The 115,343-nt window shown below is 69.6% G+C and carries 85 protein-coding genes and 2 pseudogenes (2 of these 87 cut by a window edge); 50 read left to right on the top strand and 37 right to left on the bottom strand.

All coding sequences use genetic code 11. The features are described 5' to 3' along the window. Window positions 1-142, top strand: the 3' portion of a protein-coding gene (locus IF12_RS0103315) for a hypothetical protein (RefSeq protein WP_030154516.1). It extends 1,589 nt beyond the left edge of the window; only the last 142 of its 1,731 coding nucleotides appear in the window; the start codon falls outside the window, past its left edge; the stop codon is at window positions 140-142. A gap of 108 nt (window positions 143-250) precedes the next feature. Here the strand turns inward: IF12_RS0103315 and IF12_RS27120 are convergent, their stop codons facing one another. Then, a complete protein-coding gene (locus IF12_RS27120) occupies window positions 251-562 on the bottom strand; it encodes a sigma factor-like helix-turn-helix DNA-binding protein (protein WP_166659578.1) in 312 nt (103 codons plus the stop codon). 163 nt (window positions 563-725) lie between these two features. Here IF12_RS27120 and IF12_RS0103320 point away from each other — a divergent pair, with 163 nt between their 5' ends. Then, window positions 726-5,117, top strand: a complete 4,392-nt coding sequence (locus tag IF12_RS0103320) for a hypothetical protein (protein WP_030154518.1) — start codon at window positions 726-728, stop codon at window positions 5,115-5,117. A gap of 194 nt (window positions 5,118-5,311) precedes the next feature. On the opposite strand, the gene IF12_RS0103325 is transcribed toward IF12_RS0103320, so the two are convergent. The 3 genes from IF12_RS0103325 to IF12_RS0103335 are packed head-to-tail and all read right to left on the bottom strand — an operon-like array spanning window position 5,312 to window position 10,940. Then, window positions 5,312-8,611 carry a hypothetical protein gene (locus IF12_RS0103325; RefSeq protein ID WP_030154520.1) on the bottom strand — a complete coding sequence of 1,100 codons (3,300 nt, stop codon included), beginning with the start codon at window positions 8,609-8,611 and terminating at the stop codon, window positions 5,312-5,314. Continuing rightward, a complete protein-coding gene (locus IF12_RS0103330; RefSeq protein WP_133884245.1) occupies window positions 8,611-9,897 on the bottom strand; it encodes a hypothetical protein in 1,287 nt (428 codons plus the stop codon). Before IF12_RS0103330 ends, IF12_RS0103325 begins: the two co-directional genes overlap by 1 nt. Further along, the gene (locus IF12_RS0103335; RefSeq protein ID WP_166659579.1) at window positions 9,894-10,940 is read right to left on the bottom strand and encodes a hypothetical protein; all 1,047 of its coding nucleotides are present in this window, start codon (window positions 10,938-10,940) and stop codon (window positions 9,894-9,896) included. The genes IF12_RS0103330 and IF12_RS0103335 overlap by 4 nt, the downstream gene beginning before the upstream one ends. Before the next feature lie 379 nt (window positions 10,941-11,319). Here IF12_RS0103335 and IF12_RS0103340 point away from each other — a divergent pair, with 379 nt between their 5' ends. After that, window positions 11,320-12,210 carry an S-4TM family putative pore-forming effector gene (locus tag IF12_RS0103340; RefSeq protein WP_030154527.1) on the top strand — a complete coding sequence of 297 codons (891 nt, stop codon included), beginning with the start codon at window positions 11,320-11,322 and terminating at the stop codon, window positions 12,208-12,210. 106 nt (window positions 12,211-12,316) lie between these two features. Here IF12_RS0103340 and IF12_RS0103345 read toward each other — a convergent pair whose 3' ends face one another. Continuing rightward, a complete protein-coding gene (locus tag IF12_RS0103345; protein WP_030154529.1) occupies window positions 12,317-12,793 on the bottom strand; it encodes a hypothetical protein in 477 nt (158 codons plus the stop codon). Window positions 12,794-12,913: 120 nt separating this feature from the next. Between IF12_RS0103345 and IF12_RS22600 the strand changes: the two are divergent. Next, window positions 12,914-13,683, top strand: a pseudogene (locus IF12_RS22600) (transposase). A 122-nt stretch (window positions 13,684-13,805) separates the two neighbouring features. On the opposite strand, the gene IF12_RS0103355 reads toward IF12_RS22600, so the two are convergent. From IF12_RS0103355 to IF12_RS25435, 3 genes are all read right to left on the bottom strand, one after another. Continuing rightward, complete coding sequence (locus IF12_RS0103355; RefSeq protein WP_030154532.1) at window positions 13,806-16,421, bottom strand: P-loop NTPase fold protein; 2,616 nt, start codon at window positions 16,419-16,421, stop codon at window positions 13,806-13,808. Between the two features lie 162 nt (window positions 16,422-16,583). After that, entirely contained in the window at window positions 16,584-17,582 is a 999-nt protein-coding gene (locus IF12_RS24660) for a helix-turn-helix domain-containing protein (protein WP_081913100.1), read from the bottom strand. Next, window positions 17,579-17,722, bottom strand: coding sequence for a hypothetical protein (locus tag IF12_RS25435; RefSeq protein ID WP_156036802.1), 144 nt, complete (start codon window positions 17,720-17,722; stop codon window positions 17,579-17,581). The genes IF12_RS24660 and IF12_RS25435 overlap by 4 nt, the downstream gene beginning before the upstream one ends. 47 nt (window positions 17,723-17,769) lie before the next feature. On the opposite strand from IF12_RS25435, the gene IF12_RS25440 reads away from it, so the two are divergent. From IF12_RS25440 to IF12_RS0103370, 3 genes are all read left to right on the top strand, one after another. Continuing rightward, complete coding sequence (locus tag IF12_RS25440; RefSeq protein ID WP_133884246.1) at window positions 17,770-18,117, top strand: hypothetical protein; 348 nt, start codon at window positions 17,770-17,772, stop codon at window positions 18,115-18,117. A 7-nt stretch (window positions 18,118-18,124) separates the two neighbouring features. Beyond that, complete coding sequence (locus tag IF12_RS0103365) at window positions 18,125-18,943, top strand: hypothetical protein (protein WP_133884247.1); 819 nt, start codon at window positions 18,125-18,127, stop codon at window positions 18,941-18,943. 214 nt (window positions 18,944-19,157) lie between these two features. Beyond that, window positions 19,158-20,165, top strand: a complete 1,008-nt coding sequence (locus IF12_RS0103370; RefSeq protein ID WP_030154538.1) for an RICIN domain-containing protein — start codon at window positions 19,158-19,160, stop codon at window positions 20,163-20,165. 261 nt (window positions 20,166-20,426) lie between these two features. Here IF12_RS0103370 and IF12_RS0103375 read toward each other — a convergent pair whose 3' ends face one another. Continuing rightward, window positions 20,427-21,329, bottom strand: a complete 903-nt coding sequence (locus IF12_RS0103375; protein ID WP_030154541.1) for an AraC family transcriptional regulator — start codon at window positions 21,327-21,329, stop codon at window positions 20,427-20,429. Between the two features lie 55 nt (window positions 21,330-21,384). Here IF12_RS0103375 and IF12_RS0103380 point away from each other — a divergent pair, with 55 nt between their 5' ends. The 7 genes from IF12_RS0103380 (at window position 21,385) to IF12_RS0103410 (ending at window position 32,273) form a co-directional block, all read left to right on the top strand. Beyond that, window positions 21,385-24,741: a DUF5107 domain-containing protein gene (locus tag IF12_RS0103380; protein WP_081913105.1), complete on the top strand. Its 3,357-nt coding sequence runs from the start codon at window positions 21,385-21,387 to the stop codon at window positions 24,739-24,741. Between the two features lie 25 nt (window positions 24,742-24,766). Next, a complete protein-coding gene (locus tag IF12_RS0103385) occupies window positions 24,767-27,091 on the top strand; it encodes a beta-galactosidase (protein WP_051703912.1) in 2,325 nt (774 codons plus the stop codon). Next, a complete protein-coding gene (locus tag IF12_RS0103390; RefSeq protein ID WP_197034585.1) occupies window positions 27,088-28,404 on the top strand; it encodes an ABC transporter substrate-binding protein in 1,317 nt (438 codons plus the stop codon). Before IF12_RS0103385 ends, IF12_RS0103390 begins: the two co-directional genes overlap by 4 nt. Then, the gene (locus tag IF12_RS0103395; RefSeq protein WP_051703913.1) at window positions 28,401-29,303 is read left to right on the top strand and encodes a carbohydrate ABC transporter permease; all 903 of its coding nucleotides are present in this window, start codon (window positions 28,401-28,403) and stop codon (window positions 29,301-29,303) included. Before IF12_RS0103390 ends, IF12_RS0103395 begins: the two co-directional genes overlap by 4 nt. Then, a complete protein-coding gene (locus tag IF12_RS0103400; protein ID WP_030154552.1) occupies window positions 29,300-30,187 on the top strand; it encodes a carbohydrate ABC transporter permease in 888 nt (295 codons plus the stop codon). The genes IF12_RS0103395 and IF12_RS0103400 overlap by 4 nt, the downstream gene beginning before the upstream one ends. Before the next feature lie 20 nt (window positions 30,188-30,207). Next, window positions 30,208-31,467 (top strand): cellulase-like family protein, encoded by a 1,260-nt coding sequence (locus tag IF12_RS0103405; protein WP_030154555.1) that lies wholly within the window; start codon window positions 30,208-30,210, stop codon window positions 31,465-31,467. 137 nt (window positions 31,468-31,604) lie between these two features. Further along, window positions 31,605-32,273: a lytic polysaccharide monooxygenase gene (locus IF12_RS0103410; RefSeq protein ID WP_051703914.1), complete on the top strand. Its 669-nt coding sequence runs from the start codon at window positions 31,605-31,607 to the stop codon at window positions 32,271-32,273. Between the two features lie 66 nt (window positions 32,274-32,339). Here the strand turns inward: IF12_RS0103410 and IF12_RS0103415 are convergent, their stop codons facing one another. The 7 genes from IF12_RS0103415 to IF12_RS0103445 all read right to left on the bottom strand — a co-directional run bounded on the left by IF12_RS0103415 (window position 32,340) and on the right by IF12_RS0103445 (window position 41,053). Next, window positions 32,340-33,764 (bottom strand): GntP family transporter, encoded by a 1,425-nt coding sequence (locus IF12_RS0103415; RefSeq protein ID WP_030154559.1) that lies wholly within the window; start codon window positions 33,762-33,764, stop codon window positions 32,340-32,342. 2 nt (window positions 33,765-33,766) lie between these two features. After that, on the bottom strand, window positions 33,767-34,678 hold the full coding sequence (locus IF12_RS0103420) for an NAD(P)-dependent oxidoreductase (protein WP_030154561.1): 912 nt from the start codon (window positions 34,676-34,678) through the stop codon (window positions 33,767-33,769). A 54-nt stretch (window positions 34,679-34,732) separates the two neighbouring features. Continuing rightward, window positions 34,733-36,142 (bottom strand): four-carbon acid sugar kinase family protein, encoded by a 1,410-nt coding sequence (locus IF12_RS0103425; RefSeq protein ID WP_030154564.1) that lies wholly within the window; start codon window positions 36,140-36,142, stop codon window positions 34,733-34,735. A 269-nt stretch (window positions 36,143-36,411) separates the two neighbouring features. Beyond that, window positions 36,412-37,116: a FadR/GntR family transcriptional regulator gene (locus tag IF12_RS0103430; protein WP_030154566.1), complete on the bottom strand. Its 705-nt coding sequence runs from the start codon at window positions 37,114-37,116 to the stop codon at window positions 36,412-36,414. Between the two features lie 84 nt (window positions 37,117-37,200). Next, window positions 37,201-38,280 (bottom strand): VanZ family protein, encoded by a 1,080-nt coding sequence (locus tag IF12_RS0103435; RefSeq protein WP_030154568.1) that lies wholly within the window; start codon window positions 38,278-38,280, stop codon window positions 37,201-37,203. A 141-nt stretch (window positions 38,281-38,421) separates the two neighbouring features. Next, window positions 38,422-39,888, bottom strand: coding sequence for a glycoside hydrolase family 43 protein (locus IF12_RS0103440; protein WP_197034586.1), 1,467 nt, complete (start codon window positions 39,886-39,888; stop codon window positions 38,422-38,424). Next, window positions 39,827-41,053 (bottom strand): MFS transporter, encoded by a 1,227-nt coding sequence (locus tag IF12_RS0103445; protein ID WP_051703916.1) that lies wholly within the window; start codon window positions 41,051-41,053, stop codon window positions 39,827-39,829. The genes IF12_RS0103440 and IF12_RS0103445 overlap by 62 nt, the downstream gene beginning before the upstream one ends. A gap of 90 nt (window positions 41,054-41,143) precedes the next feature. On the opposite strand from IF12_RS0103445, the gene IF12_RS0103450 reads away from it, so the two are divergent. Next, entirely contained in the window at window positions 41,144-41,764 is a 621-nt protein-coding gene (locus tag IF12_RS0103450) for an ABATE domain-containing protein (protein WP_081913108.1), read from the top strand. A 21-nt stretch (window positions 41,765-41,785) separates the two neighbouring features. Here IF12_RS0103450 and IF12_RS0103455 read toward each other — a convergent pair whose 3' ends face one another. After that, window positions 41,786-43,003 carry a DUF418 domain-containing protein gene (locus IF12_RS0103455; protein WP_051703918.1) on the bottom strand — a complete coding sequence of 406 codons (1,218 nt, stop codon included), beginning with the start codon at window positions 43,001-43,003 and terminating at the stop codon, window positions 41,786-41,788. 231 nt (window positions 43,004-43,234) lie between these two features. On the opposite strand from IF12_RS0103455, the gene IF12_RS0103460 reads away from it, so the two are divergent. Then, window positions 43,235-44,428, top strand: a complete 1,194-nt coding sequence (locus tag IF12_RS0103460; RefSeq protein ID WP_133884249.1) for a hypothetical protein — start codon at window positions 43,235-43,237, stop codon at window positions 44,426-44,428. Window positions 44,429-44,463: 35 nt separating this feature from the next. Here the strand turns inward: IF12_RS0103460 and IF12_RS0103465 are convergent, their stop codons facing one another. Then, window positions 44,464-48,132: a CHAT domain-containing protein gene (locus tag IF12_RS0103465; protein WP_030154582.1), complete on the bottom strand. Its 3,669-nt coding sequence runs from the start codon at window positions 48,130-48,132 to the stop codon at window positions 44,464-44,466. Between the two features lie 273 nt (window positions 48,133-48,405). On the opposite strand from IF12_RS0103465, the gene IF12_RS0103470 reads away from it, so the two are divergent. After that, window positions 48,406-48,918, top strand: coding sequence for a hypothetical protein (locus IF12_RS0103470; RefSeq protein ID WP_030154584.1), 513 nt, complete (start codon window positions 48,406-48,408; stop codon window positions 48,916-48,918). Window positions 48,919-48,967: 49 nt separating this feature from the next. Here the strand turns inward: IF12_RS0103470 and IF12_RS0103475 are convergent, their stop codons facing one another. Next, window positions 48,968-50,578 carry a cellulose binding domain-containing protein gene (locus IF12_RS0103475; RefSeq protein ID WP_081913163.1) on the bottom strand — a complete coding sequence of 537 codons (1,611 nt, stop codon included), beginning with the start codon at window positions 50,576-50,578 and terminating at the stop codon, window positions 48,968-48,970. Window positions 50,579-50,974: 396 nt separating this feature from the next. Between IF12_RS0103475 and IF12_RS27125 the strand changes: the two genes are divergently transcribed. From IF12_RS27125 to IF12_RS0103485, 4 genes are all read left to right on the top strand, one after another. Beyond that, window positions 50,975-51,829 carry an RHS repeat-associated core domain-containing protein gene (locus IF12_RS27125; RefSeq protein ID WP_081913109.1) on the top strand — a complete coding sequence of 285 codons (855 nt, stop codon included), beginning with the start codon at window positions 50,975-50,977 and terminating at the stop codon, window positions 51,827-51,829. Continuing rightward, window positions 51,826-52,530, top strand: coding sequence for a hypothetical protein (locus IF12_RS25445; RefSeq protein ID WP_133884250.1), 705 nt, complete (start codon window positions 51,826-51,828; stop codon window positions 52,528-52,530). The genes IF12_RS27125 and IF12_RS25445 overlap by 4 nt, the downstream gene beginning before the upstream one ends. Window positions 52,531-53,209: 679 nt before the next feature. Beyond that, a complete protein-coding gene (locus IF12_RS0103480; protein ID WP_030154589.1) occupies window positions 53,210-53,476 on the top strand; it encodes a hypothetical protein in 267 nt (88 codons plus the stop codon). Window positions 53,477-53,478: 2 nt separating this feature from the next. Next, window positions 53,479-54,693 carry a sulfotransferase gene (locus IF12_RS0103485; protein ID WP_030154591.1) on the top strand — a complete coding sequence of 405 codons (1,215 nt, stop codon included), beginning with the start codon at window positions 53,479-53,481 and terminating at the stop codon, window positions 54,691-54,693. A 40-nt stretch (window positions 54,694-54,733) separates the two neighbouring features. Here IF12_RS0103485 and IF12_RS22605 read toward each other — a convergent pair whose 3' ends face one another. Continuing rightward, window positions 54,734-58,639: a glycoside hydrolase domain-containing protein gene (locus IF12_RS22605; RefSeq protein WP_051703920.1), complete on the bottom strand. Its 3,906-nt coding sequence runs from the start codon at window positions 58,637-58,639 to the stop codon at window positions 54,734-54,736. A 374-nt stretch (window positions 58,640-59,013) separates the two neighbouring features. On the opposite strand from IF12_RS22605, the gene IF12_RS0103495 reads away from it, so the two are divergent. The 7 genes from IF12_RS0103495 (at window position 59,014) to IF12_RS0103525 (ending at window position 67,171) form a co-directional block, all read left to right on the top strand. Continuing rightward, entirely contained in the window at window positions 59,014-60,312 is a 1,299-nt protein-coding gene (locus tag IF12_RS0103495) for an ABC transporter substrate-binding protein (protein ID WP_030154597.1), read from the top strand. Between the two features lie 2 nt (window positions 60,313-60,314). Beyond that, window positions 60,315-61,241 (top strand): carbohydrate ABC transporter permease, encoded by a 927-nt coding sequence (locus IF12_RS0103500; RefSeq protein WP_030154598.1) that lies wholly within the window; start codon window positions 60,315-60,317, stop codon window positions 61,239-61,241. Window positions 61,242-61,244: 3 nt separating this feature from the next. Then, a complete protein-coding gene (locus tag IF12_RS0103505) occupies window positions 61,245-62,057 on the top strand; it encodes a carbohydrate ABC transporter permease (RefSeq protein ID WP_030154601.1) in 813 nt (270 codons plus the stop codon). A gap of 79 nt (window positions 62,058-62,136) precedes the next feature. Then, on the top strand, window positions 62,137-63,153 hold the full coding sequence (locus tag IF12_RS0103510; protein ID WP_030154604.1) for a LacI family DNA-binding transcriptional regulator: 1,017 nt from the start codon (window positions 62,137-62,139) through the stop codon (window positions 63,151-63,153). A 79-nt stretch (window positions 63,154-63,232) separates the two neighbouring features. Continuing rightward, the gene (locus tag IF12_RS0103515) at window positions 63,233-65,011 is read left to right on the top strand and encodes a class I mannose-6-phosphate isomerase (protein WP_035748253.1); all 1,779 of its coding nucleotides are present in this window, start codon (window positions 63,233-63,235) and stop codon (window positions 65,009-65,011) included. Continuing rightward, window positions 65,004-66,269 (top strand): AGE family epimerase/isomerase, encoded by a 1,266-nt coding sequence (locus IF12_RS0103520; protein ID WP_051703921.1) that lies wholly within the window; start codon window positions 65,004-65,006, stop codon window positions 66,267-66,269. The genes IF12_RS0103515 and IF12_RS0103520 overlap by 8 nt, the downstream gene beginning before the upstream one ends. Beyond that, on the top strand, window positions 66,266-67,171 hold the full coding sequence (locus IF12_RS0103525; protein WP_030154610.1) for an ROK family protein: 906 nt from the start codon (window positions 66,266-66,268) through the stop codon (window positions 67,169-67,171). Before IF12_RS0103520 ends, IF12_RS0103525 begins: the two co-directional genes overlap by 4 nt. Before the next feature lie 87 nt (window positions 67,172-67,258). On the opposite strand, the gene IF12_RS0103530 is transcribed toward IF12_RS0103525, so the two are convergent. Beyond that, complete coding sequence (locus IF12_RS0103530; RefSeq protein WP_030154613.1) at window positions 67,259-68,140, bottom strand: carbohydrate ABC transporter permease; 882 nt, start codon at window positions 68,138-68,140, stop codon at window positions 67,259-67,261. Continuing rightward, window positions 68,130-69,071, bottom strand: coding sequence for a carbohydrate ABC transporter permease (locus IF12_RS0103535; protein ID WP_030154615.1), 942 nt, complete (start codon window positions 69,069-69,071; stop codon window positions 68,130-68,132). Before IF12_RS0103535 ends, IF12_RS0103530 begins: the two co-directional genes overlap by 11 nt. Before the next feature lie 325 nt (window positions 69,072-69,396). Between IF12_RS0103535 and IF12_RS0103540 the strand changes: the two genes are divergently transcribed. Together IF12_RS0103540 and IF12_RS0103545 are read left to right on the top strand one after the other, a co-directional pair. Next, window positions 69,397-70,704: an ABC transporter substrate-binding protein gene (locus IF12_RS0103540; RefSeq protein ID WP_166659581.1), complete on the top strand. Its 1,308-nt coding sequence runs from the start codon at window positions 69,397-69,399 to the stop codon at window positions 70,702-70,704. A 77-nt stretch (window positions 70,705-70,781) separates the two neighbouring features. After that, window positions 70,782-72,476: a hypothetical protein gene (locus IF12_RS0103545; RefSeq protein ID WP_051703922.1), complete on the top strand. Its 1,695-nt coding sequence runs from the start codon at window positions 70,782-70,784 to the stop codon at window positions 72,474-72,476. Between the two features lie 319 nt (window positions 72,477-72,795). On the opposite strand, the gene IF12_RS0103550 is transcribed toward IF12_RS0103545, so the two are convergent. Both IF12_RS0103550 and IF12_RS0103555 read right to left on the bottom strand, forming a co-directional pair. Then, window positions 72,796-73,668: a glycoside hydrolase family 43 protein gene (locus tag IF12_RS0103550; RefSeq protein WP_030154623.1), complete on the bottom strand. Its 873-nt coding sequence runs from the start codon at window positions 73,666-73,668 to the stop codon at window positions 72,796-72,798. A gap of 14 nt (window positions 73,669-73,682) precedes the next feature. Next, a complete protein-coding gene (locus IF12_RS0103555) occupies window positions 73,683-74,312 on the bottom strand; it encodes a TetR/AcrR family transcriptional regulator (RefSeq protein WP_030154626.1) in 630 nt (209 codons plus the stop codon). Between the two features lie 121 nt (window positions 74,313-74,433). On the opposite strand from IF12_RS0103555, the gene IF12_RS0103560 reads away from it, so the two are divergent. Together IF12_RS0103560 and IF12_RS0103565 are read left to right on the top strand one after the other, a co-directional pair. Beyond that, window positions 74,434-75,066 carry an FMN-dependent NADH-azoreductase gene (locus IF12_RS0103560; RefSeq protein WP_030154628.1) on the top strand — a complete coding sequence of 211 codons (633 nt, stop codon included), beginning with the start codon at window positions 74,434-74,436 and terminating at the stop codon, window positions 75,064-75,066. A gap of 217 nt (window positions 75,067-75,283) precedes the next feature. Then, window positions 75,284-77,632 carry an endo-1,4-beta-xylanase gene (locus IF12_RS0103565; RefSeq protein WP_051703924.1) on the top strand — a complete coding sequence of 783 codons (2,349 nt, stop codon included), beginning with the start codon at window positions 75,284-75,286 and terminating at the stop codon, window positions 77,630-77,632. Between the two features lie 122 nt (window positions 77,633-77,754). Here the strand turns inward: IF12_RS0103565 and IF12_RS0103570 are convergent, their stop codons facing one another. The 4 genes from IF12_RS0103570 to IF12_RS0103585 form a co-directional block, all read right to left on the bottom strand. Further along, window positions 77,755-78,975, bottom strand: coding sequence for a beta-1,3-glucanase family protein (locus IF12_RS0103570; protein ID WP_030154633.1), 1,221 nt, complete (start codon window positions 78,973-78,975; stop codon window positions 77,755-77,757). Window positions 78,976-79,214: 239 nt separating this feature from the next. Further along, window positions 79,215-80,429 carry an ROK family transcriptional regulator gene (locus IF12_RS0103575; RefSeq protein WP_166659582.1) on the bottom strand — a complete coding sequence of 405 codons (1,215 nt, stop codon included), beginning with the start codon at window positions 80,427-80,429 and terminating at the stop codon, window positions 79,215-79,217. 121 nt (window positions 80,430-80,550) lie between these two features. Continuing rightward, on the bottom strand, window positions 80,551-82,686 hold the full coding sequence (locus tag IF12_RS0103580; RefSeq protein ID WP_030154638.1) for an alpha-galactosidase: 2,136 nt from the start codon (window positions 82,684-82,686) through the stop codon (window positions 80,551-80,553). Window positions 82,687-82,717: 31 nt separating this feature from the next. Further along, window positions 82,718-83,950, bottom strand: a complete 1,233-nt coding sequence (locus IF12_RS0103585; RefSeq protein ID WP_051703926.1) for an ROK family transcriptional regulator — start codon at window positions 83,948-83,950, stop codon at window positions 82,718-82,720. Window positions 83,951-84,091: 141 nt separating this feature from the next. Between IF12_RS0103585 and IF12_RS0103590 the strand changes: the two genes are divergently transcribed. The 10 genes from IF12_RS0103590 to IF12_RS0103635 all read left to right on the top strand — a co-directional run bounded on the left by IF12_RS0103590 (window position 84,092) and on the right by IF12_RS0103635 (window position 98,875). Further along, window positions 84,092-85,768 carry an ABC transporter substrate-binding protein gene (locus tag IF12_RS0103590; RefSeq protein ID WP_197034587.1) on the top strand — a complete coding sequence of 559 codons (1,677 nt, stop codon included), beginning with the start codon at window positions 84,092-84,094 and terminating at the stop codon, window positions 85,766-85,768. Window positions 85,769-85,802: 34 nt separating this feature from the next. Further along, window positions 85,803-86,792, top strand: coding sequence for an ABC transporter permease (locus tag IF12_RS0103595; RefSeq protein ID WP_030154641.1), 990 nt, complete (start codon window positions 85,803-85,805; stop codon window positions 86,790-86,792). 13 nt (window positions 86,793-86,805) lie between these two features. After that, window positions 86,806-87,861 carry an ABC transporter permease gene (locus IF12_RS23705; protein WP_051703927.1) on the top strand — a complete coding sequence of 352 codons (1,056 nt, stop codon included), beginning with the start codon at window positions 86,806-86,808 and terminating at the stop codon, window positions 87,859-87,861. Further along, window positions 87,858-88,781, top strand: coding sequence for an ABC transporter ATP-binding protein (locus IF12_RS23710; protein ID WP_051703928.1), 924 nt, complete (start codon window positions 87,858-87,860; stop codon window positions 88,779-88,781). Before IF12_RS23705 ends, IF12_RS23710 begins: the two co-directional genes overlap by 4 nt. Then, window positions 88,778-89,689 carry an ABC transporter ATP-binding protein gene (locus IF12_RS0103610; protein ID WP_030154644.1) on the top strand — a complete coding sequence of 304 codons (912 nt, stop codon included), beginning with the start codon at window positions 88,778-88,780 and terminating at the stop codon, window positions 89,687-89,689. Before IF12_RS23710 ends, IF12_RS0103610 begins: the two co-directional genes overlap by 4 nt. Then, window positions 89,686-91,755 (top strand): beta-galactosidase, encoded by a 2,070-nt coding sequence (locus IF12_RS0103615; RefSeq protein WP_081913113.1) that lies wholly within the window; start codon window positions 89,686-89,688, stop codon window positions 91,753-91,755. Before IF12_RS0103610 ends, IF12_RS0103615 begins: the two co-directional genes overlap by 4 nt. A gap of 90 nt (window positions 91,756-91,845) precedes the next feature. Beyond that, the gene (locus IF12_RS0103620) at window positions 91,846-94,383 is read left to right on the top strand and encodes a glycoside hydrolase family 2 protein (protein ID WP_030154649.1); all 2,538 of its coding nucleotides are present in this window, start codon (window positions 91,846-91,848) and stop codon (window positions 94,381-94,383) included. Window positions 94,384-94,515: 132 nt separating this feature from the next. Next, window positions 94,516-96,663, top strand: a complete 2,148-nt coding sequence (locus tag IF12_RS0103625) for a glycoside hydrolase family 36 protein (protein WP_051703929.1) — start codon at window positions 94,516-94,518, stop codon at window positions 96,661-96,663. Then, on the top strand, window positions 96,660-97,919 hold the full coding sequence (locus IF12_RS0103630; protein ID WP_035748255.1) for an AGE family epimerase/isomerase: 1,260 nt from the start codon (window positions 96,660-96,662) through the stop codon (window positions 97,917-97,919). The genes IF12_RS0103625 and IF12_RS0103630 overlap by 4 nt, the downstream gene beginning before the upstream one ends. Continuing rightward, window positions 97,916-98,875 (top strand): carbohydrate kinase, encoded by a 960-nt coding sequence (locus IF12_RS0103635; protein WP_030154656.1) that lies wholly within the window; start codon window positions 97,916-97,918, stop codon window positions 98,873-98,875. The genes IF12_RS0103630 and IF12_RS0103635 overlap by 4 nt, the downstream gene beginning before the upstream one ends. A 282-nt stretch (window positions 98,876-99,157) precedes the next feature. Here IF12_RS0103635 and IF12_RS0103640 read toward each other — a convergent pair whose 3' ends face one another. Beyond that, entirely contained in the window at window positions 99,158-99,493 is a 336-nt protein-coding gene (locus tag IF12_RS0103640) for a hypothetical protein (RefSeq protein WP_133884251.1), read from the bottom strand. After that, the gene (locus IF12_RS0103645) at window positions 99,486-99,827 is read right to left on the bottom strand and encodes a hypothetical protein (protein ID WP_030154658.1); all 342 of its coding nucleotides are present in this window, start codon (window positions 99,825-99,827) and stop codon (window positions 99,486-99,488) included. Before IF12_RS0103645 ends, IF12_RS0103640 begins: the two co-directional genes overlap by 8 nt. A gap of 324 nt (window positions 99,828-100,151) precedes the next feature. On the opposite strand from IF12_RS0103645, the gene IF12_RS0103650 reads away from it, so the two are divergent. Together IF12_RS0103650 and IF12_RS24670 are read left to right on the top strand one after the other, a co-directional pair. Further along, a complete protein-coding gene (locus IF12_RS0103650) occupies window positions 100,152-100,955 on the top strand; it encodes a Scr1 family TA system antitoxin-like transcriptional regulator (protein WP_030154659.1) in 804 nt (267 codons plus the stop codon). Next, window positions 100,939-101,103 (top strand): annotated as a pseudogene (locus IF12_RS24670) (DUF397 domain-containing protein); the annotation flags it as partial. The gene IF12_RS0103650 and the pseudogene IF12_RS24670, both read left to right, overlap by 17 nt. A 74-nt stretch (window positions 101,104-101,177) precedes the next feature. On the opposite strand, the gene IF12_RS0103655 reads toward IF12_RS24670, so the two are convergent. Next, window positions 101,178-101,936, bottom strand: coding sequence for an alpha/beta fold hydrolase (locus IF12_RS0103655; RefSeq protein ID WP_030154661.1), 759 nt, complete (start codon window positions 101,934-101,936; stop codon window positions 101,178-101,180). 287 nt (window positions 101,937-102,223) lie between these two features. On the opposite strand from IF12_RS0103655, the gene IF12_RS0103660 reads away from it, so the two are divergent. Together IF12_RS0103660 and IF12_RS0103665 are read left to right on the top strand one after the other, a co-directional pair. After that, a complete protein-coding gene (locus tag IF12_RS0103660) occupies window positions 102,224-103,693 on the top strand; it encodes an RICIN domain-containing protein (RefSeq protein WP_197034588.1) in 1,470 nt (489 codons plus the stop codon). A 121-nt stretch (window positions 103,694-103,814) separates the two neighbouring features. Next, window positions 103,815-104,330 (top strand): GNAT family N-acetyltransferase, encoded by a 516-nt coding sequence (locus IF12_RS0103665; RefSeq protein WP_035748258.1) that lies wholly within the window; start codon window positions 103,815-103,817, stop codon window positions 104,328-104,330. Here the strand turns inward: IF12_RS0103665 and IF12_RS0103670 are convergent, their stop codons facing one another. Together IF12_RS0103670 and IF12_RS0103675 are read right to left on the bottom strand one after the other, a co-directional pair. Next, a complete protein-coding gene (locus IF12_RS0103670) occupies window positions 104,331-105,734 on the bottom strand; it encodes an extracellular solute-binding protein (protein WP_030154667.1) in 1,404 nt (467 codons plus the stop codon). Beyond that, a complete protein-coding gene (locus IF12_RS0103675; RefSeq protein WP_166659583.1) occupies window positions 105,727-107,466 on the bottom strand; it encodes a vWA domain-containing protein in 1,740 nt (579 codons plus the stop codon). Before IF12_RS0103675 ends, IF12_RS0103670 begins: the two co-directional genes overlap by 8 nt. Window positions 107,467-107,961: 495 nt before the next feature. Between IF12_RS0103675 and IF12_RS25450 the strand changes: the two genes are divergently transcribed. The 3 genes from IF12_RS25450 to proC all read left to right on the top strand — a co-directional run bounded on the left by IF12_RS25450 (window position 107,962) and on the right by proC (window position 109,847). Next, window positions 107,962-108,486: a GNAT family N-acetyltransferase gene (locus tag IF12_RS25450; RefSeq protein ID WP_030154670.1), complete on the top strand. Its 525-nt coding sequence runs from the start codon at window positions 107,962-107,964 to the stop codon at window positions 108,484-108,486. Between the two features lie 2 nt (window positions 108,487-108,488). Further along, complete coding sequence (locus tag IF12_RS0103685; protein ID WP_035748261.1) at window positions 108,489-108,983, top strand: DUF1990 family protein; 495 nt, start codon at window positions 108,489-108,491, stop codon at window positions 108,981-108,983. Between the two features lie 72 nt (window positions 108,984-109,055). Next, window positions 109,056-109,847, top strand: coding sequence for a pyrroline-5-carboxylate reductase (gene proC, locus IF12_RS0103690; protein WP_030154675.1), 792 nt, complete (start codon window positions 109,056-109,058; stop codon window positions 109,845-109,847). A gap of 48 nt (window positions 109,848-109,895) precedes the next feature. Here the strand turns inward: proC and IF12_RS0103695 are convergent, their stop codons facing one another. The 4 genes from IF12_RS0103695 to IF12_RS0103710 all read right to left on the bottom strand — a co-directional run bounded on the left by IF12_RS0103695 (window position 109,896) and on the right by IF12_RS0103710 (window position 114,211). Beyond that, a complete protein-coding gene (locus IF12_RS0103695; protein ID WP_030154677.1) occupies window positions 109,896-110,888 on the bottom strand; it encodes a hypothetical protein in 993 nt (330 codons plus the stop codon). Window positions 110,889-111,016: 128 nt separating this feature from the next. Continuing rightward, on the bottom strand, window positions 111,017-112,210 hold the full coding sequence (locus tag IF12_RS0103700) for a serine protease (protein WP_133884253.1): 1,194 nt from the start codon (window positions 112,208-112,210) through the stop codon (window positions 111,017-111,019). A gap of 46 nt (window positions 112,211-112,256) precedes the next feature. Continuing rightward, entirely contained in the window at window positions 112,257-113,180 is a 924-nt protein-coding gene (locus IF12_RS0103705) for an NAD-dependent epimerase/dehydratase family protein (RefSeq protein WP_030154682.1), read from the bottom strand. 98 nt (window positions 113,181-113,278) lie between these two features. Next, entirely contained in the window at window positions 113,279-114,211 is a 933-nt protein-coding gene (locus IF12_RS0103710; RefSeq protein ID WP_030154685.1) for a GntR family transcriptional regulator, read from the bottom strand. Between the two features lie 161 nt (window positions 114,212-114,372). On the opposite strand from IF12_RS0103710, the gene IF12_RS0103715 reads away from it, so the two are divergent. Beyond that, window positions 114,373-115,343, top strand: partial view of an FAD-dependent monooxygenase gene (locus IF12_RS0103715; RefSeq protein ID WP_030154688.1) — the 5' portion only. The gene runs 151 nt beyond the window's last position; 971 of the gene's 1,122 nt are visible here — the first part of the coding sequence; its start codon is at window positions 114,373-114,375; its stop codon lies beyond the right edge, outside the window.

Consider the following 115,343-nt stretch of genomic DNA (forward strand, 5'->3'; position numbering starts at 1 on the left):
GACACCGTTTCGAGCGTTCCTACCCGACCTCGTCCCCGACCCTCAAGCGCCGCTCGTTCCCGTCCCGCTCGACATCGTCGACCTGCCCGAGCATCCAGCACTCGAACAGATTCGATCGACATCGACCGAACACAACCCCTGAACGGCGGCAAGTACCTGCACAGTCCGGCGGTGGTACTGAGTCCTCGCCGGATCTCACTATTGCCAGACGGCTCCACCGGAGCTGGCTACCCAGAGACCGTCAGTCCGTTCATGTGTGTGCTGCGGTAGTTCCAGCGTTGCGTGCTCCGCGCACCAAGCGCTTGACACTGCGGACGCTGATGCCATATTGCGCCGCAAGCTCACGCTGTTTGACTCCGGAGGCGAACGCGTCGACCAACACGGTCCGCTGGTCGGGAGAGAGGCGCCGATAGAGCGGGCGGGGTATCCGAATTGAACTGTCCTCGATGGTGTATTCGGCTGTCGTCCTGGAGCGCCAGGAAGGGCCGGAAGTCCCGCCATCGTCTTCCAGCGGGCCAGACAGACGTCCGAGGAGGCGGCTTACCTGCGGTGGCGTGTTCAAACTAGCAAGTATTAGCTCGACAAACGGACATTCAGTCCGTAATAGTCTGTAGTAGATGATTCGCTGGCTTCGGCATTGTGATGGGTGCGTTTGGCTTGGTCTGTTCAGGACTACGCAGGAGGCTAGAGTGGGCTGATATCACTTCGTCAGAAGGATTTCTGTCATGTTCGAGCCGGTCTCGGGTGCCCTCATTGGATGGGCCAGCAAGCAGGTCGTTGGCAGGATTTCCACTGCGGTCTGTGCTCGCCGTTTGCGTGACCGGGATGCGCCCGAGGTTCGGAGAGCCCTGATCGATGTGGTGAGGTCGGGTGTGCAGGACGCGGTGGTTGCGGTCTTTCCGGATGAGCCCGCTCGTCAAGACTTCATTCGTGCGCTCTTGCTTGAACGGGCTACCGATGAGTGGCCCCTCGTGGATGGGACTTACCCGGCTGAGCTCCCTGACGGGGTCCGGCAGTGGGTGTCTTGGATCGAGTCGGAACCCGATGAGCATGGACAGATCGAGAGGGTTGAACGGGATCAAGACCTGGCCGTGATGCTTTGCGTTGCGATCCTGGAACGCCTGCGCCGTTCGGCGATGCGCGGTGACCGTGTGCTCGCCGACCTTTGGCATGACTTTCGAACAGAAGTGCAGCTCGACGCAGCTGACGCCCGTCCGTCTTCTGCTGAAGATGCCGCACACTTTGTCACCAACCTCGACCATTCTCCAGTAGGGACGATCGTCCAGGTCGGCGCGGCTGAACATCTCCATCTACACATGGGCAATAGTCCCAGTGGGGTCGATGCCTCGTCTGGAGCCGATCGGATCGGTTCCTGGGCGGGCGACGGTGAAGCCGAACAGCGTTTGCAGCGCACCGTCGCAAGGCAGCAACGGCGTGTTGACCGTCAGCGCCCGTTGGTCGGGATGATCGATCGCCCCGAGGGTGCGGAAATCCTCGAGATTCTCAAGGATGTTGAGGCCCCGCAGGTGCTGTTGGTTGACGGTAAGGCCGGCATGGGAAAGTCAACTGTTACCGCACAGGCCGCTTCGCAGCTGGCAGCTGAGGGCTGGGTCGTGGGCCTGGCTCGGATGGACGGTTCGACCCGTGTTGGGACCTCTCGTGAACTGGGCGCCCAGATGGAGTTGGCGGATTCGCCTTCGCTCGTACTGGCCGACGTTGCTGCGGGACGGCCGGGGCTGTTGGTCATCGACCAACTGGATGCGGTCAGCGAGCTCAGCGGTCGCATGCCCGATGGTTTCGAAGCGGTCGATGAGGCGCTCGCGGACTTGCGGAATCACCCGAACGTCAAGGTGCTCTTGGCCTGCCGCACCATCGACCTTGAGCGTGACCCGCGGCTAACCAGTCTGTTGCACGGTGATCCCACAACGCAGCGGGTCCGCCTCAATGAGCTTCCAGCGGAGAAGATTCAGGCGCATCTGGCCGCGCATGATCTGCATGTCCCGTCTGCGGAGGTGCTCGAGCTACTTCGAACGCCGCTGCACCTGTCGGTGTATTGCCGCCTCAACGAGGCCTCCCGGAAGCAGCCGTTCAGGACCTTGCCTGATATGTACGGGCAGCTCACCCGTGAGGTACGGCAGCGCCTCGGCGCTCGCGTTGGGGGTCAGATGTGGGAAACGATGATGACCGGGCTCGTCACCTACATGAGCGAGCACGAAGTGCTCACCGCCCCGGATGCCTGCCTGGACGCGATCCACCCGACGGATACCGGCTCCCTGGTATCGGAGTCGATTCTGGAACGCGTTGACAGCGGCCTCGCCTTCTTTCACCAGTCGTACTTCGACTATCTGTTCGCCCGAGCGTTCATCCGAGACGGTGGTGACTTGCATCGGTTCTTGGTGGAGCAGGGCCAGTTCCTCTTCCGCCGAGCGCAAACTCGCCAGGTCCTTGACCACCTTGCCATCGTCGACCGCCCTGCTTTCCGCAAGACGGTCCGGCAACTGCTTGCCTCCGAGGAGATCCGGTTCCATCTCAAGGACGTCATCGTCACTGACTTGCGGCAACTGGAAGCCACCGCCGACGATTGGGGCGCAATCGAGTCGCTCGCCTGGGCGTCGTTGCCGATCGCGCCGAAACTGCGGTCACTGCTCAGCGCCCCTGGCTGGTTTGACGCCGCCGACGACCTCGGGAGGTGGGAAACCTGGCTCGCCGATCACGAACGTGTCGACATCGCGTTCGGTCAACTGGCCTTCGCCGCGAACGACCGTCCCGAACGCGTAGCCGAGCTGCTCCGGCCCTATCTTGGCGCGGACGACCGCTGGCGAGAGCGATTTATCGCTCTTATCAGCTGGTCACTACCGCCGGGCCTGGTCGACTTCACTGCTGATCTGATCGAGCAGAACGTGCTCGAGGTGCCAGATGAGTCTGCGACTCCGGTAAACCTTTGGTCAATGCTCTACCAGATCAAGGACACTGACCCAGGCGGCGCGGCCCGCTTGATCGGTGCCCATCTTCGCCACAGCCTCGACCAGGCACGAGCACACGGACATACCGACCCGTTCGACTCAGGCACACTGGACCGCCACGAATCGTCAGCGAACGTCCTCCAGGACATCGCCGAGGCCGCCCCCGCTTCCTTCACCAACGCGGTCGTGCCGTTCGTCATCGATCTCGCGCTCACCGACCAGCGAGACCCTGACGACCGCCTGCCGTACGGAGGCCGATGGAAGTACTACTACGAGTTCGCACCCGCCGGCGTCGATGGCATCATCTTCGCCGCAACTGAAACGGCCCTGATCAAACTCACCGCCGAAGACCGTGACCAGGCCCGTGAAATGCTAACAACATTTGGCACTGCCGAAAGCCAGGAGCTGCGATTCCTCGCATGCCGGGCGCTGACCGAGTCAGGCGAGGCCGACGAGGCCATCGAGTGGCTCCTGACTGACGACCGCAATTTCCTTCTGGGTTGGACCGGTGACACGCACTGGGCCGCCACCCAACTCATCCAAACCCACTCGCCCCACTGCTCAAGTGACCGATTCCAGCGAATTGAGCAGGCGCTACTCGCATATAGGTCACCGATCGAGACCCGATTTGGGCACCGATACGGCCAGTACATCCTCATGACCGCCCTAGACCAGCAACGCATCTCCGATGCAGTGCGCAAGCGTCTCGAAGAGCTTCAACGCCGCTTCCCGGGTAATCCGCCGGCCGGACCTCGATGGCGCCATGGCGAAGACGAACCGCATCGGTTCACCATAGCCGCCGCCCAACACATGACTGATGATCACTGGTTGCGCGCGTTCCGGAAACACTATGACCCAGAAACCGGCCAACACCACGGGCTCGGCGCCGGCCACCCGCTGCGCCTTGCTGAGTTGCTGGGCGGGCGCACCACCGAGGAACCCGAGCGCTTCGCGCGCCTTGCTCTCCAGTTCGATACCGTCATCCCCGCAGCAGCGATCGAGCACGTCATTCGCAGCCTCGCCCACCAGCCTGATTTCGACCTGTTCGCCGATGTCTGCGAGCACGCCACACGCGTCTACGGCGAAACCGTCGGTCACACCATCGGCTTCGCACTGCACGACCTCAACGTACGGAACGAGCGCATCATCGACCTCATCGACTGGTGCGCCAACGCCGCTGATCCAAGGCCCGACACCGATTTTGGGTTCCCAAACGGCACGCACCAGCAGTTCGGGGGCACTGGACGTCTGGTAGACGTCGGTTTCAACACCACCCGCGGGCAGGCCGCCCTCGCCGCAGCCTCCACACTCATCGAAATGCCGGACCAGGTCGATGCGCTCGCGCCGATCATTGCCAGGCTCGCCGTAGACGAGCACTTGGCCGTGCGCGCCTGCGCCGCCGGAGCCGTCCGCGCCCTCATCAAACACGACCCCGATCAGGCACTCGACCTGGCCGAAGCACTCTTCATCGCCCTGCCCGACGTCCTTGATGCAGCCACAACCGAGCGCCTTCTCGCCGCCGCGATCCTGCACTCCCCACAACGGTTCGCCACCCATCTCGACCACGCGCTCACCGGACCGCCACAAGTGACAGGTCGCGCTGGACGGATCTGGGCGCGAGCGGCTCACGTTGGAGCGCTCGCCGCATCAGTAACCACCGACGTCAACGCGCTGCCGACCGCCGCCCGGCTCGGCGTCGCCACAGCGTTCGCAGAGCACACCGCAGACGGTCTCCCCTGGTTGCCTTCACTATTCAACGACCCTGACGCCAAAGTGCGTGCTCGCGCCGCAAGCGCCATGCGCCAACTCGCTCGGATATCACCACCTGACCTGAACCAGCTCCTCCAGCAGTTCACCCAGAGCACCGTATTCACTGACCATCTGGAGCATGCGATCTACGGCATGGCCAAACTCAGCACGAGACTTCCCGCAACCGCCCTCCAGACGTGCGCCAAGGCCGCCGAAGCGGCCGGGAGCAACCTCGGTGACATCCGAACCGCCCACAGCGCCGCGTCACGGCACCTGATCACCGTCGTGCTCCGCCTCTACCGCCAAGGGGACGACGCGACTCGTATGCAATGCCTCAATATCATCGATAAGCTCTGCGAATCCAACGCCTACGGACTCACCGAAGCACTCGCTGACGAACGATGAGTCCTACCGTAAATTCCTGGCGCTGATCCCAGCAGTCGAGTGGGAACGGTTCTCGTTGGTGTTCGACAGGATTCGATGCCCAGCAGATCGCCTCGCCATGCCCCCATCCTTGCGCGACCCAAACCAATCCACTCGATAATAAGCCAATAGTAAAGGCATGTATGCGTGCACTAGAGGTAAATCTTTGTATCCAGTTATACTGGACAAACTGGATGATAAGGAATCGCATCCCCGACGAACCGTTGCCACTCTTCAGCGGTGAGATCTCGTCCCACAGCGTCACAGGTCCGTTTCCGAAGGTCCTCGCTGTTCAAGGTCCAAATCGCGAGCTGCGATTCAACGAGGTTGGCGGTGACCAGGTAGTTGCCGTCCGGTGAGGTGCTGGCATCGCTGAAAGGTCCGCCTCGGTACCACTCCTCGGCTTGCACCGTCCGGGTAACACGATGCAGTACGACCGATCCACGGGTTCCCGACACCAGGACCTGATCGAGTTCGGGGATCTCGGCGATGCTGATGATGGTCTGCAACGTCGTACTCGTATGCATTCCGCGGAGAGCGAGCTTTTGGTTGAAGAAGGCGACGTTCCCAGATCCGTAGCCTACGACGACCTGGCCGTCTCGGAGCACCGTGAGGTCGGAGTTTCCAATTGCGCCCTCCAGGTCGACCGAAGCTCCGATGGCGAAATCCGCCATATCGATGCGAACGACTGTGGGCGAGTCAGTCGCAGTATCCGAAACCACCGCGAAGACGTTGCCATCCCCGTCCCGTGCAGCGAGTCCCTTTGTGATCGTCGGCAGCTCAACCGACGCGTTCTGTGTCCACTCACCCTCCATGTTCTCGAAGCGCAGCACTCGCGATTCGGTGTCCGCCACGAGCAGTTCGCCGTCGACGAACGCCAGTTCCAGCGGCACGGCGCCCTCGACGGCGATCTCCACATGGGCCTGCGTTTCCAAGTCCCACCAGAGCAGACTCCGCTCTCCTGTCTCCTGGTCGCTGACAATGACCGCCGCCCAGGGCTCTCCCAAACTCAGCGCCATCCGGTCGATCCTCGAGTTCTCTGGTATAGGGAGAACTCCTCCACGATCGATATCGATGCCGTCTGAGTTCATGGGGGCGTAGGCGATCGAGACTGAGTTCCGGCGTATGACGAAGTTTTCCGCCCAGCCGACCTCGTCCGCCCAGACGCCTTCCTCGAAGAAGATGCGGGCCGGTGTGCCTCGACGGTCGTGGATCGCCGCGATGCCGTCGTGCACCACGACGCTGGGCCCACCGGATGCCCGGGCGTATCCCACGTCGGGGAAACCGAATTCTTGTCCGCCGATGTCGATCAGCCAGCCGTATGTGCCGCTGTCGCTTCGTGCACTGACGTGAAGGCCGTCCCAGGACTCAGTGGCGAGCGGGTCGAAGTACGGGCCTCGATCGCTGAGAACGGACTCGGACTGGTCGGGGCGCACTGCGAGCAGCGCCGCGCCGCGCGTGGCCACCGCGATGAGTGTCCCGTCCGTGTCGGTTCCCACCGCATGGATGGTCGCCCCGTCCGGCCCGTTCAACAGAATCTCGGTCTCACACGTCTCCAGATCGACGGACATGACCGCGGTGCCGGTGACCAGAACGGGGCCGTCTTCTCCGACGAAGAGGTCGACCACGTCCGGGACCGGATCGCATCGCTGCGGAGGCGCGCTCGCGTCTTCGAGATCGAACCAGAAGAGTCCGACGCGAGCACCGTAGCCGGCGAGTGCGGACGCATCAGGCGAATACCGCAACCAATCGATTGTGTTCAGCTCGAAACCTAGGGCACCAGAACGCTCCTCGACCGGCACCTGGATGGAGGCGGTCTCAGACCAGATGCCCTCAGACGGGGAGATGATCGTGATCGTTCGGTCCGATGTCGAGATCGCGGCTTGGCTCTCGTATGGGGCAAACGTTGTGGCATTGACGTGAGTCTGTTCCTCATGCATTTCGAGGCCCGGAGGGTATTCACGGTTCCAGAGGATCGCCCCGTCAAGGGTGGAGACGAGTTCCACTACGCCCGTGTTGGTGTGCAGCAGGACTTTCGTACCGTCGAAGCTGATCGCGGGTTCACGGTAAGAACCGTGTGGTGCGTTCAAGAGCTTGACGATCGTGTGATGCGTCCGAGCGATCTGGTCAAAATTGGTCGTGACCTCGCCGACCTGCGCCGCTATATCGTCGCTGGCCATGGCCAGCAGCAGCGCCAGGCCATCACTGTCGCCGTGCGCGAGGTTCCACGCCTCTGCAGCGACGTCTTCAGCGGTTCCGAGCACCGCGCGCTCCTTCGCTTCGTGCCATATCACTCCTCCCGTGACCAACCCGGCTATGAGGACGATGACGCCACCGATTGCACCTCCCAGCCGAAATTGCAGGATCCGGTGCATCTCCCTGGCGTATCGGGCAGCCGCCTGCCAGGTTTCGGCCACGTTTATCTCGGTGTCGGGCTTCAACTCGTTCGCGAGACCTCGCGCAGTCGATGCGTCATCGGCGGGCACCACGATCCTCTCGATCGCCTTCGCCGCACTGAACTTGCTGCGGTATCCGGACACCGATACCAGTCGCCCCTGGGCGTCGACGCCGCCGGTGATCGCGGTCTTGGACCGGATTCTTCGAACCGCCAGGAAGGATCGGATTCGGCTCTGTGTTCGCCTGATCTCATCGATCACGACGGTGAACGGGGCGGTCAGGCTGAAGTCCTGAACGTGGGTGATCGGGCCGTCGGGGTTGTCGAGGGTCCAGCAGACGGTGCCGTCGACTGACTTTCCGGCCTGTTCCCAGGCTCGGTTGAGCCCGCCGAGAAAACCTGTGTCAGCACTGAACAGCCCCATCGCTCTCGGGTCGGGAACTAGTCCACTCGGCAGTTGGGGAAAGCGGATGAGTCGCAGCGTCGCGTGCGCGCCTGAGGATCCCGCGTCCAACAGGACGTTCACTGCGGGTCCCTGCCTCTCGCGCAACTCAGCACCATCGATCGCGAGGAGCCAGACCAGGGCGGTCAATCGATGGTTCTCTTCGGCGAGCAGGTTCGTAAGTGCTGCCATCTTCTCTGGGTGGCCGCAGTCCCAGGCGGTCGTCGGGAGGTCCACTTGCGCGGGTGCGTTGTGCTGTGCGACGCGCAGCCACTTCAAGGCGGCCCCGAGATGCTCGTCTGGCTGGTCGGCGACCAGTGCCAGCCCCAAGGCCGCCAGGCCTCGGACCGCAGCGATGATGGGTTTGCCCTTGGGGTCGAAGGGAAGCTCATCAAGTCCCGGCCAAGGATCGATCGTCGGCGCGTACCTTGCGATGAGGTTATGCAGCGGGGTGGAGTCGGTGCAGACGCTCCTCAGAGCCGCTTCATCGTTGTTCGCGGTGGCGTCCTTGATGAACTCGAACATCAGATGCCCTGACCAGGTGAGCGCCGCGTACATGCGCTCTTCCTTGTTCGTACTGGGCATTTCATGTTCGAGCAGTGATCTGACGTCGTCGAGCGAAAAGGTGTCTGTGGACATCAGGCACTCCTGTCTTGTTCGCGGCGGCGGAGTGCGGCTGCGACCGTGTGCTCCAAGCTCGAGATTTCGGCGAGGCGCGTCCAGCATTCGATGCCGGTGCTGTTCGCTCCCGCAAGGGAGTCTGCGAGAGCGTCGGGGTGGACTCGCGCAAGTTCGAAGGCGCCGATCGGAGGGTGGTCCGCGTAGATTTGGAAGCGGTCGGCTGGGAACGGCATCTGCAATGTGCCTGAGACCCAGTTGCGTCTCGACTCCATTGGGATCCAGAAGGTGCGGGTCTCACGTGTGGATCGGATCTCGATCGGCAGCACCGCCACCGGATAGTCTTCGAGGAGACGCTCACGCTCAGGGCTGGACGCAACGGTGAACTCAACCGTGATGACGAGTCTGCGGCCCGCGGTCATAACAGTGTCGATGGTGAGCGGGGTCCCGTCTCGCAGCTGCTCGGTCTGGGTGCGTTGATCCTCGCCGGCGGCCGCGAGCGTGAAGTCGGAGGCGAGATCGACTCTGAACGCGGTTCCGCCCAGGGTGTGGTCGAGGCCGGAGGCGGCGACTTCCGCGGCGTGCCGCAGGAAAGGGTTGAGGTCGCCGAGTCTCCGCGCCAGGGTCGCCAATCGTTCTCGGACCGCGTCGGGGATGCGGTCGACTTCCGCATGCAGGAGCCCTTCACAGATTCCCGTCGCACCGACGCGCGTGAGTTCGGATGTGCCCTCGGCGAGCCCGATACGCAGCTGTTCGAGAGGCCCGGTGACGCCCGTGATCGCTGGAGTGAACCAGTGCCGCAGTGCAATGGACTCCTCCGCGCCACCGGTACCAAGGAGGTTGATCAAGGCGGCGGCAGTCCGCTCCACCATGTCCCAGGGCAACAGATGGAACCAGCCCGGATCCGGGGTGCCTTCGGCGGCGAGGCGGTGAAGCAGGAAGTAGCGAATCTCCGGTGAGAGTGCTTGGAGGGCCGGCGATTCAGCGAGCTCTGGCGGAGGGGTTGGCCAAGCGGCTTCGACGGCGGTCACGGCCGCGAGGCCGTCGCGGTCGATCTCAAGTGGAAGACCATAGTCGTCGAGCTCGACGAACAGCTCACCGGAGACGGGGTTCCGCAGGCCGAGTGCTTCGCAGCGACGGGCGTTGGCGGTCTCGGTGCTGACCACCGTGCGGACCCAGTCTTGTTCGAAGCGGAGCAGTGTGCGGGCGTCGACGCGTTCACGGCCGTTGTTGATCACGCCCACACGTGCTCCGGTGCTTCCGTCGACGCTCACTATCCAGTCGCTGAGAGGTTGGTGAGTGCTCATGCGTCGCTCCGTTCTTCGATCGCCGAAACGAGTTCCAGCGCGGCAGCGCTGAGACGTTTTGCGGCTTCCCTGATCAGATCCGAGTCGTACTTGACGAGGAGTTCTGCATGGGTCTTCCGCAGGTCGCGCCATGCTTCTTCCGAGATGACGAACTGCCAGCCATCGGTCAGCGCAGGAGGGTGCGGGCAGTCGATACCTGGATCGAACTGCCAGCGAAGTTGGAACTTCACGGCTCTAAGGAGGTTGGCGGCCCGGATCTCGGGGTCACCGGACCGGTTCATGGGTACTAGCATCCGGGGCCGGGCGCTGAGGTGCGTCAATCCTTCACCTGACGGATCGAGGACGAGGTGCTCGTGGGGGTCGAGCAGCAGGCAATTGACGGTGAAGTCACGGCACTCCGCGTCCTCGGATAGATCACTGCCCGAGGCGGGGAACGGATATCCGGTGAGGTTGAGCGTGCGGTACTCGAACACCGGAGCTCCCGTGGGCGAAACGGCGAAGCAGACCAGCGAGTCGACCGAGACCTTCGTACGGTGTTCCAATCCGGCACGGATCCGGATCCGCTCGGCGATCTCCGTGAATCTGCCAGGAGGCGCGGTGCCGGACATGTCGAGGTCGTTGGGCCTGGCCGCGTCGCCGTCCGACACCAGGTCGCGGACGAACCCTCCTGCGGCCCAGACGGAATGGCCGTCCTGCAGGAGCGCGTCCATAAGGTGCGTCGCCGTGGTCGACCAAGGGCTCCCCGGGGTTCGAAGGAGCCGGTCGGTGACCTTCGGCAAGCCGGGCGCGATGTCCGAGGCGGTATGGACCCGGTCGTCAGGCAAGCGGTCCAGCGGTGTCGGTGCGAGCGAGATCGTCGAAGCCGCGTCGTTGGGAACGACACGCGCGGGTGGCGCGGTCAAGTCGTCCTCGCCCACCAACAGGAGGCGGTCGCAACCACGACTCGGCGGTGATTGGGCGAGATAGGCGAAGCCGCGCACTTCGCCTTCGGGCAGCAGGTCACCCGCCAGTATGGGGCTGTTCGGTGTGCGTGCGGTTGACAATATTCCTCCACAGCAGATCTCGAGACCCGGCCGATTGGGCATGGCATGCCAAGGTACGGCGAGAAGGAATTCGTCCCTATCAACCGGGTCTGCTCGGATATCAGCTTCTGAAGCCGCGCTGGCCCTCAAGCCGCGATCGGCATGACTGCCCACTGCTGTCGTACAAGTAAGTGGGGCCCGCCGCTGTGGGACGAGTCCTCGAACATAACACAGTCGGTCTGGAATGTGTCAAGCCCTCGCCTTGATCTGTCATCCGTTAGGGTGAAACAGGATACGCGAACAGCCCAGAGGGTTCCTTTTGCACCGTCAAACCGATGGACTGACCGGACCGGTGCCGAAATCCGGGTGTGACAATGAAAGTCGATCGAGAGGAGCATCGATGGAGCGCCTGCCACGACCGATCGCGTCGCAACAGAACAGTGAATACTCACAACGCCTGCTTGCGGCCCAGGCACGTCGCTATGCCGACGCCAAACGCATACAGGAGGTCAGAGTCGCGACCGTCCTGCTGATCGCCTTTGTGAGCATGACGTCCGCCCTCTCGTTTCCAGAACTGAGGCCCGCTGTCGGCGGCGCGGGCGGCGCCCTTGCCCTGGCCTGGTCGGTCACTTCCAGCCGCCGCGAGAAGCGCTGCATCCACGAGGCTGTCATGATGCAGGAAGAATTCGATACTCATGTGTTTGGCCTCCCATGGAACGGCATCTTGGCCGATCACCCAACCCCGACGGCGATCGCCGCTGCGGCGGCGCGTTACCGAGGAAATCGAACCAAAGACTGGTATCCGGACATGCGAAACGTGCCTCGCCCAATGGACGTGCTCATCTGCCAGCGAACGAATCTCGGTTGGAGTACCTCCACGCACCGCTGGTACGCAGTTTGGACAGGGATCGCGCTGGTTGCCTTGATCGCAGTGGGAATGGCGATCGCCTTCGGCGCACGTCTCTCCCTGCCCGATATGTTGATCGCGGTCGCGATTCCCTTCCTTGGCCCGATCAATGAACTAGTCGAGATTATCAGGGCCAATCGTGAGAGTGTCACGCTCAAAGTGGGCGCTGACGCCAAGGCATCGGAATCGTGGCAACGCGGCCTATCCAATACCGCTGATGTCACGCTCGCGGACTGCCGGTCGCTCCAGGATCTCATCCTCAGCATTCGCCAGAAGAACGCCCACATCCCCGACTGGTTCGACAACTTGCATCGAGACCACAGCCAGAGAACGATGCAAGCCAGCGCCGACCACATGATCACCGAAGTCACCGGTGAGGTGTAGTAAGGATGTTGGACGAGGATCTTGATCTGAGAGGATCTTGTCTAAGGGTTGTCCCGCAAGGGTCCTGGGGTCGCGCGGCGCGATCCGCGGGTGAGAGGCGGTCAGGTCAGTCCCACCAGTTGAAGAGGAACTCGGCCAGGCAGTTCGGACGCCAGTACTTGACCTCTCCGCGTGCTGCGGGAGTCAGCTCGGAGGTGTCGATCTCCGCTGACGGCGTTTGTAGCTCGGCGTGTGAAAGCACGCGATAGTCCAGTTCAGCGAGCAGGCTCGCCCAAGGAGGGGGCTCGCGGAAGACCGTGTTGACCTCGAAGCCCATGTAGTCGGGCGTCACGTGACAGAAGGCCACCCAGGGCAGGTGCTGCGCGCAGAGCAGGTCGTACTGGTCGGTGCGGTTGCCGATTCGGCTCCTGAGCCGCATTGCGTGGAAGCTGCGCGGGTACTCGGCCCGGTCGACGTGCCCGATCCATACCCCGGAAGGGATCGCCGAGTCACGGACTGCTCGAGCCAACGTGTCGACGTTGATCTCGGGGAACGGCTCCGAACGGGCGTGCCAGAACCCGACAGCGTGTTTCGGAAGCCGCAAACGTCCTCCCCGGGCTCGTGCTCGAACAGTATGACGAGGTCGGACGCGATACTAGCGTTTCCAGATCCCGGACCGTCGCGTGATATTGAGAGCGGTTGGGGTGCATGCGATCATGCCCGAGTGGCGGGTGTAATCAGTACGGCGGACGAGGCGATGATCGAACTGTTCAGCGGCCTTTCGGCCCGGCAATTCGCCAAACTGGTCCGCCAACTCCAGAGCGAGGACGCCGACCCGCCGCTGCGGGGCCGCCCCTGGAAGCTCGGCTTCGCCGACCGAGTGCTGCTGGTCGCCGCCTACTGGCGCACCAACCTGACCATGCGCCAGATCGCGGCCCTGTTCGGCACCTCGAAGTCCACCGCCGACCGCGTCATCGACGACCTCGCCCCCAAACTCGCGCTACGCCCGAGGAAACGCTACGCGCCTGACACCGTGCTCATCATCGACGGCACCCTGGTCCCCACCCGCGACCATGCCATCGCCGCACCCAGCAAGAACTACCGCTACTCCACCAACCACCAGGTCGTGATCCACGCCGACAGTCAGCTCGTCACCGCCATCGGCATCCCGCTGCCAGGCAACCGCAACGACTGCAAAGCCTTCGCCGAATCCGGTGTCGACGAGGCCACCCGGACCGCGACCGTGATCGCCGACGGCGGCTACATCGGCACCCGAGCGGTGATCCCACACCGCCGCAAGGACAAAGACGTACCCTAGTGGAGTGGAAAGAGGCCCACAATGCCTCCCATCGCAAGGTTCGCGCCCGCATCAAGCACACCTTCGCGGCCATGAAGACCTGGAAGATCATGCGCGACTGCCGCCTGCGAGGTAGCGGCGTCGCCGAACCCGTCGCCGGCATAGCCCGACTCCACAACCTCACCCTCGTCGGCTAAGCCAGCGCTCGACCAGCGAGCCCCACCCGCCATCAACAAGACTTACGGGACAGCGCTTAGTCGGCATCTCACTGCTCGTGGGCTTTTTGAAGGCGAATGCCGAGGATTCTGGCCCGAGGCGGTTAGGTGTTGGTAAAGGAGAACCGGCGCACGAGGGGTAGCCAGCTTCGGTACGTGTTGATGTCGGACGGTACGTGTTCGGTGGAGCTGAGGTGTTGCAGCCCTGGGATGTTGAGGTCTGGCAGGTCGTTGAGCAGACTGTGCCAGGTGGCGTGTTCGGGGGCAGCCTCGATTGCACGGAACAGGGCCGAGGTATCTGATGGGCCGACCATGACGGTCAGGAGAATGAGAGCAGCCCTGTACCCGGGTTCATGGCCGTTAAGGAAGTCGGTGAGCTGTTCGCCCTGTAGACGGGCGCGAAGGAGACGGTAGAGGTTCATTAGCCGTTTCGCGCCGCGCGGGGAATGGACCAACGGTGCGAGTCCAGCGATGTAATCCAATTCGGCTTGGGTGATATCGAGTTGGTTGGGGCGCAGCTGTGGTCCGTTGAGAACAGGTGAGGGCGTTTCCACCGCAGGGGGATTGGCAGCAGTCTGGCCGGAAGGGCTCGAATCCGCCGAGGTTCGGGCCGCGGAGACGGGTTGCGACGGTGTAGGCGCCTGGTGCTCTGGTACGGCAGTTCCCTCAGGGTTTTCCTGGCCGAGGGTCGCGATGAGTCTGGTGAAGCCGTCCGCGGTCATGGGGGCCAGTGTGAATGGTATTTGGAAGATCTTCTCCAGGTAGTGCCGAGCGCCATCGGGAGAGCTGGACGCACCGCCCTCGATGACGGGTCCGTAGTGCTCTTTGAGGGAGTGGAGCAGCCAGTCGACGTCGGCGCCGACCACGATGGCGAAAACTGGCTGGGCGAGGAGCAGGTGGATCGCTTCGAGGACCTTGACGACCACGTCAGGGGGACACCTGTCGAGGTCGTCGATGTAGAGCACGATCCGTTCGGGCCCTGTCGTCCCGTCGGCGTCGTGCGGGTCGCGTGCCAGCATTGCCGCGAACACTTCGAGGTCACGGCGGACGAGCGACACGACACCGAGGTGTTGTCGGTAGTCCTGGCTGCGGTCACGAGAACGTGCGAAGGCGGCGATGTCCCGTGTCGATGTGAGGTCGGCGATCGCCAGTTCGAGCCGGGTCTGCTCGGTGTCGAGCTCGGCCAGCCGATCGCGGGTGGACTCACCGGCGCGGTCGGTCAGTCGGTCGGCTGCGAGGCGGATCCGCCGAACGCTGGCCCGCACGGAGCTCAGCGTTGGGATCATCGAGACGGCCGCAGTGAGACCGATGATCATCGAAGGCCAGATGGCGGAGCGGGAGAGCACGAGGACCAGCAAGGTGGCCGCGACTCCGAGACCGATGACGATCCTGGTCTTCCGGCTGCGCAGCAACTGGCGCCGGAAGTTGCGCAGCTCGGCAGCCAGCCCTGTCGCTTCGTCTGCGAACGCTCGGACCTGGTCGAGGGTGTCCCGGGGCAGTTGAGTCGCGTTGGTGGCCCAGTCCTCTTCGGTCAGGATCTGCGCGAGTGTTCTGGCGATCTCGCGGGGCGACGGCGCTTCCTTGGATTCGCGTTCCAATTGCGCGGTAAGCAGCATCCGTTCCACCCGGACGGAGCTGAGCTGGTCGAGCAGTGAACTCTGGTGGCGGCGCTGCTCGGCCAGATCATTGGCGTGGCTTTCCAGGTCGTCTTCCGAGCCGCTGGAGGCGAGGTTGCCGAGCAGATGGGTCGCGAGGCTCGCCCAAAGATTCGACTCCGCGTAGTGCCATGCGTTGAAGGTGACCTGGCGTATTGACGAGCAGTACGCCGACACGGCAGGTCCGGCCCGCCTGGCGTCCCGCTCCGCACGTTCGGTGGCATCGGCGAGATCGCGCACCCGCACGCGCATCTGGCGCATGAAGAAGCTCTTGCCTGAGCCCCATCCACCGAACAGTCCGATCGACAGCGGCGGCACGACATGCCGGGATGCGACGAGGTCGGCCAGCATGTTCACGTCGGCGGTGATACCGAGGCGGTCTTCACCGGCATCGGTGTCTGGATGATAGCCCGCGCTATGAGCTTCAGGCTCCTTCCCGAGCCAGTCTCTTTGCACGACAAAAGAACCGAAATAGCCGGATTTCGTGGCATCGTGTGAGTCGGAGTCCTTCTTGGACGCGTAGTAGAGCTCGGAAACGGTGCGCAGGTTCGAGTCCAGCCCGTGTTGGGGCAGGGTCGACCGCTCCTCCTCGGTCAGGACCATCCGGGCGTGCACCAGCCTCAGCCCCATCGATGTGAGCCGGTCTTGGTCCGCAGCATCGATCGCGGCCCTGGCGGTGAGGGCAAGGACCCATCGGTCTCCTGGGCCCGTCTGCCATGCTTGCAACCTTCCGATGCTGGCGTCCAAGGCACCCGGTTCGAATTCGTGAAAGTCGGCCCACAGCACTGCGGCGCGATTGTCGGTCATGTACTCCGCATCATGCGAGATGAGCAGAGCGTCCGGCAGATTCCGCAGCAGTGCCTCATATGCGGATCTTCGCGCTCCTGCGAACGACTCTGCCAGAACGAGCACGAATCCCGGTGTCGCCAGTGCCCGGTCGAGTTCCGAGTCGACCCTTCTCGGCAGATACGGCTGCAACCGTCCGGAAGTGGGCGGCATCAACAGCAAGGCGTTCGGATCGACTTCTCGAACCAGAGTCGGAACGGGCGCGGTAAATGCGTCCATCGAAGGAGCCTCGATCCTTGCACTTCGTTCTCAGGAGAGTGCGAAACGACTTGAGAGCCAAGGGGCAGTTCAGATTCTATGCGAGACCGGGCAGCGCGTGCGAGGTGCGCGCCGAGTCGTCGAACTCGAAACAGCAGCGCTACGGACCTTTCAGATGGTGTTTCAGGGCTCGGGGTTGAACGTGGGGCGTATGCCTTTTGCAGTGGCGCGCCTGAGGTCTCGAGGTGTGCAGCCGTACTCCTTGTAGAGTTCCCGTGCGAGGTGCCCGGAGTCGCTCCAACCCCAGCGTCCGGCGATGGCGGCGACAGTGAGGTTGTGCAGTGAGGGATCGCCGAGGTCTCGGTGGATTTGGGCCAATCGCTCGCAGCGCACCCAGGCCCTGAAAGTCAGCTCATGCGCTTGGAACACCTGCTGCACCCGCCGTTTGCTGATGCGGTGCCGAGCGGCGACGCCTTCGATGTCGAGATCGGGGTCGCGTAGATTCGCCAGCGTGTAGGCCACGATCGTGTCGAACAGGGTCGTGGACGGATGCTCCACCCGCTCGATCGGTACATCGGCGAAGGCGCCGATCACCAGGCTGGTCAAAGCGTCGACCAGGTGATCCGCCCCTCTCGGGGAGCTGAACATTCCGTGCAGGTCGTCGCCGATCGCGGTCAGAACCGTAGCGCACAACGAGCGGACCCCAGCGTCCGCGGACATGCTCATTCCGCTTCGGCGAGCCAAGGTCCGCTCGTGCGCCCCTAGGAGCTCTCGCGGTAGACCGAGCACGACAACATCGCAGTATTTGGGCAGAACCAGCTTGTACGGACGAGTGGTATCCAGCAGCAACACGTCTCCAGCGGATACTTCTCGAGAGGGCCCGTCCTCCTGGCTGACCGAAGCGGTGCCCCGGCGGTGCAGGGTGACCTTGAACAGGTCCGGGTCCGTCGACGAGCCTTTTCCGCGCTGGACGATATGCGGAGTACTGCGCACCCTGCCGACGCGCGATCGCACGCCGCCGGCCGACTCGACGACTGCCTGGAACGGCCGGTCGCCGAATTCTGCCACTTTAAGGGGCAGCAGTAGATTGGAGACCACGTGTTGCAGTTCTCCGGAACTCTCGAGCCGTGCCCGGAGCTTGGAATCCGGGACTGTCGCATCGGTGCCCGCTGCATCCCTCATAGCCTGTCCCGTTCTTTCCCTCCGGTCGGCTCGGTCAGCCGGATCCGGCGATCGAGTTCAATGTAGCACCGAATTGCAAACGCTTGTTTCGCGTTGCGGCGGAAAGCTGTACGCGCACAGGCGACTTCTTCGGCGATCATTCGTCTAGCGTCGATGAGAGGAGAACCCTCAATCGACGGAGGTTACAGTGAGCGACAGCTCAAGGTCATTCACCATTGTCGGCGGCGACGTCTCTGGAGGCGTGGCAGGCCGTGACTTGATCAAAAGCGGCGCGTCCGACGCAGCCGAAGCACGGCAGGTTCTGAAGCAGTTGGACCTGCTGTTGACAACTGTCAGAAGCGGAACTTATGGCGGCGAAGCAGATCGGGAGGTCGCACCGGTTCTGAAAGAAGCGAGAGACGCCGTAGTCGCACGCGAGTACGACAAGGCGGGAACACGGCTCGCCGTTGCCGCCGATAGGGCGCGGCGAGTGGGCAACCTCGTCTCCGCGATCGAGTCGGTGGCCCGTCCAGTACGTGGTCTGTTGGGGCTCTGAGGAACTGATGGACGAGTATCGAATCGACATCGGCGGTAGCGTCCACGGCGACCTGGCGGGCCGGGACTACATCAAACAGACCTGGAATTCAGAGGACAGGCGAAGTTATACGACGGTCAATGTCAACCGCCACGGGCCGGGCGGGCGCGGGTGCCCAACGGACTCGAGCGTTCTTCCGCCCGGCTCCGAACCCGGATGTGGAGCCCCGCTGATGAAGACGGCGGTCGTCTTCAACAACAACGCCCTCGGCGTCGACGAGAGGAAGGGCTACCAGCCTCGCAACAATCTGGGTGTGATCACCCGACCTCCAGTCAGTCCCGTGGTGCCTGTGGGCAGCAGGCCGGGAGAAGAGCCCCCGCCTGGTCTGGGAGTCAGGCGTTACACGATTGCCGCGCTGATTGCGCTGGCGCTTGCTGGACTGGGTTGGTCGATCGCCGCCTGGTCCGCGTCCTGGGCGTGGTACTGGGTCTTTCTGATCGGGGCGCCCTTCTGGCTCGCCGCGATGTTCATGTGGGACTCATGGACGGAGGAGCCTGTCTGGGGCGTCGCCGTGGTCTTCGTCGGCGGCGGGACCATCATGCAACTCCTTCCAGTCCCTACGCTCCTCGTTTCCCTGGTGCCGGCCATCCTGTGCACCGTGCTCACGCTGTTGGCGTTCCATGAGGAAGCCTCTCGAAATCGCCGCAGCTATTGGGCCCACAGGGAATACGACCGAGACATGGAGCAGTTTCACCAAGACCGGGTCACTTGGGAGAGCAGCTGGATCTGCACCGCCTGCGGCCGCAAATGGGTGTTCCTGAACGGAAGTGGCCCCGCTTCGTACTGAGGTTCAGGGCGGTACCTGTCAGCCCTCGTGATCGCGCCACGAGGCGATGCGGTGTACGCGAGGAGCCGGCCTCGTTACGTCCTTCAACCTCACGGATCAGTTCGGCTTCGATGGCCGCATATATTCCTGTGATGACTACTGCCGTACCGAAAGTGAGTTCCCGAGCATGAAGAATCGTCGCAGCAGCCACGAAACGTGGTGGCTCAGGGTGGCGATGATCGTCGCACTGATGGTGCCGACGGCGTGCACGTCATCGATTGATCAAGGCACCACCACGAGATTCGATTGGGAAATCGGGCCGGTCACGATCAGTGTCTATGACGACTTGCGGGTTGAGGTATCTGGCGCCGCGGGCTTGACCACACCGATTGGGCGGTTCTCGATCAACAAGGTGGTCGAGATCATTGCCGCGGCAGAAGAGAAGGACGTGGCCGACCAGCAGTTGCTGTACATCCCGGTGGCGGATGAGATCGAGGCTTACGCGTTCGACACTAACGCCGAGCTGTGCGCGGTGATTCCGTTGGGCACTGACACGACGGATACGCATTCGCTGGCTCCGGAGGACGGGTACATCACTCTCAAAGTGGATCCCGGAACGAGCATCTATGTCGTCGACTGCGCTTCGCTGAATGTGAACGGAACCTCGGAATTCGAGGAGGAGGAAGAGGCCGGACCAGAGCCGACATCTGGCCAGGACTCTGCGCCAGATGACCAGTCAGTGGATGACCCTGGGGAACCCGACCCGGATTCGGCGTCACTGCAATATCAGAACGCGTTGGCCAGTGCTTACAGCGGGCGGTGCATTCAGGTCGAGGGGGAATCCCTTGACGATGGGGCACGGGTCATTCAGTGGGGTCTCTCATGGGAGGACAGCCAGTGCGGTGGGCAGCATGAACAGTGGTCCTGGGTGGGCGGCTATGGAGCCGACGGAACCGGAATGAAGCTGGTCAACAAGAACAGCGGCAAATGTCTGGATGTAGCCGGAGCCAGTACCACCGAGGGCGCCGGCCTGGTCCAGAACACTTGCCAAGATTCAGGCGGCAGTCAGATCTGGTACCGGTCGATGCAGGGGGTCGACAACGGCTGGCAGTACTTCAACAACCTCAGAAACGATCGATCCGGAATGTGCATGGACCCCGGTGGTCAAGATTCCGCCGGTAGCCAGATCATCCAGATGCCATGCAGTACTGAGCAAAGCCAACAGTTCCGTGAACGTCACTGAGCTTGATGCGTGCGCCACGACCGAGGAGGTTGTCGCAGACGAGGCTTGTCGCTGCGCAACCGATGGGGGTCGGCTCTTCTGAGCAGCCTTGCGGGGGAAGGCTTCGAACCGTGTGCTGCGGGAGCGGTGACGCGACCGTGCAGAGCGACAGGTGAGAAGCTGCCGATGGCGGTGTGCCACGAGCGTTGACGGGGGTGCGGTGCAGTTGGTTGGGGCTTTTGTGTTCGTGGTGTTGACGGGGCTGGCGTTCGGTTTTGGGTTTCAGGTTCCTGGTGGGCGGGTTCTGTATGCGGTCGGGGTCATGTTGTGGGTTCGTGTGAACTGCCGGGAGAAGTACATCGGGTCGTCGTAGCCGGTTTCGCGTGCCACCGAGGCGATCGGCAGCGCGGTGCCGTCGAGGAGTTCTCGGGCCCGGGCCATGCGCAGCTGCACCTGGAACCGGAGCGGCGAGACGCCGAGATGCTCGCGGAACAGGGCGCTGATCTGGGAGGCGCTCAACCCCACCATGGACGCGAGCGCCGGAACCGTGGTGCGCCGCGGCGCGGTCGCCCGCAGGTGCTCCACGGCGCGTTCGAGCGGGCTCAGGCTCGTGCCCGGGTTGCGGCGCCCGGTGGCGATGACGTGCGCCAGCGCGTGCCAGGCCGCACCGCTCGCCCGGGTGAAGCCCGCGGCCGTCAGCCCCGAGTCGAGGGCGTCGATGACCTGCGAGATCAGGCTCGCCACCGGGGCGGGATCGCGCAGGTGCGTCACGTGGCCGCCCGCGGCGGCGTTCGCGGCCCCGACCAGGTCGGCGGCGTCCGCGCCGGTGAAGTGGAACCACCACAGCGTCCACGGATCGTCCGGGGAAGCGCCGTAGGCGTGCGCCCGGGCGGCCGGGATCAGGATGGCCCCGCCTCTGGCCACGGCCGTGTGCGCGCCCTCGATCCGGCACCACCCCGCCCCGTCCGTGCACACCAGGAGCACGTGCTCCGGCGCGCCGTGCGGGCGCGAGCGTCCGTGCCGGGCCGCGTGCGGGAAGCATCCGGCATCGGTGACCAGCAGTTTCCCCGTGACCGGATGCAGCAGCGCTTGATCGACCGCGACGCGGGGGACCACGAGCATCCGCTGCCCTGCGAACCCGTCGCGAACGGCGCCTGGATCCTCGGTGACCGCTGATTCGTCCATATCCTCCATTCAAATGACCATCGACAGGCATGTCAAGCGCTCTTAGATTGGTCACATGCCATCCGAAGAGTCGAGGATCGTCCTACCCGAAGCCCCGCCGGAGCTCGCGGGCCGAGCGGTGAAGGTCTGGCGCGAGGCGGTCGCGATCGACACGTACGCGCCCGCCGCCCCCGACCGCTACCCGGCCTATCTGGACCAGCGCGTCTACCAGGGCTCCTCGGGCGCGGTCTATCCGCTGCCGTTCATCGACGCGGTCTCCCGCGAGAAGACCCCGCGGACCTGGGACGCGGTGCACCTGGAGAACGAGTACGTCCGGCTCATGGTCCTCCCCGAACTCGGCGGCCGGATCCACATCGGACTCGACAAGACCCGCGGCTACGACTTCTTCTACCGCAACGACGTCATCAAGCCCGCCCTCGTCGGCCTCGCGGGCCCGTGGCTCTCCGGCGGCGTCGAGTTCAACTGGCCCCAGCACCACCGCCCCGCGACCCACCTGCCGACCGAGTCCGCGATCGAGCACGAGGACGACGGCGCGGTCACCGTCTGGTGCTCCGACCACGACCCGTTCGCCCGCATGCAGGGCATGCACGGCCTCCGGCTGCGGCCCGCCAGCGCCCTCATCGAACTGCGCGGCCACCTGGTGAACCGGTCCGAGCAGACGCAGACCTTCCTGTGGTGGGCGAACGCGGCGGCCGCGGCGCACGACGACTACCAGTCGTTCTTCCCCGCCGACGTGCGCGTGGTCGCCGACCACGCCAAGCGCGCCACCACGACCTTCCCCGCGGCGGAGGGCCGCTACTACGGCGTCGACTACCCCGCCCGGCGCACCCCCGAGTGCCCCGACGGCGACCGCCTCGACCGGTACCGCAACATCCCCGTCCCCACCTCGTACATGTGCCTGGGCACCGAGGACGACTTCTTCGGCGGCTACGACCACGCCGCCGGCGCCGGGTTCGTGCACTGGGCCGACCACCGCACCGCCCCCGGCAAGAAGCAGTGGACCTGGGGCGACGCCCCCTTCGGCCGGGCCTGGGACGCGCACCTGACCGACACGAACGGGCCCTATGTGGAGCTCATGGCCGGGGTCTTCACCGACAACCAGCCCGACTTCGCCTTCCTCAGCCCCGGCGAGACCAAGACGTTCTCGCAGTACTGGTACCCGATCCAGGACACCGGCCCGGTCCACCAGGCCACGAGGGACGCCGCCGTCCGCCTCGACCTCGACGGCACCAGCGCCCGCATCGCCGCGGCGGTCACCGCCCCGCGCCCCGGCGCCCGCGTCATCCTGCGCGTCGGCGACCGCCCGATCCACGAGGACCTCGCCGACCTGGCCCCCGGCAGCCCGTACGTGCGCGAGATCCGCCTGCCCGAGACCGCCGACCCGACCGAATGCGAACTCGCGGTCGAGCACGGCGGCCGGACCCTCGTCTCCTGGCGTCCACGCCACGCACCGGCCGAGGCGCCCGCCGCCGAGCCCGCCACCGAGCCGCCCGCGCCCGCCGACATCGACTCGACCGACGAGCTGTATCTCACCGGTCTCCACCTCGACCAGTACCGCCACGCCACCCGCCCGCCCGAGCCCTACTGGGAGGAGGCGCTGCGCCGCGACCCCGGCGACGCCCGCTGCAACACGGCGCTGGCCGCGCGGTCGGCGCACGCGGGCCGCCTCGCCGAGGCCGAGGCGCTCCTGCGCAAGGCCGTCGCCCGCCTGACCCGCCGCAACCCGAACCCGCGCGACGGCGAGGCCCACTACCGGCTCGGCCTCGTCCTCGCCCGGCAGGGCCGCGACGCGGAAGCCAAGGCCGCCTTCGGGACCGCGTCCTGGGACGCGGCCTGGTCCGACGCCGCCGCGGTCGCGACCGCCCGGATCGACCTCGCCGCCGGACGCGACGACGAAGCCGCCGCCGAGCTGGAGGCCGTCCTCCGCCGCAGCCCCCGGCACGGGCAGGCCCGCAACCTCCTCGCGGTGGCGCTCCTGCGCCGCGGCGACCGGGCCCGCGCGGCCGCGATCGCCGCGCAGACCTTGCGGGACAACCCGCTCGACGCGTGGGCCCGCGACCTCGCCGTCCGCCTCGGCCGCGAGGCCGAGCCCACCGCCGATCCCACGATCGCCCTCGACGTGGCCCTCGAATACCGCTCGATCCGCGAGGACGAGGCCGCGATCGACCTGTTCGGCACGGCCGCGGCCTTGCCTTCGACTCCGGGCCAGGTCAACGTCGCCCCGATCGCCTGGCTCCACCGCGCCGACCTCGAACGCGAACGCGGCGACGACCGGGCCGCCGACCGCGCGCTGGAGACGGCGCGCCGACTGGACCGGACCTGGTGCTTTCCCGCTTCGGCGGACAACGACGCGCTCGAACGGCTCCGGTCGCATCGGCCCGAGGACCCCGTGCTCGCCGCTCTCGCCGGACACTGGCTCTACGCCGCGGGCCGGCGCGAGGAGGCGATCGCCGCTTGGGAGGCCGCCGCCCCGACCGGCGACCCGGTCGTCCTGCGCAACCTCGGCGTCGCCGCCCACAACGTCCAAGGCGACCCCGAGCGCGCCGCCCGCTGGTACGAGCGCGCCCGCGCCGCCGCACCCGACGACGCCCGCCTCCTGTTCGAGGCCGACCAGTTGGACGGGCGCCGCGGCATCGGCCCCGAACGGCGCCTGGCGGTGCTGGAAGCCCGCCGCGACCTCGTGGACCGACGCGACGACCTCGCCGTCCAGCTCGCCGAGCTCCTCACCGCCGCACGGCGGCCCGCCGAAGCGGTCGAAGTGCTGCGCGGCAGGGCGTTCCAGCCCTGGGAAGGCGGGGAGGGCCGCGTCCTCGCCGCCTGGGAGGAGGCGCATCTCGCCCTCGCCCGCACCGCCCTGCGCGAGGGCGACCCGCATCAATCCGTGGCCTCGGCGCGAGCGGCGCTCACGCCCGTGCCGAGCCTCGGCGAGGCCCGCCACCCGCTCGCCAACACCGCCGACCTCCACCTGGCCCTCGGCGACGCACTCGCCGCGGCGGGCGACCCGGTCGCGGCCCGGGAGGCCTGGGAACGGGCCGCCGCCCAGCAGGGCGACTTCCAGACCATGCAGGTCCACGCCCACTCCGAGCGCACCGCCGCCGCGGTGACCGCGCTGCGGCGACTCGGCAAGGCCGATGCGGCCCAGACCCTTCGCGACGACCTGGACCGGTACGCCGAGACGCAGGGCCGGGCGACCGCGCAGATCGACTACTTCGCGACCTCGCTGCCGACCATGCTCCTGTTCACCGCGGACGTCCAGGTCGCCCACGACCTCCGCGTCCTGGTGCTCCGGGCCCAGCTCGCGCTCCTGGACGGCGACGCTGACCGCGCCGCCGACCTCGCCGGAGCGGCGCTGCGACGCGACCCGCTCAACTCCGCCGCGAGGGCGGTCGAATCCCAGGCCGCGGCCGAATAGCCACCGCATTGCTCAAAGGAGAGACATGAACGACCGACCGCCCGCCCGTCGACTGCGGGTCGCCGCGCCGCCCGCGCCGCGCCGGGGCCACCTTCCCTTCGGCGAGAGCCCCGGCACACCCGACCGGATCGAGGTGACCAGCCGCTTCCTCGAACGCGGCGGCCGCCCGTGGATCCCGATCACCGGCGAGATCCACTACTCCCGCATCCCGCGCGAGCGCTGGGACGAGGTCCTCGGCCACGCCCGCGCGGGCGGCCTGGACTCCGTCGCCACCTACGTCTTCTGGGCCGCGCACGAGCCCGAGCCCGGCCGCTTCGACTGGACCGGCAACCTCGACCTGCGGGCCTTCATCGAACTCGCCGCCGCCCACGGCCTCGACGTCATCGTCCGGATCGGACCGTGGGGCCACGGCGAGTACCGCTCCGGCGGCTTCCCCGACTGGCTCCTGGAACGCCGCCTGAAGACCCGGACCGACGACCCCGAGTACCTCGCGCTCGTGCGCCCGCTCTACGCCCAGATCATCGCCCGGCTCGAAGGGCTCGGCCACGCCGACGGCGGGCCGGTCATCGGCGCCCAGGTCGACAACGAGCTGTACGACCAGCCCGGGCACCTGGCGACCCTCCGCACGATCGCCGAGGAGCACGGCCTGCGGGTCCCGATCTGGACCGCGACCGGCTGGGGCGGCGCCCAGGTCCCCGACACCCTGCTGCCCCTCTACAGCGCCTACTCCGAAGGGTTCTGGGAGGACGAGACCACCGAGTGGCCCGCGTTCGCGCCCTTCCACTTCCGCTACTCGGAGGTCCGCGACGACCTGAGCGTCGGCGCCGACCTCCGCGAAGCCCTCGACGGCATCGTGGTCGACGCGTCCGCGATCCCGCAGGCCGACGATGAGCTGCCCTTCGCGACCTGCGAGCTGGGCGGCGGCATGCACGTCGCCTACCACCGCCGCCCCCTCGTCTCGGCCGAGGACGTCGCCAACCTGGCCCTCGCCAAGATCGGCTCCGGCTCGGCCTGGCAGGGCTACTACATGTACGCCGGCGGCACCCAGCGCACCGGACCCCAAGGGACCGAGCAGGAATCGCACGCCACCGGCTACCCGAACGACGTGCCGCGGCTGACCTACGACTTCCACGCGCCCGTCGGCGAGCACGGCCAGATCCGGGCGCACCACCACTACCTGCGCCGCCAGCACCTGTGGCTCCGCGAGGAGGGGCACCGCGTCGCGGCCATGGCCGCCGACGTGGGCGGCGGCAGCGCGGACCCGGACGAGCTGCGCTGGGCCGTCCGCTCCGACGGCTCCAGCGGCTACCTGTTCCTCACCACCTACCAGCCGCCCAAGCGGCCCCTCGCCGCCCAGCCCGGCGTCCAGATCACCGTCCGCTTCGACGACGCGGAGGTCACCGTCCCGACCCGGCCGGTCGACCTCCCCGCCGGTCACTCCCTCGTCTGGCCGCTGCGCTACCCGCTGACCGAGGACCTCGAACTGCGCAGCGCCACCGCGCAACTGCTCACCCGCATCAGCGACGACGCCGGCGACATCGTGGTCCTCGCCGCCGCCGAGGCGATCCCCGTCGAACTCGTCCTCGGCGACGGCACCACCCTCGACCTGCCCGCCGAACCCGGACCCGACTGCCTCATCACGCTCCCCGGCGTGCGCCTCCTCGTCCTCGACGAGCAGAGCGCGAACCGCCTCTACAAGCTCGACCTCGCCGGACGCGACCGGCTCGTCCTCGCCGACGCGCCCGTCTACGCCGAGGACGGCGACCTCGTCGTGCAGTCCGAGACCGACCGCGCGAGCATCGCGGTCCTGCCCGCCCCCGCCGCGACCGAGACCGCAGGCGGCGAACTGAGCGCGGCCACCGAGCACGGACTCTGGCGCCGATGGGACCTCGCCCTCCACGGCGGCGGGCCCGTCCCCGTCCAGGTCGAGCAGCTCACCGCGGCCGGGCCCGCCCCCGAACCGAGACGCGGTGGCTCCATGGACCGGCTCAGCGCTCCGACCGACTACGCGAACGCCGCGACCGTCCACATCGACGTCCCGGACTTCGAGGGCGCCGACCGCGCGCTGCTGCGCCTCGCCTGGACCGGCGACGCCGGGCGCGCATTCATCGGCGACCGGTTCGTCAGCGACCACTTCTGGCACGGCCGCGTCTGGGACATCGACCTCACCGCGCACCGCGACGCCGTCCGCGAACACGGCGTCCGGCTCGAACTGCTCCCCTGGAGCCGCGCCACCGGCGTCTGGGTCGACCCGTCCGTCCGCGGCGTCGAAGACGGCGTCGAGGTCGCCTCCGCGACCCTCGTCCGCGTCGCCAAAGCCCGGATCGGCTTCGAAGGAGCACGACCGTGAACCTCGATCGCAGGCAACTGCTGCGCCTGGGCGGGGCCGCCGGCCTCGGCGCGGCCCTCACCGCGTGCACCAGCGCCGGCGACGGCCCGGCCATCGCCTCGGGACCGGTCGACCTGAAGCTCTGGACCCACGACCCGGGCTACGCGGACTACTTCACCGCCGCCCCCGCCGACCCCGCGCTGGTCGGCGGCAGCGCCTGGACCTACACCGTCGACGTCACCTCGATCGCGCCCGCCGACATCGTCTCCCGCCTGGTCAACCAGGCGGTCGCGAACCGGCCCCTGCCGAACCTCGCCGGACTCGTCATCGACCAGTACCCGCGGGTCATGCGCGCCGACATCGCCCAGAGCCTCTTCGTCGACCTCACCGACCTCACCGAGCCGCTGGGGGACCGGCTGCTCAAGACCCAGCCCTACACCGTCGACGGGAAGGTCTACGCGATCGAGTCGGACAACTCGGTCTCGGTCATGTTCTACCGCGCCGACCTCTTCGCCGAACTCGGCATCCCCGAGGACATCGCGACCTGGGAGGAGCTGCTGGAGATCGGCGCCGACGTCGCCGCCGCGACCGGCCGGGCCATCGGCATGGTCGCCGACGGCGACAACGGCTCCATCGTCAACGGCTTCACCCAGATGCTGCTCCAGCGCGGCGGCAACCTCTACGACGAGGACGGCGGGCTCGCCGTCCTCTCGGACGAGTCGATCGAAGTGCTCCGGCTCATGGCCGAAGGCGTGCGCACCGGCGCGCTGCTGTCGATCGCCGACCCCTACGGCGGAGCCGCCGCGGCCGCCCTCAAAGGCTCCAAGCTCATCGCCACCGTCATGCCCAACTGGTACAAGGTCTACGGCCTCGAAGCCAACGCGCCCGACCAATCCGGGCTGTGGCGCGCCCGCACCATCCCCGCGTTCGCCGGCGGCGGACACATCGCCTCGACCATGGGCGGCACCGCGTTCGCCGTCCTCAAGGACCAGGCCGAGACCGACGCCGCGGTCGACTTCCTCCAGCGCACCTACCTCACATCCGAGGGCCAGCTGGCCCGCTACGGCGCCGGCGCGTACCTGCCGACCCTCGTCGACCTCTACGACACGCCCGAGTTCCAGGACATCACCGACCCCTACCTGGGGGACCAGCGGATCTTCGAGGTCTACGGCGCCGGCGCGAAGGACATGCCGGACTTCTACCAGGCCGCCGGAGCCTCCCTCCTGCGCGACAGCCTCGGCGGCCCCCTCCTGCGCGCGATCAACGGCCGCGCCGACCCCGAGGAGGCCCTCCGCGAGGGCCTGCGCGCCTACGAAAGGCAGGCACCCGCATGAGCGCCGCGACCACCGCGCCACGACCCGGGTCCGGCACCACCCGATGGGCGCCGTACCTGTTCATCTCGCCGTTCTTCGTCCTGTTCACGCTCTTCATGCTCGTGCCCATCGGCGCGGGCGTCTACCTGAGCCTGACCGACTGGGCCGGACTCGGATCGCCCGAGTACATCGGCTCGGGCAACTACACGCGCCTGTTCCAGGACCCCAGCTTCGGCGCCTCCCTGGGCAACACCGCGATCTACACCGTCTTCGCCCTCGCCGTCGTGCTCCCGGCCTCGCTCCTGATCGCCCAGGCGCTCAACGCCCGCGGCCTGAAGCTCCGCGACCTCTTCCGCCTGACCTACTTCATGCCGGTGGTCCTGTCGCCGATCATCATCGCCCTCGTCTTCGGGCTGATCTTCGACGGCGAGTACGGCCTGCTCAACGCCGTGCTCGAAGCCCTCTTCGGATTCGGCGGCGTCTCCTGGCTGACCGACCCGTTCTGGGCCCGCGTCGTCGTGGTCGTCCTGGTGCTGTGGCGCTGGACCGGCTACCTGACGATCTTCTTCCTCGCCGGGATGCAGTCCATCCCCGGCGAGCTGTACGAGGCCGCCGAAGTGGACGGCGCCGGGCCGGCGCGCCGCTTCTTCGCCATCACGCTCCCGCAGCTCAAACCGGTCACCGCGTTCATCGCCGTGACCATGCTGGTCAACACCGCGCAGATCTTCGAAGAGCCGTTCCTGCTCACCCAGGGAGGCCCCGGCGAATCGACCCTCTCGGTGTCGATGTTCATCTACCGGGCCGCCTTCCAACGCCAAGAGCTCGGCTACGCCGCCGCTGCGGGCGTCGTCATGTTCATCATCGTCTTCGCGCTCGGACGCCTCAGTTCCAGCGCCCTGGGCGTGGGGAGGACCCGATGACCGCCACCGCCATCCGCACCGAGGCCGGCGCGCCGACGCCGAGCCCCGAACGGCGCCGGCGCCGCCCGCGCCCGGCCCGGGCGGGCCTGTACGCGACCCTGTTCCTCCTCGCCGCCGTCTACCTGGCCCCGCTGGTGTGGGCGCTGTCCTCCTCCTTCAAGAACCGCAGCGAGATCTTCTCGTTCCCTCCCAGGCTGTGGCCCGACCCGGCCACGGTCGACAACTACACGCGCCTGCTGTCCGGACAGCCGTTCTGGAACTGGATGCTCATGAGCACCGGCGTCGCCCTGGTCAGCACCGTCGCCGTGGTGTTCCTGTGCTCGCTGGCCGGCTACGGCTTCGCGAAGTACGAGTTCCGCGGCAAGCGCCTGCTGTTCGACGTCATGTTCTCCTCGCTGGCCATCCCGTTCGCGGTCATCGTGGTCCCGCTGTTCATCCTGGTCGCCAAACTCGGACTCGCCCACCCGCTGTTCGCGCTCATCGTCCCGTGGGTCGCTCCGGCGTTCGGGATCTTCATGATGCGCCAGTACACCGAGCAGTCCATTCCCGACGAGATCCTCGACGCCGCCCGCATCGACGGCTGCTCCGAGTTCCGCATCTTCTGGACCGTCGTGCTCCCGCTCCTGCGCCCGGCCCTCGGCGCGCTGGCGGTGTGGAGCTTCCTGGGGGCTTACAACAACCTGCTGTGGCCGCTGGTCATCGTCTCCGAACCCGAGTACTACACCGTCCCCTTGGGACTCCAGGCGCTCTTCGGCGCCGAGGGCCGCCAGTACGACCTCGTGCTGGCCGGCTCGATCCTCGCGGCGATCCCCGCGATCGCCGTGTTCATCCTGCTGCGCAAGCAGCTCGTCTCCGGTCTCACCGCCGGGGCGGTGAAGTCGTGACCGACCCGCAAGGAGCGACCGTGATCCCCACCCACCTGCCCGAACGCCTCGCGATGACCCTCTGGGACTTCTCCTGGTACGTCCGCACCGGCCCCGGCGAGCCCTTCGAGGACCTCGACGCGGCCTTCGCCCGCGCCGTGGACCTGGGCTACAACGCCGTCCGCATCTGCGCGATGCCGTTCCTGCTCTTCAAGTCCGGGCTCGACACCACCGCGCTGCGACTCGGACCGGTCGGCGGCGGCTACGCCTCCCGGGTGCGCTGGTACGACGTCGAGCAGCCCACCGTGATCGACGCGAGGGCCCACCTGCTCGACTTCTTCCGCGCCGCCGACCGCCACCGGGTCGCGGTCATCGTCTCCTCGTGGGAGTACCAGCAGAGCCCGGCCTTCGCGGCCGACCCGGCCTGGCACGAGGCACTCGAGGCGATCGATCCCGACCAGCGGCTCACCGTCCTCGGCGAGGCCCAGGCCGACCTCGTCGACTTCCTCGCCGAGCACGGCCTGGCGCACACGGTCGCGCTCGTGGAGCCGCACAACGAGGTCCAGGCCGGGCACCTCACCGCCGGGCTCCCCGGCGCCCTGGACCCGGTGATCGAACTCCAGAGCCGCCTCGAAGCCGGGATCGCGGCCTTCCGGGCCCGCCATCCCGAAGTCCTCTGCGCGCCCAACTACGCCGGGGTGCCGGTCGGTGCGATGCGGGGCCTGCCGCGCAACGCCACCGCCCTGGTCTTCCACCCCTACGTGTACGGCGTGCTCGACGACCTGGTCCAGGAGTTCGCGCTGCGCGGCGACCCCGCCGACTTCCCGCAGGAGCGCGCCGACGCCGAGCTGCTGCGACCCGAAGCGCCGCGGTTCACCGACTGGGCCCCGCCCGCCGACGCGGGGTGGAAGCTGCGCGCCTCCATCGTCGGCCGCGCCGAGATATACGTGCACGACTGGTGCGACCCCGTGAAGGTCGATCGCTGGCTGTACGAACGCTATGGCGCCCACCGCATCGCGATGGCCCGGGAGCTGCGCGACTGGATCGACGTCGCCGCCGACCACGCCGCGCGGCTCGGCGTCCCGCTGCTGTTCGGGGAGGGCTGGGTCGGGTACACGCCCCGCGACTGCCGTTTCGAGGAGGGCCCGGTCGGCGCGCAGATCTGCCGCGACGCGGTCGCCCATTCGGTGCGGGTCGGCGCCTGGGGCTCCATCGTCTGCTCCAACGCCGCACCGCAGCACGCCATGTGGGCCGACGCAGACCTCCAACGCGAATGCAACGCCATGCTGCGCGAGGGATAGCGGCGCCAGGGCCCGGGCACGAGTCCGGCGCGGGCCCCGTCGCGCTCCCACACTTCGGCCTGCGGGCGCTTCCATTTCTGGTTCGGGTCTATTATATTTAAATGTGTCGATATGTCCCTTCAATTGGGAGCGATACCATGCTCAGTTCGAGAAGACACCGCATCAGGAGATTCATCGTCGCGTCGGCGGTGGTGGTCATGGCCGGCGCTTCGGCGCTGTTCTTCACCGCCCAGCCGGCGTCCGCGCACGGCACCGCCACCTCGCCCGCCGCGCGGCAGTACAGCTGCTGGGAGCGCTGGGGAGGCGACCACCAGAATCCGAACATGGCCACCGAAGACCCCATGTGCTACCAGGCATTCCAGACCAACCCCAACACCATGTGGAGCTGGATGAGCCTGCTCCGCGAGGGGATGCAGGGGCAGCACGAGCAGCTCATCCCCGACAACCAGCTCTGCTCCGGCGGCAACGCCGACTACGCCTCGCTCGACGAGCCGGGCGAATGGCACACCACCTCGCTCGCCAACAGCTTCACCCTCCACTACGAGGACCAGGCGAGGCACGGCGCGGACTACTACTGGGTGTACGTCACCCGGCAGGGGTACGACGCCACCACTGACGCGCTCGACTGGGGCGACCTCGAACGCGTCGTCGAGACCGGCGTCTACCAGCCCGACGAGGCGGTCGACATCCCGGTGAGCGCGCCCGGCAGGACGGGCCACCACGTGGTCTACGTGGTCTGGCAGGCCAGCCACTTCGACCAGACCTTCTACTCCTGCTCGGACGTGTGGTTCGGCGGCGGCTCGTAGGACGGTGCCGCCTGGAAGCGGCGAGCGGCCCCGGCGTCAGCCGGGGCCGCTCGCTCTTCATGTCCCTCAGGGAATCGCGACGTACAGCCCCGCGGTGAGGAGGAACCCGAGGACGCCGAGGATCGTCGTCATCGGCGTCCACACCCGCAGGCCGTCCTTGACCGACAGGCCCAGGTACCGCGTCACGATCCAGAACCCGGAGTCGTTGACGTGGCTCAGGCCCAGCGAGCCGTAGCCGATCGCGAGCGCGACGAGCGCCAGGTGCACCGGGTCGAGCCCGAGCGCCGCCACCGCCGGGAGCATGAGCCCCGAGGCGGTCGTGATCGCGACGGTGGCCGACCCCTGCGCGGCGCGCAGGATGAGCGAGATGAGGAAGACCGCCAGCAGCACCGGAATGCCGGCCGAGGCGAGCGAGTCGGCAACGGCCGCACCGATGCCGGTCTCGGTCAGGATCCTGCCGAAACCGCCGCCGGCGCCGGTCACGAGGATGATGACCGCGGCGGCCGGCAGCGCCGACTCCATGACCTCGCCGAGCTTCGCGGCCGACCAGCCGCGCCGGACGCCGAGGGCGTACATGGCGGCGCCGATCGCGACGGCGAGGGCGAAGATCGGCTGGCCGATCATCGCCAGGAGCCCGTTCCAGAACGTCCCCTCCTCGAACCGCGGGGCGATCGTGGTGCCGACCATGATGAGCGCCAACGGGAGCACGATGAGCCCGATGACGGTGCCCGCCCCGGGGGCGCGCTCGCCGTCGGCGAGGGTGCCGCCCTTCGGTCCTTCCTCGGTGCCGAAGCTGTCGAACATCGCCTTGGTCGCCTCGATCATCGAGAACTCGCGGCGGTTGAAGAACTTCCCGAGGTAGTACGCGGCGAACGCGAGCGGGATCGAGGTGAGCAGCGAGAAGATCGTGATCCAGCCGACGTCGGCCTGGAGGATGGCCGCGCCGCCGACGATGCCCGGGTGCGGCGGGACTGCCACGTGCACGGCGAGCATGATGCCGGCGATCGGCAGGCCGAACTTGATCGGGTTGACGCCCGCGGCCTTCGAGAAGGCGTAGATGATCGGGATGAGGATGATGAACCCGGCGTCGAAGAACACCGGGATCGCGAGGATCGCGGCCGCGGCCGTGAGCGCGACGCCGATCCGCTTGGGGCCCAACCAGCCGGTGAACCTTCCGGCGAGCGCGTCGGCGCCGCCGGAGATCTCGACGATCTTCCCGAGCATGGAGCCGAGCGCGACGAGGACGGCGACCGAACCGAGGGTGCCGCCGACGCCTTGGATGATCGCCTGGATGACGCCGAGCCGTTCGGGCTCGTCACCGGATGCGGCGATGGTGGTGAGCGGCAGGCCGGCGCCGACGCCGACGAGGATCGAGGTCACGATGAGGGCGTAGAACGCCTGCACCTTGAACTTGATGATGAGCAGCAGGAGCAGGCCGACGCCGGCGAGTCCGATGAGGATCAGCGCGGGGAGCGGAAGCGTGTACGTCATGGTCACGCCTCCTTTCGCGAAGCGGTCCGCCGCAGTTCGGGGGCGACGACGCGGATGACCGCGGAGTCGTCGAGCGCGCCGAGTCCCTGCGCTTCGCCGAGGAGGAACAGCTGCTCCGCGGCGGCGGCGACCGGCACGGCGAGGTGGGCGGCGCGCGCGGCGTCGCCGACGATCCCGAGGTCCTTGACGAAGATGTCGAGCCGGCTGAGGACTTCGGCCCCGTGCTCTTCGTGCGCCTGGAGGGCGCGCGGGCCGCGGTTGCCGAGCATGAACGAGTTCGCGGCCCCGGCGGTGAGCGCTTCGAGCGTGCGCTCGCGGTCGAGCCCGAGGGCGTCGGCGAGCGCGAGCGCTTCGGCCGCGGCGGCGATGTGGACGCCGCACAGCAGCTGGTTGACGGTCTTGAGCGCCTGCCCGTCGCCGGGCTTGTCGCCGACGATCGAGAGGGTGGAGGACAACTGCTCCAGGACGGGCATGGCCTGGGCGAGCGCCTCGAGTGCGGCGCCGACGACGATGAGCAGGTCGCCTTCGCCGGCGCGGACGGGACCGCCCGAGAGCGGTGCGTCGACGAGGTGGGCGCCGTGCTCGGCGAGCTTCGCGGCGATTGCGTCGATCCCGGTGGTGCCGACGGTGCTGGTGAGGACGACGACGGCGCCGGGGGCGAGGTGCGACGCGAGGCCGTCCTCGCCGAAGAGCAGGTCGTGGAGCTGCTCGCCGGTGCGGACGGCGACGAGCACCGCGTCGGCGCCGGTCACCGCCGCGGCGGCGGTCGGGGCGGGCTCGACGCCGTGTCCGGCGGCGAGGGCGAGCCGTTCCGCGGCTATGTCGAAGCCGCTCACGGTGAAGCGCTCGGCCAGCCTGGCGGCCATGGGCAGGCCCATGGCGCCGAGACCGACGACAGCGACGTTGCTGGTCATGGTGTTCCTACTTTCTTGTGGGACAAGTCGATCCGGGGGATGCGACGTTCGGTGCTATGCGCGGGTCTCGAGGGTGTCGACGACCGCGGCGAGCGAGTCGGCCTGGCCGACGTTGCCGGCGAAGACGATGTAGGGGATGCCGACTGCGGGGCCGGTCTCGGGCCGCCACAGGGAGACGATGCCCGGGAGCATGGGCCCGACGACGGTGGCGCGCCGGATGCGCAGCGCCTCGGAGGCCACGTCGGAGGAGGTGATGCCGCCCTTGGCGACCATGAACCTCGGCGGGGCGAGGTCGAGCACGCGGGCGACGAGTTCGACCACGCCGCCGGAGATCTTCCGGGCGATGTCGAGGCTCTCCTCGCCGGAGTCGCCGGTGAGGAGTTCGCGGGTGGTGTGGACGATGACCGTGCCGTGCCCAAGGGACTTCGCGACCGCTTCAGCCCGCTCGGCGAGGTGCGCCTCGCGGCGGTCGTCGACGAGGCGGCGCACGTCCAGCTCGACGGTGGAGATCCCGGGCTTCGCCTCGCGGAGCGCGTCGAGCTGCTCAGTGGTGAGCGGGACGTGGCTGCCGACCACGACCAGGCCGCCGCGGTCGTGCGCGAAGTCGATGCGGCCGGCCTCGACCGGCTCGGCGATCTCCTGTCCGATGTGGGCGCGCACGTACGGCGGGCCGACGCGCAGCAGCGTCGCGATGCCTTCCTTCTCCAAGCGGTGCAAGGCGATGGCGACGATGCGCAGGTCGGTCTCCTCGGCCGCGTCGACGGCGACGATCGTTCCGCCCGGGAGGGGGCGGAGCGTTTCGGCGACCGCTTCGGGGCCTCGGCGGATCACGTCGAGCCCGAGCGAGGCGACCTCGGCGGCTCCGACGCGACCGCCGGTCTTCTCCTCGACCCAGGCGCGCAGGTCCGAGGACCGGAATCCGAAGGTGGCGTCCTGCGCGAAGGGCGTCTCGCCGACCGGCACGGCCTCGCCGTCGACGACCCAGTAGTGGACGCCGTCCACGGTGATCCGTCCGGCCTCGGGGAACGCGGGCACGAGCAGTGTGAGGACGGGGGCGCGGCCGCCGTGCGCGACGATCGCCTCGGCGAGCACGTCGGTCTCGAGCGGGAAGTGGCCGCGCAGGGTCGAGTCGGAGCGGGAGACGAAGGTGAGGCGCTTGCCGGCTCGTTCGGCGGCGGCGAGGGCCACGGCGACGACTTCGCGGTTGCGGGTCGCGGCGGTGTCCTCGTCGAAGGAGCGCGTGTTGGTGAGGACGTAGACGGCGGGGGCGCCGGTCGCGAGGGCCCAGTCGAGGTCCTCGGCCTCCCAGCGGGTGAGCACCGGGAGCCCGGAGACGGACTGCGTGCCGGTCGGGTCGTCGTCGAGGACGACGAGGACGGCGTCCGGATCGGCCTCGGCTCGCACGTCGGCGGCGGTGGCCGCCGTCGGGTCGGGCACGGATGCGAGCAGCGTCTCGATGCGCACGGGAAGTCCTTCGTCCACGGTCGGGCGTCTTCGTGATCAGATATCAGATATCTGATAACCAATATTCGCCATGATGCCCCCCGCGATCGGGCATTGTCAAGGAACCGCGCCGGACGGGCGCGAAGGAATCAAAGGAATCGCAGCTCAGGGGTGATGGGAAGGGTCACGGCGGTGGCCTGGGGGAGCGGCGGGCGGGGTGAAATGGGTGGAGCGGCGGCCGGTGGCCGGTGGTCGGCTCGGTGGCGACGCGAACAGTCCCGGCGATCCGCTCAGCGGCGGGATAGCACGTACTCGACCAGATCCCCCCGCGTCTGGTCCATGTGGCTCGCCATCGCGTCCCGTGCCGCCACCGGGTCGCCCGACTCGATCGCGGCGGCCACCGCCTCGTGCTCGGCGATCGCGTGCTCGCGGATCTCGAAGACCGCGCTGGTCTCGCTGCGCGTCTCGGTGAGCAGCGCCGTCAGCGGCCGCAGCGCCGCGACCAGGATGCGGTTCTCGGCCGACCGCAGGACCACCTCGTGGAACTCCAGGTCGGCCTCCACGAACGCGGCCACGTCGGTCCGCTCGTGCGCGGCCCTCATCCGCCCGATCTCGTACCGCAGCGCGGCGAGGTCGTCCTCGGACCGGCGCATCGCCGCGAGCTGCGCCGCGCCGGTCTCGATCATCATGCGCACCTCCAGCAGTTCCAGGGACGAGCGCTCGCGCTCGCCCGCGCTGCGCGCGTGCCGCACCACCGCCTCGAGCCCCGACCACTCGGCGACCGGCGCGACCCGGTGCCGCCTGCCGGGCACCTGCACGATGACCCCCTGGGCCTGGAGGAGCCGCACGGCCTCGCGCAGCGTCAGCCGCGAGACGCCCAGGTCGTCGGCGAGCACGCCCTCGGGCGGCAGCGGCTCCCCGGTGCGGATGGAGCCGTCGATGAAGGCGTCGAGCAACTGCTCGACCACCTCGTGCGTCCTGGACGCTCGCGCCATCCTCGTTCCTTTCCGCTTCCGGGCCAGCGTAAGCCAATTCCGGGCCCGGTCCGCGCCCGCGTCCGGGATCCGGACCCGGTGGCCTCACTCGCTACGGGCGCGGAGCGTCTCGTTAGCGCCTTGCGGTTCGCGGGCGTCGACCGGGCGCGTCCGCGAGACCAGGCCCGGCAGGCCGCCGCGGCCGCGCGCGGCGAACAGCGCGATGACGCTCGCGAGCACGAACAGCCCGTCCAGCGGCGAGGCCAGCAGCAGCAGTTGCCAGCCGCCGACGCCGCCGAGGTAGCGCAGCAGCCGCCCGACCGCCCGAGGGCGCACGCCGCCTTCCCAGCGGATCATCACCGCCAGGTCGCCCACGGTGCGCCCGGTCGCGAGCACGAGGGCGCCGATCACCACGAGCGGGACCGCGCTCGCGGCGAAGCTCGCCGGTCCCTGGTCGAACGTGGTCGGATCGGCGTCCGTGGCGTACAGGCGCCACACGTTGACCAGGACGCCGGCGAACCCGCCGATCAGCCACACCGAGAGCACGTCGCACAGCATCCCGAGCAGGCGGCGGGGGACCGTGACCGGTCGGGGCTCGGCGGCTTCGGTCGGCGTCCCCCTGCCGGAGAGCCAGGGCCGCAGGGCGATCGAGAGCAGGCCGCCGAGCAGCGCCCCGGCCGTGTTCGCCATGAGGTCGTCCACATCGAACAGCCGGTACGAGCACGGGTAGACGCCCCACACGCCGGTGAGCTGGGTCGTCTCGATCGCCAGGGAGATCGCGAAGCCGGCCGCGGTGGCCACGGCGAACCCGCGGCGCCAGACGAGCCTGATGAAGAACCCGAGCGGCACGAACAGCATCACGTTGAGGGCGACCTGCATGACCGCCGGGTTGCGGGCGAGCTGCCCGGCCGAGCCGGCCGGGTAGTCGAACACGTCCCGCACGAACTGGAACGGGCGCAACTGGGTCGGCGCGCACACGATCTCGTCGGGGGCGGGCAGCGGCAGGAGCGTGTAGGTCCACAGTGCCAGGCAGTAGACGAGGAAACCGCTCCACAGGAGGGTCCGGCGCAGCGTCAGCCGCCCCTGCTTCCGGTACTGCACGGCCACGAACGGCACGAACAGCAGGACGCCGACGATGACGCCGAACAGTATCGCGACGAGCGCGGGGAACACCTGACCGCTCAATTCAAGCCTCGCAGTTCGAGCCCCGGCGCGAAGCGGGGACGCCTTTGACGGGAATGCCCGGATGATCGTACTTGAGGCCCGCCGCCCGCGTCCCCGCTGCGGGCAGCGCACTCCCCGCCGGTCGCTAAGTCCAGCCCGGTTTCAGTGCCGCCCTTCGTAGTCGAACCGGTCGACGGCGATCGTGCCCTCGGTCGCGTAGACGCCGATGACCCGGCCGGTGAAGCCTCCGGCGACCTCACTGGACAGATAGCGGCCGTCGAGGTCGGCGAGCGGGTTGAACCGGTAGCTCTCCGGGAGGCCCAGCCGGATCCGGTCGGGCGGAGCGCCGACCTCGCTCGGCACCGGGGCGGCGTCGATGTCGATGCCCAGTTCGACGACGCCGGTGCCGACCCGGCGGGTCGCGAGCGTCTGCGAGAGGGGCCCGATGCGGGCGATGCAGCGGACCTCGCCGCCGGCGACCTCGATGCGGTAGTGGTGGCGTTCGTCGAGGCGGACGGCCAGGCCGCCGGTGCCGCCGCCGGGGTCGAGGCGCACCCGCACGCGGCAGTCGGGGTGCTCCTGGCGCCGGCCGGTGAAGGTCGGCCGAGGGTCGTCGAGCGACGCGCCCTCGCCGCGCAGGGTGAGCCAGCCGGGCCGTTCGGTCAAGGAGTGCGAGCCCGGCGGGCGGTCGCGAACGGAGATCCACTGCGGTTCCAGGACCGGGCCGTCGAAGTCGTCCCGTTCCCGCACTTCGGCTTTCGCGTCGATCGTGACCGGTGCGGGCCGCGGCCACCCGTCCGTCCACTCCACTGTGGTGAGGAAGGTCTCGCGGCCGAGCACGTGGAAGCCGGGGAACCCGCCGCGCGGGCGGACGCCGAGCAGGAGCATCCGCCAGGAGCCGTCGGGGGCCTGGACCAGATCGCCGTGGCCGGTGCTCTGGACGGGGGAGTCGGTGCTGCGGTGGCTCAGGACCGGGTTCGCCGGGCACGCCTCGAACGGCCCGGTGGCGGCCGGGCCGCGCGCGACCGACACGGCGTGGCCGCGGGAGGTGCCGCCCTCGGCGATCATCAGGTACCACTGCCCGTCGATCCGGTACAGGTGCGGCGCCTCGGGTGAGGCGAGTCCCGTGCCCGACCAGATCCGGCGCGGCTCGCCGAGCAGCCGCCCGGTCTCGGGGTCGAGGCGCACCTGGGCGACCTCGCCGGCGTCGGCGCCGAAGGTCGCGAAGGTGCACCAGCAGTCCCCGTTCTCGTCCCAGGCCAGGTCGGGGTCGACGCCGGGCACGCCGTCGACGACCACGGGTTCGGACCACGGCCCGGCGGGGTCGTCGGCGGTGACGATGAAGTGGCCGCGGTCGGAGACGTTGGTGGTGATCAGCCAGAACCGGCCGTCGTGGTGGCGCAGGGTAGGCGCGTACATCCCGCCGGAGGACGGCGCGTCGGCCAGCCGCAGCTGCGAGGGCCGGTCGAGGGCGTTGCCGATCAGGCGCCACGAGTGCAGGTCGCGGCTGTGGAAGATCGGCGCGCCCGGGAAGTACTCGAAGCTGGAGCAGGCGAGGAAGTAGTCATCACCCGCTCGGCAGACGCTCGGATCGGGGTGGAACCCGGGGATCACGGGATTCGGTGCCAAGATGCGGTCCTTTCGATGCGACGCGGGGGAGGAGTCGTTCGCCGAGCGCCGCCGCCAAGGCGAGGACGCCCAGCAGTGCGCCGATGAGCGTCGTGCTGCGGACGCCGTGGACGGGCAGCGCGAGGCCGCCGACGAGCGCGCCGAAGGTGATGCCGACGTTGACGGCCGCCGAGACCGCGGCCGCGGCCAGGTCGGCCCGCCCGGGCGCCACCTGGAGCACCAGGCCGCCGAGCGAGGCGGTGAACGCCGCGAACGCCAGCCCGGCCAAGGCGATCAGGACGACCGAGGCCGCCGGGTGCCGCCCGGCCGCGTACAGGCCGAACAGCGCCGCCGTCTGCAACGCGACCGTCCCGACCAGGGCCGACCAGGGACTCCGGTCCACGACCGCCCCGATCGCGAGGATGCCGAGCACGCTCGCCAGGCCGCGCGCCAGCAGGATCGCCCCGACCGACGAGGCGGCGAACCCGCCGACCTCGGTCACGAACAGCGCGACGTAGGCGTAGGCGGCGATCGCGCCGGCGGTCGCCAGCACGGCCACCGCCACCAGCAGCCAGAAGCGGCGGGCGTCGGGCGTCTCGCCCCGGGAGGCGTGCCCCTGGTCGGGCCGGGTCGAGGGCAGCAGCGCGGCCACCGCGAGGAGCACGATCGCGCCGATCCCGGCGACGGCGAGGAACGAGGCCTTCCATCCGGCCCGCTCGCCCAGCCACGTGCCCGCGGGCACGCCCAGGGCCAGGGCCACGGTGCCCCCGGCGAACACGACCGCGACGACCCGCCCGCGCAGCCCGGGGCGGAACAGCTCGGCCGCGGCGGGCACCACCACCGCCCAGAACAGCGCATGGGTCGCCGCGGTCGCCATTCTCGCTGCGAGCACCAGCGTGAACGTCGCCGCGAACGCCGTGATCGCGTTGCCGACGACGAATCCGGCCAGCAGCAGCGAGAGCAGCAGGCGGCGGGGGACGCGCCGGACCATGGCTGTCAGCGGGACCGAGGCGACCATGACCACCGCGCCGTAGACGGTGACGAGCATGCCCACCTGCGACGGCGAGACCTCCAGGTCCGCGGCCATCGGCAGCAGCAGCCCGATCGGCAGCGCTTCGGCGACGGTGTACAGGAACGTCCCGCCGGACAGGCCGGCCAGCGCCCCTACCGCCCGCCTCCGACGCATCCGAGCCTCCGATGTTTCCCTCTAAAACAGTTATGACGGCAACACGCTAGCAAGGGCGTCCCGTCAGGTCAACTGGTAAATTCGGTTTTGATGGAATCATTCTTGAACGTCGAGCGGATGCGCCTGGTCGGAGGCAACCTCGCCCTGGACTTCCTCAACTCCCGTGCCGGCCCGCCCGAGGGGCCGCCCGACGACGACGCGCTCACCGGCTCACCCGCGCTCATCGCCTGGAGCGCCTACGCGGGCGCGCTCGACCAGACCGAGGCGGCGGCGTTGCGCCGAACCGCCGAACGCGACCCGCAGGCCGCCGGTGACGCCTTCGCGCGGGCGCTGCGCACCCGCGACCACCTCGACGACCTCTTCCGGGCGCTGGCCGCCGGCCGGGACCCGAGCGCCGACGCACTCGCCCGGCTGCGAGACGACGAAGCCGACGCGCTCGCCCACGCCCGCCTCGACCGCGAAGGCGCGTTCGCGTGGACCTGGCGCGAGGACCGCACGCTCGACCGGCCGGTGCGCCAGGTCGTCCACGCCGCGGTCGAACTCCTCACCACCGGCACGCTCGACCGGATCAAAGGCTGCGGCGGCTGCCGGTTCCTCTTCTACGACGAGAGCAAGAACCGCAGCCGCCGCTGGTGCAGCATGGACGACTGCGGCACCACCGAGAAGATCCGCCGCTACGTCGCCGCGCGCCGCACCCGCACGGCCCGCTGACAGGCCCGAACGCCAACGGCCTCAGGACGAACGGCTCGCGCGCCCGTACGTGAGGCGCCGCAGCAGCACCTCGAAGGGCCCGCGGCGGCCGGTCCACTCCAGCAGCACCGCGAACGCGACCGTCAGCGCCCACGCCCCCAGCGCGATGCCGTACCCGGCCAGATACCCCAGGCCGTCACCGAGCGCGAAGCCCCACAGCGACAGCAACGGGGCCATGACGATCGACTGGCCCAGATAGCCGGTGAGCGAGCGTTCACCGAGCGCGGCGAGCATCCCGGGCACGCCGCGCCGCCCGCGCGGGCGCCAGCGGTGCGCGAGCAGCGCGAAACCGCAGATGTACCCGAGGCCGGCGTACATGCCGCCGGTGAGCGTCAGATAGGCGGCGACGAACGCCCACGTCCCGCCAGGATGCCAAGCGCCCAAGGCCACGAGCGAGATCGGCAGCGCGCTGGCGACGTTCACGACCATCCCCGAGACGAACACCCGGCGCAGCACCGGAAGATGGCGCTCCGGGCGGTCGAGCCAACCCGAACGCTGCACCAGCATGCCCGCGATCACCAGCGGCAGGAACATCAGCGTCAACGTCGAGAGCAGGACGGACGCGACGGAGAACCCCGCGCCGACGAGCATGTCGAGCAGGTAGTTCGACTGGGTCCCCGACGGCATGGACTCGACTCCGGCCGAGCCGAACCCGACCGAGATGAAGTAGGCGAGCAGCGGCGCCCCCGCGACCAGGACGAACGCGAGCGTGCCCCAGAACCAGCGCAGCAGCGCGCGCCGCGACAGGTGCACCAGGCCGAGCGCGATCAGCCCGGTGGCGCCGTAGGCCGCGAGGATGTCGCCGTAGAACAGGAGCATCGCGTGGAGCAGCCCGAACAGGACCAGCCACCAGCTCCGGCGCCGCAGCACCCTGCGGACGGCCGCCGCGTCGAAGTCGCGGGCGAACATGCGGGCGGCCATCGCGGCGATGCCGAAGCCGTAGAGGATCGCGAACATCGGCCGCGACCGCTCGGCCATGAGCAACTGCACCAGGAAGTGCGCGACGCGATCGGCGGTCGAGGCGTCGGCGATGTGCCCGTAGGCGTCGCCGGGGCGGCCAGAGAGATACGCGGCGACGTTGGCGAGGGCGATGAACAGGAGCATCGCGCCGCGGGCGAGGTCGGGCGCGAGGGAGCGCTGCGAGCGGGTGACGGGCGCCGGCGGCGGCCGGTCGGGGAGTCGTGCGGGTTCGGCGGTCATGGAAGCCCCTGGGGTCGAGGAGGATCGGCCCGAAGGAAGGGCCGGTGCATTGAGGACAGCCTATGAAGCCCGGGGCGCGCCCGCCTCCTGCCGGAGTACCGCGGGCCTCCTACCTGGGAACGACATCGTCCCGTCTCGACGCAGGAATGCGGGGTCTCCGCGTGCAACCGAACGCGCGCACTACCGCGTATGTACCTCGTCCATGGCCCACTCACCGGAGGAACGAGAAGCATGCGACGGTTGCACGGAGTCGCCGGCGTCGCCGCGCTGGCGCTCGCCATGACCGCCTGCGGCGGCGAGGACGACGCGCCGGGCGAGCGCGACGCGATCGTCCAGATGCTCAACGAGAGCCGCGTGCTCGAAGCCGAGGCGGCCGCGATCGAGTACCGGCTCATCGAGCGCTGCCTCGAAGACCGCGGCCACACCGTCCACGACCCGCGCGAGTTCATGACCTGGGAACCCGCCGAGCTCACCGCGGTCGCGGACGAGCACCCGCACGCCCGATCGCTGCCCGAGCGCGACCTCGCCGCCGAATGGGGCTTCGGCCTGTGGGTCTACGAGGAGGGGGCCGACCCCGACGCGTGGCGCGAGTACGAGGACGCCGCATGGTCCTCGACCCCACAGGACACCTGGGACGAGGTCGACGCCGCCGACTTCGAGGCCCTGAGCCCCGAGGACCGGTACTCCTGGTACGTCGACTTCCTCGGCCGCGACCACGCGCGCTGGCTCTACGGCGAGTACTTCGGCTTCGAAGCGCCCGAAGAGAACCGCCCCGACGATGAGGACGGCGCGATCGTGATCGAGGAGGACATCTCCGAGCAGCCCCCGCCCGGCGGCTGCCGCTCGGCGATGATCGAGGCCCTGTACGGCGAACCGCACCTCGTCGAGACCGAAGGCGGCAGCGCCGACAGCGTCGACGGCTACGTGGAATGGGCCTACCGCCCCGCGGTCCCGCTCGCCGACGTGTCCTCCCTCTACTCGGTCGAGGCCGCCATCGAACAGGTCCAGGACCTCCTCGTCGCCGACTTCCGCCAACAGGTCGCCGCAGAAGAGGAGGACTTCCTGTCCTGCGTGGCCGACCGCGGCCACGGCGGCTGGGACTTCGAGGACCGCGGCGGCCTCGACCTCTTCGACTACTGGGGGCAGATCTACTCCGGCGGCGACTACCCGGGCGGCGACGGCGGCTCGTTCCCCGACCCGCCCTCGAACCTCCCCTCCGACTTCGCGTCGCTGCGCGAACTCGAGATCGCGATGGCCGTCGACCTCGCCGAATGCGCCGACGACTCCGGGCTGCGCGAAGCGGCCGAGACGACCTGGACCGAGGTCAACCGCGACTACTACGAGTCGGTGGAGACCGAGATGTACTCCTGGCAGGAGGAGATGCGCGCGGTCGTCGAGCACGGCCAAGAACTCCTCGACGGCTGACCCGACCGGTTCGGGCCGCGGCCCGAACCGGTCCTTCATGGACCGAGATGCACGAACCGGGCCCAGTAGGCGGCGTCGCGCGGCGCCTCGGCCCGGAGCGCGCGAACGGCCTTGTGCAGCGCGAAGGCGCTGGCGGACAAGTCGACTCGGCCGTCCTGGAGCACCCCGCGGTAGAAGCGCTCGGCCACGAACGAGGCGGCGCCGTCGAAGACCGTCCACAGTGTTCCGATCACGTGCGTCCAGCCGGTGTACTGCATGGCGGCCGCGACGTTCATTGCCTCGTCGAGGTTGACCGCCCCGCCGGTGGCGGTCTGGCAGGCCGACAGGAACGCCAGGCCCCGCGGCCCCGGAGCGATCTGCGCGAGGTCGTCCACGCGGACCAGTCCGGCGGTCTCCCAGTCGAAGGGCACGAGCCCGCCTTCGGCGGGCCATCGCAGATCCTGGACGCCGTGCGAGGCGATGTGCGCCATCGAATGAGCGCTGAGCCCCGCGATGATCGCCTCGCGGGTCGCCGCTCCCTCGGACAGCGAGGTGATCTCGGCCCCGAACAGCTCCGTGAACATGCGCCGCTCCTTCGCGACGCCGGGCAGTCTTGCGAACGGACCCGGGGTCTCGGCGATCGACACCAGCAGCGGAGCGGGGTCCGGGTCCTGCGGCACGGCCCGCGAGCGCGCGTGCGCCAGCGCGCGGAGCGTCGGCGCATAGGAGGAGACGGCGCGATCGAGGACGGCACTGCCGTCGTCGCGGCCGTGGTATCCGGCGGCGTGGATCGGCAGCAGCGTCAGCGCACCGGTGGGGCACCACCAGATCCGGGGGAGTCCCGATTTTCTGGGGCCGAAGCCGAGATGGCCAAGCACCGGTTCGGTGACGTTGTCCCACAGCCACTCCAGGACCCGGTTGGCCTCGGCTTCCAACTCCGGATCGCGCTTTGGACCGGTGTTGCGCTGCAACGCGTTCAGGTACCGATTCGTCTCCGCGGCGAGTTCGGCCTGCGTGAACCGCAGCGGCACGACCTCGATCACGTCGGGCGACAACACCAGTGCGTCGCAGCGCCACCGGCTCGCGTTGAGGATCACGACCGGTCCGGTTCCCGGCGGCGGCATGAGGCTCGCGAGGCGCGGCGGGCCCATGAACGCCGCCGGGTCCGGGAACCGCTCGGTCGGCGGCAGGGCCCGGATGCGCGCCAGCAGGTCGTCGAGGCGGTGGGCGGCCCGGCTCTGATGCCGCAGCGGTTCGGCGACGAGGTTCGACGGGCCTTCGGCACCGATCGGGTCGAGCACCGCGAGGTACGTTGCCAACTCGGCGGCGAGGTCCGGGTGGGCCTCGCGCAGTTGGTCCGGCTCCGTGCGCAGATCGAGCAGCTGACCCCACAACAGGCCCCGGCCCTGTTCCAGCAGCCGCACGGCCTCCTCCGGATCACCGGCGGCGATCGCGCACGCGGCCGCGTCCGCGGCCAGTGCTCCGGCCTCCGCTTCGAGCAGGTGCCGCCGATCGCCGCGATCGAGGCCGTGCCGCGCCAGCCTCGGCAGGAGCCCCACCGCCGCCCGCAGCAGCGGCAGCGCTCGCGCGGAGGCCGACTCGCCTTGGAGCATCAGGGTTCTGGCCGCGAGGTGGGCGGCCCGGACGCGCAGTGACACGGGCCCGGTCGGGACGGCTGCGGCGGCGGCGAAGTTCGCGACGGCCGCCGAGTCGGACGCCTCGTCGCCGCTCGCGCCGGACAGGTCGCCGAGGGCCTTGGCGAGGACCCAGTGCATGTTGGTGCGGTTCGGGCTGTCCTCAGGCGTGCTCGCGAGCGCATGGCGCGCCAACGCTATCGCCTCAAGCAGGTCGTCCCTATCGGACGATTCGGTGAATCGCCGATGGAGCATCTCCGCGAGGTTGGCGAGCGCGACCGGGCGGAGGGGATCGCCTTCGCCCGTCGCGGTCACCGCCTCGCGTGCCAGCGACACGGCCGCCTCCAGATCGGCGAGGTCGCGTCCGGCAGGGTCGGCGCTCAAGTACCGGTCGAGGTGCGCTCCGGCGAGATAGGTGCACCGTAGTGGGCGGTGCACGTGCTCGGCGGGGGCCAGGTCGAGCGCTTCGCGTCCGACGAGGACGGCCTCGTCGAGCGCCTCGCGCTCCCCGAACCGCCGATACCTGTTGACGAGCACGGCGGTCAGCGTGCTCGCGCGAGCCGCCCGGCCCGGATGCGATGCGGGCGTTCGGGTCAGCGCCTCGTCGGCGGCGTCGAGGGCTTCGTCCAGGTCGCGCGCGTCGCCGGTGAGCTGGTATCGGGCCCGGAACACGGCGGCGAGATTGGCGAGGAGACCGACCTTGAGCGGACTGCCTTCGGCCGCTTCCAGGAACGCTCCCCGCGCCACCGCCACCGCCTCGTCGATCTGCTCCAGTTCGCCGGTGCGCTCAGCGCGCTGGAGCAGAGTGGTCGCCAGGTTGGAGTGCACCGCCGCCCGCTGGTGGTCGCCGGGCGGGAACGCTTCGATAGCGCTGCGGAACAGGTCCGCCGCCGTTTCGAGGTCCGCGAGTTCGCCGGTGCGCTCGGCGAGTTCGCGCAGCGCGTTCCCGGCGTTCGACAGGACCGGTCCGCGGTTGACCATGCCGACCGGGATGGTGCGCAAGGAGACCAGGGCGAGGTCGGCCGCCTCCGCGATGTCCTCGAACCGCGAGGTCCGCTGGAACAGCGCCACCAGGGCCCGGGAGAGGTTGGAAGCCCGCTGGCAGAAGAACGGCGATGACGGCGCCGTCCCGTCGAAGGCGCTTCGACCGGCCGCGACGGCCTGTTCGAGGTCCGCGATGCTCCCGGTGACGGTGTACCGGCTCAGAAGCGCGTTGCCGAGGGCGGCCTGAAGTCTCCCCGCGTCCTCTTCGGACCCGCCACTGTCAATGAGCCCTTTGACGACGCGAACGGCCTCGTCCGCGTCCGCGACCGCACCGCTGCGATCCGCCCTGACCCGGAGCGCCTCGGCCAGCAGCGGTGCCACCGTGCCGTGGTACCGGTGCCCGACCGGGAACCGGTCGAGGGCCGCACGCCACGATGCTACGGCCGCGTCGAGGTCGGGCGCTTCCCCCGTCGCTTCGAACCGCTGCCAGTGCATCGATCCGAGGTTGAACCGATTGGACCCGTGGTCCTCGTGATCGGCCGGAGTGGCCGCCACAGCCGCCTTCCAGCCGTCCACGGCGGCATGAAGGTCCTCGATGCGACCAGTCGCGTTGGCGCGCTGCTGTAGACCGAGGGCGAGGTCGGCGATGTAGGTCCGGCGATGCGGATCGTCGCCGGATGCGGCGGCGACGGCGGCCCGGCAGCAGTCGATCGCCTGGTCGAGGCGGGCCGGTTCGCCGAGCATGACCGAGCGCCCGAATTCGGCGGTCCCGAGCCGCCACAGGCGGAACGCTCGGTCGGGATGCGAATCCGGCGCGCCTGCGAGCCAGGCCCGGCCGACCGCGACCATCTCGTGCAGGTCATTGATGTCGCGCACGATTTCGGCTCGCGCCCAGAGGATCTCGGCCAACGACGCCAGATCCTCGATGCGGGCGCCCTCGGGCTGCGAGACGAGGCTGCGGAACAGCGAGGCCACGAGGTCCAACACGCCCGGGTCGCGCGACGCGATCGCGCGCTCGCGCAGCGCGTCCAGGCGCGACTCCGCATCGCCGTCGGCACTGATCCCGAGCATCGATTCGAGCCGCTGTGCGAACTCGTGAGGCGACATGCGAGCCCTTCGGGGTGATGGATTGGGAGGGAACCGTTCGGAGGCCGGAGTTCCGTACAGACTAGAACCTCGCGACTACGATTGGCGGATGTCCAGCAACGCTGAGGGACCTGAACCCCAGGCCGATTCGCCCGATTCCGAGCACGGCCCGAAGCCGCCGCCCGACTCGTCCTGGCTGAGGACCGAGGAAGTGCGCGGCACCGGCCGCGAGCAGCCGCCGCTGCCGCTGGAACCGAGAAGGCGCCCAAGGGCTTCGCGCGCGAGGCGACCGGAATGAGCGACCCGCGCCAAGGCGAGGCGTACACCGAGTACGTCGCCGCCGAACTCGCCGAGGAGCACCGCCGCCGCGACAACCTGCAAGGCCGCTCGCAATGGCTCGTCACCTCCTCGGCCGTGCTCCTGACGCTCATGAGCGGCATCGCCGTCTTCATCCAGTTCTCGGAGCCCGTCGCGGTCCCCGGTTGGCTCAGGGTCGGATACGTCCTCGCACTGGCCGCATTGGTAGCCGCCGTGGCCTTCGGCATCTGGGCCGGACGGGCCTACCGATACCGCGTCGCCGACGGGTCCACGCTCGCGCTCATGCTCGGCGAGCACTGGGGCGACGACCACATCGACGCCCGGAACCTGGTGGCGAAACTGCGGGTCGCGGAGATCGTCTCGCTTCGCCACGGCAACAACCTCATGGCGAAGTGGACGCTCGCGGGGCAGGTCGCGCAACTGGTCTTCGTGGTGCTCTTCGCGGTCTGCGCCCTGCTGACCGCCGCGGAGGCGACGCCGAACGGTTGACCCCTGAACAAGGAACGGGCCGGACCCGGGTCCGGCCCGTTCCCGCTGCTCAGCAGTCGAATTCGAACGCGACCGCCGGTCCGGAGGCGATGAAGCCGAAGACCTCGCGCTCTTGACCCGCCTGGATCTGCCCGTTCCAGCCCACGTCCGAGGCGGTCACCGCCGAACCCGACTGCGCCCAGTCGGCGTTCCACAGGCTGCTGATCTGCTGGCCGCCGGGCCAGTTCCAACTCACGTTCCAGCCGTTGAGGGCCTGGGCGCCGGCGCTGAGGACGACGCTGCCCTGCCAGCTCCCGCCCCAGTCGCCGACCACCTCGATGCGGCCCCGGCAACCGCCGGCGCCGCCGTCGTCATCACCGCCGCCGTCACCGTCCCCAGTGGTCACGAAGGTCGAGATGCTCTGGGCCGGAAGCTGAGCCGTGAACGCGCCGTTCGACACTGCGAGGTCGCTCTGGGCCGCGAGGTTCCGGCTCGCGTCGGTCAGCCACCAGGAGACGGCCGCGGCATCGGTGCCGCTCAACGTGAACGGCAGGCTCACCGCCGAGTTGTTCTTGTTGACCGCGACGACGGTGATCTGCGCGTCGGCGTTCTTGTACGCCGAGACGTAGACGTTCGACTGGGGGTTGGCGGTCGCGTCCACCCGCTGGTCTCCGGGGCGGACGAACTTGGCGAAGTGCGCCATGTTGGCGCCGCGCTTGCTGATCTGCCCGTTCTCGAGCATGGGGCCGTAGTAGCGGCGGAGGTACCACCAGATGTAGGTCTGGAACCCGCCGTCGACGAGCGCGCGGTGGACGTGCTCGCCCACGTCGAGCGCCTGCGGCCACAGGTCCGCCGAGTCGCTGCTGTTGGGGTGGTAGACCTCGGTCATCCACAGTTCCTTGCCCGTGCCGTTCTGCTGGAAGAGCGGGTAGGGGAAGTCGGCGTGCTGCGTGCCGTACAGGTGCGCGCCGAGGATGTCCATGTTGGCCAGTGCCTGCGGGTCGTTGAGGATCGGGTCCGAGAGGTTCTTGCGGTACTGGAACGACTCAGGGGCGATGACCCTCGTGCCGAGGGAGCCGGCGTTCTCGCGCAGGAACCGGGTGATCTCGGTGGCCGTCCAGGCGGTCCACTCCTCGGCGTAGTCGGGTTCGTTCTGCACCGAGATGGCGTACAGGTTCACGCCGTTGTCGGCCATGAAGTCGGTGAAGTCGTTGAGGTGCTGGGCGTAGGCGGCGTACTGGTCGTACCGCAGCCGGCGGCCGCCGGAGAAGTTCTCGATCATCGAGGCGGGCGGGTTCCAGGGCGAGGCGATGACCTTCGCCCCGAGCTCGCTGGCGCGCTGCGCGGTGGCGACCTCGCGGGTCCAGTTCGCGCGGTCCTCGTGGACGGGGATGCGCAGGACGGTGAAGCCGAGTTGGCCCGCGCCGTTGCCGAACGCCGTCTCCCGTTGCGCGGCGGTCAGGTCGTCGATCCAGACGGTGTGGTTCATGCCGCCGAACCCCTGGATGGTCTGGCGGACCGCGGACGGGTCGACGACCACGCCCGCCTGCGCGGGGGAGGGCGTCTGCGCGAACGCCTCCCGGGTCGCCACCGCCGCGGCGGCGACGGGAAGGGAGGCGCCCAGGGCGAGCATGGACCGCCGCTTGACGGTGCGAGTGGAGTGGTTTCGAGGTGCTGTCATGGCCTCGGCCTTCATATCAGGTGGGTTGCCGGTAATCCGAACCGTCGAAGTCCCGAGCACAGCCCGGTGGCCGACGCCTTCGGAGGGAACGTGCTGTCGCACAAAGTGGTGGGGATGCCGCACGACCGCTGGCCGAGGTCGTGGCGTGGTCGGGTGCCGTGGTGAGGGCTCGCCGTCGAACGCGGTGGTGCGCGCTGTCGACCGGTCTGCCGCGGTGTCTGCCTTGACGAGATCACTGGAGCCCTTCGTCTCGAAGCACCGGCTGTTATCGATCACCATCTCGAGAATATTCGTAATTTTCGAGCAGGATATCGAACGCAACCTAGTTCAAACTATAGACAAGTATCGATACAAGGTCAATCCGCCGTGCGGCGCCGACATCCCGAGCACGAACTCATGTCCTGGACCAACACCCACGGCGACCGCGTCGCTCTGGTCAACCCCGACACCGGGGATGTCATCACAGGAGGAGGATTCGACCCCTTCAGCAGCCCCCTGCCCGACACGACTGTGAGCACCACCGGATTCCAAGGCGGCTACACCGACCCGGTCACCGGCGAAGTCAACGCGCACGCGCGCTGGTACAACCCCGCCACGGCGACCTTCACCAGCCGAGACACCTGGCAACTCGCCCCCAGCCCGCTAGCACAGGCCAACCGCTACCTCTACGCCAACGCCTCCCCACTCAACCTTCTGGACCCGAGCGGGCATGCTCCGAGCGGTTGGGACTGGGTCGCGGTAGGACTGTTCGCCCCGCAAATAGCAGTGGGACTTGCAGGATACGGAGCGGGTGTCGCCGTATCCGGATGTGCCCGAGGAAGATGCAATACGGCTGCTAAGACTGCCGGCGGGAAGGTCGGGAACGTCGTGCAGAGCTTCTGGAATTCAAATGACAAGAGAACTAAGAATACCTCGTCCAAGCAGACGCGTAACAGTGCCAATAGTTCCTCTTCATCGTATGGCAACGGCGGCAGTGCCAGAGCAGGCGGAGGAACCGGGCGAAGCAATGGAATTGGAAACAATGCCACGGATTGGAATCTGCCATGGATTCCCTGGATTCCCTGGATTCCCGGAGTCCCACCGCCCCCGGCGGTCCCAATTCCGCTCAGAATTGATCTGACTGCGCTGCTGACGCTCCCGATCGGAACTGCCCAAGCCGCCGCTGACAAGGCACCAGACGAGATTGACCTGCTGAATCATATGCTACTAAAGAACGGCCCTGGCGTAGCGCGTGCTAGGTTTCGGAGATGAACTATACGGACCAGTTGTGTAGGCTGATCGGGGTTCCTGAAATTCAGGTGGATCCCGTTCGCGACAGAACTCTAAGTGAATCTCTGGGCATTCAATTGCCAAGTGACTACCTACAGTGGGCGAGTCAGTACGAAACCCTTGAGATTTGCAATGAAATGATTGTGTGGAACTGGCTTTCGAAATTGCGCCCCTTGCCAACACCTGCGTCGGTTGGTGCAACATTGGAGGGCATTGATCTTGCCCGTGCGACTGCGCAGGGCAGAGAAAACGTACTCGATTCAGAAGATAATGCGACTGGCCCTCGCCCATGGCTTCCGATTTACCCCGAGGCCGGAGGGCTATTTCCTTGGGGTACTGATACAAATGGCACGCTCTATCTTTGGGATGCGAGGAACTCTGATCCTGATGATTGGACTGTGGTTCTGTACAATCGTTCGTGGCGGGAGTTTGATTGCGGGTTCACCGAGTTTCTTGTGCGACTGATGCGTCAAGAATATCGAAACTCTCGCATGTTTATCCGAGAATGGCCTTGGCTCTCCACTGTCAGGGAGCTCGAATCTGAAGATTCCGGTGCGTTGGTATGGCATACGCCGCGCCGATGGAGCGATTATTTTGAAGAGTACTCGCGTCGTCGTGATGATATTGATTATGAATGGGACGACTTTTCATGGGTTGATCGGTTTCGGGGTCAAAATCGGTGATTCATGAAGGTGTGAGTTAGCCTGATTGCTTCATGAGATTGAAAAGATGGTCGGTTTCGTAATGTCGCATATCGAGCGATTTCGAAATTGTGACTGGGTCGCTGGCGGGTAGGAGCCAGGGGGTCGTCTCTGGCTCGCGTGTCCGGCCGTGAGGGAATCGATCGGATTTGAAGCGGGTCGCTTTGAATGGCATACGCCGAAGAAATGGGATGCGTGCTTCCGAGATCGATAAGCGTTTCAAGAATGCATCAGCAGGCGGGATGACACGCTCGAGCGCCGTTCTCTCTCGCGTTGGGGCGACGAGCCTCGGTAGATCTTGCCGCGTTGCGGCGGGTTGGGGTTTGCGGGGCTGGTATTGGCGGTTGGGAGCGGTGGTGTCGGTGGGTTTGGGAGTTTTCCTGGGTTGTGCTGGGGTATTGCGTGATTGCTACGCCATTGGGGACCCCGGTGGGCCGCGGTGGCCACGGTCCGGGTAGAACTGGTTACCGTAAGGGCTCGACGTGAGTGGGGGACGCGACGGGTCACGGCGCCAACGTGATCGGAGCGCGGATGCCGGCGGCACTCGTTGACGGAGTCGATATGGGTGGATCAGTCCCTCTGTGCCCCAAGGGTATTGAGGCGCTGTCTCTCGTTCGGTGTGGGGCTGGGTTTCTGCCGCGATCCTCTTCGAGGGCCTGACGTGGAGCGACTCCTCTTCGCCGTCACCGTCAGCCTCTCGGCCCTCGTCCACATCGGTCCATCTGTGCTTTCCCTGATCGCCGCCGGTTGGCTCGGTTTTCTCGCCGTCTCCCTGGGCGGCAGCGGATTCGACATCGTCTCGGTCTGCCTGCTCGGCTTCCTCGCCCTGGTCGCGCTCTTCGGCGGCCTGTACCTGCTGCGCCGCGGACTGCGCTCCCTGCGCGCCTCCCTCGCCACCCCGCCATCCCCCACGCATCCTGGAGACTGACGATGCCCTCCCCACTGCTGAAAGTCATCAACTTCTGTAGCGCCCCTACGATGTACGGCAAGAGCGGCCCCCGCGATCCCGAGGCGGTCGTGCACCAGATGCTCGACCGCGCCGCCCGGGACGGCCAAGGCGAGCGGCCCGACCCGGACAGCGAGATCATGCGCGACTTCGCCTTCCTGGTCGAGCAGTTCGCCGCCGCCGAGTCGCTTTCGCCCATCGGCTGGGCCTCGGTCCGCACCGACCTCCAGAACCGGCTTACCAACTGGGTCCGCGTCCAGCGCCTGCACGCCGAGCACCCCGAACTCGCCGCCGAGGACGTGTCGGACCCGGTGGTCGTCGTCGGCCTGCCCCGCACCGCGACCACCTTGGTGCACAACCTCTTGGCCGCCGCCGACGGCCACCGCGGCACGAAGCTCTGGGAGCTGCTGCATCCCGAGCTGCCCCTGCCGGAGGCCGAGTCCGAGCGGATCATCAACGGCGTCGAGCGCGGCCAGAAGGTCATCCGCCTGCTCATCCCCGAGATGGTCGACATCCACCCGCAGGCCGCCCGCAAGGCCGACGAGACCGCGTTCCTGTTCTTCCACGGGCCGCAGCACCAGGCCCGCGCGCTCATGCCCGAGTACAAGGCCTGGGAGAACGAACGCGACGCCAGCGGCGACTACACCTACCTCAAGCAGGTCCTCCAGGTCCTCCAACATGGACGGCCGCGCCGCCGCTGGGTGCTGAAGAACCCCATCCACCTCGCCCACCTGCCGGAGCTGCTCAAGGAGTTCCCGAAGGCCACTATCGTGTGGATGCACCGCGAGCCTGCCACCGTCATGGGCTCGATCTGCTCGCTGGTCGAGACCTCCCACCGCCTCCACCTGCGCAGCGTCGACCCCGACGCGATCGGGCGGATGTGCCTGGAGATGCTCCAGCGCCTGGTCGGCCGCGGCCGCGACGCCCGCACGCAGATCGCCCCGGGCCGCCTGGTCGACGTGCCCTACGACTGGCTCACCGCCACCCCGCACACGAGCGTCCCCGAGCTGTACAAGCTCATCGGTGCAAAGTGGACGGACCGCGACGCGGCCGGGCTCGACGCGATCCTCGCCCGCCCCTCGCGCGCCCGCAAGCACGACTACGCTGCCAGGCGCTACGGCCTCGACGAGATCGAGATCGACCAGGCCTTCGACAACTACGGTTCCATCGCACTGGCCACCGCGCCCCGGCGCAACTAGACCAGAAGGCCCCGCCCGCATTCGCGGGCGGGGCCTCACTTCATTCGCGGATGCCGATGGCGTCGTAGACGAGCCAGGAGCCTCCCGTGTTGGCGAGGGTGACGGTGTTCTCGCCCGCGGTCAGCTGATCGGCGGGGAGCACGACCTCGAACTGCGACGGCCGGATGCCGTCCGCCGCCGAGGAGCCGCTCTCCCAGCGGTAGCCGTCGCCGCCGCCTCGGGCCGTCTCGACGGTCGTCGGATCGTGGCCGTTGAGGGCGATCGCGATCGACGGCGGCGCGGACTGGTGGGTGTCGAGCAGCCAGGCGGTGAGGGTCAGCCCCTCGGCCGGCACCTCGTCCAGCGTGAACCGCAGGGTGAAGTCGCTCGACGCGCCCGAGGCCCACGAGTCGTTCGGCCCCGGATGGATGTAGCTCCAGTCCGCCGCGGGGTCGTCCTCACCGACGGTGAAGTCCACGCCTTCCGAGAACCGATCCGGGTAGTCGCCGTAGCTGCGCGGCGCCAGCGCGAACTCCGCGGCGTTCGTGTCGATCGCCCCCACGAGCGCGACCTCGGCGCCGACCGTCGCCTCGATCGCATGGGCGAGACCGCCGCCGTCCCAATCGACGCTCAAGTCGAGCTGCTCGGTGCCCGAAGCGCCGATCGGCGGCGTCACGGTGAAGTCGACGCCGAAGGTCTCGCCGGCGCCCAGTTCGATCTGCCGCGCCTCCGGTTCGACCACCCAGCCGTCGGGGACTCCCAGGCCGACCTCGGTGCTGTTGGCGCGGTCGGTGTCGTTGTTGCCCAAGGTGACCCGGATGTTCGCCGGCGTGTCCTCCAAGAGTGTGAACGCGTCGGGAGCCGACGCGAGCGACACCGCCGGGGCCACCTGCACGTACGCGATGGCATCGGACAGCGCCGTTCCCTGCGTCGTGCGTGCGTCGATCGCGAGCCGGTGGGTGCCTTCGGCGTCCTCCGCCGCCTGGATCGTGACCTCCGCGTCGGCCGTCTCACCTGGGGCCACCTCGACCGTGCCCGAATCCGGTGTCACCTGGAGCGCATCGAGTCCGGGCGCGTTCCACTCGATCGCCAGCGGCTCGTCGCCGCGGTTCTCGAACCGCAGTGCCGCCGTCGCGGCGCCTCCCGGATCGACGCGGGGGCTGTCGTCGACGAAGGTCGCCGCGGCCACCGCCGGCTCGGACTCGGACGGGGGCAGCACGTCCACGCCCCAGTCCTCATTGGGCTGTTCGCCCATCCACAGTTCGAGCGTGCCGCCGTCGGTCAACTGCTCATGGCGGAACCACGACGCGTCCCAGGCCTCGCCGTCGAGCTCGGCCCGCTGGATGTACATGGCCTCGTCCGAGTTGCCGTGGGTGACGATCCGGAACCGGTCGCCCTCGTAGTAGTCCGGGTGCAGCTCGATCGTGATCTCGTCGAACACCGGCGAGGTGAGGTCGTACACCGGCGACGAGTGCCCGCCGCCGGTCACCTCGAACAGCCCCATGGACATCAGCGCGCTCATCGCGCCCATCTGGCCCTGGTCCTCGTCGTGGTGGCCGTAGCCGTCGTCGGTCGCGATCGAGCCGTACGTCTTCTCGTTGACCTGCCGCATCCAGTACTGGGTCAGCCAGGGCTTGCCGACGTAGTTGAACAGGTGCGCCATCTCCAGGCCCGGCTGGTTGCCGTAGCTGACGTACCCGCCGTCGTACTCGGCGATGAAGTTCTCGTCCTCGGCCTGCTCGAACGCGTAATTGAGCTTGTCGGCGTACGCCTGCGTACCCCCGAGCTCGTTGGCCAGGCCCATCACGTCGTGCACGGTGAACCAGGTCGACTGCCAGGAGGAGGCCTGGACGAAGCCGCTCATGGAGAGCGGGTCGAACGGGTCCTTCCATTTGCCGTCCGCGTCGCGGGGGCGGCTGAAGCCCGTGTCGTGGTCGAACACGTTGCGCCAGTTGCCCGACCGCTCCATCAGGTAGTCGTGCACGTCGGTGTCGTCCCACACCTCGAACTCGTTGAGCCCGACGTCGGTGCCGCTGCCGCCGGTCACCTCGAAGCGCACCCACTCGACCTCCTTGGGCCGGAACTCGATCACGCGCTCGCCGCCGTCGGCGGGGATCCGCGCGACCGGCCTGCGGGTCCCGTCGCTGAAGACGAGCATCCCCCTGCCCGCGTTGGAATCCGCGCTCGCGCGGTCGCTCAGCACGACCTTGTCGATCGTGCGCGGCTCGTCCCAGGACAGTTGAATCCACGGGTCCGTCTCGCCCGCCGACCGCCAGTCGGTCGCACCGGGGGCCCGGCTCGGGCGCCCGTCGACGGCCCGCTCGCCTGCCGATGCCGTGTCGTCGAGCTGGCTGGAGACCGTGACCTCGGCGAACTGCGCGGCGTTGACGCCGGTCGCGTCGAGTTCACCAGCGAGCTGCGCCAGTGTCCAGTCCTGGTAGGCGTATTCGAGGGTCTGGCCCGCGGCGTTCGGCGCGTAGCCGAGGTCGAGGTACTCGCGGGCGCCGCCGTTGCCCCAGGTGCCGTACGCCTGCGAGCCCTTGTCGAACAGCCCGCCGAGCGACTGCGCGTCCAGCATGGCCTCGAAGGCCAGATCGACGTCGAAGTCGCGGATGCCCTTGTTGTAGGCGCCGGCGATGAACGAGGTCACCGGCGCGCCGGTCATGATCAGGGAGTCGTCCCCGGCGACGGGCCCGCGGGGGAGCAGCCCGCCGTCCTCGTACATCTGCAACTGCGAGCGCACCAGGCTGGAGTAGACCTCCGGGTAGGCCAGGCCGAGCACCGTGTTCAGGTTCCACTGGGTGAGCCACAGCGCGTCGTAGTTGTACATCGCGAACTCCGGGCGGCCCTGGTCGTCGAGCGGGATCTGCCCGATCCGCTCGGCGCCCCAGGTGGCGTCCAGGTACTTGCCGTCGGCATCGCTGACGGCGCTGCGTCCGCACAGGACGTGGAACAGGTCGGTGTAGAACTTCACCTGCTGGCGCTCGCTGCCGCCTTGCACGTCGATCCTGCCGAGCATCTCGTTCCACACCTGCTGCGAGGCCGCTTTGGTCGCGTCGAAGTCCCAGCCGGGCAGTTCGGCCTGGACGTTCCGGCGCGCGCCGTCGACGCCGGTGAGCGACAGGCCGACCTTCATCTGGATCTGCTCGCCCTCGGCGAGGTCGTCGTAGCGGACGTACACGCCCATGTCCTCGCCCGAGACCTCTTCGACCGCGGCGCCGCCGTCCACCAGCGACCCTTCGGACCAGCCGTGCAGGGAGTCGAAGGGCCGGTCGAAGTCGACGGTGAAGTACAGCTTCGTGGAGGGGTGGATCGACCGGTCGCCGTGCTGGACGACGTAGCCCTCGATCCCGCTGTCGCCGACCTTGGTGACGTGGGCGTTCTCCATGACCGCCTCACCGAGCTGCCCGGCGAGGTTGACGATGATCTCGCTCGGGCCCGCCTCGTCGTAGGTGTAGCGGTGCAGGCCGACCCGCTCGGTGGCGGTGAGCTCGGCGGTGATGCCGTACCGGTCCAGTTCGAGCCGGTGGTAGCCGGGTTGGGCGATCTCGCCGTCGGTGTGGTCGACGTGCGACTGCCAGCCGGTGTCGCCCTCCAGCTTCGGGACGTCGGTCCCGGTCGTGGGCATCACCTGGACGCCGGAGATCTGCCAGTCGTGGATGTGGCTGAAGCCTTTGACGTCGTTCTCGCTCCAGTGGTAGCCGGTGCCGCGCGGGTGGTGCGTGCTCGTGTCGGGGCGGAGCTTGACGAACCCGAACGGCTGGCTGGCCGACTGGAAGAAGAAGAACCTGCTGAGGTCCGATTCGACCCAGGGGTTTACCAGGTCGACGTAGTCGCGCGGGGGCGGTTCGGCCGCGGCCGGGCGCGATCCGTCCGCGACGAACGCGAACGAGATCAGGCCGGCGAGCGCCAGGCCGATCGACAGTCGTTGGAGGACGCCGACAGGCGGCCCCGTTTCTCTTCGCATGGCTCGAGCCTTCCGTCTCGTCGGCGAGCGGGGGTGCGTCGCCTACGGTTGGTATCGATACCATATCGAGCCGGCCCCGTAAAGGGACCGACGATGGCCGCCGAGCGAATTCAGTGTGACGATGGAGCGGCGCCGACCGAACCCGATGCGGTATCGTCCCAGTTCAAACGTGCATGGTCGGGGGCTCAGCCGTTGCCCGGGCGCGTTCGGAGGCGCCGCGATCCGGAGTCCGCGATTTTCCGGAATCGATGTACTGGCGGGGTCCGAGGGGGAACTGGTATCGTCATCAACGCAAAGTTGATAACGATACCAATCGTTCACGGGACGGTCGGCATCCGAATCCCCCCAGCCCCTCAGATCAAGGAGGATCACACATGTACCGCAGGTATGGCGTCAAACGCCGTTCACTTGTCACGGCGGTCGCCGCCGGCACCCCCGCCGCCATCGTGCTCGCGAGCTGCTCGCAGGGCTCGTCCTCGGGCGGCCAGGACGCGGGCGTCGTGACGCTCAACGGCGACCGGGCGGACTTCACCGACGCGTACGAGCTGGCGGGCGCCGAGCTCGAGAAGATCACCGGGTACGCCATCGAGCCGCGCAACGTCCCCTCTACCGAGAACTACCAGCAGGTCGTCCGCTCCTCGCTCCAGACCAGCAGCACCACCGACCTGGTGAAGTGGTGGAACGGCTACCGGCTCCAGGACCTGGCCCGCTCGGGCGGCCTGGCCGACCTCTCCGGCCAGTGGGACTCGGCCGCCGAGAAGGGCTGGGTGAACCCCGAGACCCGCGACAGCTTCAGCTACGACGGCAAGGTCTACGGCATCCCCATGTACAAGAGCTACTGGGTGATCTTCTACAACCGGCTCGTCTTCGACGAGGTCGGCATCGCGGCGCCGACGACCTGGGACGAGTTCGAGGACAACAACGCCAAGCTCCGGGACGCGGGGGTCACGCCCCTGTTCGCCACCCAGGAGGCCGGCTGGACCTCCTCCATCTGGTTCGCCGAGATCCTCTCGAAGCTCGACCCGCAGTTCTACACCGACCTGACCGCCGGCGAGGCGAAGTACACCGACGCGACCGCCCAGGAGGCCATGCGGATCTGGGCCGGCATGTACGCCGAGGGCTACTTCACCGCCGCCGACGTCGCCTGGGACTCCGAGCCCTCGCTCCTGGCGAGCGGCGAGGTCGCGCAGGTGCCGATGGGCACCTGGCGCAACGGTACCTTCGCCGAGGCCGGCCTGGGCGAGGGCGAGTACTCGGCGTTCCTGCTGCCCCCGTTCGACCCGGCCACCGCGCCGTCGGTGATCGTCGAGTCCGGCAGCATCTCGGTCGCCGAGAAGGCCCCCAACAAGGAGGCCGCGCTGGAGACGATGGCGAACTGGCTCGACCCGGCCGTGCAGCGGCCCTGGGTCGAGAACATCAAGGACACCTCCGCGAACCCGCAGGTCACCACCGACGACCCGGTCCTGGAGACCGTGCTCGAAGCGGTGAGCGAGCAGGAGCCGACCGAGCTGGTCCGCTACTGGGAGGCCAGCCCGCCCGCGCTCATCGAAGGCGGCGTGCAGCACCTCGGCGCCTTCATGGCCGACCCCACCGAGTCAAACATCATGCCCACGCTGGAGAACCTGCAATCGCTCGCCGACGACGAGTGGGCGCGGTGGGACGCGGGTTCGTAGCGATGACGCTGCTCGAAAAGCCGCGGGCGGAGGCGGGGGAGGACCGCCCCCGCCCCCGCCCGGGGCTCCCGCTGTCGACGAGGGACCGCCTCTCGGCCATACCGTTCCTGATCGGGGCGGTGGCGCTGGTCGGGGCCCTGCTGCTCGTCCCGTTCATCGCGACCGTCTACCAGAGCCTGACCCGCGACAACGGGTTCACCTCGACCTTCATCGGGTTCGAGAACTACCTGAACCTGCTGGAGAACCCGACCTTCGGCCGGTCCGTGCTCAACACCCTCATGTGGACGGTCGGCACCCTGATCCTCCCGGTGGGCGTCGGGCTGCTCATCGCCGTGCTCACCAACTCGGTGCCCGGCGGACGCTGGCTCAAGTACGTGTTCGTCCTGCCGTACGCCCTCTCCGGCACCGCCACCGCCGTCATCTGGGGATTCATCCTCCGCTCCGACGGCGCGCTCAACCAGGCGATCGAGTTCTTCGGCGGCGAGGCCTCCACCAGCGGCTGGCTGCTGTCGTGGCCCACCAACACGATCGTGATGATCGTCGCCAGCACCTGGCAGGCCACCGGCGTCACCGTCATCCTCTTCATGATCGGCCTCCAGGCGATCCCCAAGGAGGTCGTGCAGGCCGGCGAACTCGACGGCGCCTCCGGCCCGAGGCTGTTCTGGCACATCATCCTCCCGCAGCTGCGCCCGGTCACGGTCGTCGTCATCGGCATGTCGATCGCCAACAGCCTGCGGGTGTTCGACCTGATCTGGCTGCTCACCAAGGGCGGTCCCGGGGCCTCCTCGGAGACGCTCGCGGTCACCATGTACCGCCAGACCTTCATCCTCAGCGACTACGGGACGGGGGCCGCGGTGGCGGTCGTCCTCTCCGTCATCATCGTCGGAGCCTCGTGGTTCTACCTGCGGCACCAGCTGAAGCGAGGCTGACCCATGACACTCCGGATCATTCGCAACGTCCTGTTCTACGCGCTCGCGGTCGTGTGGGCGCTCCCGCTGTACCTGCTCGTCGTCAACGCGCTCACGCACGCGGCGAACTACGGCGGCGCCCCCTCGTGGGTCCCGAAGGGGTTCGGCTTCTTCGACAACCTCGCGACCGCCTGGGCCGAGTCCCAACTCGGCTACGGGATGCTCAACAGCCTGCTGTACTCCTCGGCCTCGGCGGGCATCGCGGTGCTCGCCGCGGGCATGGCCGGCTTCGCCGTCGTGGTGATGCCGACCAAGCGCCCGACCCTGTGGTTCTGGCTGATCTACCTGGGGACGCTCCTGCCCCTCCAGATCTTCCTGGCGCCGCTGTTCAGCAGCTACGTCTCGACCGGCATGTACGACACGAACCTCGGCATGATCCTCATCTACTCGGCGATCTGCGTCCCGTTCGCGTTCTTCATCGTCCGCAACTACCTCACCACGATCCCGCCCGAGATCCCCGAGGCGGCCAAGCTCGACGGCGCGGGATGGGCGCGGATGTTCCGCTCGATCCACCTCCCGCTGATCCGCTCGTCGCTGTTCGCGGCCTTCATCTTCCAGTTCACCTGGGTGTGGAACGACCTCCTGTTCGGCATCACCTTGACGACCAGCCCCGACCGGCGGCCGGTCATGGCGGCCCTGGCCGAGATCGACGGCGGCTTCTCCAGCTTCGGTCCGCCGGTCGTGCTCGCGGCCGCGATCGTGGCCTCGCTGCCGACGATCGTGCTGTTCCTGACCTGCCAGCGGTTCTTCGTGTCGAGTCTGCGGGCCGCCCGATGAGGCGTCCGGCAGGCGGCGGCATTCGCACGGGAGAGCGGAAGGGTTGAGCGATTTCATGGGAGCCATGGACAATGGTGAGATGTCGAACCCGAGATCGGTGCAGCGCGCGACCGCGCCGACCATTCACGACGTCGCGGCCGCGGCCGGCGTTTCGCCGATGACCGTCTCGCGGGTCCTCGGCGGCGGCAAGAACGTCCGGCCCGAGAAGATCCGGGCCGTACTGGACGCGGTCGCCGCGCTGGGCTACCGCAAGAACGAGAACGCCCGCAGCATCAGGCCCGGGCAGCGGACCGGCCTCATCGGCGTGATCATCACCAACGTGGCCAACCCCTACTACGCGCAACTGCAACTCGGGGCCGAAGAGGTGCTCGCCGGCGGCGGCTTCCGGATGCTCGTGGGCAACAGCGGCGAGGACGCCGACCGCGAGCGGGTGCTCGTCCACGACTTCGTGGGGCGCCAGGTCGACGGCCTGATCGTCGTCCCCTCCGGAACGGTCTCGGACCACCTGGAGACCGAGCGGGTCGGCGGCGTCCCGCTCGTGCTCGCCTCCCGCCGGATCGAGGGCCTGGCGACCGACACGGTGCTCATCGACGACGTCGCGGGCGCCTTCGAGGGCACCCGGCGACTCCTCGCCGAGGGCCACACGAGGATCGCGTACGTCGGCAACATCAAGTCCATCTTCACCAGTCGCCGCCGCCTGGACGGGTTCACGCGCGCGCACCTCACCGCGGGGCTCCCGGTCGATCCGGCGCTCGTCCGCGTCGGGCAGAACGACCCCGACGCCGCGCGCCGGGCGATGCTCGAACTGCTCGAGGTCCCCGATCCGCCCACCGCCGTGTTCAGCGAGAACAACCGGAACACCGTCGGCGTGGTCCGCGCGCTCACCGAGAAGCGCGTCCCGGCCGACCGCATGCGCCTGATGGGCTTCGACGACTTCGAGCTGTCGGACATGATCCCCTTCCCGCTCACGGTGATCGACCACGACGCGCGCGAACTCGGGCGCACCGCCGCCCAGATGGTCGTCGCGCGGCTGAACGGCGTCGCCGACGGATTGGCGCCCCAGCAGGTCCAACTCCCCACCACGCTGGCCGACTAGACCGCGCGCCGAATCGGTTCGAGGCTCCACGGGACCGCGGAACGTACCATTGATATCGATACCAAGAAAGTGAGTCGCAGTGACCGTCCATGACAGCGGATTCGTCTCCGCCTACGACAAGGCGCCGGCCGTCTCCCTTCCGGCGCAGCACGCCATCGTCCGCGACGCGGCGGTCTGGGAACGGATCCGCACCGCCGCGACCGACCGCGCCGACCGGCCCGCCATCGCGATCGACGCCTACCCCGGCACCGACCTCGACGCGCTCCGGGCCCAGCTGAGCGGCCACTTCGAGGGCTTCGACATCATCGACGTCGAGACGGCCGCGCGACCCACCGCCGAACTCGACCAGTGGATGAGCGACAACCTCACCGACGACCGCGTCCTCGGCGTCATGTCCCAGGCCGTCATCGACGCCGTCTACGACCCCGAGGCCGTCGAGGCCCTGCGCCGCCGCGTGGCCGCCCGCGAGAGCGGCGTCGTGCTCGTCGGCTGGGGCGCGGCCCACGTCGCCCCGGACGCCGACGTGCTCGTCCTCGGCGAACTCGCGCGCTGGGAGATCCAGACCCGCTACCGCGCCGGGATGCCCAACTGGCACGCCGCGAACCCCGACGAGGACGTCCTGCGCAAGATCAAGCGCGGCTACTTCGTCGAGTGGCGCATCGCCGACCGCCACAAGCGCCCCCTGTTCGACGCGGCCGACTTCGTCCTCGACCTCAACGACCCCGACCGCGCCGCGATGCTCACCGGCGACGGCTTCCGGGCGGGCCTGGCCGCGGCCGTCGCCCGGCCCTTCCGCGTCGTCCCCTACTTCGACCCCGGCGTGTGGGGCGGCCAGTGGATGCGGAAGGTCTGCGGGCTCGACGCCGAGCCGGTGAACTACGCCTGGGCCTTCGACTGCGTGCCCGAGGAGAACAGCCTGCTGCTCACCGACGGCGCGAGCACCTTCCAGATCCCCTCCATCGACGTGGTCTTCGCGCACCCGCGCGAGCTGCTCGGCGACCGCACGCACGCGCGGTTCGGCGCGGAGTTCCCGATCCGGTTCGACTTCCTCGACACCATGGAGGGCGGGAACCTCTCGCTCCAGGTCCACCCGATGACCGACTACATCCGCAACACCTTCGGCATGGCCTACACCCAGGACGAGAGCTACTACCTCCTCGACGCCGAGGACGACGCCCTCGTCTACCTCGGTCTGAAGACCGGCATCGACGCCGAGCGGATGGCGCGCGACCTGGCCGCCGCCGAAGCGGGGGAGATCTCCTTCCCGGCCGAGAAGTACGTCAACACCTTCCCCGCGCGCAAACACGACCACTTCGCGATCCCGGCCGGCACCATCCACTGCTCGGGCGCGAACTCGATGGTCCTGGAGATCTCCGCGACCCCGTACCTCTTCACCTTCAAGATGTGGGACTGGGACCGGCTCGGCCTCGACGGCCGCCCCCGCCCCATCCACCTCGACCACGCCATGAAGAACGTCCAATGGGACCGCGACACCGAGTGGACCACCGCGAACCTGGTCGACCGGGTCGAGCCGGTCGGCGAAGGCGAGGGGTGGACCGAGGAGCGCACCGGCCTGCACGAGCTGGAGTTCATCGAGACCCGCCGCCACTGGTTCACCGGCACCGCCCCCCACGACACGAACGGCACGGTCAACGTGCTCAACCTCGTCGAAGGAGACGAGGCGATCGTCGAGTCGCCCGAGGGCGCGTTCGAGCCGTTCGTCGTCCACTACGCCGAGACGTTCATCGTCCCCGCGGCGGTCGGCCGCTACACGATCCGCCCGCACGGCCGCGGCGAAGGCCAGCGCCTGGCGACGGTGAAGGCGTACGTGCGGGGGACGGAGCGGACCGATGCCTGAGCCGGGCCTCGCGGACGGGCCGCCGGGCGGGCCGTCGTGGCTGAGCGGCCCCGACCACCACGAGTGGCTCGCGGCCGAGGAACGACGGCTCGTCGGCTTCTACGAGGCGCACGCGCTCGACGACCGGATCGGCTACGCGCCCTTGGACGCCGAAGGGAACCCCGAGACCGGCGCCGACCGCGAACTGTGGCTGACCTGCCGGATGATCCACTGCTTCGCGCTTGAACACCTCCGCGGCCGACCCGGCGCGGCGGCCGTCGCCGCCCACGGCCTGCGGGCCCTGAACGAGTGGTTCGCCGACGGCGAGCACGGCGGCTGGTTCGCCGCGGTCGCCCCCGACGGCACCGCCGCCGACACGACGAAGAGCGCGTACGGGCACGCCTTCGTGATCCTCGCCGGGGCCTCGGCGGCGCAGGCCGGCCTCCCCGGCGGCGCCGCGCTGCTCGCCGAGGCCCTCCGGGTCGTCGACGAGCGATTCTGGCGTCCCGACGAGGCGGCCGTGGTCGACGCCTGCACCCGCGAGTGGGCCGTGACCGAACCCGACTACCGCGGCCAGAACGCGAACATGCACCTCGCGGAGGCGTACATGGCCGCGTCCGAGGCGCTCGCGGACGACCGGCACGCGGTGCGCGCGATGCGCATCGCGGAGCGGATCATCGACCGCGCCGCCCGCGAGCGGCACTGGCGCGTCCCCGAGCACTTCGACGCGACCTGGACGGTCGTGCCCGACTACAACGCCGACGCGCCCGCCGATCGGTTCCGCCCCTTCGGCAGTCTCGTCGGGCACTGGTTCGAGTGGAGCCGCCTGCTCCTCCAGCTCGACGCGCTGCTGCCCGGACGTGCGCCCTGGGCGGTCGAGGCCGCGCGCGAGCTGTTCGCGGCGGCCGTCGCCGACGGCTGGGACCGCGACCGGGGCGGCCTCGGGTACAGCGTCGACTTCGAGGGCCGCCCGGTCGATCCGACCCGGATGCACTGGGTGCTCGCCGAGGCGATCGGCGCCGCGGCCGGCCTCGCCGCCGCGACCGGCGAGGCCGGGTACGAACGCTGGTACCGGGCCTTCTGGGACTGCGTCGCCACCCGCCACCTCGACCGGCGCGGGGGCGGCTGGTGGCACGAGCTCGACGCGGACGGCGCGCCAAAGGGGGACACTTGGGCGGGCAAGCCCGATCTGTACCACGCGCTGCAAGCGACGCTCTACGCCCGTTCGCGGCCCGGCGCGGGTCTGGTCGCGGCGGCCCGGGAAGGGAGGCGGCCGTGAGCGCGCAGCCGCTGCTGGAGATCGGCGGGACCCATGTCACCGCCGCCCTGGTCGACCCGTCCGACTGGACGGTGATCGAGGAGTCCCGGTTCGGCGTGGACGCCGCCGCGGCGGCGGGCGACCTGCTCGACGCCTTCGCGGCCGCCGCGCGCGCCGTGGGGCCCGGCACCACCCGGCGCTGGGGCATCGCGATCCCCGGCCCGTTCGACTACGCCCACGGCGTCGGCGACTTCACGGGGGTCGACAAGTTCGCCGCGCTGCGGGGCGTGGACGTCGCCGACGGGCTGCGCAGGCGCTTGGAGGACCGCGCGAGCGAGTTCGTGTTCGTCAACGACGCCGACGCGTTCGCGATGGGCGAGTGGGTCGCCTTGGACGCCCATGTCCAGCGGGCGGTCTTCCTCACCCTCGGCACCGGCGTCGGGTCGAGCTTCCTGTCCGCGGGGACGCCGGTGGCCGAGGCCCCCGGGATCCCGGTGAACGGCGAGGTCCACCGTCTGCACTGGCAGGGCCGCCCGATCGAGGAGACCGTCTCGCGCCGGGCCCTCATCCGCGCCTACGCCGAGCAGACCGGCCGCTCCCTGGACGTGCACGAGATCGCCCGCGAGGCGAAGCGGGGTGACGAGGCCGCCCGGTCGGTCTTCTACCGGCGCCTGTACGCCCTCGGCGCGTGCATCGCCCCTGCCGTGGAGGCCTTCGATCCGCAGGCGGTCGTCGTCGGCGGCTCCATCGCCGGCTCCTGGGACCTGGTTCGCGGCCCGCTCACCGAGGGTCTGACCGAGGCGAGCCCGATCAGCGGGACCCGGGCCCGCGTGCAGCGGGCCCGCTCGGCGGGCGTGGCCCCGCTGATCGGGACCGCACGCGCCGCCGCACTCCTGCGGCCGGCCGTCGCGCCGGTGCCCTGACGGGCGGTTGTCACGTCTCGTGCCGGGCCCGATCCGCCGGGCCCGGCACGATGATTTATTGAATCGTTACAGAGCCCCGCCGGGGCCTCACTTGATGCCCGTGGTGGTGATGCCCTTGATCAGGAACCGCTGTCCGAAGAGGAACACCAGGAACATCGGCAGCAGCGAGACCACGCTCATGGCGAACATCGAACCGTAGTCCGAACTCGACTGTGCATCGAGGAACCCCTTGAGCGCCAGCGATACCGGCCAGGACTCGGGCAGCCGCAGGTACACGAGCGGTCCGAAGAAGTCGCCCCAGGTCCAGATGAACGTGAAGATCGCGGTGGTCGCCAGGGCCGGTGTGATGAGCGGGAACGTGATGTTCAGGTAGCACCGGAAGTGGCCCGCGCCGTCGATGCGGGCCGCCTCGAATATCTCCTTCGGCAGGCCCCGGATGAACTGGACCATCAAGAAGACGAAGAACGCCTCGGTCGCGAGGAACTTCGGGGCGATGAGCGGCAGGAACGTGTTCAGCCAGCCAAGTTCCTTGAAGATCACGAACTGCGGGACCATGAGCACCTGGAACGGCAGCATGATCGAGCCGAGCATGATCGCGAAGGCCAGGTTCCTGCCGCGGAACTTCAAGCGCGCGAAGGCGTACGCGGCCATCGAGCACGAGACGAGGTTCCCCAGGATCGCCCCGAACGCGATGATCGAGGAGTTCACTATGTACACGCCGAACGGGGACTGGAGGTCGTTCCAGCCGTTGACGTAGTTCTCGGGCGTGAGGTCGGTGGTGAAGATGCTCAGGTCGCGGAAGATGTCCGCGTTCGGCTTGAAGCTCGACACCAGCAGCCACACGAGCGGGTAGATCATGACCGCCGAGAGCACGATGAGCATGGTGTGCTTGGCGATCGATCGCGTCAGCCGCGCCCAGGGGGCGGGGGTGCGGACCGGGCGGGGGCGGGTTTCGGTCTCAGTCGTCATAGAACACCCAGTACTTCGAGAGCCAGAAGTTGAACGCGGTGAAGGCCGCGACCACGAGCACGAGGAACCAGGCCATCGCGGAGGCGTAGCCCATGTCGAGCTCGTTGAACGCTTCCTTGTAGAGCAGGAGCGTGTAGAACATCGTCGAGTCGCCCGGTCCGCCGGTGCCGCCGGAGACCACATAGGCCTGTGTGAACGCCTGGAACGCGAAGATGATCTGGAGGACGAGGTTGAAGAAGACGATCGGGGTGAGCAGCGGCAGCGTGATGGCGAAGAACTGCCGCGACCTGCCCGCACCGTCGATCGAGGCCGCCTCGTAGAACATCTCCGGGATCTGGCGCAACCCGGCCAGGAAGATCACCATGGGCGAGCCGAACGTCCATACATTGAGGACGATGAGAGTGCCGAGCGCGTAGTCGGGGTGGCCGATCCAGCCCGGCCCGTCCACGCCGAACCAGGCGAGGAACCCGTTGACCAGGCCCTCCTTGCCGAACACCTGGCGCCACAGGATCGCGATCGCGACCGACCCGCCCAAGAGGCTCGGCAGGTAGAAGATCGAGCGGTACAGCGACAGGCCGCGCATCCCCTTGTCCAGCAGCATGGCCAGTGCCAGCGCGAGGGCGAGTTGGATCGGGACTCCGACGAGCACATAGGTCACCGTGACGCGGAAGGAGTTCCAGAACCGCGCGTCGCCGAACATCGCGGTGAAGTTGTCGAGTCCGGTCCATTGGGGTGGTTGCAGGAGATTGTAGTCGGTGAAGGACAGGTAGAGCGAAGCGATCATCGGGCCGATGGTGAGCCCGGCGAGGCCGACGAACCAGGGGAGCAGGAACAGCAGCGCCGTCTTGTTGTCCGGGTATCGCTCCTTTCCACGGGATTGCTTTCGGTCCTTGCCTTTCGCGAGTTTGCGCAGCTCGCCGAGACTGCTCATGCGACCTCCTCGGCGTCGTTGGGTCCATAAGGGAGAAAGAGATTTCGTGACAGGGAAGATTATGACCCCCGTCGAGGGAATCGTCAATCGACCCACGTCAATCTCTTTAGGGTGATTCAGGCACAGTGATCAACTTCTACCACTCCTGCCCGTCTAGGTCAATGCATTGACATGGAACGATTCAAATGCTAACTTCTCGCGCAAGCGGTCCCAGTCCCCGGCAGACCCGGCCGCGCCCTCACACCCACCCCTGGCGGCATTCATCCCGTTGGGGGCCAATCAGTATGGCGGCTCGCCGCCACGATTTTCGAAACGAGGGGCAATGATGCGCACAAGACGTTCGCGCGCGGTCGTCGGGACGGTCGCCGCGGCGACCCTGGTCCTCTCCGGCTGCTTCGGCTCGAGCGGCGGAGGCGGCGGGGAGTACGACCCCGACGAGGAGATCGAACTCGAGATCTCCTGGTGGGGCGACGACGACCGCGCCCGACTCTTCGCCGAGGTCATCGACCTGTTCGAGGACGAATACCCCAACATCACCGTCGTCGAGACGCCCGTGGGCGCCCCCGACGACCTGTTCAACCGCCTCGCCACCGACTTCGCCGGCGGCGGCGACACCGCCCCCGACGTCTTCGCGCTCGGCGGCGCCAAGCCCCAGGAGTACGGCGAACTCGGCGCACTCCTCGACCTGTCCACCGTGTCCGACCAGCTCGACACCTCGAAGTACCCCGAGTTCTCGCTCACCAGCGCCCTCGTGGACGACACCCTCTACGGCCTGCCCACCGGCGGCAACGCGACCGCCGCGTTCATCAACGTCGGCCTCTTCGAGGAGGCCGGAGTGACCGTCCCCGAGGCGGGCTGGACCTGGGACGAGCTGGTGGAGGCCGCCGCCACCATCGGCAACGCCGGGCTCACCAACGCCGAAGGCAACGCCGTCTACGGCCTCGACCTGCGCATCCAGGACATCCTGGGCACCTACGCCGCGCAGCTGAGCGACGTGGGCATGTACGACTGGGACGGCACCCTCGGCGTCGACGCCGCGCAGATCGCGACCTGGTACGAACTCGAGGCCAGGCTCCTCGAAGAGGGCGCCCTGCCCGACCCGTCGATCGTGACCGCCAACTGGCAGCTCCCGCCCGACCAGCAGCCCTTCACCCTCGGGCAGGCCGCGATCACCTTCGGCTACACCAACCTCATGTCCGCCTACAGCGCCGCCGGCGACGTGCAGATGCTGCTGCCGCCGACCGACACGGAACTCTCGGGCATCGCCCTGCTGCCCTCGGCGTTCTGGTCGATCAACGCGGCCAGCGAGCACCCGCAGGCCGCGGCCATGCTCCTCGACTGGTTCCTGCACGAGCCCAAGGCCGCCGAGCTCATCCTCGACACCCGCGGCGTCCCCTTCAACCCCGACACGCTCGCGGTCGTCTCCCCGCTCCTGGAGGGACCGGCCCAGACCGCCGCCGAGTACGTCGGCGTCATCTTCGAAGAGGGCGTCGTCGCCCCGCCCCAGCCCGCGGGCGGCGCGATCATGAACGAGCTCTCGCAGCGCATGGAGACCGAGGTGCTCTTCGGCCGGATGACCCCGGACGAGGCCGCCGCGCAATGGGTCGACGAACTCGCCGCCGCGCTCGAGTGATCCCCGACTGAACCCCTGAAGGAGGCGGGACGCGACCCGTCCCGCCTCCTCTTCCCAACCGCCACAGGAGGCATCGGTTGCAGCCGATCGAGGAGGCGCTCGCGCGCCTGCGCGCGGGCGACGCGTCCGAACGCGCCCGGATCACCGGCACGGGACTGGCGTCCGGCCTCGCCGAGGCCGGGGTCGGCTTCGCCGCGGTCGGCGGCCCGGTCGAGGAGCGCTGGCACCAGGCGCTTTCGGAACTCGCCCAATGCATCCGCCCGCTCGGCGGCAGCGCGCCGGTCCTCGACGAGGGCGGCGTCTACGCGGGCGCGTGGATCGAGAGCACCGGCACGATCAACGCCGAGGTGCTCGCGCGCTTCGCGCCGGAGATCGCCCGCGACACCCACCTGCTGTTCGCCGCGCACCAGCGCGAGGACGGCATGATCCCGTACAAGGTCACCGACGCCGGGCCGGGCTTCAGCCAGATCCAGATCGTGACGCCCCTGGCGCGCACCGTCTGGGACCACTACCGCCTCACCGGCCGCGACAAGTCCTTTCTGGACACGATGTTCCGGGTGATGGGCCGGTTCGACCGGTGGCTCGCCCGCTACCGCGACACCCGCGGCACCGGCGGCGTGGAGGCGTTCTGCACCTTCGACACCGGCCACGACCTCTCCCCGCGGTTCTGGTTCGCGCCCGACCGCGCCTTCCGCGGCGACGCCCGCCACTGCGACCCCGACTCGCCGATCCTGCCCTACGTCGCACCGGACCTCACCGCGAACGCGGCCTGCCAGCGCGCCTACCTCGGGCTCATCGCCGAGGAGCTCGGTGAGGACGGCGGCCCGTGGCGGCGGGAGGCGGACGCCGCGGCGGCGGCGCTCGCCGCCCAGTGCTTCGACCCGGGCGACGGGATGTACTACGACCGCGACCGCGCTGGCGAGCTGGTGCGGGTCCAGTCGGACGTGCTGCTGCGGGTCCTCGCCTGCGAGATCGGCGACGGCGCGTTCTTCGAGCGCGCGCTTCGCGACTACCTGATGAACACCTGCAAGTTCTTGTCCCACTACGGTTTCACCTCGCTGGCGCTGGACGATCCGCGGTTCGACGCCGACGCCTCGCGCAACTCCTGGGGCGGGCCGGTCAACTTCCTGACGCTGCTGCGGGCCCCGCGGGCCTTCGAGCACCACGGCCACGGCGCCGAACTCGCGGTGGCGACGGCCCCGGTCCTGGCCGCGACGGCGGTCGCCGACCGCTTCCCGCAGTGCCTGGACCCGTGGTCGGGCGCGGCCGGTTTCACCTCGGTGTACTCGCCGTCGATCCTGTGGTTCCTCGACGCGGTGGAGCGCTCGTGCGGGATCCTGCCGCGACCGGACGGCGAAGTGCACTTCACGGGCCTGGCGCCCACGCGCCTCGATCATGGAGCGGCGGCTGAGGCGACCGCGTATGCGCGCCGGATCGGCGGCGCGCGTTGGGAACTGGCGGCGGACGATGAGCGGGTCGAGGTGCATCGGGAAGGCGCGCTGCGATTCGCGTTCCCGCGCGGCTGGCGGGTGGTGACGGATGAAGCGGGGGAGCTGCGGGCGGTGGTGGGCATGAGCCCGGCGACGGTGAAGGGCGACCTCGAAATTCACGGCGGCGAAGTCCACGGCGGCGAGGCCGGGGACGCGGCACCGATGGTGCGCGTGCCGTTGTCGGTGGAGGCGAACGAGAGAGTCGAGTTCGGCCCGGAAGGCGACATCACAGCCCGAACATCGGTCCCGTTCGTGCCTCCGCGCGCGGGCCGAGCGGGATAGGCGACCACCGGCTGGCCCGAGCGTTGATGAGCGACACTCGGGTTCGCCATCGCCCCCGAAGCAATGGTTGCGCGGGGGTGTGACTACGCCTTGCGGGTGAGCTGCGAGTGGCCGGGGCTCTGCCATCCCTATCCCCCACCCTCCCGAGAGGGGAAGGAAGTCTCGGCCGATCGTTGCTCGCGGGTCTGACAAGAAACGGGTCGAAACAGCCCGGCACGGCGGAGGTTCACCGGATCGAGGGAGTGAACGCGCGGGGTGCTCGCTTGCGGGGAGCGGGGTGTCGGCTGACGGCGCTCGTTTGCGGCCGCCCGGTCGTCGATCAGCGCAGGGCGAGTCCCTCTTCGCCCTCCTCGACCTCGATGAACCGGGCCCGCTCGTCCGGGGTGCGGTTGGGGTGGTGCAGCGCCAGCCGCAGGCCCCCGTCGGGCCCGGTGAAGACCATCCCGTGCCCGCCGTCGGTGGGCCACAACGCCTTCGGCGCCTGCGTCCACGGCCCGGCGACGCTCCCGGACTCAGACGTCGCCACGCCCAGCGCGTAGCCCTCCTCGCCCATGCTCGACCACAGCATGAGCAGCCGCCCGTCCCCGGTGCGGTGCAGGTACGGCCCGTCGGTGACGTGCGCGATCATCTCGGGCCGGTGGATCGGCCGCGCCCACGGCGCCTGCGAGGCGGTGAACAGCAGCCGCGGTTCGCCTTCGGCCGCACGCAGATCCTTGGTCAATCGCACCGCCTGGACCTCGCCGTCGCCGACGTCCTTCCACTCGTGGCAGAACACCAGGTACGGCACGCCGTCCTCGACGTGCAGCGTCCCGTCGAGGCATTCCCACTCCGGCGGCGTGAGCGGCCCGTCCGACCACGGCTCGTACGGCCCTTCGGGCCGCGCCGACCGCAGCGCCTGGGTCCCGCGCCGGCGCCCTTCGGCCGTGAATGTCGCGAACATGTAGAACGCGCCCTCGTAGCGGTGCACTTCCGGCGCCCAGTACTGGGTGTGGGACCAGAAGTCCGCGGCGGGCCGGAAGGCCGGGACCGGCCCGTGCCAGTGCTCCAGGTCGGCGCTCCAGTACGCGTCGAAGCCCGTCGCCGGGCCCTTCCAGATGTCCTCGTCGGTGCTCCCGAACAGGTAGTACCGCTCCTCCTCAACCACGTGGAGCACGAACGGGTCGCGGATCTGTATGTCGCGCAGGGAAGGCATGGGGCGTCCTCTCGTCAGGGCCGGTCGGCGGGGGTTTGCTGCGGCAGCAGGCGCTCGACGAGCGTCCGCCAGCTCTCGGTGAGCAGGTGCTCGGCCTCCCGCGGCGACCGGGGCTCGTCGGAGGCCAGGAACATCAGCGGCGGGCCTTCGAGCGCCGCCTTGAGCATGATCGCGAGGCCGTCCGGCTCGCCCAGGTCCGGGTCGGCCTGGACGAGCAGCACCCGCAGGTGCAGGGCCGTCATGTCCACTTCGCCCTCCGGCAGTGGCTGCCCGCGCTCGATCGCCGCCCGTGCGAGCGTCCGGTGCTCCAGCAGGAACCGGATCCGCGCCCTGCCGTAGGCGACCAGGCGCTCGACCGGGTCGGCGCCCGGTCCCAGCGGCGGCGGGCCCGACAGCACCAGCTCCTGGAAGCGGCGCTCGTCGGCCTCGATGAGCGCCCGGAAGATCCCGGCGCGGGTCCCGAAGCGCCGGAAGACGGTGCCCTTGCCCAGGCCGGCCCGCTCGGCGAGGGCGTCCATCGTGACCTTGTCCACGCCGTGCTCGGCGATCATCAGGCGCGCCGCGTCGAGCAGGTGCTCGCGGTTGCGCGCCGCGTCGGCGCGTTCGGCGCGCGGCCTTCCGAAGGGCACCAGAGGTCGATCCACGAGGACAATCTACCTCCCGGAAATATAAGCGGGGTAAAGTCCGTTTAATATGGCGCGGGTCCGGTCCGACGACGCCCCGGACGCCGCCGCCGACACTCCACCGACCGAAGGAAACCGAACGATGAACCTGTTCCGCCTGGACGCCAGCATCCTGCCCAACGTCTCCACCAGCGCCCAGATCGCCGACCTCACCGAGAAGGAGTGGACCGAGGCCCACCCCCACAGCACCGTCGTCCGCCGCCACCTCGGCGCCGACCCGCTGCCGGCCGACGCCTGGGTCCAGGCCACGACCGCCGCGTTCGGCCCCGCCGAGGACCGCACCCCGGCCCAGCGCGACGCGGTCGACCTCGCCGCCGCGCTGGCCGAGGAGATCCAGGCCGCCGACGCCGCGATCCTGGCCGTGCCGCTGTACAACTACGGCGTCTCCCAGCACTTCAAGACCTGGGTCGACCTGGTCATCGCCGGGGCCGGGCCGACCACGCCGGTGCTCAAGGGCAAGCCCGCGGTCCTGGTCACCACGCTCGGCGGCGGCTACGGCCCCGGCGCGCCGCGCGAGGGCTGGGACCACTCGACGCCCTATCTCGAACGCGTCGTCGGTGACATCTGGGGCGCCGACCTCACCCTCATCAAGCGGGAGCTGACGCTCGCGGCGACCACGCCGGGCATGGAGTCCCTGCGCGAGCTCGCCGAGCGCGAGCACGAGGAGGCCCTCGCCGCGGCCCGCGATGCCGGGCGCGCGCTCGCCGGGAACTGACCGCCGGTCCCAGGGGCGCCGGTCCGATTCGGGTCCGGCGCCCCTTTCGCGCGCCGGGCGGAACGGGCATTCGGGCACAGGCCGCTGTGAGGCAGGACCCGCGATTGACAGGCGTGGATATCCCCCTTACCATGGCACCACCCCATCCGAAAGTTTCACGAAACCTCTGAAACTTTCGGAGCGCCTTATCCCTCCTCCGCAACGGAGCTGAAACAGCATGAATGTTCAACCCCGCGACCGGCAGCGGCGCCTGCGAACGCTTGCCGCCGGAACCGGCGCACTGATCCTGCCCGCGGCGCTCGCCTTCGCCCAGCCCGCCGCCGCCCAGGACCCGACCGTGGTCTACTCCTCCGACTTCGAGGACGGGACCGTCGGCGACTGGGCCCCCCGCGGCCCGGTCGAACTCACCGTCGAAGACGGCGCCCTCCTGACCACCGGCCGCGACGCCGACTGGCACGGCCCCTCGCTCGACATCACCGAGCACATCGTCCCCGGCGGCCTGTACGAGATCTCCGTGAGCGTCCGCTTCGCGGATGGCAGCGACGGCGACCAGCTCACCACCACCGTCCAGCGCGAGGACGGCGGCGGCACCTCCTACGACAGCATCGTCTACCAGGCCGCGGCCGGGACCGACTGGACCGAGCTCACCGGCGAGTACAGCATCACCTCGCCCGCCGACACGCTGACCTTCTACGTCGAGTCGCCCACCGTGGACGCCTCCTACCTGATCGACGACTTCTCGATCACCGAGCTCGAACCGCCCGGGATCGAGCCGGACATCCCCTCGCTCCAGGACGTCTTCGCCGACGAGTTCCTCATCGGCGCGGCGGTCGACTCCCGCGACCTGGTCGAGCCGTACTCGGACCTGCTGAACAAGCACTTCAACTCGATCTCGGCCGAGAACCACATGAAGCCCGACGCCATCCAGCCCACCGAAGGCACCTTCACCTTCGCGGCGGCCGACGAGCTCGTCGAGTACGCCGAGGCCAACGGCCAGCAGGTCTGGGGCCACACCTTCCTGTGGCACACCGGGCAGACCCCCGAGTGGTGGTTCGAGTACCCCGCGGGCCACCCGAACGCCGGGGAGCCCATCGGCAACTCCGAGGCCGACCGCGAGATCATGCGCAACCGGCTCGCGGCCCACATCGGGGCCATCGCCGACCGCTACGGCGACCGCATCTGGGCCTGGGACGTCGTCAACGAGGTCATCAGCGACAACAACTCCGAGGTCTACCGCAACACCCGCTGGTCTCAGATCTTCGACGGCCCCTCCTACATCGCCGAGGCCTTCCTGATCGCGCGCGAGCAGTTCGACGAGGCCGGCGCGAGCGACGTCAAGCTCTTCATCAACGACTACGGCACCGAGAACCCCGGCAAGCGGGACAACCTCTACAACCTGGTCGAGGAGCTGCTCGCCGACGGCATCCCCGTCGACGGCGTGGGCCACCAGACCCACATCAACCTCAACACCTCGATCCAGCAGGTCGAGGACAGCATCGTCAAGTTCGACCAGCTCGGCGTCCTCCAGGCCATCACCGAACTCGACGTCGTCATCGGCGCGCCGGGCGAGGGCGTGGACTTCCCCGAGTACGAGGCGCGCCTGATCGAGCAGGGCCACTACTACCGCGACCTGTTCGAGGTCTTCCGCAACCACGCCGACAAGATCGAGCTGGTCACCCTCTGGGGCCTGCACGACGGCCGGACCTGGCAGCGCACCCGCGAACAGCCGCGACCGCTGGAGAGCCCGCTCGTCTTCGACGACGCCCTCCAGTCCAAGTGGGCCTACTGGGGCATCGTGGACCCGAGCCGCCTGCCCGACATCCCCGACGGCGAGGCCCCCGAGTTCGCCCGCGTCCAGATCCCGCTCGCCGACGCCGCTCCGGCGATCGACGGCGAGAGGGACGCGGTCTGGGACTCCGCCGCGACCGTCGCCACCGAGGTGACCGTCGAGGGCTCCGGCGACGGCGCGAAGGCCGACGTCTCGCTCCTGTGGGACGAGAACGGGTTCTACGCCCTCTTCGAGGTCACCGACCCGAGCCTGGACGAGGGCAGCTCCAACCCGTGGGAGCAGGACTCGGTCGAGGTGTTCTTCAACCCCGGCCACACCCGCTCCGGCGGCTACGACGAGGCCGACGGCCAGTACCGCGTGAGCTTCACCAACGCGGTCAGCGTGGGCGGCAACGGACCCCTGGCCGGTGACGTCACCACCGCCACGGCCGTCACCGACACCGGCTACCGGGTCGAGATCGCGCTCGAACTGGCCGAGGAGTACGCCCAGGTCGGCACCGAGCACGGCCTGGACCTCCAGGTCAACGACGGCACCGACGGGGCCCGCACCGCGGTCCACACCTGGTACGACCCGACCGGGCTGTCGTTCAACACCAACGCGAACTGGGGCATCGGCGAGTTCGTCGAGGAGATCGAGGACGGCTCCGGCGGCGGCAAGCTGCCGACGACCGGCGCGACCCTGACCATCGCCGTCAGCGCCGCCGCGGCCCTGGCCCTGGCCGGAGCGGCCCTGGTGTTCATGCGACGCCGCCGCGCCGCCGCCAACTGGGGCGAGTAACCGAATAGAGGAGAGGTCGGGACCGCGCCACCCCCGCGCGGCCCCGCCCCCTCCTCACCGAGATCCGACGAGATGAGAGCGGGCCGCGCCGTAAGGCGCGGCCCGCGTCGCTTCGCGTGCGATCAGGTGACGGTGAGCGTCCACCGGGACGGGTTGCCGTCGAAGGCCACGCCCGACTGGTCCGGGGTCTCGTCCGGGGTCACGTCGTCGTACGGGAACGCGTACCCGATCGGCGAGTTCGCGTGCACCGCACGGGCGTAGTGGTTCGTCACCGGGTGCGCGTAGAAGTCCCCGACGCCCGGCCCGTTCGGCTGGTCGGCGTGACTGTGGACGGTGGAGCGGTTGAACGCCGCCGCGAGGCGCGCCAGGGCGCCCTTCTTCTCCTCGGAGTCCGAGGGGATGTTCGCGAACGGCCCGTGGTCGCAGGTGAACACGTCCCAGGCCCCGGGCTTGGTGAACGTGGAGCCGTCGTCGAACACGAGCGTGTCGCCTTGGACGCGGCCGGTGAGGATCCCGCGCCCGCCTTGGAGGTCGATGCGCAGATCGGTGCCGCGGTAGGTCTCCCACACCTGGTCGGCGTACTCGTCCCAGTAGCCCGCGAACGGCATGTCCGGCTGGCCCACGTGCGGGGCCATGATGTTCTGCGGCGACATGACCCGCAGGATGCCCTGGTCGCCGTGCATCACGAGGTCGCCCCACGGGTAGCCGTCGGCCGCGGCCTGCGCCTCGAGGTCCGCCGCGATCGCCTCGATCGCGCTGTGCGGCAGCGCCTCCACCGTGTGGTCACCGTCGCCTTCGAGCCGCATCCCGATCGGGAGCGCGGTGACGAGGTCCACGTAGCTGATGTTGGCGAACAGCTGCACGTCGTTGAAGGTGAACTCGCAGAAGGAGACGATCTTGCCGAAGTTCGCGTCGGCCTCGTTGTGCAGCGCCGGTTCGACCAGCGCCGGACCGGGGTTCACGTAGAAGTCCAGTGTGGACTCTCGCACGAAGTAGACCCGCGCGCCGTACATGCGCGGCAGCGTCAGCACCACCGGCGCGGCGCCGGGGGCGCCGAGCGGGATCGAGGCGTCCACCGGCAGCGGCGTCTGGGGCCCGGGGGGCTCTTCGATGTAGTACGGGCCCTGGCCGGCCCGCAGGAGCATCATGCGGTCGGTGCCGAACTCGCGCCCGGTCACGTAGGCGTTGACGCTGCCCGCGTCGGTGTCGTTGACGAGCGCCAGCTCGCACGTCTCCGGTGCGGCCGAGGCGGTCGGCACCGCGAACGAGCGCCACCAGGGCGAGCTCGCGGCGACGGCCCCGACGGCCGCGGTAGCGGTGATCATGGATCTTCGCGAAACCATATAAAACCTCCTAAATAGTGAGGAGTTTGAGGAATTCGCATAGATTAGCACGCATTCTTTACTATTAAAAGGGGCAATTTTGCACATAAACCCTCACGCTGTGCGGTCATCGCACGCGAAGCGGCCCCGCCCGCTCACGAGAGCGGACGGGGCCGCCGTACACAGTACGTCGTACTAGGTACGGCAAAGCCCCGCTCCCAGGAGCGGACGGGGCCTCCGGTTCCCGCCGAGCGGCCGGTTCAGCCCACGGCGGTCGCGCGCTGCTCGGCGAACGGCGATTCGAGGAGGTTGCGCAGGACCACGGCCGCGCCGCCGATCGCCGCCGCCTGCGTGACGTCCCCGGCGAGCTCGGCCTGGACGGTGTGCACGTCCCGCATGAACACCGACCGGTCGAGCACCTCCTGGAGGGCGTCGCGGTAGACCGGCCCGATGTCGGCGAACGCGTTCCCGGCGAGCACGACCCGGCCCACGTCGAAGAGGTTCACCAAGGTCACCGTCGCGACCGCGAGCCGCTGGGTCGAGACCGCGATGAGCTCGGCGGCCGCCGCGTCCCCGTCGAGGGTCGCGCGGGCGATCCGCAGGAAGTCGGTAAGCAGGTCGGCCCCGAGCCCGAGCCGCGCGGCGAGCGCGGGATCGGCCATGGCGCTCCTGACGACCCCGGTCGGCCCGGCCACCTCGTCGAGGCAGCCGCGGTTGCCGCAGTGGCACGGCGGCCCGGTCGCGTCCACCGAGATGTGGCCGAGTTCGAGGCCGTTCGAGGTGACCCCGCGGTAGGGCCTGCCGTCGAGGATGACCCCCGAGCCGATGCCGCCGGACATGAAGACCACGGCGAAGCTGGAGGTCGAGCCGCCGAGGGTCTGGACGCCGATCCCCGCGGCGGTCGCGTCGTTCTCGATGACCACCGGCAGGCCCGTGGCCGCTTCGAGGGTCGCCGCGAGCGGGTAGCCCACCCAGGTGGGCGTCGGCAGCGGCACGACCAGTTCGCCCGCCTCGCGGTCCTGCGGTCCGTACGTCGCCAGGCCGATGCCGAGGACCTGCGGCAAGGTCAGTCCCGCGTCGTCGAGCATGGCCCGCACGTGCTCGGCGAACTCCGCGACGATGGTCTCGGGTTCGCGCTCGCCGGGCGCGGGCATCCGGCGCTCGACCACGACGCGGCCGGCGAGGTCGACGACCACGCCCACGGCCGAGTACAGGTCGAACTGGATGCCGACCATGTAGCAGGCCTCGGGCCGCAGGCCCAGCAGGCGCCGGGGCGTGCCGCGGTTGGTGGGCATCGTGCCGACCTCGTGGACGAACCCGAGCGCCATGAGCTTGCGGACGGCGTGGGTCATGGTGGCCTGGGTGAGGCCGGTGGCGTCGGCGAGTTCGACGCGGCTGACCGCGCCCCGCTCGCGGATGAGGTCGAGGACGATGGCCAGGGTCGGCATGCGCGTGTCGGCGCCGAACGATCGCAACGCGGCCTCCTTGCGTGACGACGTCTTGCGGCGGGCGATACCGAACACCATACTGGACGCGTCGGAAAACGGCGAAGCCGAGAATTGAGAGCGAGGACACCGAGGTGTCCCCGCTCGCAGGTCAGACGGCCCTCAGATGCACCAGGAGCGCCTGGACCGGCCAGAGCGTCGGCGGCTGGAGTCCGATTTCCGACAGCACCCGGCCACTGAGCGCCACCGGTTCGGCGCCGATCCACGCCGGGGTGATCCAGCCCCACCGCGCCGCGCCGATCTCTTCGCGCACACGGACTTCGTAGCGCCGCTCGGGGTCGAGGCCGTCGAGCCGCACCCGCTCGGGCAGGGCGTCCTCAAGGGACGCGACCGTGGCGATCGTGAAGACCGCCTCGCTCCGGTCGGGGGCGACGACGCCCCGCACGCGCAGCGCCGGGTCGGTCAGGTCGGGGTGCACGACCGAGCCGGTGTGCAGCAATTCACGCAACTCCTTGTAGAGGCCCGCGAACGCGGTGATCCGCTCGGTCTCCTCCTCGTCGCAGGTCAGGAGGTCCCATTCGAAGCCGGCCGAGCCTTGCAGCGAGGTCGCGATCCGATACGGCAGGGGCGTGCTGCGGCCCGAGGAGTGGGTCGGGGAGGGGCCGACGTGCGCGCCGATGAGCTCGGGCGGGAGCACCAGCTCGGTCCAGCGCTGGATCTCTTGGCGCTCGACCGGGTCGTTGGAGTCCGAGGCCCACACGCGGTCGGTGTGTTCGAGGATGCCCAGGTCGCTGCGGGCGCCGCCGGAGGAGCACGACTCGATCTCCAGGCCCGGGTGGTCGGTCTTGAGCCGCGCGATGAGCCGGTAGGCCGCCTTCGTCTGCGCGTGCGTGCCCGGCGCGCCGTCGTGGACGGCCTCGACGAGGTCGCGGTTGTGGTCCCACTTGATGAAGTCGATGCCCAGGTCCGCCACGAGCGCCGACATCTGCGAGCGGACGTGCTCGAACGCCTCGGGGTCGGCCAGGTCCAGCACGTACTGGGTGCGGAACGAGAGCCCCTCGGGGGAGGGCACGGACGCCGGGTTGGCCAGGAGCCATTCGGGGTGGGCCCGCGCCAGGTCCGAGTCGAGGTTGACCATCTCCGGTTCGAACCACAGCCCGAACTGCATCCCGAGCGAGTGGACGAGTTCGGCGAGCGGTTCGAGCCCGTCGGGCCAGACCTCGCGGTCGACGGTCCAGTCGCCGAGCCCGGCGGTGTCGGAGCGGCGGGCGGGGAACCAGCCGTCGTCGAGGACGAACCGCTCGACGCCCACGGCCGCGGCCTTGCGCGCGAGGCGGGCGATGCGTTCGAAGTCGTGCTCGAAGTACACCGCCTCCCAGGTGTTGAGCACGAGCGGGCGGGGCGTGCGCGGGTGCTGCGGGCGGGCCCGCATCCAGGTGTGGAACCGGTCGGCGACGCCGTCGAGCCCGGCGTCCGACCACGCGAAGTACGCCGTCGGGGTCCGGTGGGCCGCACCGGGTCCGAGCCGGATCTCGCCGGGGCGCAGCAGTTCGCCGGCGCCCAGCAGCGTGAGGTGCTCGGGGCCGCGGTCGGTGCGGTGGCGCACGTCGGCGCTCCATCCCAGGTGCACGGCCCAGACCTCGCCGCCGCGGTTCCTCGGCGATCCCTCTGAGGCGAGGGTCGCCCACGGGGCGTCGTGGCCGCTGCGCCCGCGCCGGGTCTCGCGGACGTTGGCCCCGCGCGGCATCGGCGTGGTCAGCGGTGACTTCTCGCGGGTCCACCTGCCGGAGAAGGAGGTCACGTGGTCGGCCGACCGGGGGACCGGGAGCGTCGCCTCCAGCCACGCGACCTCCACGGTGCCCTCGCCGGCGTTGGTCAGCTCCTGCTCGACCAGGACCAGCCCGCCCGCGCCGATCGCCAGGCGCAGGTCCAGCTCCAGGCCCGAGTCCGCGTCGACCGCGAGGAAGCGCACCGACGACTCGTCCGCGGCCGCGACGGTGGTCGCCCATCTCGGGTAGACCGGGAGCCCGCCCTTGGTGGCGAGCAGGCCCGGCCGCCCGGCCCAGCCGTCCGACTCCTGCGGCACGAGCGGGACGCGCCAGGCGGCGTCGAGGGTCCCCGGCGCGGTCTGGCGGCTGGTCGCCCGGTCGAGCGCGGCGAGGTCGGCATCAGCGAGAGCGCCCAGGTCGCGTCCCCAGTGGAGCGCCGAGGGCAGTCCGGTCGGCTCGTGGGCGAGGATCAGGGCGACGCCCTCGCGGCGCAGCTGCGTCCAGGTCTTGGTGTTCACGGTTCTCCTCGGGGATCGGGGTCTCGGTGGTTCAGTTCAGGTCCGCCTCGGCGCGCGAGCGCGGGACGCGCGCGCCCACCGACAGCGTCCGCAGCACGTGCAGCGCGCCGCCGGTCGCCGCCGCGATGTCCACATTCGACGAGACGTGGACCTGGGGCCGGTGCAGCACCCGGCTGAGCGCGCTGCGCTCGAGCTCGGCGGTGATGTGCTCGCGGTACAACGGTCCGGCGATGACGAATGCCGGGCCCGCCAGCACCACCGTGTCGAGGTCGAAGAGGTTCACCAGCGCGACGGCGGCCTGGCCGATCCACCGCGCCGACCGCTCCAGCAGCCCGGTCGCCTCCCGGTCGCCCGAGCGCCAGGCCCGCGCGATCCGGTCGAAGTCCGCCAGGGTGCCGTCCGGCCTGCCCTCCACGCCGAAGCGCTCGGCGAGCGAGGAGTCCGCGAGGACCTGCGCGACCACCGCCTGCGGCCCGGCCTCGGCCTGCGCGCAGCCGCGGTTGCCGCACACGCACGGGGCCTCGCCGCCGTTGAGGGCCACGTGTCCGATCTCGACGGCGTTCGAGGCGCGGCCGCGGTAGACCTCGCCGTCGACCACGACGCCGCCGCCGATGCCCGAGCCCATGTAGACCAGTCCGAAGGTGTCGGTCGGCAGTGCCCCGGCCCAGAACTCCCCGAAGGCCGCCGCGTCGGCGTCGTTCTCCAGCAGCACCGGCAGACCGAGCAGGTCCGAGAGCGAGGCGGTCAGCGGGAACTCCATCCACTCGGGACCGGGCTGGGCGGTCAGCAGCACGCCCCGCTCCCGGTCCTGGGGCCCGTGGGTCACCAGTCCGACCCCGAGCACGCGCTCGCGCGGCACGCCCGCACGCCGCAGCAATGACCCGACGTGTTCGGCCAGTGCCAAAACGGTCGACTCAGGGCCTACCGCGCCTGTACCCCGCAAACCGGCACTTGCGATCCTTGTACCGGCGAAGTCCACCACGACGATCGTCGTAGTGGTCCGGTCGATCTGGATGCCGACGGAATACCAAGCGCCGGCATCGAGTTCGAGAAGCCGCCGCGGCTGCCCGCGGCCCTGCTGCGGGTCGCGGCCGACCTCTCGGACCAGCCCGGCGTCGATGAGCCGGCGCACCGCGTTCGTGATCGTCGCGGGCGTCAGCTCGACGCGCTCCGCCAGCTCTACACGACTGAGGGTGCCGTTCGCTCGCAGGAGGTCGAGCACGCGAACCGCGGTCGTGGCACGGGTCAGCCCGTGTCCGGCCATGTTCGACCCCCTTGAAAGTTCATTGGATCTTCTTATTGACACGTTAAATTTAACGCGTTAATAATAGTCTGTGCGCCGCGGGTCGGCGCGCCCCTCCCTCTAGTTCCGCGGCGATGTCGCCCCGGACTCGAAAGGACGATGATGTCATCCACCACTCGCAATCGGCTGAAGGCCGCGGGGGCGCTACTGAGCGCCACCGCACTCGGTCTGACGCTGACCGCCTGCTCCGACTCCGGCTCGAACGGCGGCGACGCCACGACGCTGGTCGCCTACACCGGACAGGCCGGCGACTACCAGATCAACTTCAACCCCTTCTCGCCCTCCCGCATCGGCGGCCTGGGCACGATCTACGAAAACCTCTTCTTCTACAACAAGGCCCAGGTCTCCGAGCCCGTCCCGCTGCTCGGCACTGAGCAGTCCTGGAACGAGGACGGCACCGTCCTGTCGGTCACCCTCCGCGAGAACGTCAAGTGGACCGACGGCGAGGACTTCACCGCCGACGACGTCGTCTTCACCTTCGAGATGCTGAAGTCGACCGACTCGGTCAACAACATCGGCTTCGACGGCACCGTCGAGGCCGAGGACGACCACCACGTGGTCTTCAGCTTCGACGAGCCCACCTTCGTCAAGGGCCCGGACCTGATGAACACCCCGATCGTGCCCGAGCACATCTGGGCCGACATCAACCCCGTCGAGGACGTCATCGAGGAGCCCATCGGCACCGGTGCGTACGTGCTCGACGAGTTCAAGCCGCAGGCCTACACCCTCAAGGCCAATGAGGACTACTGGGACGGCGCGCCCGCCGTCAAGCTGATCCGCTTCCTCTCGCTGTCGGGCAACCAGGCCGGCGCCGACGCCATCGCCGCCGGGACCATCGACTGGCAGACCGGTCCGATCCCGGACATCCAGAACACCAACAAGAACTTCCCGAACTACGACGCGTTCACGCAGTGGCAGAACCAGATGGTCCTCGCCACCTGCTCGAACGCCGACCTCGGCTGCGAAGGCCCGCAGACCGACCCGGCCGTGCGCCACGCGCTCTACTACGCGCTCGACCGCGAGCAGCTCAACAACCTCGCGTTCATGGAGACCGCCAACGAGATCTCCCCGGCGTTCACCCTGACCCCGAGCCAGGACCAGTACCTCACCCCCGTGGTCGACGAGCTCAGCGCCCCCGAGCGCTCGCTGGCCGACACCGCCTCGGAGTACCTCGAGGAAGCGGGCTGGGAACTGGGCGACGACGGCATCTACGCCAAGGACGGCGAGCGCCTCTCGCTGACCGTCGAGGTCGTCACCGGCTGGACCGACTACATCACCGCGATCGACACCATGGCCTCCCAGGCCAAGGACGCCGGCATCGAGCTCGTCGGCGCCCAGTCCTCGTGGAACGAGTGGACCGAGAAGAAGGTCTCCGGCAACTTCGAGCTGGCTATCGACTCGCTGTGGCAGGGACCGGCCCCCGACCCCTACTACCTCTACAACTACTTCTACAGCTCCCTGTCCGGCGCCCCCGTCGGCGAGAGCGCGGGCAACAACTTCTCGCGCTACGCCAACCCGGACGTGGACGCGGCCATCGACGCGCTCTCGACCCTCCCGCTGGACGACCTGGCCGCCCGCCAGGCGCACTTCGCGGAGATCCAGGAAGCGATCATCGCCGACATGCCGTACATCCCGATCCTGACCGGCGGCACCACCAGCGTGTGGAACACCGCCGACTTCTCGGGGTGGCCCTCGGGTGAGGACCTGTACGCCTTCCCGGCGGTCTGGTCCGCGTTCGACGCCGCCGAGATCTTCAAGCGGCTCGAACCGCAGGGCTGACGGGCGCCGTCGCCCCCGAGGAGGAGTCGAACAAGTGAACTATTTCCTGCGTAAACTGGGTTTCTACGCGGTCGCTCTCTGGGCCGCGCTGACACTGAACTTCGCCATCCCGCGGATGCTTCCGGGCAACCCCGTCGACATTCTGCTGGCCAAGCTCCAGCAGCGCGGCGGCACGGTGACCCCGGAGACCCGCAAGGCGTACGCGCTCCTCCTCGGGGGCGACAGCTCGGACCCCCTGTGGGTCCAGTACTGGGACTACCTCAAGAACCTCGCGCGAGGCGACCTGGGGACCTCGGTGAGCTACTACCCGGCCAAGGTCTCCGACGTCATCTTGACGTCGCTGCCGTGGACGGTGGTGCTCGTCGGGGTCGCGACGGTCCTCGCGGCGCTCCTGGGGGTCCTGCTCGGGGCGTTCGTGGGCTGGAAGCCGGGCACCTGGCTCGACTCCCTGATCCCCGCGACCACGCTCCTGGCGGCCGTCCCGTACTTCTGGCTCGCCCTCATCCTCACCTATTTCCTCGCCCGCGTCCTGGGCTGGTTCCCCATGCAGGGCGGCTACGACGTCGTGCTCAGTCCGGGATGGAACTTCGAGTTCATCTTCTCGGCCATCGAGTACGGGTTCCTGCCGGCGCTGACGATCGTGCTCGCCTCGATCGCCGGCTGGCTGCTGGGGATGCGCAACATGATGGTCTCGACGCTCTCGGAGGACTACATCCTCACCGCCGAGGCCAAGGGCCTGACACCGCGGAAGATCCTGCGCTCCTACGCCTCCCGCAACGCCGTGCTGCCCTCGGTCGCCGGCTTCGCGATCTCGCTCGGCTTCGTCGTCTCCGGCTCGGTCATCACCGAGCAGGTGTTCTCCTACCCGGGCATCGGCGGGCGACTGCTCGGCGCGGTGACGAACAACGACTACGCGCTCATGCAAGGCGTGTTCCTCTTCATCACCCTCGCAGTGCTGGGCGCCAACCTCGTGGTCGACCTGCTCTACGGCATCATCGACCCGCGCACGCGCGCCCGGTCCTGACGGGAGTCCGATCATGACGAACCTCGAACCGCAGACCGCGGCCGCCGCCCAGGCCGCCCAGGCCGTCGACCCCCACGTCGACGCCGCGCCCTCCGAAAACCCCGTGCCCGAAGGCCGCCCGCGCGCCGGCTGGCGCTCGCTCGTGCCGACCATGACCCCCTGGCTGGCGATCGGCCTCATCCTCGTCGTCGGCATCAGCCTCTTCGGCCTCATCGGGCCCTACTTCGTCGGCGACCCCCGCCAGATCCGCGACATCGGCCTGACCGGGCCCTCCGGCGAGTTCCCCCTGGGCACCACCCAGATCGGGCAGGACGTGCTCGCGCAGCTCGCCTACGCCACCCGCGGCTCGCTCCAGATCGGCATCATCGTCGGCCTGCTCGCCACCGCGCTCTCGGCCGTCTTCGGCATCTACGGCGCCTACAAGGGCAAGTTCCTCGACGAGTCGTTCTCCCTGCTGACCAACGTGTTCCTGGTGATCCCCGGACTGCCCCTGGTCATCGTCATCTCCGGCTTCGTCCCCCGCGAGAGCCGCGGACTGTGGACGATCGCGGTCGTCCTCGCCATCACTAGCTGGGCCGGCGCCGCCCGCGTGCTGCGCGCCCAGACCCTGTCGGTGCGCAACCGCGACTTCGTCGCCGCCTCCCAGGTCTCCGGCGAGCGCTCCTGGCGGGTCATCGTCGTCGAGATCCTCCCGAACCTGCTGCCGCTCCTGGCCGCCCAGTTCGTGTTCGCCGTCATCGCCGCGATCCTCGGCGAGGCCGGACTCGCCTTCATCGGACTCGGCGCCTCCAACTCCTCCACCCTCGGCACCATGCTCTTCTACGCCCAGAACGGCTTCGCGCTCGCGCTCGGCGCCTGGTGGTGGTTCGTGCCCCCGGGCCTGATCATCGCCCTGTTCGGCATGGGCCTGTCCCTCGTCAACTTCTCCATCGACGAGCTCATCAACCCCAAGCTCAAGAACCTCCGCCAGCACCGCAAGCGCGCCCGCCGCGCCGCGCGCCTCGAACGCGAGCTCGCCCGCTCCACCCGGCGCGCCGGCGGCGACACCGCAAAGGAGTCCGTCCGATGACGACCGCGACAGGCGCCGCCCTGCGGCCCGTGCTCACCGTCGAGGACCTCACGGTCGTCTACGAGTCCGAAGAACCGGTCACCGCCGTCAAGAACGCCGACCTCACCCTCCACCGCGGCGAGATCCTCGGCCTCGCGGGGGAGTCCGGCTGCGGCAAGACCACCCTCGCCTACGCCGTCAACCGGCTCCACCGGCCGCCGGCGCGCATCGCCTCGGGCCGCATCACCTTCCACGACAAGAGCGGCGAGGACATCGACATCCTCGCCCTGGAGGACAAGGAGCTGCGCGCCTTCCGCTGGAACAAGCTCTCCATGGTCTTCCAGGGCGCGATGAACGCCCTCAACCCCGTCACCACCGTCCGCGCCCAACTGCGCGACACCCTCCTGGCCCACCGGCCCGGCATGTCCCGCAAGGACGTTCGCGAACGCTCCGAGGACGTCCTGCGCCGCGTCGGCGTCGACACCCGCCGCCTCACCTCCTACCCGCACGAGCTCTCCGGCGGGATGCGCCAGCGGGTCATGATCGCCATGGCGATGCTCCTCGAACCGCAGATCATGATCATGGACGAGCCGACCACCGCGCTCGACGTGGTCGTGCAGCGCGACATCCTCCGCGAGATCGTGCGCCTGCGCGACGAACTCGACTTCGCCGTCGTCTTCATCACCCACGACCTCCCGCTCCTGCTGGAGATCAGCGACCGCATCGCCGTGATGCTCGCCGGCGAGATCGTCGAACTCGAATCCGCCCAGCGCCTCTACCGCGGCGCCGCGCACCCGTACACGCGCCGGCTCCTCGGCTCCTTCCCGAGCCTGTCGGGCTCGCGCGGCGCGTTCATCCGCACCGGCGTCGACGAGACCGCCCCACCCCTGCCCAGGCCCTACGCGGGGCAGCGCCCGCCGACCACCGAGGAGCGAGCATGACCAGCGTCCGCGTCACCGACCTGGTGAAGGACTACAGCATCCGGACCGGCCTCAAGCGCACCCGCCTGCGCGCGGTCGACCACGTCAACCTCGAACTCGTCCCCGGGCGCACCGTCGCCCTCGTCGGCGAGTCCGGCTCGGGCAAGTCCACCATCGCGAAGATCCTCACCCACATGGAGACCCCCACCTCCGGCAGCGTCGACGTCCGCCTCGACGACGGCACCGCCGTCCACAAGGCGCGGTACCGCCGCGAGGTCCAGATGGTCTTCCAGGACCCCTTCGCCTCGCTCAACCCCTTCCACTCCATCGAGCACCACATCGCCCGGCCCCTGCGCATCCACAAGCGCACCGCCAACGCCGCCGAGACGCGCCAGCGGGTCCTGGAGATGCTCGAACGCGTCAACCTGACCCCCGCGTCGAACTTCGCCCCGCGCCGGCCCCACGAGCTGTCCGGCGGGCAGCGCCAGCGCGTGGCCATCGCCCGCGCGCTCGCCCCCGGCGCCCAGGTGCTCATCGCGGACGAACCGGTGTCCATGCTGGACGTCTCGATCCGCCTCGGGGTGCTCAACCTCCTCGGCCGTCTCCAGCGCGAGGACTCCCTCGCGGTCCTCTACATCACCCACGACCTCGCCACCGCCCGCCACTTCTCCGACGAGATCACGGTGCTCTACCGCGGCCGCGTGGTCGAGCGCGGGCCCTCCGACGCGGTCATCCTCGACCCGCACCACGAGTACACGAAGCTGCTCGCGCTGGCCGCGCCCGACCCCGAGCGCCCCGGCCGCGTCACCTCCGCCGACCCGGTGGACCGCGCCGCGATCGACAACAGCCGCTGCTACGACCACTTCGCGGGCGAGTGGGTCGAGGCGGGCGTGCCCTCCGGCGACGCGGTGGGGACCGCCGGACGATGACCGAGCAGCCTCCCGAAGCGGTGCCCGCGAGGGTGCCGGCGCCGCCGCCCGCGCCGCCGGTCGTGCGCCTGGCCGAGGGTCTGGCCTACGGCGGGGACTACAACCCCGAGCAGTGGCCCCGGGAGGTGTGGGACGAGGACGTGCGCCTCATGCGCGAGGCGGGCGTCAACCTCGTGACCCTGGGCGTCTTCGCCTGGGGCACGGTGGAGACGGCCAACGGCGTGCGGGACTGGTCCTGGCTCGACGACGCGGTCGACCTGCTGCACCGCAACGGGATCGGCATCGACCTGGCGACCCCGACGGCCGCGCCGCCGAGCTGGCTGCTCACGGCGCACCCCGAGATCGCCCCGGTCCTCGCCGACGGCTTCCGCGAGCCCGCGGGCGGGCGCAACGCGTGGTGCCCGGCCTCGCCGGTCTACCGGCGGTTCGCCCTGCGGCACACCGAGGCGCTCGCCGAGCGCTACGGGCGCCATCCGGCGGTCCGGTTGTGGCACGTGGGGAACGAGCTCGGCGGCGGCAACGCCCGCTGCTACTGCGACTTGTCGGCCGCGGCCTTCCGCGACTGGCTCCAGGCCCGGCACGGGAGCCTCCAGGCGGTCAACGAGGCCTGGGGCACCGACCAATGGGGACACCGCTTCGGCGACTGGAGCGAGATCCTGCCGCCGCGCGGTCGCCACGGCGCCCCGAACCCGGGCCTGTTCCTCGACTACGAGCGCTACTCCTCGGACGCCCTCCTGTCGCACTACCTGGCCGAGAAGGCGGTGCTGGAGCGGCATTCGGCGGTGCCGGTCACGACGAACCTCATGGTCGGCGCGGGCGCGCAGATCGTGGACTACGCCTCCTGGGCGAAGCACACGGCGATCGCCGCGAACGACCATTACACCCTTGTGGACGATTTGCTGCGGGAGCAGGATCTCGCCTTCGCGGCCGACCGGATGCGGGGCATCAGCGCCGGGCGCCGTCCCTGGCTGCTCATGGAGTCCTCCACGGGCGGCCCGAGCTGGCAGCGGCGCAACCGCGCCAAGGATCCCGGCGAGATTGCGCGCCACTCGCTGGGCCACGTGGCCCGCGGCTCGGACGGCGCGATGTTCTTCCAGTGGCGCGCCTCGACCGCCGGCGCCGAGCAGTTCCACTCGGCGATGCTGCCGCACAGCGGCACCCGTTCGCGCGTGTGGCGGGAGGTGGTCGAACTCGGCCGCTACCTCAAGGCCCTCGCCGAGGTCCAGGACTCGACCGTCGAGCCCGCCCGGGCCGCGATCGTGGTGGACGACCTCTCCGGCTGGGCGCTCCAGCACGGCCTCAAGCCGCACCGCGAACTGCGCTACGGGCGCGAGCTGCGCACCTGGCACCGCGCCCTGTGGCGGCGCCAGATCCTGTGCGACGTGGTCCCGGTCGACGCCGATCTCGACGGCTACGACCTCGTGATCGCGCCGACCCTGCTCGTGGTGGACGACGCCGCGGCCGAGCGGCTCCGCGCCGTGCCCGAGCGCGGCGGCACGCTCGTGGCCACCTACCTCTCCGGGGTCTGCGACCGCGACGGCAAGGTGGTCACCGGCGGCTTCCCGGGCGCGTTCCGGGAGGTCCTCGGCGCGTGGACCGACGAGTTCTACCCGCTCCAGGAGGGCGAGCGGACCGCGCTCGACAACGGTGCGGCCGTAGAGGACTGGACCGAACGGGTCCACCTGGAGGACGCCGAGGCGGTCCTCCGCTACGCCTCCGGCTCGCTTTCTGGCGGCCCGGCGGTCACCCGGCGCGCCGTCTCGGGCGGGGCCGCCTGGTACGTCTCCGCGCCGCTCGACGACACCACTGTGGACGACCTGGCCGAACGCCTCGCCGCGGAGGCCGGGCTGACCCGCACCGTCGAGGCCGAACCGGGCCTCGAAGCGGTCCGCCGCATCGGCGCGGACCACTCGTACCTGTTCCTGCTCAACCACACCGACACCGACCTCAAGGTCGCCGCCGACGGGCGCGACCTGCTCACCGACACCCGCGTCGGACCCGAGACCGCGGTCCCCGCGGGCGGCGTCCGCGTACTGCGGGAGAGCGTCCGGCACCCGCTCGAATGACCGGGGCCGCCGCGCCCCCCGGCAGCCTCCACCCCGCGTGACCGACGCGAGCCCGAACGGCCGCGTTCCCACCGATCCTGAGGACCCACCATGACGTACCTGCCTCCGACCTTCCGCGCGCTCCACGAGGGCTGGACGCTGACCGCCGCCGATCTGCCCGAGGGCGCGCCCGAAGGCGTCGCGGCGGCGATCGCCGCCGGGGTCCCGGCGACCGTGCCGGGCGAGGCGCACCTCGACCTGCGCCGCGCCGACCTCATCGCCGACCCGTTCGACGGCGACAACGAGGCCGCGCAGCAGTGGATCGGCGACACCGAATGGCGCTTCACCGCGGCCTTCGACTGGACCGACGACGGCGCCGCGCGCCACGACCTCGTGGCCCTCGGCCTCGACACCGTCGCCACCGTGGAACTCAACGGCGCCGAGGTCGGCCGCACCGAGAACATGCACCGCTCCTACCGCTGGGACGTGCGCGGCCACCTGCGCGAGGGCGCGAACACCCTCACCGTGCGCTTCGCCGCCCCCGTGCCGGAGGCCGAGGCCCGCGCCGAGCGCAACGGCTCCCTGCCGAGCGTGAACCACCACGAGTACAACCAGATCCGCAAGATGGCCTGCTCCTTCGGCTGGGACTGGGGCATCGACGTCGCCGGGGCGGGCATCTGGAAGCCCATCGGCCTCGACTCCTGGTCGGGCGCGAGGGTCGCGAGCGTCCGCCCGCTGGTGGACGTGGTCGCGAACGCCGACGGGCACGACGGGATCCTGAACGCCCACATCGACATCGAACGCGCCGGCGACGACGGCGACGTCGAGGTCGCCGTCGCCCTCACCGGCCCCGACGGCGACGTCGTGCGCGCCACGGGCACCGTCCCCGCCGGCTCGGACGCCGCCGTCGTGTCCCTCACCGTCCCGCGGGTGCGGCGCTGGTGGCCGGTCGGCCACGGCGACCAGCCGCTCTACGAAGTGGACGTGACCGCCGGCGAAGGCTCCTGGAGCGGCCGGGTCGGCTTCCGGACCGTGGAGCTCGACACCGCCCCCGACGCCGCGGGCGCCCCGTTCGACCTCAAGGTCAACGGCGAGCGGATCCTCGTGCGCGGCGCGAACTGGATCCCCGACCACGCCTTCCTCACCGCGATCGACAAGGACCGCTACGCCCGCCGCGTCGCCGACGCCTTGGACGCCAACATGAACCTGCTGCGGGTGTGGGGCGGCGGCATCTACGAGTCCGACGACCTCTACGACCTCGCCGACGAGCACGGCCTGCTCATGTGGCAGGACTTCCTGTTCGCCTGCGCCGCCTACAGCGAGGACGAGCCGATGCGATCCGAGGTCGAGGCCGAGGCCCGCGAGAACGTCGCGCGGCTGAGCCCGCACCCGTCCCTGGTCCTTTGGAACGGCAACAACGAGAACACCTGGGGCTCGGTCGACTGGGGCTGGGCCGGTCGCCTCGGCGGCCGCGCCTGGGGCGACGCTTACTACAGCGAGCTGCTGCCGGGCGTGGTGTCCGAACTGGACCCGACCCGCCCGTACTCGCCCGCCAGCCCCTACTCGTTCGGCGACTACCGCCACCCCAACGACGAGCGCTACGGCACCATGCACATCTGGGACGTGTGGAACCGCGTCGACTACCGCGTGTACGCCGACTACAAGCCGCGGTTCCTCTCCGAGTTCGGCTTCCAGGCCCCGCCGGCGTGGTCGACGCTCGCCGCGGTCGTCCACGACGAGCCGCTCGACCCCTTCGGGCACGAGATGCTGGTGCACCAGAAGGCGAACCTCGGCAACGCCAAGCTCGAACGCGGCTGGCAGGGCCACCTGCCCGACCCGAAGTCGATCCGCGACTGGCACTGGACCACCCAGCTCAACCAGGCGCAGGCGATCCGGTTCGGCATCGAGCACTTCCGCTCGCTGACGCCGCACAGCACCGGCACGATCCTGTGGCAGCTCAACGACAACTGGCCCGTGGTCTCCTGGGCCGCGGTCGACTTCGACGAGCACCGCAAGCCGCTGTGGCACGTGCTGCGCGAGGTCTACGCCCCGCGCCTGGCGACCCTCCAGCCGCGGGCCTCCGAGGAGGCCCGGGCCAACGCCTGGGAGGGCCTCGAAGCCGAGCCCGACCTCCTCGCGCTCATCCTCGTCAACGACACCGGCGAGGCCTACAGCGGCTCGTTCACCGTCACCCGCGAGCGCTTCGACGGCACGGTCCTCGCCAAGGCCACCGTCGAGGCCCGGGTGGACGCGCGCGGCGCGACCACCGTCGCGGTCCCGGCCGAGACCGCCGCCTTCGGCGACCCTGCCGCCGAGTTCGTCTACGCGGTGCCGTCCGACGCGGCCGCGGGCTTCGCCCCGGCCTACCGCTTCGGCGCCGAGGTCGTCGACCAGCGGCTCGACACGGAGCCGCTGCGGGTCGAGGCGACCGCCGCCGACGGCGCGGTCCTGCTGCGCCTCACCGCGACCTCCCTCGCGCGGGACGTGTTCTGCCACGCCGACACCGTCGACCCGCTCGCCCGGGCCGACCGCGGCATGATCACGCTCCGGGCCGGCGAGAGCGCCGCGATCCGCGTCGAGTCGCCCGCCGGCGGCGACCCCGAGGCCTTCGCCGCGGCCCTGCGCTGCGCCAACGACCTGCTGCGCTGACCCCACTCGACGGCCCCGGGCGAAGGGTCAAGACTGCGCCCGGGGCCGCCGAGCGGCCCAGGAGGGCTTCGCGACCCTCCAGCCGCCAGCCCGCCGCTCCCCGTCGGCGGGAACGACCGACGAGGAGAGAACATGACCCTGCTTTGGTCCACTGAGGACTTCACGATCGAGCTGGGGACCGCCGCCGACGCGCCGGTCACCCTGCGATCGCTGCGTCCCGCCGCGGGCGCCCGCGCACCCGAGCACACCGCCGAGCCCGGCCCCGTCGCCGAGCGGACCCCGCCGCTGGTCGAGGTCCAGGCCCTCGGGTACGGGCGCTTCCCCGGCAGCCACCGCTACACCACCACCGTGGTCGGCTCCCGCCTGCGCTACGACGGCCATGATCTTGCAGGCGGCGACCTGCACGTCCACCAGGCCGACCCGGTCACCGGACTGCGCGTCACGAGCGTGTTCAGCCCCTCCCGAAAGGCGTTGCGCGCCTGGACGATCCTGACCGCGGGCGAGTCGATCACCGTCCAGGCCGTCACCTCCCTCGTCTTCGGCGCCTTCACCGCCGACACCGACTCCCCTGTGGACGATTTCGACGTGCTGTGGGGCGACAACGACTGGGTCGCCGAGTCCCGCTGGCACCGCGCCCCGCTGCGCGAGGTCGGCCTGCCCGCCATGGACCCCGCCGTCCACCACCACATGAACCGCGCCCGCATGGCCGTCACCACCCGCAGCTCCTGGTCCACAGGGGAGCGACTGCCCACGGGCCTCGTCGTGCGCCGCGAGGGCGGCTACGGCCTGGCCTTCCAGATCGAGCACAACGGCGCCTGGCACTGGGAGCTCGGCGAGGACCGCACCGGCGCCTCGCTCGCCCTCCTCGGCCCCACCGACGCCGAGCACCAGTGGAGTCTTGACCTCGCCCCCGGCGAGACCTTCACCTCCGTGCCCGTTGCGGTCACCGTCGTCCACGACGAGGACCCGGTGGCCGCCGCGCTCACCGCGCTCACCGCCCACCGCCGGGACCTGGTGTCCCGCAGCGGCACCGCGGGCCACGAGGGGCCGCTGCCGGTGATCTTCAACGACTACATGAACACCCTCATGGGCGACCCGACCGCCGCGAAGATCCTGCCGCTCGCCGAGGCCGCCGCCCGCGCGGGCGCCGACTACTACTGCATCGACGCCGGCTGGTACGACGAGCACGCCGGCGGCTGGTGGGACTCGGTGGGGGAGTGGGAGCCCAGCCCCTCTCGCTTCCCGGACGGCCTCGAAGCGGTCCTCGACGGCATCCGCGCCCTCGGCATGGTCCCCGGGATCTGGCTCGAACCCGAGGTCGTCGGCGTGCGCTCGCCGCTCGCGGCGACCCTTCCCGAGGACGCGTTCTTCCAGCGCGGCGGCCACCGCGTGGTCGAGCACGGCCGCCACCAGCTCGACCTGCGCCACCCGGCCGTCCGCGCCCACCTCGACGCCGTGGTCGACCGCCTGGTCGGCATGGGCGTCGGCTACTTCAAGCTCGACTACAACATCATGCCCGGGCCCGGCACCGACCTCGGCGGCCTCGCCCCCGGCGCGGGCCTGCTCGCGCACTGCCGCGCCTACCTCTCCTGGCTCGACGGCGTCCTGGCGCGGCACCCGGGCCTGCTCGTCGAGAACTGCGCCTCCGGCGGCATGAGGGCCGACTACGCCACGCTCTCGCGCCTCCACATCCAGTCCACTTCGGACCAGCAGGATCCGTTGCTGTACCCGCCGATCGCGGCGGCCACGCCCGCGTCGGTCCTGCCCGAGCAGGCCGGCCACTGGGGCTACGCCCAACCCGAGATGAGCACCGAGGAGTCCGCGTTCACCCTCGTCTCGGGGATCACCGGGCGCCTGTACCTCAGCGGGCACCTCGCGCGCATGGACGACCACCAGATCGCGCTCGTCAACGCCGCCGTCGCCGCCCACCGCAGGCTCCTGCCCGAGATCCGCACCGCCGACCCCGCCTGGCCCCTCGGCCTGGAGCACCGCGGCCCGTGGCAGGCCTTCGCGCTGCGCACCGAAGACGCCGCGATCCTCACCGCCTGGCGCCTGCCCGGCGCTCCCGCCGACCTCGACCTCCCGCTGCCCGCCCTGCGCGGCCGCGACGTCGCCGTCGAGCAGGTCTTCCCCGCCCCCGGCGCGCCCGGGACCGGCGACTGGACCGCCGACTGGGACCGCGCCGGCACCCTGCGCCTCACCGCCGACGCTCCCGCCCCGACCGCGCGCGTCCTACGCTTGACCTGGCCCTCCACCGGCGACCCGAAGGAGCAGCCGTGACCCCTCGACCCGACGCCCCAAACCACCACCTGCGACTCGCCGCCGAATGCCGCCGCCTCCTCGCCTTCGGCGAGCGGGCCGCGGTCCCCGGCGGCGGCGCGGCCTACCTCGACGCGACCGGCACCCCCGACCCGACCCAGGGCATCCGCACCTGGATCACCGCCCGCACCGCCCACGTCTACTCGCTCGGCGCGATGCTCGGCGCGCCCGGCAGCGAACCGATCGCCGATGCCGCCCTCGACGGCCTGCGCGGCCCGCTCCGCGACGCCGAGCACGGCGGCTGGTTCCACGCCGTCGACGCCGACGGCCGACCCGACCGCGAGGCCGGCAAGTCCTGCTACGACCACGCGTTCGTCCTGCTCGCCGCCTCCTCGGCGGCCCTCGCCGACCGGCCCGGCGCCGCCGACCTCCTCGAAGAGGCCCTCGCGGTCTACCGCGACCGCTTCTGGGACGCGGAGGCGGGACTGCCGATCGACACCTGGGACGCGGCCTTCACCACCCCCGAGCCCTACCGAGGGCTCAACGCCACCATGCACTCGGTCGAAGCGCTCCTCGCCGCCGCCGACGCCCTCGAAGTCCTCGGCGCGCCCGAGGCCGGGGCCTGGCGCGACCGCGCCGCGGGCATCGCCCGCTTCGCCGCCGACCTCGCCTCCCGCCACCACGACCGCCTGCCCGAGCACTTCGGACCCGACTGGACCCCGGACCTCGACCTCAACCGCGACCGCCCCGACGACCCGTTCAAACCCTTCGGCGCGACCCCCGGCCACGGCCTCGAATGGTCCCGGATGCTCCTCCAGGTCGAAGCGCTGCAAGGCGACGAGGCACTGCTCCACGCGGCCGTGCGCCTGTTCGACCGCGCCGTCGAGGACGGCTGGGCCGCCGACGGCGCCGAAGGCTTCGTCTACACCGTGGACTGGGAGGGCCGGCCCGTCGTGCGCCAGCGGATGCACTGGGTCGTCGCCGAGGCCATCGCCGCCGCCGCGGCCCTGCACCGCCGCACCGGCGAGGACCGGTTCGCCGACTGGTACACCGCGTGGTGGGACTACGCTGACCGGTACCTGGTCGACCTCGCCGAAGGCTCATGGCGGCACGAACTCGACGCCGCCAACGCGCCCGCGACGGCGGTGTGGCCGGGCAAACCCGATCTCTACCATGCAGTCCAGGCCACGCTGCTGCCTCGGCTCCCGCCGGTCCCGACACTCGCGCGGGCATTGCGCGAAGGCCTGCTGCCCACCGCGACCGAAGGAACCCCATGAACGACGCGACCGGCCCGGACCCCGACGCGGTCCTGGTCATCGGCGAGACGCTCATCGACCTCGTGACCACTGCGGACGACGTGCGCGAGATGCCCGGCGGCAGTCCCGCCAACGTCGCGGTCGCCCTCGGGCGCCTCGGCCGCTCGCCGGTGCTCGCCACGACCCTCGCCGACGACGCGCACGGCGACGCCGCCCGGCGCTGGCTCAAGGCCTCCGGGGTCGCGGTCCTCGCGCGGCCCCGGGCGTCCGGCCGGACCTCGACCGCCGCCGTGCGCCTCGCCGAGGACGGTTCCGCCGCCTATGAATTCGACCTGACCTGGGACCTCGACGCGGCGACGCTCGCCGAGGCCGACGCCGATCCGGCGGTGGTGCACGCGGGTTCGATCGCGACGGTGCTCGACCCCGGCGCGGCCGTAGTCGAAGAGGCGCTGCTGGCCGCGCGCGGCCGGGCCCTGGTCACCTTCGACCCCAACGCGAGGCCGGCGATCACCCCGGACCGCGACGCGGTGCTCCCGCGCGTGGAGCGACTGGTCGCCGCGAGCGATGTCGTCAAAGTGTCCGAAGAGGACATTCAGTGGTACCGGCCCGGCGTCGATCCCCTTGAGGTCGCCCGGACCTGGGCCGCTTCGGGACCGATCCTGGTCGTGGTTACCCGCGGCGGCGAGGGCAGCGTCCTCGTCCGAGGCGACGAGACCCTCACCGTCCCCGAGGTCCCCGTGACCGTGGCGGACACGATCGGCGCCGGCGATACCTTCATGGGTGCGCTCATCGACGCCCTGGTGAGCCTGGGCGCGCACGGCGAATCGGCCCGCGAAGCCCTGGCGGCCCTGTCAATGGAGCAGTTGCGCTGGGCCGCTTCATGGTCGGCGCACGCCGCGGCGGTCACCGTCTCCCGACCGGGAGCCGACCCGCCGACCCGCGCCGAACTCGTAGGCGCCCCCTGCTTCAGGAACTGAACCCGCCGAGACGCGGCCCCGGGCCGAACTCCTCGGCATTTGTGCCCCGGAACCTGAGACCGCCCGTAATCGCTCGGCCGCCGAGACGCGGTTCGGGGCCGCGACGGTGCTCCATCTCCTTCGTGCCGCCCTCGGAAGTCCGCAGAGCAGAAACGGGCCGGTCGAGGTCCACCTACCTCGACCGGCCCGCTGAAGGCACCTGCCGTCCGGGGGTGCGGCGGGCCTCTCATCCTCCGCGGACCGCCCGAGGTCCAGTCGCCGGGCTGCGGAGCGTCTTGGGGCTCAATGGATGTCGGGCTCGGCGATCAGCTTCTGGACCTCCTGCATGATCCAGCCGCACCACTGGTCGCCGTCCCACGCGCGGTACCAGGCGGGAGCGTCGTCGGGATCGTCGGTGAACCGGCAGCACTCCTGCGCACCCGCGCCGTCGTCCACGTCGAGGAGGTATTCGACCACCTTGCGCGCGCGGGCCGGGAACGTGTCGAGCCGGTAGAGGGTGAACACGGCCGGGCCTCTGCGGAAGTCGCCGAGGTAGCCGTCCACGCCCGGCTTCCCGTCTGAGCGGAAGTTGTACGGGTCCTCGTCGGGGAGGGTCGAACCGGTTGCGCGGCTAGCCATTGCAGTACCGCACCGAGCCGGAGTCCGGGACCGGAGCCGAGGCGGTGATCCGGTGGCCGGAGTAGACGGTCCGGAACGCCTGCTCCTCGATCCAGATCTTCGAGTGCGGCTTGAGTCCGGCCCAGTACCGGCCCCAGGTCGCCTTCAGCTCACCGGAGTTGAGCCCGGAGACCACCAGCACCACATCGTCGCCGCGCTCACCGGTGAGCACCTGGAACGAGTCCGGAGCGTTGGCGCTCGAAGCGCGGACCGTATAGGTCCGGTAGTCGTCGCGGAAGGTCCCTCGTTCGAGAGGGTTTCGGCCGGAGTTCCCGGCCGCATTCGGGTAGTTCATCTCGCACCTCCATTGCAGACTGTCGGATAGCCGACAGGTTTTCGCCCGGGGATCGCAATGGTCGTCGGGAGGCGCGATCCCCGGGCTTCCCCACCGCTCGCGAGTCGTGCAAGCGAACCCGCGATGAATCGAATCTAAGCGCTGAACTCGGCAGGTAGAAGCGCCGACACGAGAGCACTTTTTGCAGGTAAGGAGGCTGCGCAAGAATTGCCGGAAAGTTTTGCGCCCCAAACTTTCCGGTTGCCGGTCCCTATTGCGTCGGATAAAGAGGCACGTGTACCGTTTGATTACAGTCCGTTCCCACCAACGAACTCCGGAGGACCGATGCCTCTTTCAAGAGTCGCGGAATGGTATGTCCTCGCAGACCTCCAAGCGCTCTGCAAAGAATCCGACCTGACCTACGCCCAGATCGGCGTTGCGCTGGGAGTGAGTGCACGTACGGTCCAGAACTATGTCTCCGGTGAGACCCGCCCCAAAGCGGGCATGGCCGCGCAGTTCGCGGAGATTTGCGGAGCCAGCAAGAAGCGCATCGACTTCCTCATTCATGTGATCAGCCAACTGGACAGCGGCATGATCGTGTCAGATCTGAGCAAGCGAAACATTCTCATTGTCGAACATGCCGAGGCCGCTTCCGGCGAGATCTGGAAGTGGGAGAACGTGTACATACCGGGACCGTTCCAAATCGAGCGCTACCACATGGAGTTGCTACCTGAGCCATCGAAGAACCCGGTGCGGAACTGGAACCGCAAACACCGCCGATTCATGACCATCAGCAGGCGGGACCCGGCTCCGGTCATGAACATCCTCATGAATGCCAATGTCCTTCGGCAGATTCGCGACTGGGATGGAGCTGAGGATCAGTTCAACCACCTGCTCGAAGTCGATCAGTGGCCGAACTGCGAGATTCGGCTCCTCGACGGCTTGCACTACGGTGCCGAGCACGAATTTACGGTCTATCTCCCCGGTGGAAACCCCAAAGCGCCACCACCGTTCGTCTATGTCGAGTCGATCGATCAGAGCCGACACATCGAGGATGCGGGGAAGTTCGGCTTGTATCATGGCCTAGTCAAGAGGATGTGGTCGTCTGGCCAACGAATTGGAGGGCGTCTCGATGACTGGATACGGTAGCTGGCGCAAGAGCACCAGGAGTGGCAGCGGTGACGACAGCGACTGCGTCGAAGCTCGTCAGCAGGCAGGGGAGTTCCAGGTGCGGGACTCCAAGCTCGGCCATGATTCCCCGATTTTCGACCTCGCCTCGACCGACTTCAAGGCGCTGCTGAGCGCCGCCGAGTTAGTCCCGAACGAACTCGAAGGCCGCCGTCGCGATCGCGACGGCGGCCTTTTCGGTGGTCAGCCGTTGAGGTGTTCGAGGAGGAGCCGGTTGACCGCCTCGGCCTGCTCGGTGGAGGCGATATGCGCCGCGCCCTCCACGGCCGCGATGCGGCAGTCGCGAATGCCCGCTTCGAGCACCCGCGCATCCGCCTCGGTGGCGACCGTGTCCTGATCGCCGTAGAGCACGAGCGCGGGCGCCTCGATGTCTCCGAGCTCGTCGCGCAGATCCGTTTCCGCCAGCGCCCGGCAGCACGCCGTGTACCCGAGCGGGTCGCACGCGGCGATGTCGCGGCGGAAGCGTTTGACGATGTCCGGGTGCTCGCTGTGGAACCGGTCGGTGAACCACCGCCGTGTCGCGGTCTCGGCCACCGCGGCCATACCCCGGGTGCGGACCAGTTTCACCCGCTCGGCCCAGTACGCCGGGGAGCCGGGCTTGACAGCAGTTCCGATGACCGCGATCCGATCCGTCCGCTCCCGATGGCGCGCCGCGAAATCGAGCACCGTCGCACCGCCGAGTGAGATCCCCACCAGGTGCGCGCGTTCGACTTCGAGGTGATCGAGCAGGTCGGCGATGTCGTCGGCGAGGTCCCGGATGTCGAACGCCCCGCCGCCGGAGCGCGTCCGCCCGTGGCCCCGCGTGTCGTAGCGGACCAACCGAAAACGATCCGCGAGCGCCTCGACCTGCGGGCGCCACATGTCCTCGGAGGCGCCGAGCGAATGGGAGAAGACGATCGTCTCGGCGCCCTCGCGTCCCCCGACGCTGTGGTGGGGGATCATGCCGCCGCCCGTGCGGGCGCGGCGGACCGCTTCGCGACCAGTACGTCCATTCCCGACCTCATGACCGGATCGTAGGCGACCGGGGGCCCGCCCGTGAAGCACATGTGAGCGATCAGCCCCGAACCGAGACCGCGTCCCGCCTCGCCGCACCTCGCCGCCGGGGGGCTTGCGGGGGTGTCGTTCAATTAGGTAAATTGATGAAACTAAATATCACGACCATCTATACGTGTTCGCCGGGAGGCGGATCGCGGTCGTGGTGCCACCCCCTTTCTAGGAGCGGATGAGTCATGACCCTCACCATGCCCGACGCGGGAGCGTTCCCGCGGGCCATTCCCAGGCGCTCGCGCCGCCTGATCCTCGCGCTGGCGGTGATCGCGGTCGGCTCGCTCGTGGCCGCCTCGCTGAGCGTCTGGAACAGCGCCAAGGCCAGCGCCTTCGAGGTCGGCACCTGGTACAACGTCGAGTCTCGACACTCCGGGATGGTCCTCGGCGTCCGGGCGGCCTCGACCGAGAACGGCGCCGAACTGGTCCAGTGGACCAGCAACGGCTCCTACGACCAGCAGTTCCGGCTCCTGGACGCGGGCGGCGGCTACTACCGTGTTCAGGCCCGGCACTCGAACAAGGTCGTGGACGTCAAGGACTTCTCGGCCGCCGACGGCGCGACCGTCCAGCAGTGGAACGACGTGAACAGCACTAACCAGCAGTGGCGGGTCGAGGAGAGCGGCGGCTACGTCACCTTCGTCAACCGCAGCTCCGGCAAGGCGCTCGACGTCTGGGAGTGGTCGACCGCCAGGGGCGCCAGGATCTCCCAGTACACCCCGACCGGCGGCGCGAACCAGCAGTGGCGCCTCGTCCAGGCCGGGGACGTGCCCCCGGGCGTCGACGCCCTCGAAGGCTTCGGCCAGGGCACCACCGGCGGCGAGGGCGGCACCACCGTCACCGTCACCACCCAGGCCGACCTGGAGAACTACGCCAACGCCTCGGGCGCGTACGTCATCAAGGTCGCGGGCACGATCAACATCAGCCCCAAGGGCAAAGAGGTCCGCGTCGGCTCGGACAAGACCATCATCGGCGTCGGGACCTCCGGCCAGATCGTCGGCGGCGGGTTCTTCCTCGGCGAGGGCACGAACAACGTGATCATCAGGAACCTCACGATCCGCGACACGCTCATGCCCGAGGACGACCCGGACGACAAGGACTTCGACTACGACGCGATCCAGATGGACACGGCCAGCAACGTCTGGATCGACCACAACCGCATCTACAACATGAACGACGGCCTCATCGACTCCCGCAAGGACACCACGAACCTCACCGTCTCGTGGAACGAGATGGGCCCGAACAACAAGTCCTTCGGCATCGGCTGGACCGACAACGTCACGTCGCGGATCACCATCCACCACAACTGGATCCACGGCACCAACCAGCGCAACCCCAGCACCGACAACGTCGCCTACGCCCACATGTACAACAACTACCTCCAGGACATCACCGGATACGGCAACTACTCCCGCGGCTACACCAAGATGGTCCTGGAGAACTCCTACTTCCAGAACGTCAGGAACCCCTACTACCCGGACCCGACCGCGGAGCTGCGCCAGAGCGGGAGCATCTGCGTCTCGTGCAGCGGCGACCAGTCGACCCGCGGGTCGGCCTTCAACCCGTCGGACTTCTACGACTACACGCTGCACCCGGCCTCCGAAGTGCCCGCCCTGCTCGCGGCCTACGCCGGGCCGCAGGCCTGGCTCGGCCTCTGAGCCGCCGGCCCGCCTGAGCCCGCCTCCGAGCCCTCGCGCCGACCCGCGGCGCGAGGGCTCGCCCGCGCCGCAACCGCCGATTCGTATTGCGGGGAGCGGCCGCGTGCGCGAGGCTGAAGCGATGCAAGCACCGCTGACGGACGGCACGATCGCGCTCGCCCCGCTCGGCCCCGGCGACTTCGCGGCCCACCTCGCGGGCCAGGACGAGGAGCTGGTCCGCTGGCTCGGCGGCGTCCGCTTCACCCCCGAGCAGCTGCGCGTCTACCTCGAACGGTGCGCGCTGTGGTGGAACCGCGGCGGGCCGTTCCACAACTTCGGCATCCGCCTCGGCCCCGACCGCACCCTCACCGGGACCGTGGACGTCCAGGTCGGGCTGTCCTACCTCGCGCCCGGCCAGACCAATCTCGCCTACGGCCTCTACCCGGGCTGGCGCGGCCGCGGCCTGGCCACGCGCGCGGTCGTGCTCGCGTGCGAGTACGCCCGCGGCCTCGGCTGCGCCGAGGCGGTCATCCGCTGCGAGCCGGCGAACGCCCGCTCGGCGGCGGTCGCCGTCCGCGCCGGCTTCGCCTTCCGCCAGCAGCGCAGCGAACCGGACGGCACCCTGCTCGACTGGTACGTCCTCGACCTGTTCGCTTGACTACTTCCCGGCGATCGCCCTGTCCAGCGCCCGCTGGAGCGCCTTGGGATCGGGATCCCCCTTCGGTCGCAGCCTCGGGTGCAGGTACTCCCGGAAGGCCCGGCTGTACTGCGTGTACCGCTGCACGGCCGGACGGGTCCCCGGCGGCGGCTGGTCCGGGTCGTGGGTGTCGTCGGGCCGCTTGCCGGTCAGCGCCGCGTACAGCTCCTCGGCGTCCGGACGCGGACGCTGAATGCCGTTCACGCACGCGGCCGGCTCCTCCGGTTCGGTCCCGTCGGCCCTGGTGAACGCGTCCCGGTACGGCCCCTCCCGGGTCGCCCCGAACCCGCCGTCGAACAGCTCCTGCTGGCTATCGGAGTCGGTGAGGAACTCGATGAGCGCCTTGGAGGCCTTGGGCCGCTTCGAGGCGGCGTTCACCGCCAGGCTCTGGCCGCCGAGCACCGCCCCCGGCATCGGGACCGCGCCGACCTCGAAGTCGAGGCCCGCCTCGCACGAGCGCAGGAACTCGTGGGCCCGGGGCCAATGCCGCAGGAACGGGGTCAGCCCTGACTGGAACGCCAGGAGCGAGTCGTCCTCGGTGTGCTGCAACGCCTCCGTGAGGACGACCGTGGCCCCGCCGCCCGCGTCCTCGTACAGGTCGCCGACGAGGCGCCCCAGCGCATCGCCCGCGTCCGAGTCCTCCCCGAAGCGGATCCGCCCGCCCTCGCCGGGACGCACGCCGTTCGCCAGCAGGTACTCCCACACGTTGACGATGAACCCCTCATAGGACGCCAACTGCATCGCGATGCCGCCCTTGAAGTCGCCGCTCGCGCCGAGGATCTTCCCGATGCACTCGCGCAGACCGTCCCAGTCCCGCAGCGACCGAACGTCCTCGGGCCCGACGGTGCCCGTGGCCGGGTCGGTGACCTCCCCTTTGCGGTAGTAGAGCATCCCCACATCCGTGTTGAACGGCAGCGCGTACAGGTCCCCGTCGTAGCGCCCGGCCTCCAGCGGCGCCGGGAGCAGGTCCTCCGACTCGACCTCCCCGAGGGCCCGCAGGCGCCCCGCGGCGGCGAACTCGGCGATCCACGGCAGGTCCAGGACCACCGCGTCCACCCCCGTGTCGCCCGATTGGAGCGCGGCATGGATCGCGTTGTACTGCAAGTCCGCCACGCCCGGCAGCTCGACGAGCTCCGCCTGGTGGTCCTTGTTCTTGTCGTTCCACTTCTTCACCAGCAGCCGGCGCTGGCCGTCCGCGGTGTCGTCGCGCCCGCTCAGGATCTTCAGGGGCTCGCCCTTCAGATCCTCCCGCTCCTGCCAGAACTGCCAGGACATCGAGGGGACCATCCCGGCGAGGCCTCCGGCGACGGCCCCGCCGCCCGCCCAGACCAGGGTCCGGCGCCGCAGTCCCTGCCGCTCATCCATTGCCGCTCCACAGTCGGTCGAACAGGTTGTCGAAGGTGATCGTGATCTCCTCGGGTTCGGCGTCGAAGCAGGTGACACCGGGCTGCTCGCCCTTGAGCGCGTTGAAGAACTCCGATCGGCACGAGGCGTCGCCCACGGCGATCACGTACACGACCACCTTCGAGTCCGCCAGCCGCTCATGGACCTCCGCCACGGTGGTCGCCGACGGGTCGGGGTCGTCGCCGTCGGTGAGCACCACCATCGCGCTGAGCCGCTCGTCGGGCCTGGCGGCCTCCAGCGCGTCGATGCCGTCGATGATCATGTCGTGCAGGTCGACGCCGATCTGCACTCCCGCCGCCTGGAGCAGGCCGGTGGCGTCGCCGCCGTCGCCGCCGATGCCGAAGAGCTCGGCGTGGGAGTCCGGGCCGTCGGCCGGGAACGTCCACAGGCCCGCGCGGTCCTCCGGGCCGAGGTACTCCAACGCGGTCGCGACGCCCTCGGTGGCCAGCTCGAACCGGGTCGGAGCGCCGGCGGCGTCATCGTGCATCGTCCGCGAGCGGTCGATCGACAGCAGCACGTCCGCCGGAGCCCGGGTCGTCCCGTAGTCCTCCCGCAGGTCCCCGTACTCGCGCACGCTGATCGGCTCGGTCTCGAACGCGAACCGCTTCACGAACTCCACCTCGTCGGCGAGCGGTTCCCCGTCGTAGTCGACCGACCGCACGCCCGCCCCGGCCGGATACGACCCGCCGCCGCCCGCCAGCCACGCGACCAGGTCGTCGGCGACCTCCGCGCGCCGCTGCGCCCACCGGTCGCCCCCGTCCGACCAGTCGAACCGCACCGCCTGGTAGTCGAGGGACCCGAACGCCTCGCCGTACACCGGCAGCAGGTCCGAGCGCTTCTTCGTCTCCACCGGGCACTCCCCGCCCATCGGCTTCCCGGAGTTGTACCGGGCCAACGCCGCCTCCGTGGTCAGCACCGCGGCGTTCGGCGAGGGGTCCTGCGCCCGCGACAGGCCGCACAGCAGCCCCGTGTCGTCGCTCGCCAGCGCGATCCCCAAGGACGCGCCCCAGTTCGCCAGCTTGCGCTCGAGCCGGGCCACGGTCCCCTCCGACGCGGGGCCCTCGCCGTACATCGCCCGCAGGAACAAAAGGCCCGTGTGCGACATGGACGGATCGGACCGCAGCACGGAGACGCGGTACTCCGCGTCGAGCTCGTCCAGCAGCTCCGGCAGCGACGCCTCGGCGATCTGCGAGGCGCCGTTGAACCCCTTGTTCAAGATCCCGCCCGGCACCGCCAGCACCAGCGGGGTCTTCCCGATCGGCACCGAGGGCCCGAGCACGTCGTTGCCGACCGGCGACTCCCGCAGCGCGTCGGAGGCGAGATCGACATAGGTCCGGGACTCGGTGATCCACAGATGCGGCCTCGGCCCGACATCGCGCAACGGGACCAGCGGCTCCCCGTCCCGCTCCTCGTCCCGCTCCTCATCGGGCCGCCAGCCTTGACGCAGCGCCTGTTCCACAGGGCCCCAAGTCGCGTCGTAGGCCGTCACGTTCGCCGTCCGGCAGTCCCCGGCCCCCGGGCGGGCGTTGAACTCGGCGATCGCCTCCTGGAGCCCCGCCGCGCCGTCCACCGGCAGCAGCACCGTCAACTCCACCGGATCGGCGCAGCCGCCGACCGCGCGGTCACCGCCGAACCCCCAGCCCAGCGGACCCGACGCCACACCCGAGACCAGCAGCAGCGCACTGACAACCACCGCCCAAAACTCGAACCGGGAACGCGAACCGCGCCGCAGCAGCGACCGCCACGCGAACGCGCCCGACCCGATCGCCCCACCGAAGCACAACGCCCACAACAGATCGAAATCACGCACCCCCGCCGACACCACCGCCGCACCGACGCCCGCACCGGTCACCAGCGTCGCCGCCCGCAGCCGCGGCGGCAACCGAGGCGGCGGCCGGCGGTGGCCCCCGTGCGAGGAGGACCAGCTCGGCTCCTCCTCCAGCGTCTCCGTAGGCGGCCTGCGATGACTCCCCCTGGGAGCGAGGGAGCCCGGTTCCTCGTCATCGGGTTCGGATCGTGGTCGGCTCGAGGACACCGTTGTCTCCGTTAGGGGTAGATACCGGGTCCCGTCGTCCGTTCTGGAGCCCGGAAGCGATAACCCACAGTATGCCGCATCCCGAACACAGAGAGGGAGGTCGATACAAGCGCTTTCCGGACACGACGCGCCCCGCTGGGGCACGATCGGTGCATGATCACCATCCGCCCGGTCGCCCTCGACGACGCCGAGACCCTCGCCGACCTGCGCACCGACAGCCGCGAGCACCTCGCCCCCTGGGAACCCGACCGCGGTGAGGCCTTCTTCACCGCCGAAGGCCAGCGCGAGGCCATCGCCGTCGCCCTCGACCGGGACGCGGCCGGGATCGGCCGCTCCTACGTCATCGCCGACGACGGGCGGCCCGTCGGCGGCCTCGTGTTCAACTCGATCCTGCGCGGCCCCTACTTCAGCTCGTGCAGCCTCGGCTACTGGGTCGCCCGCGCCGAGACCGGGCGCGGGGTCGCCACGGCCGCCGTGGGCCTCGCCAAACGGGTAGCCTTCGAGGAGCTCGAACTGCGCCGCGTCCAGGCCGAGACCCTCGTCCACAACCTCGCCTCGCAGAAAGTCCTGGAACGCAACGGGTTCGAGCCGGTAGGACTGGCACCCGCCTACCTCAAGATCGCCGGAACCTGGCAGGACCACCTGCTGTTCCAGGCACTCGACCCCGCGAGGGACTGAACATGCGCTTCGACGTCAACTACCCCGAGGTCGGCGCGTCCCGCGACGTGCCCCTCCCCGACGGCTACCGCCACCTGCGCCGCGAGACCCTCGTCGACGCCCCGCTCGCGGAAGCCGCCGACCTCCTCATGACCTGGGGCCTCCACGAGCGCTGCGGCCTGCACCCGCGCCCGAGCGCGCCCCGCGCCGCCCCCGGCGTCAAGGTCACCCTCCGCTTCGCGAGCCTCCTCTCCATACCCTGCCAGGTCACCTGGGCCGACCAGACGGCCACGCGCGCCGGCTTCGGCTACGGCTCCCTGCCCGGCCACCCCGAACGCGGCGAGGCCGCGTTCCTCCTCGAATCGGTGGGGGAGCGGCGCACCCGCTTCACCCTCCGCTCCTTCTCGGTCCCCGGCACCCCGCTCAGCCGCGCCGCGTCGCCGGTCGCGCGGCTCCTCCAGGCCCGCGCCACCGAGCGCTTCACCGCCGTCATGCGCGAGGCCTTCGCCGCCCGCTGACTTTCCCGAACCCCGGTGGCGGACTGCCCCGTTGCGTAGATTTCGGCTGAGAGAGCCGAATCGGAGGTCGCCATGGACATCGCACTGCTCGGCGTCGGACACCTCGGCGAGGCCGTCCTCGCGGGGCTGCTCGACTCGGGCCTGCCCGCCTCGCAGATCTGGGCCACCGCCCTCCCCGAGAAACGCGCCGCCGCGCTGGCCGACCGTTACGGCGTGGAGGTCGGCACCCACAATCCGAGCGCGGTCGCGGAGGCGGACGTGGTGCTCGTGGCGGTGCCGCCGGTGGCGGTGCGGCCGCTGCTCAAGGCGATCGGGCCCTCCCTCAGGCCCGACACGGCCGTGGTCTCGCTCGCCGCGGGGGTCCCGCTGGCGACGCTCACGGCGGCGCTGCCGGACGGCGTCGGGGTCGCCCGCGCGATGACGAACATCGCCGCGCGCACCCGCCAGGCCGCCACGGCACTGTGCGCTTCCGAGGGGTTCGACCTCACCGAGATCGAGGACCTGTTCGACCGCGTCGGCGTCACCGTCACGGTGGACGAGTCCCTTATGGACCTGGTTACCGCGGTCGCCGGTTCGGGCCCGGCTTTCCTGTTCTCCCTTGCGGATTCGCTCATCTCGGCTGCGGTGGACGGCGGCATGGAGCCGGTCGCCGCCCGCGTCATGGTCGACCAGATGCTCCTCGGCACCTGCCTGCACCTGCACTCCTCGGACGAGTCGCCCGCGACCATGCTGGAGCGCGTCGCCACGCCCGGCGGGACCACGCACGCCGCGCTGGACGTGCTCAGGGCAGGGCACGTCGACGCGACCGTGAAGGCCGCCATCCAGGCCGCGACCGAGCGCGGCCACAAGCTCTCCGGCGAGTGACGTGAGCCCGATGGCGGCATCACGGGTGCGTACGCGGTCGTCTGCGGCTCACGCCGCCGCATCCTCACCGCGCCGGTGTCGTCTCCGCATCACGAGCGCCGCCACCACGACAAGGACCGCACCGGCCGCGAGCATCTCGATGTAGGCCCAGCGCAGGCCGCTGGTGAACGCGTCGTAGGTCAGCGGTGCGAAGTCCGCGTCCTCGGCCCTCTCGACGAACTGCGCGCGGCCCTCGGCGAGTCCCAACAGCGCCCCGAGCGCCAAGATCGCGCTGAGGCCTCCGACGACGAGCGCCGCGATCCACTTGCGCGGGGCGAGTACGAACGCGGCGGCCAGCAGGGCCAGGCCGATCCACGGCAACCAAATGGCGGCCCATTCGAGCCGCTCGACGTAGGACTGCAACTCGGGGACCTGCTCGGATTCGACCAGCACGTACTGCGCCTCGACCTGCGGGATGTGGGCCGCGGCCGCGAAGTCGGCCTCCACCAGGCGTTCCTTCACGACGGCGACGACCCGGCCGAGGTCGAGCGCGAGCGTGTCCCCCTCGGCCAGCACGGCTCCGGCGTTCTCCCCGCGCAGGGCCGAGACGAGGGAGGCGTGCGCTTCGCGCACGGCCGCGTCCCAGAGGTCGAGGTACGCCTGGGAGGCGACGAACTCGCTCACCTCCTGCGCGATGCGCTCGCGCATGGCCTCGGCGGCGGAGGCGATGAGATCGTCCACGGCCGCGGGCCGGTTCCCGCCGGCCGAGTCGATCGCCTCGCCGGCGATCCGTTCGAGGTCGACGGCGTCCACGATCGTCTCGGTGACGAGGTCGGCGATCGCGGCCCGCACGCGCTCGTCCTCGGCGATCACGGCGGTCCGGTCGGTGAAGCGGTCGGTGTCGAGCAGTTCGAGGCGGGCGTAGAACGCGGCGATGGCCGCGGTGATGGCGAGGACCGCGAGGACGCAGGCGAGCATCGAGGCGATCCATCGCAGCAGGTGCCGTATGCGGTGGCGCTGTTCTTCCTCCGCAACGGTTTCGGTCTCCGGGGTGTCGTCCACGTCCGCCTCCCTCTTCGCCCTCCAATCCACCCTAATCAGTGCGAAAGATTCATGTGGGCGGTTCGGCTGAGGCGTTCGGCGCGAACGCGAAAGGGCGGCGGGGGAGCCCGCCGCCCTCTCCTCCGACGCTAGAAGTCGTAGCGCAGGTACGGCGCGATGAGCGGGTAGATCAGGTCCATCCGCACCGCGCTGTTCGGGCATCCGCCGAGGTGGTGGAGGCCGACGACCTTGCCGGAGTCGCGGCTGACCACCGGCGAGCCCGAGGAGCCGCCTTCGGTGTCGCACAGGTACGCCAGGTCGCTGTGCCAGCCGCGGGCGGTCCACGCGTTGTCGCTGATCCGGCACTGCGCGGTGCCCGATCCGGAGTGCGAGCCCTCGTCGCTGACGGCGGCGATGCGCATCGGCCTGCCGCCGGGGTGCCCTGGGATGAAGACCTTCTCGCCGGTGGCGGCCTGCCCGCGGTCGATCTTCAGGTGCGGCAGGTGCGCGATCCGGTCGTATTCGGCGACGGTGAACAGCGTGTAGTCGTAGGTGTAGTTCGTCGCCAGGACTTTGGCGCCGGTCACCTTGACCGGCTTGGCCGTCGCCCCGCCCGAGCACTCCAGGCACTCGTATCCGAACTGGACCTCGGTGACCTTCGCCTCGGCGCTGGTGGCGAGGCAGTGGTTGTTGGTGAGCAGCCGGTTCCCGGATTCGACGAGCCATGCGGTGCAGTAGAACTGGTCGTCGATGATGATCCGCGCGACCGACTTGCTCGCGTCGTAGGCCTCGGGGTCGCTCTCGCGGTAGCAGACGGCGTGCACGGAGTCGTCCTCGCCGCAGACGCTCTCGGCCTCCCTCTCGGGCAGGCGCGCTTCGAGTTCGGTCTCGTTGAGCCCGCGCGCGTACGCGGCGATCCGGGCTTCGGCCGCGACGCCGTCGGACGGGTCGTCGTGCAGCTCGACGACGGCGGTGTCGCCCTCGACCGAGAGCGCCCGGATCGCGCCGTCGATGATGTCGGCGGCGCCGTACCGGTGCGATTCGGTGCCGTCCGCGCCGGTGACGACGAGCGCGTCGCGCGGGCCGAGCGCGACGCGGTCGAACCGAGCCTTGATGAAGGCCGCGTCCGGGTGCGTCAGGGCCCGTTCGGATCCGGGGCCGAGGGCCGCGTCGACGGTCTCGATCGCGGCGATCTGGTTCGCGCCGTAGGCGGGTGCGGCCTCGATCGCGTCCTGGGCTCCCGCCGGGGGAGCCGAGACGAGTGCGGCGGCGACCGCGAACGCTCCCGCGGCGGCGCCGATGAGGATTCGGTGTCGGGTCTGCGGTGTCTCTTGTGCTCTCACGTGCACGAACCCTAGGGGCCCGGGGGCTGCGGCGCGGCGTTTCGGGTCAATCGGCGTGCGTCTTGAACCAGGCGAGGGTCGCGGCGACGGCCTCCTCGTGGGGCGTCACCCGGGCCTCGCCGAAGGAGGCGCGGAAGGCGGTGTCGTCCACGATCCACGGCCGGTCCCGCTGGTACCAGGTCTCGCCCAGTTCCCGCACGTCCCGGTTGAACAGGCCGATGAGGCGCTGCGCGCCGCGGCCGACGCCCGAGCTGCGCGGGTTTCCGCCTGCGGCCTTCCACACCAGGTCGAGGAGGGCGCTCCCGGTGAGCGGCGGCCCGGCCGGCAGGTGCCACACGTGCCCGTCGGCGCTGGGGTTCTCGCCGAGGGTGGCCAGTGCGGCGGCGAGGTCGGGCAGGTAGGCGACGGTGTGCGGCTGGTCGAGTTCGCCGACCCAGCGGGCGGTCTTCCCGGCTGCGGCGGCGGCGAAGACCGTCGCGCCGAGGATGGTGTTGCGCCCTCGCGGTCCGAAGTAGTCCGAGGCGCGGCCGATCGCGGCGGCGATGCGGCCTTCCTTGTGGGCGTTGAGGATGAGTTCGGCCGCGGCGGCGCGGGCCCGGCCCTTCGGGTTCCGGGCCGCATACGGCAGCTCCTCGGTCATGGGGACCTCGACGGGCCCGTACATGTAGAGGTTGTCGGCCACGACCAGGCGGGCCCCGGCCCGCTCGACCGCGGAGACGATCGTGTCGGTGAACCCCACGAACTCGTTCGCCCACTTCGCGTACGGCGGCTGCGCGCACTGGTAGACCACCGCGGCGCCCTCGCAGGCCGCGGCGGCGCCGTCGGCGGTGGTGATGTCGGCGCCGAAGCCGCCCGGCCCCGCGCCGCTGCGGCTGACGGCGCGCACTTCGTGGCCGCGGGCAGTGAGTTCGGCGGCGACGGTACCGCCGATCGCGCCGGTGCCGCCGAGGACGACATGAAGGTCAGGCATGATTGGCTCCCGTTCCCTTGGTGGGTAACGCTGTTATATACCCCGCCGCCGAATTCTGCCCACCGCCGAAGCGACCCACCGTTTAGCTCCACAAAGGATCAAGCGCCGGTTCGCCTCGCCGCCAAGGCCTCCACGCCGTCGAGCAGGAGACCGAGGCCCAGTTCGAACATCGCGTCCAGGTCCATGTCGTAGCCCTCCGTCAGGGCCCCGGCGGGCCCGAAGAGCGCCGCGAAGTGCGGGTACGGCGACAACCGGCCCTCCGTGTGCATCACCGGGACGTACCGGAGGTCGGTCCACTCCTCGGCTGAGAGGCCCGTGTCGGAGACGGCCGCGTCTTCGAGGTCGAAGTTCGCCGAGAGGCCCACGATGTGGCTGTAGAGCAGCACATGCACGTCGAACCGCAGCTTCGGCGGCAGCCCGATCCCTTCGAGCGCCCCGAGGATGCGGTCGCCGATCCACAGGAGGCTCGACACCGGCAGCGGCCTGGTGAGCGGACTGATCCGGCCGAGCCAAGGGTGCGCGCGATGCGTCCTCCACAGCGCGGACGCGAACGCCTCGACCCGCTCGCGCCACGGGGCCGCCTCGTCGTCGTCCACGCGCAGTCCGGCGTAGACGCGGTCGGCCATCGCCGCCAGCAGCTCGTCCTTGTCCTCCACGAACCGGTACAGCGACATCGGCGCCACGCCGCAGCGCCCCGCCAGCGCCCGCATCGAGACCGCTTCCAGCCCTTCGGCATCGGCGATCGCGATGGCCTCGGCGAGGACCTGCTCCCGGGTCAGCTCGGGCGTCGCCGTCCTGCCCGCTTTTCGGCGGGGCGCGACGACCGTGCCCGAGCGCGGGCGGGTGATGACCAGCCCTTCGGCCCGGAGCACGTCCAGCGCCTTCGTCGCCGTGGCGAGCGCCACACCGAATTCCTGGGCGACCCTCCGCGTCGACGGCACCTTGTCGCCCGGGGCCAGCTCCCGGTCGGCGATGCGCCTGCGCAACTCGGCGGCGATGCGCGCGTACGGCGGTTCAAGCGATTCGGCCACGTCGGCCCCTCCCCGGGTCTGTACTACGACAGATCCTAGCCCCCGGCGCGAACCGCGCCTCCCTCTGACCTAGGGCAGTTCGAGCATGTATTTGCAGGTGAACACCGTCTTCCCTACCGTGGTGACCACCAGATCGATACAACGTACTCGGAGGAACCCCGATGACCACCGTCCTCATCTCCGGCGCGAGCGTCGCCGGCACGGCCCTCGCCTACTGGCTCCGCGAGCAGGGCCTCACCCCGGTCGTGCTGGAGCGCGCGCCCGCGCCGCGGCCCGGCGGCCAGGCGATCGACGTGCGCGGCGCGGCCCTGACCGTCCTGCGCCGCATGGGTCTCGAACCCGCCGCCCGCGGACTCGCCAACCACTCTAACGGCATGTCGATGCTCGACCCCCAGGGCAACGAGCTGTTCCGATCCGAGGAGTTCGCGCTCTCCTCCGGCGAACTCGCCTCCGATGACATCGAGATCCTCCGCGAAGACCTCCTCGACCTCCTCTACGGCGCGACCGACGGCGTCGAATACCGCTTCGGTGACTCGATCACCGGCCTTCACCAGGGGCCCGACGGTGTCACCGTCGAGTTCGAGCAGGCCGCCCCGCAGCGGTTCGACCTCGTGATCGGCGCAGACGGCCTCCACTCGAACACCCGCCGCCTCGCCTTCGGGCCCGAGTCCGACTACCTCCACCACCTCGGCACCTACCTCTCGGTCTTCGGGACCGAGAACTACCTGGGGCTCGACCGGTGGCAGACCTGGTTCAACGACGGCGTGAACGGCGGGGTCGCCATGACCGTGCGCGACAACGCCGAGCTGCGGATCTTCCTCGGCTTCGGCGCCGACGCGATCGAGTACGACCACCGCGACACCGAGGCGCAGAAGAGGCTCGTCGCCGAGCACGTGACCGGTTTCGGCTGGGAGGTGCCCGGGTTCATCAAGCGCATGTGGAAGGCGGAGGACTTCTACTTCGACGCCATGGCGCAGATCAAGATGGACGCCTGGTCCGAGGGCCGCGTGGCCCTCGTCGGGGACGCGGCGCACTGCGCGGCGCCGCTGTCGGGCCAGGGCACGAGCCTCGCGCTGGTCGGCGCCTATGCGCTCGCACTCGAGTTGGGCCGCAAGGAGGACCACGCCGTCGC

Origin of the sequence: Glycomyces sp. NRRL B-16210 (assembly GCF_000719515.1) — a bacterium.
In the GTDB taxonomy this organism is placed as follows: Bacteria; Actinomycetota; Actinomycetes; order Mycobacteriales; family Micromonosporaceae; genus Glycomyces.

Coding starts and splice junctions, on each gene's coding strand:
- IF12_RS0103485 (WP_030154591.1), top strand. CDS start 53,479: ATGCCCTCCCCACTGCTGAAAGTCATCAACTTCTGTAGCGCCCCTACG.
- IF12_RS0103620 (WP_030154649.1), top strand. CDS start 91,846: ATGACGTACCTGCCTCCGACCTTCCGCGCGCTCCACGAGGGCTGGACG.
- IF12_RS0103560 (WP_030154628.1), top strand. CDS start 74,434: ATGAACCTGTTCCGCCTGGACGCCAGCATCCTGCCCAACGTCTCCACC.
- IF12_RS0103475 (WP_081913163.1), bottom strand. CDS start 50,578: ATGACAGCACCTCGAAACCACTCCACTCGCACCGTCAAGCGGCGGTCC.
- IF12_RS0103705 (WP_030154682.1), bottom strand. CDS start 113,180: ATGCCTGACCTTCATGTCGTCCTCGGCGGCACCGGCGCGATCGGCGGT.
- IF12_RS0103625 (WP_051703929.1), top strand. CDS start 94,516: ATGACCCTGCTTTGGTCCACTGAGGACTTCACGATCGAGCTGGGGACC.
- IF12_RS0103415 (WP_030154559.1), bottom strand. CDS start 33,764: ATGACGTACACGCTTCCGCTCCCCGCGCTGATCCTCATCGGACTCGCC.
- IF12_RS0103375 (WP_030154541.1), bottom strand. CDS start 21,329: ATGGACGAATCAGCGGTCACCGAGGATCCAGGCGCCGTTCGCGACGGG.
- IF12_RS0103450 (WP_081913108.1), top strand. CDS start 41,144: ATGGAATCATTCTTGAACGTCGAGCGGATGCGCCTGGTCGGAGGCAAC.
- IF12_RS0103670 (WP_030154667.1), bottom strand. CDS start 105,734: ATGGATGAGCGGCAGGGACTGCGGCGCCGGACCCTGGTCTGGGCGGGC.
- IF12_RS0103330 (WP_133884245.1), bottom strand. CDS start 9,897: ATGAGCACTCACCAACCTCTCAGCGACTGGATAGTGAGCGTCGACGGA.
- IF12_RS0103370 (WP_030154538.1), top strand. CDS start 19,158: ATGATCGTCGCACTGATGGTGCCGACGGCGTGCACGTCATCGATTGAT.
- IF12_RS0103395 (WP_051703913.1), top strand. CDS start 28,401: ATGAGCGCCGCGACCACCGCGCCACGACCCGGGTCCGGCACCACCCGA.
- IF12_RS0103665 (WP_035748258.1), top strand. CDS start 103,815: ATGCAAGCACCGCTGACGGACGGCACGATCGCGCTCGCCCCGCTCGGC.
- IF12_RS0103500 (WP_030154598.1), top strand. CDS start 60,315: ATGACGCTGCTCGAAAAGCCGCGGGCGGAGGCGGGGGAGGACCGCCCC.
- IF12_RS0103590 (WP_197034587.1), top strand. CDS start 84,092: ATGTCATCCACCACTCGCAATCGGCTGAAGGCCGCGGGGGCGCTACTG.
- IF12_RS0103685 (WP_035748261.1), top strand. CDS start 108,489: ATGCGCTTCGACGTCAACTACCCCGAGGTCGGCGCGTCCCGCGACGTG.
- IF12_RS24660 (WP_081913100.1), bottom strand. CDS start 17,582: ATGAGGGATGCAGCGGGCACCGATGCGACAGTCCCGGATTCCAAGCTC.
- IF12_RS0103635 (WP_030154656.1), top strand. CDS start 97,916: ATGAACGACGCGACCGGCCCGGACCCCGACGCGGTCCTGGTCATCGGC.
- IF12_RS0103645 (WP_030154658.1), bottom strand. CDS start 99,827: ATGAACTACCCGAATGCGGCCGGGAACTCCGGCCGAAACCCTCTCGAA.
- IF12_RS0103535 (WP_030154615.1), bottom strand. CDS start 69,071: ATGAGCAGTCTCGGCGAGCTGCGCAAACTCGCGAAAGGCAAGGACCGA.
- IF12_RS0103445 (WP_051703916.1), bottom strand. CDS start 41,053: ATGCGTCGGAGGCGGGCGGTAGGGGCGCTGGCCGGCCTGTCCGGCGGG.
- IF12_RS0103470 (WP_030154584.1), top strand. CDS start 48,406: ATGAGCGACCCGCGCCAAGGCGAGGCGTACACCGAGTACGTCGCCGCC.
- IF12_RS23710 (WP_051703928.1), top strand. CDS start 87,858: ATGACGACCGCGACAGGCGCCGCCCTGCGGCCCGTGCTCACCGTCGAG.
- IF12_RS0103420 (WP_030154561.1), bottom strand. CDS start 34,678: ATGACCAGCAACGTCGCTGTCGTCGGTCTCGGCGCCATGGGCCTGCCC.
- IF12_RS23705 (WP_051703927.1), top strand. CDS start 86,806: ATGACGAACCTCGAACCGCAGACCGCGGCCGCCGCCCAGGCCGCCCAG.
- IF12_RS0103430 (WP_030154566.1), bottom strand. CDS start 37,116: ATGGCGCGAGCGTCCAGGACGCACGAGGTGGTCGAGCAGTTGCTCGAC.
- IF12_RS0103495 (WP_030154597.1), top strand. CDS start 59,014: ATGTACCGCAGGTATGGCGTCAAACGCCGTTCACTTGTCACGGCGGTC.
- IF12_RS25445 (WP_133884250.1), top strand. CDS start 51,826: ATGAACTATACGGACCAGTTGTGTAGGCTGATCGGGGTTCCTGAAATT.
- IF12_RS0103640 (WP_133884251.1), bottom strand. CDS start 99,493: ATGGCTAGCCGCGCAACCGGTTCGACCCTCCCCGACGAGGACCCGTAC.
- IF12_RS25450 (WP_030154670.1), top strand. CDS start 107,962: ATGATCACCATCCGCCCGGTCGCCCTCGACGACGCCGAGACCCTCGCC.
- IF12_RS0103660 (WP_197034588.1), top strand. CDS start 102,224: ATGACCCTCACCATGCCCGACGCGGGAGCGTTCCCGCGGGCCATTCCC.
- IF12_RS0103570 (WP_030154633.1), bottom strand. CDS start 78,975: ATGGTTTCGCGAAGATCCATGATCACCGCTACCGCGGCCGTCGGGGCC.
- IF12_RS0103520 (WP_051703921.1), top strand. CDS start 65,004: ATGCCTGAGCCGGGCCTCGCGGACGGGCCGCCGGGCGGGCCGTCGTGG.
- IF12_RS22605 (WP_051703920.1), bottom strand. CDS start 58,639: ATGCGAAGAGAAACGGGGCCGCCTGTCGGCGTCCTCCAACGACTGTCG.
- IF12_RS0103540 (WP_166659581.1), top strand. CDS start 69,397: ATGCGCACAAGACGTTCGCGCGCGGTCGTCGGGACGGTCGCCGCGGCG.
- IF12_RS0103320 (WP_030154518.1), top strand. CDS start 726: ATGTTCGAGCCGGTCTCGGGTGCCCTCATTGGATGGGCCAGCAAGCAG.
- IF12_RS0103505 (WP_030154601.1), top strand. CDS start 61,245: ATGACACTCCGGATCATTCGCAACGTCCTGTTCTACGCGCTCGCGGTC.
- IF12_RS0103610 (WP_030154644.1), top strand. CDS start 88,778: ATGACCAGCGTCCGCGTCACCGACCTGGTGAAGGACTACAGCATCCGG.
- IF12_RS0103385 (WP_051703912.1), top strand. CDS start 24,767: ATGAACGACCGACCGCCCGCCCGTCGACTGCGGGTCGCCGCGCCGCCC.
- IF12_RS0103340 (WP_030154527.1), top strand. CDS start 11,320: ATGGAGCGCCTGCCACGACCGATCGCGTCGCAACAGAACAGTGAATAC.
- IF12_RS0103615 (WP_081913113.1), top strand. CDS start 89,686: ATGACCGAGCAGCCTCCCGAAGCGGTGCCCGCGAGGGTGCCGGCGCCG.
- proC (WP_030154675.1), top strand. CDS start 109,056: ATGGACATCGCACTGCTCGGCGTCGGACACCTCGGCGAGGCCGTCCTC.
- IF12_RS0103565 (WP_051703924.1), top strand. CDS start 75,284: ATGAATGTTCAACCCCGCGACCGGCAGCGGCGCCTGCGAACGCTTGCC.
- IF12_RS27125 (WP_081913109.1), top strand. CDS start 50,975: ATGTCCTGGACCAACACCCACGGCGACCGCGTCGCTCTGGTCAACCCC.
- IF12_RS0103585 (WP_051703926.1), bottom strand. CDS start 83,950: ATGGCCGGACACGGGCTGACCCGTGCCACGACCGCGGTTCGCGTGCTC.
- IF12_RS0103530 (WP_030154613.1), bottom strand. CDS start 68,140: ATGACGACTGAGACCGAAACCCGCCCCCGCCCGGTCCGCACCCCCGCC.
- IF12_RS0103650 (WP_030154659.1), top strand. CDS start 100,152: ATGCCTCTTTCAAGAGTCGCGGAATGGTATGTCCTCGCAGACCTCCAA.
- IF12_RS0103410 (WP_051703914.1), top strand. CDS start 31,605: ATGCTCAGTTCGAGAAGACACCGCATCAGGAGATTCATCGTCGCGTCG.
- IF12_RS0103465 (WP_030154582.1), bottom strand. CDS start 48,132: ATGTCGCCTCACGAGTTCGCACAGCGGCTCGAATCGATGCTCGGGATC.
- IF12_RS0103380 (WP_081913105.1), top strand. CDS start 21,385: ATGCCATCCGAAGAGTCGAGGATCGTCCTACCCGAAGCCCCGCCGGAG.
- IF12_RS0103365 (WP_133884247.1), top strand. CDS start 18,125: ATGGACGAGTATCGAATCGACATCGGCGGTAGCGTCCACGGCGACCTG.
- IF12_RS25435 (WP_156036802.1), bottom strand. CDS start 17,722: ATGATCGCCGAAGAAGTCGCCTGTGCGCGTACAGCTTTCCGCCGCAAC.
- IF12_RS0103325 (WP_030154520.1), bottom strand. CDS start 8,611: ATGTCCACAGACACCTTTTCGCTCGACGACGTCAGATCACTGCTCGAA.
- IF12_RS0103550 (WP_030154623.1), bottom strand. CDS start 73,668: ATGCCTTCCCTGCGCGACATACAGATCCGCGACCCGTTCGTGCTCCAC.
- IF12_RS0103510 (WP_030154604.1), top strand. CDS start 62,137: ATGTCGAACCCGAGATCGGTGCAGCGCGCGACCGCGCCGACCATTCAC.
- IF12_RS0103460 (WP_133884249.1), top strand. CDS start 43,235: ATGCGACGGTTGCACGGAGTCGCCGGCGTCGCCGCGCTGGCGCTCGCC.
- IF12_RS0103400 (WP_030154552.1), top strand. CDS start 29,300: ATGACCGCCACCGCCATCCGCACCGAGGCCGGCGCGCCGACGCCGAGC.
- IF12_RS0103455 (WP_051703918.1), bottom strand. CDS start 43,003: ATGACCGCCGAACCCGCACGACTCCCCGACCGGCCGCCGCCGGCGCCC.
- IF12_RS0103655 (WP_030154661.1), bottom strand. CDS start 101,936: ATGATCCCCCACCACAGCGTCGGGGGACGCGAGGGCGCCGAGACGATC.
- IF12_RS0103355 (WP_030154532.1), bottom strand. CDS start 16,421: ATGGACGCATTTACCGCGCCCGTTCCGACTCTGGTTCGAGAAGTCGAT.